Source organism: Streptomyces sp. NPDC053367 (assembly GCF_044545925.1).
Taxonomy (GTDB): Bacteria; Actinomycetota; Actinomycetes; order Streptomycetales; family Streptomycetaceae; genus Streptomyces.
Map to the genome: position 1 here is coordinate 1 of NZ_JBITYN010000009.1, position 112,570 is coordinate 112,570.

Consider the following 112,570-nt stretch of genomic DNA (forward strand, 5'->3'; position numbering starts at 1 on the left):
TACTGCAGGGGGGACCCTGTGGGAGAGTAGGACGCCGCCGAACAATCATTGGAGAAAACCCCGCACCGGGAACGGTGCGGGGTTTTCTGCGTTTAGGCTCACAGTATGTCTCCGCATTATGACCTGGTCATCTTCGACAACGACGGTGTGCTCGTCGACAGCGAGCCCATCTCCAACCGGCTGCTGGCCGAGTACCTCACCGAGGTCGGGCATCCGACGACGTACGAGGACTCCATCCGGGACTACATGGGGTCCGCGATGCACCGGATCCACGACCTGATCGAGGAGCGGACCGGGCGGCGACTGCCGGCGGAGTTCGACGACGTCTTCCACGGCAGGGTGTTCGCTGCCTTCGAGCGGGAGCTGAAGGCGGTGGACGGGGCCGCCGATGTGCTGGAGGGACTCGAGGGGGCCGGGGTGCGGTACTGCGTGGCGTCCTCGGGCAGCCATGAGCGGATCCGGGTGGGACATCGGACGACCGGGCTCGACCGGTGGTTCGACGAGGGGCGGATCTTCAGCTCGCAGGACGTGGGGCGGGGCAAGCCGGCGCCGGATCTGTTCCTGCACGCCGCCGAGCGGATGGGTGTGGCGCCCGACAGGTGTGTGGTCGTCGAGGACAGCCCGCTCGGAGTGCAGGCGGCGGTGGCGGCCGGGATGGACGTGTACGGGTTCACGGCGATGACGCCGGCGGCCAGGCTCGCGGGAGCCACTCGGCTGTTCTCCTCCATGAAGGAGCTGGCCGGGCTGCTGCAGCGAAGCTGAGGAAAATTCAGCTTCGGCGTATCCAGCCGGACCGCGGGGCCCTACGCTCGCCGCCATGACTGATGTGCTGCGGCGCGGCAGGGCCTCGTTGGCGTTCTCCTTCCTCGCGCAAGGCGTTGCCTTTGCTCTGCTCGTGACGCGGATTCCGGCCGTCCAGGACCGGTACGGGGTCTCCGACGCCCTGCTGCCCGCGTTCCTCGCCGCCGTGCCGGTGCTGGCCGGGGTGGGCAGTGTGGGGACCGAGTGGCTGGTGCGGCGGATACCCGCCAGTGCGGTGCTGCGGTGGTCCCAGCCGGTCGTGCTGCTGGCGCTCCTCGGGGTCGGGGCGGGGGACGGTATGGCCGAACTGGCGCTCTCGCTGGGGGTGTTCGGGCTGGCCGTGGGGGCGTTGGACGCCTCGATGAACATGCTCGGGGTGAGTCTGCAGCGGGCGTACGGGCGCAGCATCATGCTCGGGTTCCACGCGGCGTACAGCCTGGGCGGGATTCTCGGGGCCTCGCTGGCTTGGGTGGGGGCGCACTGGGACCTGGCGCTGTTCGTGTCGTACCTGCCGGTCGCCGGGGTGCTGTTGCCGCTGTGTCTGGTGGGGAGCCGGTGGTACGTCGACGGGAGCGCGGGAGACAGGGGCCGGGGGGAACCGGCCGGCGAGGGCGGCGGCGGTGTCGTCTTCAGGATGCTGTTGCCGCTGTGCCTGGTGATGACCTTCGCGTACATCGGGGACTCGACCGTCTCCAACTGGAGTGCCAAGTATCTGCAGGACGTGCTGGGCAGCTCGGAGCAGATGGCGACGCTCCCGTACAACGTCTACATGGTGACCACGCTGGCGGGGCGGGCGCTCGGGGACTTCGGCGTACGGCGGTTCGGGGCGGTGACGGTCGTACGGGCAGGGGCGCTGGTGGCGGCCGCCGGGTTCGGTGTGGTGGCCGTGGCGCCGGGGGCGTGGGTGGGGATGCTCGGGTTCCTGCTGCTGGGGCTGGGGTTGTGTGTGCTGGTGCCGCAGACGTTCGCGGCGGCGGGGCGGCTGTTCCCGGGGGCGTCGGATGTGGCCGTGGCGCGGCTGAACGTCTTCAACTACGTCGGGTTCCTGATCGGCTCGCCTCTGGTGGGGGCGCTGGGGGACGCGTGGAGCTATCGCGGGGCGATGCTGGTGCCGATGGTGCTGGTGCTGGTGACGCTTGCGTATGCCAGGTCGTTCGCCGCTCAACCGGACCGATACGGTGGCGTGCATGAGCGGCCGCGCACAGCTGATGTGGGACGAGGCAGTAACGGGGTATGACTTCGGGCCGGGGCATCCGATGGACCCGGTCCGCCTCGCCCTGACCCGGAGCCTGATCGGGGCGTTCGCGCTCGACCGTGAGGTGGAGGTCGTGGCGGCGAAGCCGGCGGGGGAGTCGACGCTGCGGCTCGTCCACCGCGAGGACTACGTCCAGGCGGTGAAGGCCGCCTCGGCGGATCCGGCCGCGGCCGACGGGTCGTACGGGCTCGGAACCCTGGACGATCCGGCGTTCGCCGGGATGCACGAGGTGTCGGCGCTGATCGCGGGGCAGTCAGTGGGCGCGGCGGAGGCGGTGTGGCGCGGGGACGCGGTGCACGCCGTGAACTTCGCGGGCGGGCTGCACCATGCGATGCCCGGGGGCGCGGCCGGGTTCTGCGTCTACAACGACGCCTCGCTGGCGATCGCGCGGCTGCTGGAGCTGGGGGCCGAGCGGGTCGCGTACATCGACGTCGACGTGCATCACGGGGACGGGGTGCAGGCGGCGTTCTGGGAAGATCCGCGCGTGCTGACGATCTCGTTGCACGAGCATCCCCGGACGCTGTTCCCGCAGACCGGGTGGCCCGAGGAGACCGGGGCGTCCTCGGCGGAGGGCAGCGCGGTGAACGTCGCCCTGCCGGCGGGGACCGGGGACGCGGGGTGGCTGCGGGCGTTCCACGCCGTCGTGCCCGAGCTGATCGCCGACTTCCGCCCTCAGGTGCTGGTGACCCAGCACGGCGCCGACACCCACTTCGAGGACCCGCTGGCCCATCTCGCCGTCTCGCTGGACGCGCAGCGGGCGGTGCAGGTGGCTTGTCACTCGCTGGCCCATGAGTACGCCGACGGGCGGTGGGTCGCGCTCGGTGGGGGCGGGTACGCGGTCGTGGATGTCGTACCGCGGTCGTGGACGCATCTGGTGGGGATCGCGGCGGGGCGGGAGATCGCGCCGGAGACGGTGATTCCTGAGAGCTGGCGGCAGGAAGTGTATGCGCGGACCCGGCAGTTGGGGCCGATGCGGATGACTGATGGGCGGTGGCCTGTTTCTTTCGCCGACTGGGAGGCGGGGTACGACCCCGCCGACCGGGTGGATCAGGCTGTGCTCGCTGCGCGGCGGGCTGTGTTTCCGCTGCGGGGGTTGTTGGCGTAGGGGGCTTGGCGGGGTTGAACGCCTTCCCGGCCGGGTTCGTTCCGTCGGGTGCGGGTGCGGGTGCGGGTGCGGGTGCGGGTGCGGGTGCGGGTCGTTGGTGGTTGGTCGCGCAGTTCCCCGCGCCCCTGAAAGGCCGCCTTCCCGGCCGGGGCCGTCTCGCCGTGCGCGGGTGCGGGTCGTTGGTGGTTGGTCGCGCAGTTCCCCGCGCCCCTGAAAGGCCGCCTTCCCGGCCGGGGCCTTCTCGCCGTGCGCGGGTGCGGGTCGTTGGTGGTTGGTCGCGCAGTTCCCCGCGCCCCTGGGGGGCTGCCGTCAGGATCGTCACCGAAGCCGACGCGCTTCCGCGACCCCCAGCGGGCCCGGGCGGGGCGCCGCGGGTGGGGCGTTACGCCAACCGTGCGGTAGTTCGGCGTTTTCGTGCTTCCGCCCCGGCGCCTCCGTCACCATCGCCGCATGGTGAGTGCCGGTGCCCTGCGTGCGCATCTCGTCGCTGCCCGGATCGCCGGGCCGGTGGCGACCTCGCGGGAGGAGAGTCTGCGGAGCTATCGGCTGTTCGCGGCACGGGACCCCCGGGTGCTGATCGGGATCGATCCCATGTGGACGTGGGGGCAGCGGGATCTGATCGAGCTCATGGCGGACAAGTGCGGGGTTTCGGCCGATCCGCGCTGCACTTCGGGGCATGATGTGATCGACCCGCAGCGGACGCTCACCGCGCTGGACGCGTTCGCCGAGAGGGTCGGGGCCGCCGCCCGGCACAGGGTGCCCGTGCTGCTGGGCACCGGACACCCCCACCGGCTCCTCGGCTTCTACGCCGAACTCGCGGACGCCCTGTCGACAGCGGGATGTACCGTCCTCACCCCAGCGACGGGTCGCTGTGTCGACATAACGACCCGGTTCGGTCTACGTACCCACGTCCTCGACTACGTACGAGGAGTCGCGTTGGTGCGCAGCCCCGACGCCCGCGCCCCCGGTCGCACGACCGGCGCACACACCCACTCACCGCTCCCGGTTCGGACGGCGCTCGCCGCCGCCGCGGAGGCCGGCGGCCCGCTGCCGGAGCTGGTCATCGGGGATCACGGCTGGGTCTGCGGAGCAGGTCAGCTGGGGTTCGAGGCCATCGGGCTCGCCGACACCGACGACCCGGCGCTCTTCGTGGGCGAGGCGGAGGGCGTCGTGTCCGTGGTCGTTCCACTCGATGACGCTGTGCGGTCCGATTACTACCGTCCGCTTACCCGCTACGTACTCAATCGAGCGTGTCTGTCACAGTAGGCCGCCGATGGGTGCACCTCTTCCCCACTCGCATCACCCGCCCCTAGTCTGGGGAGTGAGCACGCAACGACGAAGAGTCACCGGAAGGGGAAGCCGGTGGCCGTCGAGTGCGGAAGGTTCAGGTGTGTCATGGCTGCAGCTGGCGAGAGGCCTCTGAACGAGGTTCAGTTCCTCACCGTGGCGGAAGTCGCCTCGGTGATGCGAGTGTCGAAGATGACCGTGTACCGGCTGGTGCACAGCGGTCATCTGCCCGCGATCCGGGTCGGTCGGTCGTTCCGCGTCCCGGAGCAAGCGGTTCACGAATACCTGCGGGAGAGTTACGTGGGGGTGGAAACCGCCTGACGGCCACCGGCGAGGAGGTCCGTTCCGGGCATCACAGGGCAATACCGGTCGCATGCGGACCTCCCCGCGCCCCTCGATTACGACCTCGGCGCTCGGGCGGGTAGGCTAGCCCCTCGTAGGTCGTGTGGGCCCATGGCGCCCAAACACCGAGTGATGAGAAGTGAGCGAGGGTAGTCGTGGGCTCTGTTATCAAGAAGCGGCGCAAGCGGATGGCCAAGAAGAAGCACCGCAAGCTGCTCAAGCGCACGCGCGTTCAGCGTCGCAACAAGAAGTAAGCGCCTCGGGCGGCCACGGATGAAGCCGTGGCCGCCCGGCGACGGCGTCGCTGTGGCCCCCCGCCGAACCCGGTGGGGGGCCACACGCATGTCCCCGCCCGCAGCCCCGGGCCCTGAGCGCCGCTTTTTCGTCACCTCGCGCATCCGGAGGTCATCACAGCGCAACGCCGACCCGCTAAGTTGGCCGTACACGGGGAACGCGGCAGGGTACGAGCCAGGGAAACCGGAACCGTTCCGAACCGCGAGGCGGAAGGAAGGCGCTGATCTTGGGCAAGGTCGTGCTCGTCACCGGAGTGGCCCGTCGGCTGGGCGGCCGGTTCGTACGACGCATCCTGCGTGACCCGGACGTGGACCGGGTCGTCGCCGTGGACGCGGTACCGCCCGAGCACCACCTGGGCGGCGCGGAGTTCATCCAGGCGGACATCCGGCAGCCCACGATCGCGCGCGTGCTCGCCGAGACGGGCGCCGACACGGTCGTCCACATGGACGTCACCGCCACCGCGCTCGGCAGCGGCAGCCGGACCACGGTCAAGGAGACCAACGTCATCGGCACGATGCAGCTGCTGGGCGCCTGCCAGAAGTCCCCGGCGGTGCAGCGGCTGGTGGTGAAGTCCAGTACGAGCGTGTACGGCTCGGCGCCGCGCGATCCGGCGGTGTTCACCGAGACGACCCCGCCGAAGTCGCTGCCGAGCGGCGGCTTCGCGAAAGACGCCGTCGAGGTCGAGGGCTATGTGCGCGGCTTCGCGCGCCGCCGCCCCGACGTGGCGGTGTGCGTGCTGCGGTTCGCCAACATCCTCGGCCCGAGCGCCGACTCGCCGCTCGCCGCGTACTTCTCGCTGCCCGTGCTGCCCACCGTCCTCGGCTACGACCCGAGGCTGCAGTTCGTGCACGAGGACGACGTGATGGACGTGCTGCGGATCGCCTCCCACGAGCCGGCGCGCGGCACGCTGAACAGCGGTACCTTCAACATCGCCGGCGACGGCGTCCTCACGCTCTCCCAGTGCTCGCGCCGGCTGGGCAGGCCCACGGTGCCGCTGCTGCTGCCCGCGGTCACCTGGGCGGGCTCGATGGTGCGTACGCTGGGAATGACGGACTTCTCGCCGGAGCAGATCCGGCTGCTGACGCACGGCCGGGTGGTGGCTACGGACCAGATGCGCGAGACGCTCGGGTTCCACCCGAAGTACACGACCGCGGAGACGTTCGCGGACTTCGTCCGCAGCCGGGGTCCCGGACTTCTCCCGCCCGAGGCCCTCGCGGGGGCCGTCGACCGGCTCGCCGCGCTGGCGCATCCCCCGACCGACCAGTGACCCACTCCCCGCCCCGACCCACCTCCGGACCCATCCCCGACCCACCTCCGGACCCATCCCCGACCCACCCCCCACCCATCCCCGGACGCAGAGCGCCGACTGAGGAGCGCATCAACGATGGCGGACGCCAAGGTCATTCCGTTCGACGACGACCGGTCCCGCGGGGGCGCGGCGCAGCGGCCCGCGCGACGCCGCGGCGCGGGGAGCCGGCTCCAGGGCACCGAGCCGGCCGGGGAGGTCCAGCCCCTGCCCACGAGGCCGGCCGCGCAGGACGATGTGCCGGTGCCCCCCGGGGAGCAGCAGCCGCAGGACAGCCTCGAGCGCAAGGTGGCGAGCGGGCTGGCGTTCCTGCGCCGCCGCCTCACCGGGGACTACGAGGTCGACGACTTCGGCTACGACGAGGAGCTCACCGACCAGGTCCTGATGTCGCTGCTGCGCCCGCTGTACGAGAAGTACTTCCGGGTCGACGTGAAGGGCATCGAGAACATCCCGGCCGAGGGCGGGGCGCTGATCGTCGCCAACCACTCGGGCACGCTGCCGCTGGACGGCCTGATGATGCAGGTGGCCGTGCACGACCACCACCCGGCGGACCGGCATCTGCGCCTGCTCGCGGCGGATCTGGTCTTCGTCCTCCCGGTCGTCAACGAGCTCGCCCGCAAGCTGGGCCACACCCTCGCCTGCGCGGAGGACGCCGAACGGCTCCTCGGCCAGGGTGAGCTCGTCGGGGTGATGCCGGAAGGCTTCAAGGGCATCGGCAAGCCGTTCGGCGAGCGCTACAAGCTTCAGCGCTTCGGCCGGGGCGGTTTCGTCTCCACGGCTCTGCGGCAGGGCGTGCCGATCGTGCCGTGCTCGATCGTCGGGGCGGAGGAGATCTACCCGATGATCGGCAACGCCAAGACCCTCGCCCGGCTCCTCGGCTTCCCGTACTTCCCGCTGACGCCGACCTTCCCGTGGCTGGGCCCGCTGGGCGCGATCCCGCTGCCCACCAAGTGGACGATCCAGTTCGGCGAGCCGATCCCGACGGACGGCTATCCGCCGGAGGCCGCCGAGGACCCGATGCTGATGTTCAACCTGACCGACCAGGTCCGCGAGCAGATCCAGCACACGCTGTACAAGCTGCTGGTGCAGCGCAGGTCGGTGTTCTTCTAGCCGGTCACCGCTCTGCAGGCCGCACAGCCGCAGAGCGGTGCCGTACAGGTACGACGACGGGGCCGCCCCTGCTCGGAAAGGGGCGGCCCCGTCGTCGTACGCGCCGCTACTCCACGTCCTCGCCCTCGATGCCCAGCCCCGGCAGCAGGCCGGGAAGGAGGGGCGGGAGAGTGACGTCGGGTTCGGCGGTGGGTGTCCTGCTCTGGGACGGTGAGGCGGTGTCCGGCTCCTCGGGGGGTTCGAGGAGGCCGCCGGTGTTGCCGCCGAGCAGGCCCTCGTCGGTGTCGGTGCCGGCCGACCGGCTCGGGCTGCCGGTGCTGGTGCCGCGGCTGCTCTCGGAGGTGCTGCCACCGCCCGGGCCGGGGGCGCTGGAGCGGCCGGTGCCGGAGGTGCCGGTGGACTGGGAGGGCCCGCTGCCCTGCCGGCTGCCCCCGCCGCCCGTGCCGCCGCCCGACCGGTCGGGGGGCTGGGGGAGGAGGGACTGCAGCGGGGCGACTTCCTCGTCTATGGCGTCGAAGACCGAGGACACTTCCTGGCTGACGTCCCCGAGCTGGACGGGCAGCCTGTCGCGCAGGGCGCCCCAGGCCTCGCGGTGCGAGCGGGAGAACGCGGAGAGCGCCTGGATGGGCCCTAGGGAGTCGGGGTCGCGTTCGTACGCCTCGCGCAGCAGCCGGTGGCCCTCGGAGGCGTCGTGCTGCATCCCGGACAGGGCGCGGCGGATCTCGCCGAGCGACTCGTGGTCCAGGGGCCCGCTGCGTCCGCGCTCCATCAGCCGGCGTGCCTCGCTGAAACGGGTCGAGGCGTGGTCGAGGTAGACCTCGCCGCGCTCGGTGTCGCCGTCGGCCAGGTAGTTGAGCTTGAAGTCCTCGATGCCGCGCTTGAGGCCGTAGAGCGAGTCACCGGGGAGGGCGTCGGAGCTGGCGGCGGCGACCCCGCCGAAGGCGCCCGCGGCGACGCCCACGCTGAGTCCGCCCGCGGTGAGGCCCTTGGCCAGCCGGGTGCGTGGCCGGAACCTGCCCAGTGGGGTCGCCCGGTGCGCGCCCCGGGCCCTGCGCTGCTCGGGTACCGAAGGGTCCGCGGCCTCGCCTCCGGCGGTGCCCGCCTGGAACATGGCCTCCATCGCGGCGACCAGCTGGGCCCGCTGGACGACCTTGACCTCGGGGTCCAGCTCCGGTTTGGGCAGCTCGCCGAGACCGGTGGCGAGGGCCAACAGGCGGCCCTGCTCCGTCTGTTCCGCTGGGGCCGGGCCTGGTGCCGGTCCCTCGGACTGCTCGGCCGCCGTGCCCTGCTCGGACTGCTCCTCCAGGGCCTGGGCGAAGGCGTTCGCCCGCCGGTGCGCCGATACGTTCGCGATCACTGGCGGCACCTCCTCTCGTCATGACGGTCGACTCCCTGGGGATCCTGAACGTTGCACGCCCGCGACCGCTTCCACCCGATCGAGTGATCGGGCTTGGTACGGACGTGACCACAGGGAGCCTGCATCCCGCACAACGAGCGGCGCGGCACTTGGGTTACGGACTGAGGATGATCGGATCGAGAAGTCAACGGACTTTCACTGACCGTGAGTTGAAGGTGACCGACGGTGGTGACGTCAGCGGGCGTCGTCCGGGAGCAGCCGGGCCAGGGTGCGTACCGCGCGGTACTGGAGGGTCTTGATGGCGCCCTCGTTCTTCCCCATGACCCTGGCGGTCTCCGCGACGGACAGTCCCTGGAGGAAGCGGAGGGTCACGCACTCCTGCTGCTGGGGGTTGAGCCGGCGTACGGCGTCCAGGAGCGCGGCGTTCGACAGGGACTCCAGGACGGAGTCCTCCGGGGAGCGCTCGACCTCGTTGGCGTCGAGCATCTCGCCGGTGGTGACCTCCAGCCGGAAGCGGCTGGACTTGAAGTGGTCGGCGACGAGGTTGCGGGCGATGGTGACGAGCCAGGCCCCGAAGTCCCGGCCCTGCCAGGTGAAGGTGCCGATGCGGCGCAGGGCGCGGAGAAAGGTCTCGCTCGTCAGGTCCTCGGCGGTGGCCTTGCCGCCCACCCGGTAGTAGATGTACCGGTACACGGTGTCGCTGTACTGGTCGTAGAGCCGGCCGAAGGCCTCGGCCTCGCCGGCCTGGGCGCGCTCTACGAGGTCCATCATGCGGGCGCTGTCGCTGTCGGCGGCCGGCCGGCGTGCGGTGGTGGCGGCCGCGCCGGCGGAGCGTCCGCGTCTGCCGACCGCGGCGCCGCCCTCGGCCAGTGCGTAGCACGGACCGAGTGGCGCGGCGGTGGCGAAGGCGGGGACGGCGTACGCGGTGGGGACGAAGCCGCGCAACAGGTCGAGGACCGTTGCGCGCAGCGTAGCCAGGCCCGAGGCGTCAACCCCGACGTGTGGGTACACGGGACTCCCAGAGGCAGAGCTTCCATCACGTGCAGTGCGGGACCGTTCACCCGTCGTAGCGACGGAGGGGTACCGGTTTGCGTCTGAGGAGAATAACGCTTCGTGCAGGCACTGCTACACCGAGTTGCTCAAATCATCGATTACGTCGCTTCTGTAACCGATTGACGCTCGATCAACTGCCGCAGAGTGACAGGTTGTTGATCGAATCAGTTCGGATTCGGGCTGGAACCAGGGCGTGTTGTGGCAGTCCGCGGACAAGAGGACTGCACAGGGGCAGGAAGGGGTAAGCCGGTTGGATTGGGCGGGTTTCGCTGCGCGGCTCTCCGGTACTACCGGCGTCACCGGCACTACCGCGGCGTCACCGGCACCACCGGCACCACCGGCACCACCGGCGTCTCCGGTACTAGCGGCGGCGGCGGCTCAGGGCGATCGCCGCCGCGGTGCCGCCGGCCACCGCGCCGACGCCCGCCGCGGCCGGGATGCCGACCTTCGCCGCCTTGCGGCCGGTGCGGTAGTCGCGCAGGCGCCAGTCGAGCTGCCGGGCGTGCCTGCGGAGCTTGGTGTCCGGGTTGATGGCGTAGGGGTGGCCGACCAGCGACAGCATGGGGATGTCGTTGTGGCTGTCGCTGTAGGCGGCGCAGCGCGAGAGGTCCAGGCCCTCCGCCGCGGCCAGGGCGCGGACCGCCTCGGCCTTGGCCGGGCCGTGCAGGGGCTCGCCGACCAGCTTGCCCGTGTAGACGCCGTCGACCGACTCGGCGACCGTGCCGAGCGCGCCGGTCAGGCCCAGCCGGCGGGCGATCACCTGGGCGATCTCGACCGGGGCCGCCGTCACCAGCCAGACCTTCTGGCCCGCGTCGAGGTGGGCCTGGGCGAGGGCGCGGGTGCCGGGCCAGATGCGCTCGGCCATGTACTCGTCGTAGATCTCCTCGCCGATGGACTGCAGCTCGGAGACCCGGTGGCCCTTGACGATGGACAGCGCCGACTCGCGCGCCTCCTGCATGTGCTCGGGGTCCTCGACGCCGGCCAGCCGGAACCAGGCCTGCTGCCAGGCGAACCGGGCGAGCTCACGTGTCTCGAAGAACTTCCGCTTGTACAGGCCCCGGCCGAAGTGGAAGAGGGCGGCGCCCTGCATGACGGTGTTGTCGAGGTCGAAGAACGCCGCGGCCTTGTCGTCGCCGACGACCGGGAACTGCGGTTCCTCCCGCACGGTCTCGGGGACTGACTTGCGCGCGGCCTCCGCCGAGGCCTCGCCTGCCAACACGCTCCGCGCCGTGGCGGAGCGCCTACGGGGAGTGAGCCATCCGAGAGCGGCCATGGCGTGAGCATAGCCAGTTTGTTCGGTGGTTCCGGACCGCAGAGGTTCCGGCGCAGTGAACTCCGCACGACCGTGACGTTGAACAATGGCCGTATGAGCCCGCTCTTCCGCCGCGGCAAGGCCCGGCCCTCCCCCCAGGACCGTCTCGTCACACTCATCCGCAAGCCGGGGTGTCATCTGTGCGACGACGCACAGGCCGTGATCGAGAAGGTGTGCGGGGAACTCGGAGTGCCCTGGGAGCAGAAGGACATCACCCAGGACGAAGAGCTGCACCGGCAGTACTGGGAGCAGATCCCCGTGGTGCTCGTCGACGGCGAGCAGCACACTTTCTGGCGTGTGAACGAGGAGCGCCTGCGACGGGCGCTCGACGAGCGGTGAGGGAGCCGGAAGTCACTGACCGGCCAGTACAACTCGTCCGAAAAGTCGCTTAGGATCGACGGTGAGCTGGTCTCGGGGGCATGGATCGTTGAGGAGTGTGTGCGGTTTTGCCCCCAAGACACAAGGAACGACGGTGCGTATGCGCCGGTTCCCCGAACGCGCGCCGGGGGCGCGTGACCCCGGTCACGTTGGCCGGGCAAATCGGACACCATCTTTGTGCACGCGTTCACAAAGGCATAGCCTGCTGTCGACGGGGCGGTCTGGGGACGTACGACCGCCTACAGCCCCGCTCTACCCGCAGGAGCACCGTGGCAACTGGCCGAACTCACCGACCGGCGACCCGTAGCCGAGGGATTCCCGAGGCCACCGTCGCCCGGCTTCCGCTGTACCTCCGAGCCCTCACCGCGCTCTCCGAGCGTTCTGTACCCACGGTCTCCTCGGAGGAACTCGCGGCTGCCGCGGGGGTCAACTCCGCGAAGCTGCGCAAGGACTTCTCCTACCTCGGCTCCTACGGCACCCGCGGTGTCGGCTACGACGTCGAGTATCTCGTCTACCAGATCTCCCGCGAACTGGGCCTCACCCAGGACTGGCCGGTCGTGATCGTCGGTATCGGTAACCTCGGCGCCGCGCTCGCCAACTACGGCGGCTTCGCCTCCCGTGGCTTCCGGGTCGCCGCGCTCATCGACGCCGACCCGGCGATGGCGGGCAAGCCCGTCGCCGGCATCCCCGTGCAGCACACCGACGACCTGGAGAAGATCATCCAGGACAACGGCGTGTCCATCGGCGTGATCGCCACCCCCGCGGGCGCCGCCCAGCAGGTCTGCGACCGGCTCGTGGCCGCCGGGGTCACCTCCATCCTGAACTTCGCGCCGACCGTGCTGTCCGTCCCGGACGGCGTCGACGTGCGCAAGGTGGACCTCTCCATCGAGCTGCAGATCCTCGCCTTCCACGAGCAGCGCAAGGCCGGCGAGGAGGGTGCCGCCGAGGCGAGCATCCCGGCCGCCACCCGCAAGGCGTCCGCCGACAAGGGACCCGACGGGGACGTACCCGCCGTGATGCCGGCATGAGCATCCTCGTCGTCGGCCTGAGCCACCGCAGCGCCCCGGTCAGCGTCCTCGAGCGGGCCGCGCTGAGCGCGGACGCCCAGGTCAAGCTGGCCCAGGACACCGTCGCCGCGGAACCGGCCACCGAGGCCGCGGTGCTGGCCACCTGCAACCGCATCGAGCTGTACGCCGACGTCGACAAGTTCCACGCCGGTGTCGCCGAGCTGTCCACGCTGCTCGCGCAGCACAGCGGCGTCGGGCTCGAGGAGCTCACTCCGTATCTCTATGTGCACTACGAGGACCGGGCCGTGCACCACCTGTTCTCGGTGGCGTGCGGGCTGGACTCGATGGTCGTCGGCGAGGGCCAGATCCTCGGCCAGATCAAGGACTCCCTCGCCCGCGCGCAGGACATGCACAGCGCCGGCCGGCTGATGAACGACCTGTTCCAGCAGGCCCTGCGGGTCGGCAAGCGCGCCCACTCCGAGACCGGCATCGACCGGGCCGGGCAGTCCCTGGTCACCTTCGGCCTGGAGCAGCTCGCCCGCGGTGGTGCCGTCCCGTCCTGGGCCGTCGGCAAGAAGGCCCTGGTCATCGGCGCCGGCTCGATGTCCTCGCTGGCCGCGGCGACGCTCGCGCGGGCCGGGGTCGCCGAGATCGTCGTCGCCAACCGCACCTTCGAGCGTGCCGAGCGGCTCGCCGAGATCCTCACCGCCGCCGACGACTGCGACGTGGTGGCCCGCGCGGTGCCGATGGAGTCGATGCCCGCGGAGCTGACACGTGCCGATGTCGCGGTGTCCTGTACCGGCGCGACCGGCCTGGTGCTGACCGCCGACGTGGTCGCCCGCGCCGTCGAGGGCCGCACCGGAGTGCCCGCCGCCCGGACCGCCGAGCCGCAGCCCCGTACGCCCGCCGCGCGGGACGCCGTACGCCAGCAGGCCGCCGCCGAGGAGAACTGCCCCCTCGACCTCACCGCCGTACAGCCCGGCTTCTCCGTCATGGGGGAGGCCGCCGTCGCCGGGATGGACGCGGCGACGCTGGAGCAGCACGCGGCCTGGGCCGCGGGCGGCACCGGAACGCGGCGCGACAGCGCGCGGCGCACGCCCGAGGCCGACGCCCGGCTGATCACCGCGCTCGCCGCGACCGCCGCCACCGTCGGCCGGATCCCCGAGCGGCGCAAGCCCGAGCCGGCCGCCGAGCCGCCGCGGCCCGAGCCGAGCCTGTTCCTGCTGGACCTCGCGATGCCGCGGGACATCGACGCCGCCGTGCACCGGCTCGCCGGAGTCCGCCTCGTCGACATCGAGTCGCTCGCCGAGGCCTCCGCCGACGCCCCGATGGCGGCCGACGTCGACCAGGTCCGCCGGATCGTCTCCGACGAGGTCGCCGCGTTCGGCGCCGCCCAGCGTGCCGCGCACATCACGCCGACCGTGGTCGCGCTGCGCACCATGGCCGCCGACGTCGTGGCCGGTGAGATCGCCCGGCTCGAAGGGCGGCTGCCGGGGCTCGACGACAAGCACCGCGCGGAGATCACCCAGACCGTCAAGCGCGTCGTCGACAAGCTGCTGCACGCGCCGACCGTACGGGTCAAGCAGCTCGCCGCCGAGCCCGGCGGCGCCGGGTACGCCGACGCCCTGAGGACCCTGTTCGACCTCGACCAGGAGACGGTGGCCTCCGTCTCCCGCGCCGAGGACAGCACCGAGAAGAACCGAGGGCCAGCATGAGTGAGAAGGCACTGAGGCTGGGGACAAGGCGCAGCAAACTCGCCATGGCCCAGTCGGGGCAGGTGGCGGACGCCGTGAGCCAGGTGACCGGACGGCCCGTCGAGCTCGTCGAGATCACCACGTACGGCGACGTCTCGCGCGAGCACCTCGCGCAGATCGGCGGCACCGGCGTGTTCGTCACCGCGCTGCGCGACGCGCTGCTGCGCGGCGAGGTCGACTTCGCGGTGCACTCCCTGAAGGACCTGCCGACCACGCAGCCCGAGGACCTCGCGCTCGCCGCGACCCCGGTGCGCGAGGACCCGCGCGACGCGATCGTCGCCCGGGACGCCCTGAAGTTCACCGACCTGCCCCGCGGGGCGAGGATCGGCACCGGTTCGCCGCGCCGCATGGCGCAGCTGAACGCGTACGCCCGCGCCCACGGTCTGGACATCGTCACCGTCCCGATCCGCGGCAACGTCGACACGCGCATCCGGTACGTCCACGACGGCGAGCTGGATGCCGTCGTACTGGCCGCGGCCGGCCTGAACCGGATCGGCCGCATCGACGAGGTCACCGACTTCCTGTCGGTCGACACCGTCCTGCCCGCCCCCGGCCAGGGGGCCCTGGCGATCGAGTGTGCCGCGGACGACGCGCACCTCGTCGCCGCGCTCGCGGAGCTCGACGACCCGTTCACGCGGGCCGCCGTCACCGCCGAGCGGTCCCTGCTCGCCGCCCTGGAGGCCGGCTGCAGCGCCCCTGTGGGCGCGCTGGCCGACCTTCTGGCCGACGGGCAGATCGTCAAGGAAATGCGCCTGCGCGGCGTCGTCGGCACCACCGACGGCACCCGCACGGTGCAGCTGTCCACCACCGGTCCCGTGCCCGAGACGCACGACCAGGCTGTGGCACTCGGCCGTGAACTCGCGGCCCGGATGCTCGACCAGGGCGCGGCCGGTCTGATGGGGGAGCGAGCACAGTGAGCCCCACCACCCTTCCCGCCGCCGGTCCGGAACACGGGCACGTCACCTTCCTCGGTGCCGGACCCGGGGATCCGGGACTGCTGACCCTGCGCGCCGTGGAGGCGCTGGCGAACGCGGACGTCCTCGTCGCCGAGCACGAGGTGCTCGACGTCGTACGGACGCACGCCAGGCCGGGCGTCTCCGTCGTGAACACGGACACGGATCCCTCGTCGGACCCGAATCCGGGCGCGGGCACGCCTCAGCAGGCGGTCGTTGACGGTGCGTCAACAACCGCTGGTGCTCCCGCTGCGCGGGATGCGGCACATCTTGTCATGGAGGCCGCGCGGGGCGGCAGGCGGGTCGTGCGTGCGGTGTCCGGTGACCCCGGACTCGACGCGTACGCCGCCGAGGAGATGCTCGCCTGCGCCGCCGCCGGAGTGCCCTTCGAGGTCGTCCCCGGTATCGCGACCGCCGTCGGCGTCCCCGCCTACGCCGGTGTGCCGCTGCGCGACTCGCAGGGCGCGGACGTCCGGTTCGTCGACGCCCGTACCGCCTCCGACCGGTGCTGGACCGAGGTGGGCGCCTCCGACGGCACGGTCGTCGTCTCGACGACCCTCGACTCGGTGGCCGCCGCGGCGGGCGAGCTGGTCTCGGCCGGCCGCAAGCCCGACACCCCGATGACCGTCACCGTCGCCGGTACGACGACCCGGCAGCGGACCTGGTGCGCCACCCTCGGCACCATCGCGCAGACCCTGAAGCAGGCGAAGGTGCTGCCCTCGCCCGACGGGGGCCGCACGGTGATAGCCGTGGTCGGTGAGCGCAGCGCGGCCGCCCAGCGCGACCAGCTGTCCTGGTTCGAGTCCAAGCCGCTGTTCGGCTGGCGGGTCCTCGTCCCGCGGACCAAGGAGCAGGCCGCCTCGCTCTCCGACCAGCTGCGGTCCTACGGCGCCGTCCCGCACGAGGTGCCGACGATCGCCGTCGAGCCGCCGCGCACGCCCCAGCAGATGGAGCGCGCGGTCAAGGGCCTGGTGACGGGCCGCTACGAGTGGATCGCGTTCACCTCCGTCAACGCGGTGAAGGCGGTCCGGGAGAAGTTCGAGGAGTACGGCCTGGACGCCCGTGCCTTCGCGGGCATCAAGGTGGCCGCGGTGGGCGAGCAGACGGCCAAGGCCCTGATCGCCTTCGGCGTGAAGCCCGACCTGGTGCCGTCCGGCGAGCAGTCGGCGGCCGGCCTGCTGGAGGACTGGCCCCCCTACGACCCGGTCTTCGACCCGATCGACCGCGTCTTCCTGCCGCGCGCCGACATCGCCACCGAGACCCTCGTGGCCGGTCTGATCGAGCTCGGCTGGGAGGTCGACGACGTCACGGCCTACCGGACCGTGCGCGCCTCGCCGCCGCCGGCGGACACCCGTGAGGCGATCAAGGGCGGCGGCTTCGACGCGGTGCTGTTCACCTCGTCGTCGACCGTGCGGAACCTGGTCGGCATCGCGGGCAAGCCGCACAACGTGACGGTGATCGCCTGCATCGGCCCCGCCACCGCCAAGACCGCCGAGGAACACGGCCTGCGCGTGGACGTCATGGCTCCCGAGCCGTCCGTCCACAAGCTCGCCGAGGCCCTCGCCGACTTCGGCATGAAGCGCAGGGCCGCCGCCCTGGAGGCGGGGGACCCGGTGACGCGGCCCAGTGAGCGGCGACCGGGGGCACGGCGGCGCCGGGCCACCTGACGCCAAAACTCCTGGCAGCCGCGGGGCGCCCCTTCGGGGGCGCCCCGTTGCGCCTGCACGACTGACCGGGACCCGGCCGCTGTCCGACGGATCGTCAGCCCGATCCTCAATTCCCTTGTGTGCGCCGACTGTTCATGTCATCCTGCAAGGCTTTGCTCAGGACATGATGATCAGTTGTTTGGGGAAGAATGGTGACCGCAGCGGTGAGCAGCCCGTCCGGGGGCGACGACGAGCAGGTCGCCCGCCTGGCTGCGGGCTCGTCCAACTTCGGGCACCTGCTCCAGCACGAGCCGCTGCTGGTGACGCTCGGCTGCGCCGCGGAGTCGTACGTCCACACCGACCCGCACGCGGCCATGGTGAAGACCCGCCTCTTCGGCGAGGTCATGGCCCGGCATCTGGTCACCCTCCTCGGCCTGACCGTGCCCGGCACCCGGCAGGTCGACCGGATCAACGCCCTCGCCGGCTCGGGTGTGGTCGTCCCGCAGGTACGCGCCTGGTTCGAGGCGATCCGTATGACGGGGAACAGGGCGGTCCACGAGTACTACGCCAACGTGCGTGAGGCACTCCAGTCCGTCGAGATGTGCTTCCGTCTCGGCGACTGGCTGCACCGGGCCCTGGACCCGTCCGACACCGCCCACCGGGTGTTCCTGGCACCTGCCCCGCCTTCGACCGCGCCCGTGCCCACGACGGCTGCCGACCGGCAGGAGCTGGAGCAGCTCCGTACGGAACTGCACGCCTACCGGCGCCGGTTGGAGGAGGCCCGGCTCCGCTACGACGGCAAGCAGAGCCGGCTGGAGCGCGAGCAGGCCGCCCGCGCCCAGGCCGAGGCGGAGCTGGCCCGCGCGGAGGCCGAACGGGAGGCGCTGCGGGGCCTGATCGCCGAACTGAGCGACAAGATCACCGAGCTGACGGCCCCGGCCATGGAGTCCCGCTCGGCCGCCCGCCCGCTGGACGGGGCCTCGCAGCGCGACGAGTTCATCGCGCACGCGCAGAAGGCCGCCCGCCCGCCGATGAGCGAGGCGCAGGTCCGGGCCGAACTGGACCGGATCCTGGAGAAGGCGGGCTGGTCCGTCCAGGACGACAGCACCAAGAACCTCTTCGCGGGCAAGGGCGTCGCCGTCCGGGAGGTCTCCACCGCCGTCGGCCGCGCCGACTACCTCCTCTACGTCGACCAGCGCCTGGTCGGTGTCATCGAGGCCAAGCGCGAGGGCGCCGACCTGGAGGCCGCCATGCAGCAGGCCGCCCGCTACGCCACCGGCCTCACGCGCAGTCAGCAGCTCAGCGGCTGGCGCGCCAGCCTGCCCTTCCGGTACGTCGCCGACGGCAACACGGTCCGCTTCCACAACGCGCTCGACCCGGCCCCCCGCACCCGGGACGTCTTCGCCGTGCACAAGCCGGAGACGATCGCCCGCTGGGTCGACGAGGCCGAGGCCGACCCCGGCGCGCCGACCCTGCGCGCCCGTATGCGCCGCCTGCCGCAGACGTTCCTGGACGAGGGCCCGCTGCGCCCGGCGCAGGCGAGGGCCATCACCAACCTGGAGCGCTCCCTGGCCAAGGACGACCCGCGCGGCCTGATCCAGATGGCGACCGGCGCGGGCAAGACGTACACGGTCGTCAGCGAGAGCTACCGGCTGCTCAAGCACGCCGGTGCCAAGCGCATCCTGTTCCTCGTCGACCGCAACAACCTCGGCAGCCAGGCGGCCACGGAGTTCGAGAACTTCGACACCCCCGACGACGGGCGCAAGTTCACGGAGCTGTACGTGGTGCAGCGCCTGGCCGGGGACACGGTGCTGGGCTCGGCGCACGTGGTCGTGTCCACCGTGCAGCGGCTGTGGCTCGCCCTGACGGGGCGGGACGTCCCCAGCGCCGACAACGACGACGCCGCGCTCGACGGGTACGACATGGTCGACGCGCCCGTCGAGGTCGGCTACAACCCGGATCTGCCGCCGGAGTCCTTCGACCTCATCGTCGTCGACGAGTGCCACCGCTCCATCTACGGCAAGTGGCGTGCCGTCCTGGAGTACTTCGACGCCCACCTGGTCGGTCTGACCGCCACCCCGGTCAAGCAGACCTTCGGCTTCTTCTTCCAGAACCTGATCAGCGAGTACCCCTACGAGCAGGCCGTCGCCGACGGCGTCAACGTCGACTTCGACGTCTTCCGGATCCGTACGGAACTGGGGGAGAACGGCGGGACGATCCCGGCGGAGACGGTCGTGCCTATGCGGGAGCGCAAGACTCGCAGGGAGCGGTACGAGGAGCTTGAGGAAGACCTGGAGTGGAAGGCGTCCCAGCTGGGACGCCACGTCATCAGCAAGGGCCAGCTCAAGCTCGTCATCGAGACGTTCCGCAAGCACCTGTTCACGGACATCTTCCCGCCGGTCGGGGAGGGGGAGGCCCAGCGGCCGCGCACCCATGTGCCGAAGACGCTGATCTTCGCCGTCGACGACAACCACGCCGACGAGATCGTCCGGACGGTCCGGCAGGTGTTCGGGGAGGGCGACGACTTCTGCACGAAGATCACCCACGCGGCGAAGCGGCCCGCCGAGCTGATCAAGGCGTTCCGCAACAGCCCTGAGCTGCGGATCGCGGTGACCGTCGACATGATCGCCACCGGAACGGACATCCCTCCGCTGGAGTGCGTCTTCTTCCTGCGGGACGTCAAGAGCTGGGCCTACTTCGAGCAGATGAAGGGCCGTGGCTCACGGACCGTCGACTCGGCGGAGTTCCAGGCGGTGACGCCGGACGCCGACGTCAAGGAGCGGTTCGTGATCGTCGACGCGGTCGGTGTCACCGACTCGCCCCGCGTCGACGCGCGCCCGCTCAACCGCGTCTCCGAGCGGAGGATTCCGCTGGACCGGCTGATGGCGAAGACCGCGGGTCTGGCCATGACGGAGGACGAGGTCGCGACGCTCGCGGGCCGACTGGCCCGCCTCGACCGCCGGCTCACCCCAGAGGAGCGGGAGGAGATCGAGGAACTCGCCGGCCGGCCGCTTCAGGAGATCGTCGGTGGCCTGGTCCGGTCCGTCGACCCCGACCAGCAGGAGAAGGCCCGGCGCATCGGCGGTGAGAAGCAGGTCCGGCAGGACATGCTGGAAGCGCTCAGGCCCATCGCCTCGAACCGTGAGCTGCGGGAGCGGCTGATGTCCATGCGCCGCGCCCACGACATCGTCATCGACGAGGTCAGCGTGGACGAGGTGAAGGAGGCCCGCGGCATCACGGCGGACGAGCTGGCGATGCGGAGGGTGACCTCCTGGCAGCAGTACATCAAGGAGCACGAGGACGAGATCGCCGCGCTCAGCCTGGCCTTCAGCGAGCGCCGGGACCCGAACGAGGTGTACCGGCGGCTGAAGGACCTCGCCCGCAAGATCGAGCGTCCCCCGTTCCAGTGGACCCCGGCGCGGCTGTACGACGCGTACGTGCAGCTGGGCAAGGCGGCGAAGCATCCGCGGGGGTCCGCGGGCGTGGTCGACCTCGTGGGACTCCTGCGCTTCGAGCTGGGGCTGGACCAGGAGGTGCGGCCCTACCGGACCCTGGTGGAGGAGCGGTACGCGGCGTGGCGGGCCCGCCAGGAGCAGGCGGGGGCCGTCTTCACCGAGGACCAGGTGTGGTGGCTGGACCGTGTCGTGGACGTGATCGCCACGGATGCGGCGATCCAGCCCGAGCATCTGAAGGACGTACCCTTCATCGAGCGTGGGGGAGTGGACGGGTTCCTTCGGGAGTTCGGGGCGGATCGGGGCGCTGAGATCTTGGATGAGCTGGGACGGGAGTTGGGCGCGTGAGCGACGGCGGTATTCCTTCGGAGCTGCCGAAGGGGTGGGCCTGGGCGACGCTGGGTGAAGTGGTCGAAGTCCTCGATCACCTGCGCGTTCCCGTCAGCGCCAAGGAGCGGGCCGAACGCACCGGAGCCGTCCCCTACTACGGGGCCGCCGGCCAGGTCGGCTGGATCGACGAGAAGATCTTCGACGAAGACCTGGTGCTCCTCGGTGAGGACGGGGTGCAGTTCTTCGACGCGGACAAGCCGAAGGCCTATCTCGTCTCCGGCCCGTCATGGGTGAACAACCACGCACACGTTCTCCGCGCCCTGGAGAACCTCGTCGACCGCCGTTATCTGGCCTACTACCTGAACCACTTCAACTACGAGGGGTTCGCGAACGGGACGACGCGCCTGAAGCTCACCAAGGCGGCGATGCTCAGGATTCCCGTCATGCTGCCTCCGGTCGAGGAGCAGCGGCGGATCGTCGCCCTGCTCGACGGTCAGTTGTCGCGGCTCGACGCGGCGGAGAAGGCCCTCGGCGACGCCGGCCGGCGGGTCGCGCTGACCGTCCGGTCCCTCCTCAACGGGTACTTCGGGCCGTCCGGGGTGCACGCGCGGGGATGGCGGTACGAGCGTCTGGAGGACGTCGCGGAAATCCGCGGCGGACAGACCCCGCGCAAGGATTCCGTCGCATTCGAGTCCGAGTGGAAGCCCGGCCTGGTCCCCTTCTGGAAGGTGGGAGACATGAACGGCCCGGAAGGCCGCCTCATGTCCCGGTCCCGCACCTATCTGTCGGCCGAACAGATCCGGAGCGCCAAGGTCAGGACCTATCCCGCAGGCACGGTCCTGCTCCCCAAGCGGGGCGGCGCGATCGCCACGAACAAGAAACGCATCACGGCCGCGGACGGCGCATTCGACCTGAACATCATGGGAGTGGTCCCGAAGAAGGGTCTCGTCCCGGAATTCCTCTGGTACTGGTTCCAGACCATCGACCTGGCCGAGCTGTCGGACGGCTCGAACGTGCCTCAGATCAACAAACCCGACCTGAGCCATCTGCTCATCCCGGTGCCGGGTGAATCCGGGCAGAAGGACGTCGTACGGCAGCTGGACGACCTGCTCGCACGTTTCGACCGTATGCGGAGCACGATCGCGAACGTGAAGCCGAGCTGGTTGCGGGCCTCGCTTCTCCAGCAGGTGCTCGCCGGCCGGATGGTCCCCCAGGACCCCGCCGACGAGCCGGCCGAAGCCGTGCTCGCCCGTGTCCGCGCGGCGCGAGAGGCGGCCGGAGCGGCTCCGGCCCGGCGCCCGGGCCCGCGCCGGGCCCCCGCCCAGCGCGGCGCTGCCCCCGAGGCACCGCCGCCGCCCCGGGCCGACGCTCCTGCCCTCGCCGCCGCCACTCAGCCCACCCTTGACCTGGAGATCCCCACGTGACCGCGATCGAGGCCCGCCGGCTCGTCGACAAACTCTGGAGCTACTGCCACGTCCTGCGCGACGACGGTGTCTCCACCATCGACTACGTCGAGCAGCTGACGCTTCTCGTGTTCCTGAAGATGGCGCACGAGGCGCAGACCCGACCGCCGATGTTCCGCGAGCAGATCATGCCCGAGGGGTCGGTGTGGGAGGGCCGTGGATGGGCCGAGCTGCTGAACAACGACGGCGCCGCACTCGAGACCGCGTACACGCAGCTGCTCGAGGACCTCGGGGCGCAGCGCGCCGGCACCACCTTCCACCTGATCTTCAACGGGGCCAGGAACCGCATCCACGACCCCGCCAAGCTCAAGCGCCTGGTCAAGGACCTGATCGACAAGGAGAACTGGTCCGGGCAGAAGACCGACATCAAGGGCGACGCCTACGAGGAGCTGCTTTCCCGGGGCGCCGAGGACATCAAGTCGGGCGCCGGACAGTACTTCACCCCGCGCTCGCTCATCCAGGCCATCATCGACTGCGTCCGTCCGACCCCCGACGACACGATCACCGACCCGGCCTGCGGAACCGGCGGCTTCCTGCTCGCCGCCGCAGAGCACATCCTCCACGAGTACGGCAGCCGGCTCACCCCCGAGCAGCGCAAGCACCTCAGCAGCGGCGGCATCTGGGGGACCGAGCTGGTGAGGAACACCGCGCGTCTCGCCGCGATGAACCTCTTCCTGCACGGCATCGGCCAGCCCACCGGTCCCGCACTGGTCCGTACCCGCGATGCCCTGGCCGCCCCGCCCGACAAGCGCGCGAGCCTGGTCCTGGCCAACCCGCCCTTCGGCAAGAAGTCGTCCATCACCGTCTACGGCGACGACGGTTCCGCCGCCCGTGAGGCCATCGCCTACGAGCGGCGCGACTTCTGGGTCACCACCACCAACAAGCAGCTCAACTTCGTCCAGCACATCGCCTCGCTGCTGGAGATCCACGGGCGGGCCGCGGTCGTCGTTCCCGACAACGTCCTCTTCGAGGGCGGCGCGGGGGAGACCATCCGCCGGCGTCTGCTGAACGAGTACGACGTCCACACGCTGCTGCGCCTGCCCACCGGCATCTTCTACGCGGGCGGGGTCAAGGCCAACGTCCTCTTCTTCGAACGCAAGCCGGCCCGTCCCAACCAGCCGTGGACCGAGAAGCTGTGGGTCTACGACTTCCGCACCGCCCAGCACTTCACCCTCAAGCAGAACCCGCTCACCCGGGCCCACCTCGAGGACTTCGTGCGGTGCTACAGCGCCGACGACCGTGCCGCGCGTGTGGAGAGCGAGCGCTTCAAGGCGTTCACGTACGACGAGCTGGTCGCCCGCGACAAGGCCAACCTCGACATCACCTGGCTGCGTGACCCCAGCCTCGACGACACCGCCAACCTGCCCGCCCCCGAGGTGCTGGCGGCGGAGATCGTCGAAGACCTGCAGGCGGCCCTGGAGGAGTTCGCCGCGATCGCGGAGACGCTGCAGCAGGCCCGGCAGTGACCGTGCGGGCCGGTGGGCGCACCCCGGCCCCGACGCCCCGTCGGTAAAGGCACGGCCCGGCCCGGCGTAGCGTAGACGGCATGACGAAGTACGGTTCCTTTCCCGGTACGCGGCCCCGGCGGCTGAGGGGCACGCCCGTCATGCGGCGGATGGTCGCCGAGACCCGGCTGCACCCGGCCGACTTCATCCTGCCCGCCTTCGTGCGGGAGGGCGTGAGCGAGCCGGTGCCGATCGCGGCGATGCCGGGGGTCGTGCAGCACACGCGGGACAGCCTCAGGAAGGCCGCCGTCGAGGCGGTGGAGGCCGGGGTCTCCGGGATCATGCTGTTCGGCGTGCCGGAGGAGTCGAAGAAGGACGCCCTCGGGACCCCGGGGACGGACCCCGACGGGATCCTGCAGGTCGCCATCAGGGACGTCCGCGCCGAGGTGGGCGACGAGCTGCTCGTGATGTCCGACCTGTGTCTGGACGAGACCACCGACCACGGCCACTGCGGCATCCTCGACGAGCACGGCCGCGTCGACAACGACGCCACCCTGGAGCGCTACGCCGAGATGGCCCAGGTGCAGGCCGACGCGGGCGCGCACGTGGTGGGCCCAAGCGGCATGATGGACGGCCAGATCGGCGTCATCCGCGACGCGCTCGACCAGATCGAGCGCGAGGACGTCGCCATCCTCGCCTACACCGCCAAATACGCCTCCGCCTTCTACGGCCCCTTCCGCGAGGCCGTCGCCTCCTCGCTGCAGGGCGACCGCAAGACCTACCAGCAGGACCCCGCCAACGTCCGCGAGTCCCTGCGGGAGCTGGCCCTGGACCTGGAGGAGGGCGCCGACATGGTCATGGTCAAGCCCGCCGGGCCCTACCTCGACATCCTCGCCCGCGTCGCCGACGCCGTGGACGTCCCCGTGGCCGCGTACCAGATCTCCGGCGAGTACTCGATGGTCGAGGCCGCCGCGGAGAAGGGCTGGATCGACCGCGACCGGGCCATCCTGGAGACGCTGACCGGCATCAAGCGGGCCGGGGCGCGCACCATCCTCACCTACTGGGCCACCGAGGCCGCCCGGATGCTCGCCCAGCAGCGGTAGCGGCAAGTCCACATGCCGAAAAGGAAGTTGTAGGCGGCACGGATTCCCTAGGCTGCGGGCACGAACCGCACCGCAGCCAAGGAGCCGTGTCATGACCGCAGCCGTCGCCCCCGCTCCCCTCCCGCCGCTCGCCGCGCGCACCGCGACGGTCGGCGGGTCACCCGTACGGGACATCCTGGCGGTCACCGCACGCCCCGAGGTGATCAACTTCGCGGGCGGGCTGCCCGCGCCGGAGCTGTTCGACCGCGAGGGCATCGCCGCCGCCTTCCGCGACGTCCTGGAGCACACCCCCGCCCAGGCCCTGCAGTACTCCACCACGGAGGGCGAGCCGTCGCTGCGTGCCGCGCTCGCCGACCGCGTCACCCGGCGCGGGCTGCCGACCGGCGCTGACGACCTGCTCATCACCACCGGCTCCCAGCAGGCGCTGTCCCTGCTGGCGACCGCGCTCCTCGACCCCGGCGACACCGTCCTCGTCGAGGACCCCTGCTATCTCGCCGCACTCCAGGTCTTCGGCCTCGCCGGCGCACGCGTCGTCGCCGTGCCGGCCGACGCGGACGGCGTCGACCCGCAGGCCCTCGCCGACCTCGTCGCCCGCGAACGGCCCAAGCTCTTCTACACCGTCCCCACCTTCCAGAACCCCACCGGCCGCACCATGCCCGCCGAGCGCCGCGCCGCCGTCGCGTCCGTCGCCGTGACGCACGGGCTGTGGATCGTCGAGGACGACCCGTACGGCGAACTGCGCTACGACGGCGACCACCTGCCCTGGATCGCCTCCTACGAGGGCGCCGCCGACCGCACGGTCCTCCTCGGCTCCTTCTCCAAGGTCATGGCCCCCGGACTGCGGCTCGGCTGGCTGCGCGCGCCCGCCGCCCTGCGGCGCGCCTGCGCCGTCGCCAAGCAGGCCGCCGACCTGCACACCCCCACCCTCAACCAGCTCGCCGCCGCACGGTACCTGGACGTCCTGGACTCCCATGTGGCCACGGTGCGGGCCGTCTACGGCGAGCGCCGCGACGCCCTCCTCGCCGGCCTGTCCGCCGCCCTCCCGCAGGGCTCCACCTGGAACCGGCCCGAGGGCGGCATGTTCGTCTGGGCCCGCCTCCCCGACTCCTACGACACCACCGCCCTGCTCCCCGAGGTGGTCAAGCACGACGTCGCCTACGTCCCCGGCGCCCCCTTCTACGCCGGCACCCCCGACCCCGCCACCCTGCGCCTGTGCTTCGTCACCCAGACCCCCGACGAGATCGCCGAGGGCCTGCGCAGGCTGGCCCGGGGCCTCGGAGCGGCGCAGTAGAGCCCCTCAGTCCCACCAGAAGCGCCACGCCCGCTCGCCCACCAGCGCCTTCGCGTACGCCCCGACACTGCCCGGCCAGTCCTGCGTGACGGCGTCCGGGCAGAACGCGAAGTGCTCCGCCGCGAGCGCCTCCGCCGTGGCGAGGTCCGCCGGAGGCGCGGCCACGGACACGACGAGCGTGTCGAAGCCGAGCGCGACGACCCGTATGCCGAACCGGTCCTCCCAGGAGCGCAGCACGGCACACAGCCGGGCCACGTCGTCGTCGTGGTTCAGCGGGCCCGTCCAGCCGATCGCGGCCGGTATGTCGGCGGAGCGACGGGCCGGGACGAGCGCCAGATGCGGCTCCTTCTGCCACGGCCGGGATCCGTCGCACAACGAGTCCGCCACCTGCCCCGCACACGAGCCCGGCTCGGCGGTGAGCGCACCGGACGGGGCGAGCCCGGGCCACACCCGCCCGAACGGCTCGGCCGCCTCGGCGAGTTCCTCGTCCCACTCGTCCTCGTCGCCCTCCCAGTACTCGGCGAGAACGTCCTCGGCGTCGTGATCACCCGGATACGACACGCCCCCGGGATCCAACTGCCAGTCGTCGACAGCCCCTTGGGAATCACCCAGGTCCACCAGCACCGGCAGCAGCCCCACTTGGGCCGCCGGACCGCCCAGCACGGCCCAGTTCCCCGACGCGGCGGCCTTCTCGGCATGCCACAACAACGGCTCGTGCCAGGGCCCGTCGTCGGTCACGTCCACCAGCCGCCCCGGCGGCAGCCGCAGCCCGAGAGAACGCCCACTGGGATCGGCCGCCAGCCGCGGCAGCGGATTCGGAAGAGTCGCCATGCCCAGGACTGTAGAGGCACCCACTGACAACGCCCCCGGAGCGCACACGACGAAGGGCCCGCCGGTGCGGCGGGCCCTTCGTCGTCGATCAGCTCAGAGACGCTCGGGCGTGCGGATGCCCAGCAGGGCCATGCCCTGGTGGAGGGTGCGGGCCGTCATGTCGCACAGGAACAGACGGTTCTCCACCTGCTGCGGCGACTCCGCCTTCAGCACCGGGCACTTGTCGTAGAAGGACGTGTACAGCGACGCCAGCTGGTACAGGTACGCCGCCAGCTTGTGCGGGGCGTACTCCGCGGCCGCCTCGAAGACCGTGTCGCCGAACGCGTCCAGGTGCAGGCCCAGGGCCCGCTCGGCCGCGTGCAGCTCCAGCTCCGGGTGCGCGGCGGGCCGTACGTCGCCCGCCTTGCGCAGGATGGACTGGATACGGGCGTACGCGTACTGGAGGTAGACGGAGGTGTCGCCGTTGAGCGAGACCATCTGGTCCAGGTCGAACTTGTAGTCCCGGTTCGGGGACGTCGAGAGGTCCGCGTACTTCACGGCACCGATGCCGACCTGCTGGGCCCGCTCCTGGATCTCGTCCTCGGTGAGGTCCTGCGCCTTCTCCCGGACGACCTCGGCGGCCCGCTGCACCGCCTCGTCCAGCAGGTCCTCCAGCCGTACGGTCTCGCCCTCACGCGTCTTGAACGGCTTGCCGTCCGCGCCCAGCACCGTGCCGTAGCCCATGTTGTGGGCGGTGACCTCGTCGGTCAGCCAGCCCGCTCGCCGCGCCGCCTCGAAGACCATCTTGAAGTGCAGCGACTGCCGCACGTCCACCACGTAGATCAGCGACGTGGCGTGCAGGTCGACGACACGGTTGCGGATCGCGGTCAGGTCGGAGGCGGCGTAGCCGAAGCCGCCGTCCGCCTTCTGCACGATCAGCGGGACCGGCTGGTCGTCCTTGCCGCGGATGTCGTCGAAGAACACCACCAGCGCGCCCTCGGAGCGCTCCGCGACGCCCATCTCCTCCAGGAGCCGGGCGGTCTCGGGCATGCCCTCGTTGTACGCGGACTCGCCGACGATCTCCTCGTCGCGGATCTCCATGTCCAGCTTCTCGAAGACCGAGTAGAAGTAGACCTTCGACTCGTCCACGAACTGCTGCCACAGCTCGAGGGTCTCCTTGTCGCCCGACTGCAGGGCCACGACCCGCTTGCGGGCCCGCTCCTTGAACTCCTCGTCCGCGTCGAACAGCGCCCGGGACGCCTTGTACACCCGGTTCAGGTTCGACATGGCCTGCTGGCCGTCGACCTCCGAGGCCGGGGCCAGCTCGCCGGGGTGCTCCATCAGGTACTGGATGAGCATGCCGAACTGGGTGCCCCAGTCGCCGATGTGGTGCCGGCCGATCGTGCGCTCGCCGGTGAAGTCGAGCATGCCGCGCAGCGCGTCGCCGATCACCGCGGAACGCAGGTGGCCGACGTGCATCTCCTTCGCCACGTTCGGCTGGGCGTAGTCGACGACCGTGATGCCCGGGTCCGGCTTGCGGGGGACGCCGAGCCGGTCGCCGTCCGCGTACCGCGCCGCGAGGTTGTCGGTGATCGCCCGGTCGGAGAGCGTGATGTTCAGGAAGCCGGGGCCGGACACCTCGATGTCCTTCACCAGCTCACCCGACTCGACCCGCGCCACGACCTCGGTCGCCAGCTCCCGCGGGTTCGCCTTGTTCTTCTTCGCGAGCGCCAGGATCCCGTTCGCCTGGAAGTCCGCCCGGTCGCTACGTCGCAGCAGCGGGTCCGCGTCGGCCCCCGGCAGGGCGGCGGAGATCGCGGAGGTGAGCTGCTGCTTGACGGAGTCGCTGAGGGACGTGACCGAGGCCATGGAATGGATGCCGTTCCGCTCGTAGGAGTACAGAAATCGACTCCAGTCTCCCATGGGGGCGGGCGGGCGGTCGCATGGATTCCCGCCCGCCCCCGGGGCGGCACGTCGGTGTCTCAGCCCCTGGGCGCCAGTGCCACGGCCGCGAGCGCCGGAGCGGACTCGGTGCCGTCCCCGTACAGGGCCGTCACGCGGTAGTAGGCGGCGGTGCCCGACGGTGCGGCCCCGTCACGGTAGTGGCGGAAGGAGTCCGCAAGGCCCTCCATCCCGCCCTCCGCGATCCGCTCGTACGAGCCCGTGGAACGGTCCCAGCGGTAGACCCGGTAGCCGGTCGCGCCGTCGACCGTGTCCCAGTTCAGGGCCACGTCACCGGCGTTCTCCACGGCGTCCAGGCCCGTCACCGGCGAGCCCGGCGCGGTCGTCTCGGACGGCCGGGTGTCCTGCTCGGTCGCGTAGACGGTCACGGCGTCGGTGTAGTTGTTCGAGCCGTCCACCACCCGCAGCTCCCAGCAGCGCTCCTCGCCGTCCGGCAGACCCGTGGTGTCCTGGAACGACGTGACGTCCGCCGCCAGGGAGCGCGAGTCGCCGTACCCGCAGGTGCGCACCCCGTCGACCGTCTGAGGGGTGCCCACGCGCAGCCAGTGGGCACGCACGTCGGCAGCCGTGGACGCGTTCCACCGCAGGGTCGTGCCCCACGGCTCGGACGTCGCGGCGAACCCGGCCGGCAGCGGCGGCGCGACCGTGTCCTCGTAGCGCACGGCCGTGAAGGTGCTGGAGGTCACGCCGTTCCCGGCCACCGCCACCGCGGTGACATAGCGGTCCGACGAGCCGCCGAAGTCCGTGAGCAGGCAGCGGTACTCCACCCACGCCGCATCGCGGTACACCTCCTCGGGCGCGCACGCCCGCAGGGTCGTACGGACCGTGGAGGCGCTGGAGCCGGAGTAGACCCGGAAACCGCCGCTGTGGTCGTTGTCGGCGGCGACCCGGACACGCAGCTCCGGCCGGCCGTTGTCGTCCGGACGCAGATACACCGGAAGGGCGGGCGCCACCAGTCGCCGGCCGGTGGTCCTCACCGGCTCGGAGCGGTGACCGGCCGCGTCGAGGGCGTACACCGTGTAGGTGCGGGTCACGCCCGGCTTCGCCGTCGTGTCCTCGTACGAGGCGGTCGTGGCGGTGCCGAGGAGAACCGGCTGCGCGCCGCCGTCGGCGCCGTAGACCTGCCAGCGCACGGTGTCGTCCGCCGGCGCGGTCCAGCCGAGCGCGACCCGCTGGGTGTCCGCCTTGGCCGCGAGGCCCGTCACCGCTCCCGGCGCGGTCACATCCGGTGTGGTCACCGCGACCGGCGCGGTGCGCGCCGAGGTGTTCCCGGCGGTGTCGGTGGCGCTCGCCGTGTAGTGGTACGTCTGCTTCTCGGCGGCCGTCTCGTCGTACAGATACTGCTCGTACGGCGTCCGCCGCAGGTCCATGGTCGCGACCTTGGCGTACGGGCCCGCCGCCGCCGTGGCACGCCACAGGGTGAAGACGGGGCCGTCGGCCTGCCGCACCTGGCCCAGCCAGACGTTGACACGCGGGATCGGCGTGGTGCCGTCGGAGCCTTCGGAGCCGGTGGTCACCGACACCGTCACGTCGGAGGGGCGCACGTCGGGGACCGGCGGAGCCGTCTTGTCCGGAGTGGTGACGTAGGGGCCGCAGGCGGTGGCGCCGTAGTTCGTCCACTTGTCGACGGCCTGGACGCAGAACCGATACTTCTGGCCGTCCTTCGCGGGCGTGTACGAGGCCGTGGTGCCGGTCGTCGTCCAGCGGGACACCCCACCCGTCGGGGTCTCCACCAGGACCCGGTAGTGGGCGATGTCCAGCTCCCGGTTCCTCCGCCAGCCCGCGCTCGCCCTGCCGGTCGCCGCGTCGTACGTGGTGGTGATGCCGGTCGGCGCCAGCGGCGGCCTGCTGTCGGACGACGCGGGCCACGTGAACTTCACCCGGGACAGCCCCGTCCAGTTCACATGGTCCACGCGCACGCTGTGGCTGCCCGCGCCGACGCAGAACGTGCCCGGCACGCTGTTGCCGGAGTCACCCGTGTCGGTCCACTTGTTCACCTTCCGCACGCCGTCCACGTACAGCCGCAGGCCGTCCGTGCCGGACAGGCGGTAGGTGAAACAGCCGCCCGAACCGAAGTCGCGGGTGAGCGACCAGCGCACCCCGAAGCGGTTCGTGGCCATCCCGGAGAGCGGGGCACCCGACCAGGACTGGTCGATCGTGGTGTCGCAGTCCGTCCTCTTCGGCGTGCCCGAGAACGAGGTGTTCGGGTAGAACGACCGCTTGAACGTGGTGTCGCCGCAGGTCACGGCAGCCTCGGCGGCGGGGGCCGCGAGGAGGGCGCAGGCCGAGGGCAGCGTCAGAGCGAGTCCGGCCGCCCCCACGCGCAGCCCGGCCCGGAATCTTTCTGTGATCACGGTAGGAGGACTGCCGCGGGGCGCCCGGGGTTGTACGGCGGGCCAATACGTTTTCCGACAGGGACCGGCACGGGTGACAATGGGTCGCGGGCCCCGTCGGCGCACCTGCGGCAGGCCCCAAGGACGTATCTCCGACGTATCTCCACGGCGTACAGAACGGCGTACGAGAACAAACAGGAAAGAAGGACGTGCCGATCGTGGCTCAGAGCACCGAGACCACCGACTGGGTCTCCCGTTTCGCGGATGAGGTCATCGAGGAGTCGGAGCGTCGGGCCCCGGGCAAACCGGTCGTCGTCGCGTCCGGACTCTCGCCGTCGGGCCCCATCCACCTCGGCAACCTCCGCGAGGTCATGACCCCGCACCTCGTCGCCGACGAGATCCGGCGGCGCGGCCACCAGGTGCGCCACCTGATCTCGTGGGACGACTACGACCGCTACCGCAAGGTCCCGGCCGGGATCGCGGGCGTCGACGAGTCCTGGGCCGAGCACATCGGCAAGCCGCTGACCTCCGTGCCCGCCCCCAAGGGCTCCGCCCACCCCAACTGGGCCGAGCACTTCAAGGCCGCGATGATCGCGTCGCTGGCCGAGCTGGGCGTGGAGTTCGACGGCATCAGCCAGACCGAGCAGTACACCTCCGGCGTCTACCGCGAGCAGATCCTGCACGCCATGCGCCACCGCGCCGACATCGACGCGATCCTCGACCAGTACCGCACCAAGAAGGCCCCGGCCAAGAAGCAGCAGCAGAAGCCGGTCGACGAGGCCGAGCTGGAGGCCGCCGAGGGCTCGGGCGCCGCGTCCGAGGACGACGGCTCCTCCGGCTCCGCCGGGTACTTCCCGTACAAGCCGTACTGCGGCAACTGCGAGAAGGACCTGACGACCGTCACCTCGTACGACGACGACTCCACCGAGCTGACGTACGTCTGCACCGCGTGCAGCTTCTCCGAGACCGTCCGGCTGAACGAGTTCAACCGCGGCAAGCTGGTCTGGAAGGTCGACTGGCCCATGCGCTGGGCGTACGAGGGCGTGATCTTCGAGCCCAGCGGTGTCGACCACTCCTCGCCGGGCTCCAGCTTCCAGGTCGGCGGGCAGATCGTCGGCATCTTCGGCGGCAAGCAGCCCATCGGACCCATGTACGCCTTCGTCGGCATCTCCGGCATGGCGAAGATGTCCTCCTCGCGCGGTGGCGTGCCCACGCCCGCCGACGCGCTGAAGATCATGGAGCCGCAGCTCCTGCGCTGGCTGTACGCCCGCCGCAAGCCCAACCAGTCCTTCAAGATCGCCTTCGACCAGGAGATCCAGCGGCTCTACGACGAGTGGGACAAGCTCGACGCCAAGGTCGCCGACGGCTCCGCCCTCCCGGCGGACGTCGCCGCGCACTCGCGCGCCGTGCGCACCGCCGCCGGTGAGCTGCCCCGCACCGCCCGGCCGATGCCGTACCGCACGCTCGCCTCCGTCGCCGACATCACCGCCGGCCACGAGGACCAGGCGCTGCGGATCCTGAGCGAACTCGACCCGTCGCGTCCGGTCGGCTCCCTCGACGAGGTCCGGCCCCGCTACGACAAGGCCGAGGCGTGGATCAACACCCACGTCCCCGCCGAGCAGCGCACCATCGTGCGGGCCGAGCCCGACACCGAGCTGCTGAAGTCCCTCGACGACCAGGGCCGGGAGTCCGTCCGGCTGCTGCTCGACGGACTGGCCTCGCACTGGTCCCTCGACGGGCTCACCCACCTCGTCTACGGCGTCCCCAAGGTGCAGGCCGGGTTCTCCGCGGACGCCACGCCCAAGGAGCTGCCGCCGGAGATCAAGACCGCCCAGCGGACGTTCTTCGCGCTGCTCTACCACCTGCTCGTCGGCCGCGACACCGGCCCGCGCCTGCCCACGCTGCTGCTGGCGGTCGGCCAGGACCGGGTCCGCGCACTGCTCGGCGAGTGACCCGCGGCTGAACACAGGAGAAGGGGCCCCCGGAAGAGGGCCCCTTCTCGCTGTCCGCCGCCTTACGCGATGTGCTCTTCCTGCATCTCCGCGTTCAGACGGTTCGAGAAACGGTTCACCATCCGCTTGGCCTCGGCCTCCGGGAGCACGAGACCGTACGTCGCCTCGACGTCCGCCATGAACCCGCGCGGTGTGGGCGCCCCGTTCCCGCTCTTGATCGACTCCCGGAAGACCTGGTAGTACGCCTCCTCGTCCGGCTCGGAGCCGCCGCCCTCACCCAGCTCACGGGTACGGCCCGGCCCCGCCGGCACCGGGAAGCCGCCCGTCTCCTCCGCGGAGGGACCCCCTTGCGGGCGCTCCTCCTCGTGCTCGTGCGGCGGGAACGGCGACTCCTCGTACTCCTCGTACGGAGGCCCATACAGCTCCGGGTCGTAGTTGGGGTCGTAGCCGCCGTGGTACTCCACCGAGTGCGGGTCGCGGGCGTGCAGCCAGGGGTTCTGGTCCGGATGCGGGTCCACACCCTGCTCCGGCGCGGGCAGCTGCTGCTGCGCCGGCACCGCGATGGCGGCCGGCTGCGGCTGCTGCTGCACCTGAGGAGTCTGGGGAGCCGGCGGGATCAGCGCCGGCTCGATGCCCGCCGCGGCCAGCCCCGCCGGGGCCGTCTCCGCCAGCGGCACACCGTAACGGGCGAGGCGCAGCGGCATCAGCGACTCCACCGGGGCCTTGCGCCGCCAGGCCCGGCCGTAGCGGGACCGCAGCCGGGCCTGGTAGACCAGCCGCTCCTGCTCCAGCTTGATCACCTGGTCGTACGAGCGCAGCTCCCACAGCTTCATCCGCCGCCACAGCAGGAACGTCGGCAGCGGGCTGAGCAGCCAGCGGGTGAGCCGCACGCCCTCCATGTGCTTGTCGGCCGTGATGTCCGCGATCCGGCCGATCGCGTGCCGCGCCGCCTCCACGGCCACCACGAACAGGACCGGGATCACCGCGTGCATGCCCGTGCCCAGGGGGTCCGGCCAGGCGGCCGCGCCGTTGAACGCGATCGTCGCCGCCGTCAGCAGCCACGCCGTCTGCCGCAGCAGCGGGAACGGGATGCGGATCCACGTCAGCAGCAGATCCAGGGCGAGCAGGACGCAGATACCGGCGTCGATGCCGATCGGGAAGACGTAGGAGAAGTTCCCGAAGCCCTTCTGCAGGGCCAGCTCGCGGACGGCGGCGTAGGAGCCCGCGAAACCGATGCCGGCGATGATCACGGCACCGAAGACGACCACGCCGATGAGAACGCGGTGCATCCGTGTCAGCTGTATGGGCGCGGCCACCCGTACTCCCCTCCCACTGCGTGCTGTTGTGCGGGCAACAGAGTGGCACACATGTGCGGGGAACGGGTGGCCGGACCGGACGCAGACCTTCCGGGGGCCTGCGGGGCTCAGCTCTTGCGGGTCGAGGACTTCGACGAACTGCGCGAGGTGGAGGCCGACTTGGTCGACGACGGCTGCTGCAGGGAGGTGCCCGAGGAGGTCGAGGCGGACTTCGACGGAGACTTCGTCGCGGACGGCACCTTGGCGTCGGCGTCCCCGCTGACCGCACTGTTCGCCTTCAGGACGGCCGCGACGGCCTCCTTGGCCGCCTTCTGGGCGTCCTTCATCAGCTCGTCCGCGTCCGGAGTCTTGTCACCGGCCAGGCCGGCGCCGTTGTAGTCGACCGTCACGACGACGTTCTCCACCCGGGCCACGACCGTCTGCTGCTTGAAGGAGCCCTCCTTCTTCTTCAGGTCGTAGCGCACGGCCGTCGCCTCGTCGCCGATGCCCGCGGCGGGCGCCGACTTCACGTTCCGCGCGCCTGTCGCCGCCCGCGCGTCCTCGACCTGGCCGGCGTAGTACTCCTTGGCCAGCTCATCGCCCGCGCCGCGTGTGACGTCCGACTCGAAGCGCAGCAGCGAGACGTTCAGCCAGCGGAACTGCGAGCCCTTGACGCCGTTGTTGTCGAGGCTGTCCCAGGAGCAGCTCCCCCGCGACTCCAGATCGTCCGAACTGCCCTCCTTGCCCGACTTGCGCGCTTCGGGCACCAGATCCTCCAGCGTCTTGGCCGACAGCGCGTCACACGCCTCGGGCAGCGTGCCGTACGCCGCCTCCCGCACGGTCGGCGACGGGCTCGCCGTCACGCTCGGGGACGCCTGCTTGGCGTCCTCGCCGTCGGAGTCGGAGCCGGAGGAGCAGGCCGCGGCCAGCAGCACCACGGGGAGGGCGGCGGCACCGACGAGCGCGCGGCGACGCCGCGTCACTCGCAGGGCACGCTGTTCAGACCGGTCGGCTCGCTGTGCTCGTCGCTGCATGGTTCCTTCACTCATGACGCTCGTGGTTCCTGCGGTCGGATCGGGTCCGAGGGGCCACGGTACGCGGTGCCGGACGCGCACGGCCCGCCTTCGGACACTCCACCGGGCGGCACCGGCCGCCCGCACAAGTGGCTCAGCCCGACAGGGAGTCGGCGAGCCGGGACGCCAGTTTCCGCGCCCTGTCCTGCATTTCCTGGCTGTCGGGCACCGTGCCGACGGTCGCCGGCTGCTCCTCGTACTCGATGGTCACGATGACGTTCGACGTGCGGAACGCCACAGTGACCGTGCGGCGCTTGGCCGTCGAACCGGAGCTGCTGAGCTCGTCGTCGACGAACGCCTCGTCGCCGAGGTCGTCCAGCAGCCGGGGCTGGAGCGCGGTCGGGGTGGAGGACGGGGTGGCGCTCGGGCTGCCGCCGGGAGAGTGCGTGGCGGACGGGCTCTTCCCGGCGGAGCTGCGGCCGGGGGAGCTCTTCCCGGGGGAGGGGCTGCTCCCGCTCTCCGCGCCGGTCCCGGCGCCCGTGGCCGGCGCCGTCACCGTCTCCGTCACGGTCGGCTCGGGCAGGTCCGCCGCGGTGACCTTCCCGGCGAAGAGGGACTCGGCCTCGGTCTCGTCGCTGACCGCCGTGTCGTACGACACCACGCGCTCGAAGTCGATCAGCAGGTGGTCCGTGGCCGTCGCGGACTCGACCTTCCAGCGGCAGCCGACCTTGCGGTCCGTGTCGTAGGTGAGCGTCGCCTCGCCCTCGTACGCCTGCTCGCGCCGGACCTCGTCGGGGATCTCGAGGATGCCGGGCAGCAGGGTGTCGAGCGTGTCGCGGCCCACGACGCCGCAGGGCTCGGGGAGCGTGCCGTAGCGGCCGGGCTCGACGTCGGTGACGGTCGTCCCGGTGTCCTCCGGGTTGGAGCCGTCGGAGCGGGCGCCGCCGTCGGAACCGCCGGTGCAGCCGGCCAGCAGCGCCACGAGCAGGGCGGCGACGCCGGGTACGTAGGCCTTCCGCTGCACGGTCGGGCTCCTCTCGGTCCTCTTCGGACTTATTCGGTTGCCGGGCGGGGGTGTCACCCGCAGACAATGTGTATCGCACGCATTGCCGTGGACGCCGGTCCGTTGTCCCTTTCATCGACCTTGGCGCCGGTTTTGCGATTCAAGGCTTCTGATTGTTTTCCGGGGGAATGAGGGCGATATGTCGTACGTCGAGGTGCCCGGCGCCAAGGTGCCCATCCGTATGTGGACCGACCCGGCGACCGTCGAGGACGTCGCCATGCAGCAGCTCCGCAATGTCGCGACCCTGCCCTGGATCAAGGGCCTCGCGGTCATGCCGGACGTCCACTACGGCAAGGGCGCGACCGTCGGCTCCGTCATCGCCATGCGCGGTGCCGTGTGCCCGGCCGCGGTCGGCGTGGACATCGGCTGCGGGATGTCCGCCGTGAAGACGTCCCTCACGGCGAACGACCTTCCCGGGGATCTGTCGCGGCTGCGGTCGAAGATCGAGCAGGCGATTCCGGTGGGTCGGGGCATGCATGACTCCCCCGTCGACCCGGGGCGCTTCCACGGGCTGGCCACCGGCGGGTGGGACGACTTCTGGGGGCGGTTCGACGGGATCGCCGAAGCGGTCAAGTTCCGTCAGGAGCGTGCCACCAAGCAGATGGGCACGCTCGGATCCGGCAACCACTTCGTCGAGGTGTGCACGGACACGGAGGGTTCCGTCTGGCTGATGCTCCACTCCGGTTCCCGCAACATCGGCAAGGAGCTGGCGGAGTACCACATCGGCGTGGCCCAGAAGCTCCCGCACAACCAGAACCTGGTCGACCGCGACCTCGCCGTGTTCGTGGCGGACACCCCGCAGATGGCGGCGTACCGCAACGACCTGTTCTGGGCCCAGGAGTACGCCAAGTACAACCGCACGCTCATGATGGCGCTCCTGAAGGACGTGATCCGCAAGGAGTTCAAGAAGGCGAAGCCGGCCTTCGAGCAGGAGATCAGCGCTCACCACAACTACGTGGCCGAGGAGCGCTACGACGGGATGGACCTGCTCGTGACCCGCAAGGGCGCGATCCGCGCGGGCTCCGGCGACTACGGCATCATCCCCGGCTCCATGGGCACCGGCTCCTACATCGTGAAGGGCCTCGGCAACGAGAAGGCCTTCAACTCGGCCTCGCACGGCGCCGGCCGGCGCATGAGCCGCAACGCCGCCAAGCGGCGCTTCTCGACGAAGGACCTGGAGGAGCAGACGCGGGGCGTGGAGTGCCGCAAGGACTCCGGCGTCGTGGACGAGATCCCGGGCGCCTACAAGCCCATCGAGCAGGTCATCGACCAGCAGCGGGACCTCGTGGAGGTCGTGGCGAAGCTGAAGCAGGTCGTCTGCGTGAAGGGCTGAGCAGGGCCGCGGCGCGCTACTTCGCGTGTCTGACCGCGTAGATCATGACGAGCGCCACGATGTGGATGCCGAAGAGGAAGTAGGCGAGCCACATCCACATCTGGCGCTCGTCGCGCTTTTCCCGGGCCTGGCGGGCCCGGCGCGCGGAGGAGGGCTCGGGGGTCGTCACGGCTGCTCTCGGTGGACCTTGGTGTTGGAGGCCTGGGCGCGGGGGCGGACGACCAGGAGGTCGATGTTGACGTGGCTCGGGCGGGTGACCGCCCAGGTGATGGTCTCGGCCACGTCGTCGGCCGTGAGGGGGTCGGGGACGCCCGCGTAGACCTTCTCCGCCTTCGCCCGGTCGCCGCCGAAGCGGGTCAGGGCGAACTCGTCCGTCTTCACCATGCCGGGGGCGACCTCGATGACGCGGACCGGGCGGCCGACGATCTCCAGGCGGAGGGTCTCGGCGAGGACGTGGGCGCCGTGCTTGGCGGCGACGTAGCCGCCACCGCCCTCGTAGGTGCCGTGGCCGGCGGTGGAGGAGACCACGACCACCGTGCCGTCGCCACTGGCCTCCAGCTTGGGCAGCAGTGCCTGGGTGAGGTTCAGGGTGCCGATGACGTTGGTCTCGTACATCGTGCGCCAGTCGTCGGGGGAGCCGGTGGCGACCGGGTCGGCACCGAGGGCGCCGCCGGCGTTGTTCACCAGCACGCCGATCGTCCGGAAGGCCGTCGCGAACTCGTCGACCGCGGCGCGGTCGGTGACGTCCAGCTGGTACGCCGTCGCCGAGTGGCCCGCCGCATCGATCTCCTCGGCCAGCGCCTCGATGCGGTCCTTGCGGCGCGCGGTGAGCACGACGCGGTAGCCGGCCGCGGCCAGCTGCCGGGCGGTGGCGGCGCCGATTCCGCTGCTCGCACCGGTGACGACGGCGATGCGGGAGGCTGCGGACGGTGCGGCGGTGGCCATGGGGCTGCTCCTCGGACTGGCGTTCACAACGCGGGCTCCGGCCAGGATAGGCGGCGTCCGCCTGTGGGTGACGCGGAGTTTCGCCGGGCGGACGGGGCCGGGCCGTCAGCCGCCTCGCGGGGCCCACATGATCACGGCCATGCCCGCGAGACAGATCAGCGCGCCCGCGACGTCCCAGCGGTCGGGGCGGTAACCGTCCGCGACCACGCCCCACAGGATCGAGCCCGCGACGAAGATCCCGCCGTACGCCGCGAGGATGCGGCCGAAGTGGGCGTCGGGCTGGAAGGTGGCGACGAAGCCGTAGGCGCCGAGGGCGAGGACGCCGCCGGTGATCCACAGCCAGCCGCGGTGTTCGCGCAGGCCCTGCCAGACCAGCCAGGCGCCGCCGATCTCGAACAGCGCGGCGAGGACGAAGAGGGCGGCGGAGCGGAGCACGTGCATGGGCGCAGCTTGGCACGGCGGGTGACTGTCACCTGTTGGAGGGCGCCTGGGGGCGAGTGGGCCGGGGGATACATGGGCCGTGCGTACCGGCGGAGTGTGGGAGCGAGGGCTGGTGGACGGTCTGGTGAACGGCATGCGGACGGTGGCGCGAGGGCTCGTGGTGTGCGGTGCGGTGCTGGGTTCGGCCGCCGGTGCGGGGGCGCCCGGGGCGGGCGCGGTGAGCGGCCCGGAGTTGTCGGGGGTGGCGGAGGCCGTGCCGGTGGCGGAGGCCGATCTGTCGTATCACGGGTCCGTCGTGATGGCGGGCGGCCGGATGCGGGTGCGGTTCGTGGCGCGCAACCACGGGCCGGACGCGGTGCCGGACGCGACGGTGCGGCTGCGCTGGTCGGTGCCGCCGGGTGTGCGGCAGGAGTTGCCCGAGGGGTGTGCGCGGGCGGGGGAGCGGGTGGTGGTGTGCCGTACCGGGGAGCTGGCGGCGGACGGGCTGGGGGAGCGGGCCGAGCTGGCGGTACGGCTGCCGGGGGCGCCGCCGGAGGTGTCGCTGGAGCTGGACACGGTGTGGGGCGGGGGTGCGGTGGACCGGAACCGGGAGAACGACCGGCAGCGGGTGCTGGTGCTGGACACCGGGGACACGTACTACTTCTGAGCCGGCTGGGGCTGGTGGTCGTAGCGCTCGCGGGCCCGGTGGACCTCGTCGAAGTGGGTCTCGGCCCAGTCCTTCACGGCGGTCAGGAGCAGGGCGAGGCTGCGGCCGAGGGGGGTGAGCGCGTAGTCGACGCGGACGGGGACGGACGGGGTGACCGTGCGGGTGAGGATGCCGTCGCGTTCGAGGGAGCGCAGGGTCTGGGTGAGCATCTTGGGGCTCACCCCGGCGATCTTGCGGCTGAGGTCGCTGTAGCGCATGGGGGCGGGGGCGAGGGCGGAGACGACGAGGCTGACCCACTTGTCGCTGATCCGGTCGAGCAGCTGGTTGGTGGGGCAGGCCTTGATGAAGGCGTCGTACTCGGCGCGGGCCTGCTCACGGCGCTGGGCGGCGGTCTGGGTGGGCATGCGTCTCCTCCGTGGCTCCCCTTCGGGTGCGGTAGGCACCTCCAGGTAACTACTTCCCCGTGGATAGTAACTCTTCCTAGGGTTGTCGGCACGGGGTCGGACGACCCGCAAGTGCCCGGACGACGGGGAGAGTTGAGATGCGTGCTGCAGTGGTGACGGAGTTCGGCGGTCCTGAGGCCGTGCGGATCGTGGACGCGCCGGTGCCCGAGCCGGCCGCGCGGCAGGTGCGGATCAAGGTCGAGGCGGCCACGCTGAACCCGGTGGACGCCGGGGTGCGCTCGGGCGGGTTCGGCGGGGCCGGGACACAGCTGGGCCTCGGCTGGGACGTGGCCGGCACGGTCGACGCGGTGGGCGTCGCCTCGGCGTGGCAGCCGGGCGAGCGGGTGGTCGCCCTGCAGTACGGCGTGGCGAAGGCGCTGGGGACGCACGCGGAGTACGTCGTCGTGGACACGGACGCGGTGGCCAAGGTGCCCGCGTCGGTCGACGTGGTGCACGCGGCGACCCTCCCGCTGAACGCCCTGACCGCCGCCCAGGCCCTGGACCTGCTGGACCTGCGGCCGGGTCAGTCGCTGCTGGTGACGGGGGCGGCGGGCGCGGTCGGCGGCTTCGCCGTCCAGCTCGCCGCACACGCGGGGGTCGAGGTGACGGGGCTGGCCCGGGAGGACGACGAGGAGCTGGTGCGGTCGCTGGGCGCCTCGGCGTTCGTGACCGACGGGACCGAGGGCGGCTTCGACGCGGTGCTGGACGCGGCGGTCCTCGGCGAGCGCGCCCTCGCCCGGGCCCGCGACGGGGGCGCCTACGCGGGCGTGATCCCCCAGGCCGAGCCGCCCTCGGTGCGGGGCGTACGGGTGGCCGCCGTCGAGGTCGCCGCGGACGGCGCCCGGCTGGCCGAGCTGGCCCGGCTGGTGGACGACGGGGTACTCACCCTGCGGGTCGCGGAGACGGTCCCCCTGGAGGACGCGCAGAAGGCACACGCCCGACTGGCCGAGGGCGGGGTGCGGGGGCGGGTCGTGCTGGTGCCGTAGGTGTGGCGAAGGCGTTCACAGGCCCGGCTCCGTCTCCGAGAACGACGTCGGCACCGTGAAGCCGATCACCGAGCCGCCTCCCTCTCGGCGGTAGGCGAACGGGGCGCCGCCGTGGGTGAGTGCGATCTCGCGGACGATGGAGAGGCCGAGGCCGGAGCCGGGGAGGGCGCGGGCGTCGGCGGCGCGGTAGAAGCGGTCGAAGACGCGGACGAGGTCGTCGTCGCTGATGCCGGGGCCGCGGTCGAGGACCTCCAGCTTGACGGGGAGGCCGGTGCCGGGGCCGCCGGTGACGCGGATCTCGATCGGGGCGTGTCCGTCGCGGTCGAACTTGGCGGCGTTCTCGACGAGGTTGGACACGGCTCGGGTGAGGGAGCCGGCGCGGCCCTGGGTGGCCGTGACCCCGGTCGCCCGCACGGTGATCTCCCGGCCGGTGCGGCGGCGGGCCACGGCGGCGACGTCCTCGGCGATGTCGGCGAGGTCGACCCGCTGGGGCGGCTCGCTGTCGGACTGGCCGGCTGCGAGGTCGACGAGTTCGTTCACCAGGTCGGTCAGTTCGCGGGCCTCCTGGCCGAGGTCGGCGACGAGTTCCTCGCGGGCCTCGGGCGGGAGTTCGTCCATGCGGCGCAGCAGGGAGATGTTCGTGCGCAGGGAGGTGAGGGGGGTGCGCAGTTCGTGGCCGGCGTCCTGGACCAGGCGGCGCTGGTCCTCCTCCGACTGGGCGAGCCGGCCCAGCATGCGGTCGAAGGCGCGGCCGAGCCGGCCCACCTCGTCGTTGCCGGACACGGGCACCTCGATGCCGAGCCGGCGGGTGCGGGCGACGGCCTCGGCGGCGGAGGTGAGGGCGACCAGGCGCCGGGTGATGCGCCAGGCCAGCCACCAGCCGAACAGGCCCGCGCCCGCGACGACCGCGCCGACCAGGACCAGCGTGCGCTGCTGGAGCGCCCGCAGCAGGTCCTCGGTGTCGCTGAACTGCTGGCCGACCTGGACGGCGCCGCGTCCGCCGCCGAGCGCGACGGTCGCCACCCGGTAGACGTCGTCGCCGACGTCGACTCCCTCGTGGACGACGAGCCGTCCGGCCGGGGCGGCGCCCGCGATCCGGCGGTCGTCGTCGCCGACCGGCAGTCCCGGGCTGCCCTCGTCGAAGACGTGCCCGTCGGGTCCCAGCACCTGGACGTCCGTGCGGGCGGGGCGGACCAGGTCGTGGCCGGGTGCCGAGGAGAAGTCGGCCGGGGTCATGCGGTCGCGCCGCACCTCGGCCCGTACGTCCTGCACGACCTCGTCGAAGACGGTCTGCTGGTCCACGCGCACCAGGCGGGCGGCGGCGCCGTAGGACAGGATGCCGACGAGGACGGTGACGCCCGCGGTGACCGCGGCGAAGGACAGCGCGAAGGTGGTGCGCAGCGACACCAGCCGCCAGCGGCGGCCGCCGGCGTCCACTCAGCCCTCCCGCAGCACGTAACCGACCCCGCGGACGGTGTGGATCAGCTGCGGCGCGCCCGGTTCGTCCAGTTTGCGGCGCAGGTAGCCGACGTAGACGGCGAGGTTCTTGGAGCCGGGCCCGAAGTCGTAGCCCCAGATGCGGTCGTAGACGGTGGCGTGGTCGAGGACCGTGCCGGCATGCCGTACGAGGAGTTCGAGGAGCTCGAACTCGGTGCGGGTGAGCTCCAGTTCGCGCTCCCCGCGCCAGGCCCGGCGGGCCTGCGGGTCCATGCGCAGCCCGGCCGCCTCCAGGGTGCCGCCGGCGGGGGCCGCGGCGGGGGCGGTCTCCTGCGGGGAGCCGGCGCGGCGCAGCAGGGCGCGCAGACGGGCGAAGACCTCCTCGACGTCGAAGGGCTTGACGACGTAGTCGTCGGCGCCGGCGTCCAGGCCGGCGATCCGGTCGGCGGTCTCCACCAGCGCGGTCAGCATCAGGATCGGTGTGCGGTCGCCCGCGGCGCGCAGTTCGCGGCAGACCTGCAGGCCGTCCTTGCCGGGCATCATCACGTCGAGGACGAGGACGTCCGGCGGTGTCCGGTGCGCCTGCTCCAGGGCTTCCACACCGTCGGCGACCGCCGTCACCCGGTAGCCCTCCAGGGTGAGGGCGCGCTCCAGGGCGTGCCGGATGGCGCGGTCGTCTTCGGCGAGCAGAACAGTCGGGGCCACCGGACCAGTGTGGCAAAGCCACCTGTGCGGGCGGGCGGCCCCGACCTGCGTGCGCGTCCCTTCTTACCGACTGCTCACCGACTGCTCATCCCGTCGGGCGGAGCGCCGCGAGCCGCTGTTCGAACGGCACGACCGCGAGGTCGTCCTTCGGCGCGGGCCGCCGCGTTCCGCCGCGCCCGCCGATCAGCGCGGCCAGCTCGCCGGCCGCCCGGTCGACGCGGTCCTGCAGCCCTTCGGCGCCCCAGTCCTCCGAGGCGGCGTACACCCCGGTCGGTACGACGACGGCCCGCAGGTAGGCGAACAGCGGCCGCAGCGCGTGGTCGAGGACCAGCGAGTGGCGCGCGGTGCCGCCGGTCGCGGCGATCAGCACCGGCTTGCCGGTCAGGGCGTCCTTGTCGAGGACGTCGAAGAACGACTTGAACAGTCCGCTGTAGGACGCCGAGAACACGGGCGTGACGACGATCAGCCCGTCGGCCTCCGTCACGGCGTCCAACGCGGCGGCGAGGGACCGCCCGGGGAAGCCGTTGGTGAAGTTCTGGGCGATCTCCACGGCGAGTTCGCGCAGTTCGACGACCTGCACCTGCACGGGCGTCTCCCGCCGCACCGCGGCGGTGAGGCGGTCGGCGAGCAGGCGGGTGGAGGAGGGGACGCTCAGCCCCGCGGAGACGACGACGAGCTTCATGCGAGGACCTCCTTGGAGGCGGCGGCGAGCAGGGACTGGTGGGTGGGCGCGTCCGGCACGTTCTCGGGGCGGCCGGCGGCGAACTCCTTGCGCAGCACGGGCACGACCTCCTCGCCGAGCATGTCGATCTGCTCCAGTACGGTCTTCAGCGGCAGCCCGGCGTGGTCGACCAGGAACAGCTGGCGCTGGTAGTCGCCGGCGTACTCGCGGAAGCCCAGCGTCTTCTCGATCACCTGCTCCGGGGTGCCGACGGTCAGCGGGGTCTGGGCGGTGAAGTCCTCCAGGGACGGGCCGTGGCCGTAGACGGGCGCGTTGTCGAAGTAGGGGCGGAACTCGCGCACCGCGTCCTGCGAGCTGTGCCGCATGAACACCTGGCCGCCGAGGCCGACGATCGCCTGCTCGGGCGTGCCGTGGCCGTAGTGGGCGTAGCGCTCCCGGTAGAGCTCGACCATCCGCTTGGTGTGGTCGGCGGGCCAGAAGATGTTGTTGTGGAAGAAGCCGTCGCCGTAGTACGCGGCCTGCTCGGCGATCTCCGGCGAGCGGATGGAGCCGTGCCAGACGAACGGCGGTACGCCGTCGAGCGGGCGGGGCGTGGAGGTGAAGCCCTGCAGGGGCGTGCGGTGCTTGCCCTCCCAGTCGACGACGTCCTCGCGCCACAGGCGGCGCAGCAGGGCGTAGTTCTCGATGGCGAGGTCGATGCCGTCGCGGATGTCCTTGCCGAACCAGGGGTAGACCGGTCCGGTGTTGCCGCGGCCCATCATCAGGTCGACGCGGCCGTCGGCGAGGTGCTGGAGCATCGCGTAGTCTTCGGCGATCTTCACCGGGTCGTTGGTGGTGATCAGCGTGGTGGACGTGGAGAGGATGATCCGCTCGGTGCGGGCGGCGATCCAGCCCAGCATGGTCGTCGGCGACGACGGCACGAACGGCGGATTGTGGTGCTCGCCCATGGCGAACACGTCCAGCCCGGCCTCCTCCGCCTTCTGCGCGATGGCGACCATGGCCTTGATCCGCTCGCGTTCGGTCGGCGTCCGGCCGGTGGTCGGGTCCGTCGTGACATCCCCGACGCTGAAGATCCCGAACTGCATGGTCGCTCACCCTCCAGGTTGTTGACCGTTCAACTATAGCCCTTGAACGGGGGCGGGCGGCGGGTTATTCCACCGGGCCGGACGGGCCGTCGGCGTAGGGTGTGATGCCGTGTGACGAGGCCGTCACTCCCCGGACGGGAGGACGGCCTTCCTCGCGCCCGGGCGCGCAACCATGGGGGATCCATTGAGCAGGACGACCGCGCCGGAACGCGAACTCGCGCAGAGCCTCTATCTGATCGCCGTCCAGGACGCCGCCTGGACACCGACGGCCGTGTGCCGGTCGCTGGGCTGGAGCAGCGAGGAGTACGAGGCCGCCGTACAGGACCTGGCCGCGCTGGGCCTCCTCGTGCGGACCACCGCCACGCCCAGCGGCTGGGCCTGCGTGTCCTCGGAGGCCGCGCTCGTGCACCTGCTCGCCGACGACGCCCGCCGCGTCACCGAGCTCGTCGAGCAGACCAGGCGGACCCGCGAGGCGATGGTGCGGATGCTCACCGACTTCCACCCCATCCACGCCATGCGCGTCTCGGGCGCCCAGGTCCAGCTCGTCGAGGGCATGGCCAACATCGGCACCGCCCTGGAGGACGCCGCGCAGCAGGCGCACGAGGAGGTGCTCTCCCTGCACCCCGACCGCGCGGTGCCCGAGCACATGCTGGAGGAGGGCCTCGCCCGGGACCGGATCGCGCTGCGGCGCGGCGTCGCCATGCGCACCGTCCACCTCGCCTCCTCCGCCGCGCTGCCGCACATGTCCGCCTACCTGCGGCAACTGGTCAAGGCGGGCGCCCGGGTGCGTACCGCGCTGACGCTGCCGCACCGGCTCCTAGTCGTCGACCGGCACCTGGCCATCGTGCCCGCGGCCGGCCGGGACGGGCAGGTCGCCGCCGTTCTCGTCTACGACCCGTTCCTGGTCGAGGTGCTCCGCAGCCAGTTCGAGTACGTGTGGAGCCAGGCGACCGAACTCGGGACGGGCAGGCGCACCGCCGGCCACGAGGTCGAGGAGGGCCGGCCCGACCGGCGGCAGCGGACCGTCCTGCGGCTACTCGCGGAGGGACTGACCGACGAGGCGGTCGGGCGGCGTCTCGGTGTCTCCTCCCGCACCGTCCGCCGGATGGTCAACGACCTCACCTCCGCGCTCGGCGCCACCAGCCGGTTCCAGGTCGCCGTCCTGGCCGAGCGGGCCGGCTGGCTCACGCCGTCGGACCTTGAGCAGGACATGGGCGAGGACACCGGCGAGGAGCCCCCAGAACGGTGAGCCGATCCCCGCGACCGTCACTCCGGAGGCCGTCGCGAGGAAGGTGATGACGGAGGCCTCCCGGTGGCGCTCGTCGGCGACCGTACGGGCCAGACTGCCCGACAGCGCCCCGAGCAGCGCCACCCCGGCCAGCGTCGCCACCAGCGCCGCGGGCAGCCCGGTGAACAGCGCCACGAGCGTGGAGCCGAAGCAGCCCACGACCAGATAGCCGACGCCGCAGCTCACCCCCGCGACCCAGCGCCTGGCCGGGTCGGGGTGCGCCTCCGGCCCGGTGCAGATGGCCGCGGTGATCGCCGCCGGGTTCACCGCGTGCGAGCCGAACGGCGCGAGCAGCGTCGACACCGCCCCCGTCGTCCCGCACACCACGCGCTCCCCGGGCTCGTAGCCGTCGGCGCGCAGCACGGCCATCCCCGGCGCGTACTGCCCGGCGAGCGTGGCGACCAGCAACGGCACCCCGATGCCGACGAGCGCCCCCGCCGAGAAGTGCGGCACCGTGAGGTGCGGCACCGCGAGCCCCGCGCCCGCGATGTCCGCGTCGAGTCCGCCGCCCGCCGCGGCGACGGCGAGCCCGGCGGCGAGCGCCCCCATCACCGCGTACGTCGGCCACAGACGCTTGACCAGGAGATAGCCCACCACCATGGCGCCCGCGAGCAGCGGGGCCGAGCGCAGGGAGGTGAAGATCGCCGTGCCGAACGAGAACAGGATCCCGGCGAGCATCGCCGAGACGATCCCCTCCGGGATCCTGGCGAGGACCCGGGTGAACACCCCGGTGACGGTCAGCGCCGTCGCCGCGGCGCCCGCCAGGAGGAAGGCTCCGACGGCCTCGGCGTAGTCGTGCTGGGGCAGGGCGGTGACCAGGATGGCCGCGCCCGGCGTGGAGAACGCCGTGATCACCGGCGCCCGGCTCCACCAACTGAGCCCCACACAGGTCAGGCCGGCGCCGACGGAGATCGCCCACACCCACGACGAGGTCTGCGCCGCGCTCAGGCCGGCCGCGTCGGCGGCGGCCAGCACGAGGGCGAGCGGTCCCGCGTAGGAGACCGCCATCGCCACGACACCCGCGTTGACCGCGGACAAGGACACCGACCGCACCGACCGCACCGACCGCAATGACTCAGCCCCAGATGAAGGAGAACGAAGAGATTTCTGACATCGCGGAACACCTCCCCCGAAGACGTTGCCGCACCCGCCCCCATGCTGCCGCACCGCACCGGATCGCGGCGCCGCACGGTGCGTCCGCTTCAGGCCGCGTCAGGTACCGGACAGGCACGGGGTGTGACCGGTGTGGGTCATGGACGTTTCCGGTCGGTCAACTTTCCTGGCCACGAGCGCCGTTGGCGACGAAGGATCTTCGGCATGACGACCTTTGCGGAACCCCGTGCGGACCTCGCCGCCCTCGCCCTCGACCCGGCCGACACCACCCTCCTGACCCAACTGCTCCACGAAGCAGCCCAGTTGCCCGGCCCGCTGGAGCAGACCCTGCAGAGCGGGGCCTTCGCCGCGCTCGCCGGGCGGATGCCGGCCCGGCTGCGGAGCGGCGTCGAGTCCTTCCGTGACACACCGCCCGACCACGGCCTCCTCGTCCTGCGCGGACTGCCCGTCGGCGACATCCCGGCGACTCCGGCCGCGTACGGCGCCAACGTGCTCGGCGAGACCCACCCCTCCAGCCTCCTCGTCGCCCTGATCGCGCACCCCCTGGGCGGTCTGATCGGCTACGAGGACGAGAAGTCCGGGGCGCTCGTGCACGACGTGTACCCCGTCGCGGGCGACGCGGCCAAGCCGCTGAACTCCGGCTCCACGCTCTTCGACTTCCACACCGAGAACGTCCACCACCCGGTGCGGCCCTCGCACCTGGGGCTGCTGTGCCTGCGTCCCGACCACGACCGGCGCGCGGCCACCATGGTGGCCTCCGTCCGCGAGGCCGAGCCGCTGCTGTCCGCCGCCGACCGGGAACTGCTGCGCACACCCCGCTACCGCAGCCGCTTCCCGCTCTCCTTCACCCGCGGCGTCGCCGAGCACGAGCGGCCGGTCACCGAACCGCACCCGGTCCTCATGGACGGTCCCGCCGACGCCCCCGGCACCCGGGTCCGCTTCAACATGCACAACACCTTCGGCACGGACACCGAGGCACAGGAGGCCCTGGAGCGCCTCAACCGGGCCATGCACGCCGTGCACCGCGCGGTGCGGGCCGACCGGGGCGAACTGCTGCTGGTGGACAACCGGATCGTGGTGCACGGCCGCAGCGACTTCAGCCCGCGCTACGACGGCGCCGACCGCTGGCTGCGCCGGTTCTACCCCTATCCCGGCGAGCTGCCCGCCGGCGCCCTGGTGCGGCCCGGCGGCCGGGTGCTGAGCAAGGACAGCTACGCCCGTGCATGACCTGACCCTCACCGCGGCGGTGCTGCTGTGCCTCGCCGCGGCCCTCGCGGGCTGGGTCGACGCGGTGGTCGGCGGCGGCGGGCTGCTGCAGGTGCCCGCCCTGCTGATCGCCTTCCCGCACCTGGCTCCCGCGTACGCCCTCGGCACCAACAAGGCCGTCGGCGTCGTCGGGACCTCCGCGGCCGCCGTCACCTACGCCCGGCGGGCCCCCGTCGACGTGCGCCTCGCGGTCCGGCTGGGCTCCACGGCCGCGGCGGCGGCCGTCGTCGGCGCGTTCTTCGCGGCCGGCGTGGACAGCGCGGTGCTGCGCCCCGTGATCATGGTGCTGCTGCTCGCCGTGGCCGCGTTCGTCGTCCTGCGGCCCCAGTTCGGGCAGCGGCCCGCGGGCGGCCCCGTGTCCCGGCGGCGGGTGCTGACCGCGGTCGTCGTGGTCGGCGCGGGCATCGGCTTCTACGACGGCCTGCTCGGCCCCGGCACCGGGACCTTCCTGGTGATCGGCCTGGTCGCGGTGCTGTCCATGGACATGGTCACCGCGTCGGCGACCGCCAAGGTCGTCAACGTCGGCACGAACCTGGGCGCGCTCGCGATGTTCACCTACCAGGGCACGGTGCTGTGGGCGCTGGCACCCGTCCTGGCGCTGTTCAACCTCGCGGGCGCCTCGGTGGGCGCCCGCATGGCACTCAAGCGCGGCAGCGGGTTCGTACGGGCGGTGCTGCTCGTCGTCGTCGCCGCGCTGGTCGGCAAGCTGGCACTCGATCAGTGGGGGACGTGAGATGACCGTCGGAATCCTGGGCGGGATGGGCCCGTTGGCCACGGCAGACTTCTACCGGAAGGTGATCGACGCCACCCCGGCGGGCGTCGACCAGGACCATCTGCCGGTCGTGGTGTGGGCGGACCCGACCGTGCCGGACCGGTCGGCCGCGCTGACCGGGCACGGCCCCGACCCGACGCCATGGCTCGTACGCGGGGCGCACCGGCTGGAGGCGCTGGGCGCGCGGGTCATCGCCACCCCGTGCAACACCGCGCACGCCTTCCTCGACGAGGTGCGCACCAGCGTGCGCGTCCCGATGCTCGACATGATCGCGGAGACCGCCGCCGAGATCCGCTCCGCCCACCCCGAGGTCACGGCGGTCGGACTGCTGGCCACGACCGGCACGATCCGCGCGGGCCTGTACCAGCGGGCCCTGGAGGCGGCGGGCCTGCGGGTCGTCGTGCCGGGTGAGCTCTCGCAGGGCGAGGCCGTGACCGGCGCCATCCGCCGGGTCAAGGCGGGCGACACGGGCCCGGCCGCCGCCCGGCTCGTCGAGCGGGCCGGCGAGGAACTGGCGGTCAGGGGCGCGGGCCTGCTCGTGGCCGGCTGCACCGAACTGCCGCTCGTCCTCGGCGGGAGAAGCGCCGGCCTGCCCGTCGTGGACCCCACGGCCGTGCTGGCGCGGGCGACGGTGCGGGAGGCCCTGACGGTGCGGGAGGTCCCGGTCGCGGCCGGCGTCCTCTGACCCGCGCGGGGAGGTGCCGGACGGGGCCGACCCGGTGCGCCGCCCGCCCGCCGTCCTGAGGTCCGGGCCGGGTGGCCGCCCGGTTTCTGGCTACCGTGCCGCCGAGGGGGCCGGTGGCGGATGCGCCGACAACCCCGCCGTCGCAGCCCCGCCGGCCCCCCGCAAGGCCAGTTCAGGCACCCTGCGACCCGTCCCCACCGGGCCGGAACACCGCCCTGAGGTCCGGGCCGCGGCTGCCGCCAGACCTGCCGCCAGGCTCGCCTACCTCAGGAAGTCGGATGAACACACGCGTCGATCTGCTCACCAAGGAGTACCCGCCGGAGATCTACGGCGGAGCCGGAGTCCACGCCGCCGAACTCGCCAAGGCGCTACGGCGTCTGGTCGACCTGCGCGTGCACTGCTTCGGCGCACCCCGCGAGGAGGAGGGGGTGACCGCCTACCGGGAGCCGCACCTGGCCGACGGGGCCAACACGGCCCTGCGCACCCTCGGCGCGAACGTGGCGATGGCGGCCGGCTGCGAGGGCACCGAACTGGTGCACAGCCACACCTGGTACGCCAACGGGGCCGGGCATCTGGCGAAGACGCTGTACGGCGTCCCGCACGTGGTCACCACGCACAGCCTGGAGCCGCTGCGGCCGTGGAAGGCCGAACAGCTGGGCGGGGGGTACGCCCTGTCCTCGCTGGTGGAGCGGGCCGCCCTGGAGAACGCCGACGCCGTGATCGCCGTGTCCCGGGGCATGCGGGAGGACATCCTGCGGGTGTACCCCGAGGTCGACCCCGCGCGCGTGCACGTCGTGCACAACGGCATCGACACCGCCGCCCACGGGCCCGACCACGGCACCGACGCCCTTCTGCGGCACGGGGTCGACCCCGGTCTGCCGATCGTGCTGTTCGTCGGGCGGGTCACCCGCCAGAAGGGGCTGCCCCAACTCCTGCGCGCCGCCTTCGAGATCGACGCCGACGCACAGCTCGTGCTGTGCTGCGGGCAGCCCGACACCGCGGAGATCGCCGCCGAGACCGCCGCACTCGCCGAGGAGCTGGGGCGCAGGCGCGGGCGGGTGGTGCGGATCGACGGGATGCTCGACCAGCGCTCGCTGCGCCAACTGCTCACCCACGCCTCGGTGTTCGTGTGCCCCTCGCTCTACGAGCCCATGGGGATCGTCAACCTGGAGGCCATGGCGTGCGGGACCGCGGTGGTCGCCACCGCCACCGGGGGGATCCCCGAGGTCGTCGTCGACGGCGAGACCGGGCTGCTCGTGCCGATCGAGCAGGAGCAGGACGGGACCGGTACCCCACTCGACGAGAAACGTTTCGCCTCCGACTTCGCCGCCGCCGTCAACCGGCTCCTGGCCGAGCCCGCGCTCACCCGCTCCATGGGCGCCGCCGGACGGCTGCGCGCCGAGCGGGAGTTCGGCTGGGACGTGGCCGCCGAACGGGTGCACGAGGTGTACCGCGGCGTGCTGCGCGGATGAGGCGGCGCGACCTCATGGAGTCCGTTCGAAGGCGTTGACCGGGGCACCCGCACGGCCGTTACGTTCGCGGACATGTCGGAAGCGCAGTCCCCGTCGACCACGCACGGCGAGACGAGGGTCACCACCCTGGAGCTGTTCTTCGACCTCGCCTTCGTCTTCAACTTCACCCAGCTCGCCCGGCTGCTCAGCCGGGACATGACCCCGCGCGGCCTGCTGCAGGTCCTGCTGGTGTTCTGGCTGCTGTGGTGGATGTACGGCGGCTACGCCTGGCTCACCAACCACCTGCCCCCGCACCGCAAGAGCCACCGGCTGCTGCTCCTGCTCGGCATGGCGTCCTTCCTGGTGCTCGGCCTGGCCACGCCCAACGCCTTCGGCGGCGACGGCGTGGCCTTCGGCATCGGCTACCTGCTGACCGTCGGCGTCCACGCGGCGCTGTTCGCGTACGGCGGCCCCGACGCGGCCCGCAACATGCTGCGGATCGCGCCCTTCCACACGCTGTCCGCGCTGCTGGTCATCGTGGCCGGGTTCCTGGACGGACCGGCCGTCTACGCGCTGTGGGCCACGGCCGTGCTGCTGGAGGTCGTCGCGCCGATGGTGACCGGCGTGTCCGGCTTCGCGCTGCGGCCCGGGCACTTCGTGGAGCGCCACGGACTGCTGATGATCATCGCGCTGGGCGACTCGTTCCTGGCGCTCGGCATCGGCATGGACGGCGGGCAGGCCGGGCTCTCGCACGTGACCACGGCCCTGCTGATCTTCGTCATCCCGGCCTGTCTGTGGTGGGTGTACTTCGACGAGTCCGAGAAGGCCCGGCGGGCGGAACGGGCGCTGGAGAAGGAGGGCGCCCACCAGCGCTCCCGGCTCGCGCTCAGCGCGTTCTTCTACGCCCACGTCCCGATGCTGCTCGGGCTGATCCTGATCGCCTCCGCCGTGAAGAAGACCATCGTGCACCCCTTCGACCCGCTGGAGCTCGCGCCCTCCACGGCGCTGGCCGGCGGCGTCTCGCTCTACCTCGCCGGCATCGCCTGGTTCCACGGCATCCTCAAGATCGGACCGCAGCGCTTCCACCTCGCGGCCTCCGCCGTCGGCCTCGGCGCCATCGCCGTCGGCCGCTACAGCAGCGCCGTCGCCGAGGTCTTCGTGCTGGGGCTGCTCATCGTGGCCGCCCTGGTCAGCGAGCACCGCTGGTCCCGGCAGATCGACCGGCTCGCACCCCATCTGCGTACGGCCGCCGACCCGAGCGGCCGCCCGAACCACCCCCCTGCCCCGCCCACCCGCGTCACCGCGACACCGGAGGTGAACCGTTCATGAGTTCCGTGGCCGACCGCCTGGACGTCATCGACACCTGCACCCGTATGGCCTGGTACACCGACTCCCGCGACTGGGACAAGCTCGGCGAGACCTTCGCCGACGAGATCCGGCTGGACTACACGAGCCTGAACGGCGGTGAGCCCTTCACCATCGCCCGCAAGGACCTCGTGGGCGCCTGGTCCGGCCTGCTGGGCGCGTTCACCGCCACCCAGCACATCCTCAGCAACTTCATCGCCGAGGTCTCCGACGACGGCACGGCGACCGCCACCGCCATGTTCCAGGCCACGCACCGGATGCCGAACGACTACGGCGGCCCGCTGTGGACGCTGGCCGGCAAGTACCGCTTCGGGCTCACCCGCACGGAGACGGGCTGGGTCATCGACGACGTCGTGATGACCGTGCTGTGGTCCGACGGCAACCAGCAGGTGTTCACCGAAGCCGCCAAGATCGCGGCCGGCGAGAGCTGAGTCCCGGCCGGCGGGAGCCGTGAGCCCGTCGGCGGAGCCGCGAGCCCGTCGCCGGGAGCGGAAAACCGGCCGGCCGAGCGGAAAGCCGGTCGGCGGGAGCCGGAATCCGGTCGGCGGGTGCCGAAAGTCAGGAAGTCAACCTTCCCTTTCTTGCCGCCGGTCGATCGGCCCGCGAATGATTTTCCGGGAATGCCTGATCGCCCGTTCGGCACTCTCTCCACCTTGTCGAGGAGACCCCATGAGCAACCTCACCGAAGAGACCAGGAAAGTCGCCCGGACGTGGTTCGAGGCGCTTACCTCCGGTGATTTCGAGACCGCGCTCAACACACTGGACGAGAACGTCGAGTGGATCAACTACTCGATCGTTCCCGGCTACAACGACGACATGAAGTGGATCGGCACGGTCCACGGCCGGGAGGCCGTTCTCGGCACCCTGCAGATCTTCACCGGTGCCGTCGACGTGAAATCCGAGAGGCTGATCAACCTCGTCGCCGACGGGGACCAGGCATTCGGTGTCATCGACGAGGTCTCCGTGGTCAAGGAGACCGGCGTCGAATTCCACATCGAATTCATCCAGTCCCTCACGGTCCGCGACGGAAAGATCGTGCGCTGGAAGTCCTACACCGACCCCTCCGAGATCATCCGCGCCCTGCGCGGCGACAAGCCCGAAGAGGTGGCCGTCTGATGAGCGCCGAACTGATCAAGGCCGTCCGCGGCCGCCAGACTGCCGTCGTCGAGCGCCTGCTCGCCTCCGGCGCGAACCCCGACACGCGCGAGGAGTCCTCCGGGCTGACCGCGCTGATGATCGCGTCCGGCCAGGCCGACCCCGCCACCGTGCGGGTGCTGATAGCCGCCGGAGCCGACGTCCTCACCACCGACCCGCGCGCGGGCGCCACGGCCCTGCACAAGGCCTGCCAGGGCGGCAGCCTGGACGTGGTGCGCCAGCTCGTCGAGGCCGGCGCGTTCGTCGACGCCATCGCCACGACCACCGGCCACACCGCGCTGATGGACGCCCTCTGGTACAAGTTCCCGGACATCGCCGAGTACCTGCTCGCCCAGGGCACCTCGCTGAACATCTACACGCACTACGGCTTCTCGCTGGAGCAGCACTTCCAGTACGAGCTGAACGTCAACACGTTCGGCAAGGACAAGCTCCTCGAGGCGGAGCAGCACCTCAACGCCCGGCGCAGCGCCGACGAGGCCGCCATCGCCCGCCAGGAGCTGATGGCCGCGACCAGCGAGGGCGACACCGAGCGGGTGCGCAAGCTCCTCGACGAGGGCGCCGAGGTCGACGAGCGCTACCCCAACGTGGGCGGCTTCAACGACAGCCACACCCCGCTGCTGGTCGCCTCCCGCGACGGCCACACCGAGATCGTGCGGCTGCTGCTCGCAGCGGGCGCCGACGTCAACGCCGTCGAGCCGACCTTCGGCGCGGTCCCGCTGCACAAGGCCGTCTACAACGGGCACGCCGACATCACCGCCGACCTCGTCCGCCAGGACGGCATCGACCTGAACTGGGTCGGCGCCACCAACGGCTACACGCCCCTGCACGACAGCCTCTGGCACGGCTACGAGGACTGCTCCCGCATCCTCGTCGAGGCGGGCGCCGACCTCACCCACGTCGCCCACGACGGCAAGTCGCCGCTCGACCTGGCCGTCGAGGTCTTCGGTGAGGGCCACGCCCTGACCGAGCTGATCCGCGCCCGCTCGGCCGGCTGAGCCCCCGGCCCCCGACCGCCCCCAACCACCCTTCGTACGACGGGAGTCGTCCCATGCTCTTCTACGTCCAGATGAAGTGGATCCACGAAGGCCGTATGACCCTCGACGAGCTCTGGGAGCTCGAGCAGGAGGAGGCCGAGCACGCGCAGGAGACCCTCGACTCCGGATTCTGCGTCGGCATCTGGAAGGTCGCCGCGCAGAAGCGGGTCATAGCCATCATCGACTCGCCCGACGCCGAGGAGCTCGACCGCACCGCGCTGGGCCGGCTGCCCATGCGCGAGTACCTGGAGTTCGAGAAGGTCTGGCCGCTGCGCGACTACCTGGGCTTCGCCGAGGACGTCAAGAAGCGCTACAAGGTCTGAGCCGAGGGGACGGAACGCACGTGAGCCGGTCAAGGACCCGCACCGCACTCGTCACCGGCGGCAACCGCGGCATCGGCCTGGAGATCTGCCGGCAGCTGCTGGAGGCCGGGCACGACGTCGTCCTCGCCGCACGCGACGAGGCGCGCGGCCGGTCGGCGGCCCGCGGCCTCAAGGGCGCCGACGGCCGGCTCCGGGTGGAGCAGCTCGACGTCACCAGCCGGGAGAGCGTCACCGACTGCGCGACCCGGCTGGTCGCCGACGGCGTCGAGATCGACGTCCTCGTCAACAACGCCGGCGTCTACCCGACGGACTCGTTCTTCTCGCTGGGCGAGGACACCTTCCGTGAGGCGCTCGACGTCAACCTGATGGGCGCCTTCCACACCAGCCAGGTGTTCGTCCCGGCGATGACCCGGCGCGGCTGGGGCCGTGTCGTCAACGTGTCCTCCGGGCTCGGCGCCATGACCGACAACGTGCCCTCCCCGGCCGCGTACGGCATCTCCAAGGCGGCGCTGAACGCGCTGACCCTGGTGGTGTCCGCGGCCGCCGGGCACGGCGTGAAGGTCAACGCGGTGTGCCCCGGCTGGGTGCGCACCGACATGGGCGGCGCATGGGCGCCGACCAGCGTGGAGAAGGGCGCCGACACGGCGGTCTGGCTCGCCCGGCTGCCGGACGACGGACCCACCGGCGGGTTCTTCCGCAACCGCAGGAGGATCGCATGGTGACCCTGGCCGCACGCCGCCCCGGCAGGCGGCGGATCGTCGCGTACGCCCTGTCGGCGGTACTGGTGCTGGGCGTGGCCCTCGCCTTCACCAGCGACTACGTACGGGCCGCCGCCAAGGAGGCGGTGCGCGACACCCCCGAGGAGCACGACCCGGCCGCGATGGCCTCGCTGCACCCCGCGGTGCGCGGCTATGTCACCGCGGTCGACGAGAAGGACGTCGAGGCGCTGGTCGCCGCCTTCGCACCGGACGCGGTCGTCACCGACACCGGGCGCGAGTTCCGCGGGCACGAGGAGATCCGTGCCTGGGCGAGCGACGAGGTGATCGGCGGCCGGCTGACCGTGCTGCGCAACACCCCGGAGCGCGACGGCACCACCAGCGTGCTGCTGCGCTTCGACCCGGAGGGCCCGCTCATGGGCTTCCGGGCCACCTACCTGTTCGACGTGGACGACGACCGGATCGCCCGGGTGTCCATGGCGTACGCCTGAGCCCGAAGAAAGAAGGACTGCCGTGCGACATCGCATATACGTCCCCCTGGCCCTGGCCGCCACCGTCCTGCTGACGGCCTGCTCCGACAGCGAGGACGACACCGCCGCCGACGGGCCCACCACCACCGTCTCGGCGACGCGGGACTCCGGCGCCGCCCAGACCACCGAACCCGGCGAGACGAAGGAAGCGGACGACGTGGCGAGCAGCGAGAACCCCGGCGGGATCGACCCGGCGGCCCAGAAGTACGTCGACGCGGTCGCCGCCGAGGACCTGGACGCACTCGTGGCCGCCTTCCACCCCGACGCCGAACTCACCGACGTGGGGCGCGAGTTCAAGGGGCACGACGAGATCCGCGACTGGGCGGACAACGAAGTCATCGGCGGCAAGCTCACCGTGCTGAAGAACACGCCCAAGTCCGACGGCACCACGCTCCTCGTCCGCTTCGCCCCCGGCGGCACCGGCGGCTTCGAGGCCAACTACGAGTTCACCTCCCGCGACGGCCTCATCACGAAGCTCGACCTGCAGTACGCCTGACCCGCCCGACAGGAGAGGTCCACCATGAGTACCCCCGCCACGACGGCATCCGGCAGCCGCAACCGGCTCGCGCTGGCCTCGCTCGGTCTGGGTGCCTTCGTCATCGGCACCGCCGAGCTGGTCATCGTCGGCGTCCTCGAACTGATCGCGGACGACCTCGGCGTCTCCGTGAGCACAGCCGGCCTGCTGGTCACCGCGTACGCCCTAGGCGTCTCCCTCGGCGGCCCGGTCGTGACCGCCGCGACCATCCGCATGTCGCGCCGCTCCCTGCTGTGGCTGGCCATGACTGTGTTCATCGCGGGCAACCTGGTGGCCGTGTTCGCGGGGGTGTTCGGGCTGCTGGTGGCCGCGCGAGTGCTGTGCGGCGCGATCCACGGCCTGTTCCTGGGTGCCGCGACGGCGGTCGGCACGGGCCTGGTGGCGCCGGAGCACCGCGGGCAGGCCGTCGGCCTGGTCTTCGGCGGCATCTCCGTCTCCACGGTCGTCGGTGTGCCGCTCGGCACGCTGCTCGGCCAGAACCTCGGCTGGGAGGCCACCTTCGCCGGTGTCGCCGTGCTCGGTGTGCTGGCGCTGGCCGCGATGATGGCGTTCGTCCCGTCGGTCGTGCACGGCTCCGGCTCGGGCGGCCTCGCCGCGCAGGCCCGGCACGCCTTCCACCCGCGGGTGCTGGCGATGCTCGCCTCCGGTGTGCTGCTGATGGGCGCGCAGTTCATCGCGTTCACCTACCTCGCGCCGTTCCTGGAGGACGTCACCGGGGTGAGCAGCGGTGCGGTCTCCGCGTTCCTGCTGATCTTCGGTGTGTTCAGCGCCATCGGCACGATCGCCGGCGGCCGCTTCGCCGACATCAACGCCTCCGCGACGCTGTTCATCGGCAACGTGGTGCTGATCGTGGCGCTGGCCGGGCTGTACTTCTTCCGCGGCAACCCGGTGCTGGTCGCCATCGCGCTGGCCGGCTGGGGCATCGTCGGCTTCGGTGTCACACCGGCCTACCAGCTGCGGGTGATCTCGCTGGCCGGTGAGGGCGGCGACCTCGCCGCCACGCTGGGTGCCTCCGCGACCAACGTGGGTGTCGCGCTGGGGGCGGCCGTGGGTGGCTGGGCGCTGGACACGTTCGAGGTCCGCAATGTGCCGCTGACGGCTCTGATCGCCGCGGTGATCGCCTTGCCGGCGGTTTTCGGGACGCGCTTCTTGAAGGCGCCGAGCACTTCCAGCGAGGTCGCCGCGTCCGGAGCTCCGCGAAAGGCGCCGGTCACTGCCACCGGCTGAGTGGCGTCTGCCTGGTTCGCGCCGTAGCAGTCCGCGGGCCGTCGTCGGTTGATCGCGCAGTTCCCCGCGCCCCTGCGGGGCGCGCCCTTCAGGCTCCCCCCACATTTCGTAACAACCATTCAGGAGAGTGAAACCCCGTGACCGAAACCGGGCGGACCGTACGTGACGCCACGCTGGACGTGCTGAAGCAGTTAGGGCTGACCACGGTCTTCAGCAACCCCAGCCACAGCGAGATGAAGCTGTTCGAGAACTGGCTGGAGGGCGACTTCAAGTTCGTCCTGGGCCTGGAGGAGAAGGCCGTCGTCGGGATGGCCGACGGGTACGCCCAGGCCACCGGCGAGCCCGCGCTGGTCATCATCAACGGCGGGCCGGGCCTGGCCAACGCCATGGGCAGCGTCTACACCGCGGCCTCCGCGAAGACGCCGATGGTGATCCTCGGCGGGCAGCAGGCGCGCAAGATGCTCCTCGGCGAGCCGTTCCTGATCGCCAAGGACTCCACCCAGCTGCCCAAGCCGTACATCAAGTGGGCGGCCGAGCCCGCGCGCCCGCAGGACGTGCCGGCGACCATCGCGCAGGCCTACCAGATCGCCCGGCAGACCCCGCAGGGACCGGTGTTCGTGGCCGTGCCCGAGGACGACTGGGTACGCCCGGCCGACCCCGAGCCGCTGCGCATCGCCAAGGTCGAGAAGGCCGTCGTGCCGGACCCGGCGGCGCTGGAGCAGATCGCCGCCGCGCTGAACGGCGCCGAGCGGCCCGGTCTGATCGCGGGCGGCCCGGTCGACGCGCAGGGTGCCCGCGGGGACCTGATCGCGCTCGCCGAGAAGCTGAACGCGCGCGTGTGGGGTGCCCCGGTGTGGGCGCGCGGCGCCTTCCCGGAGAACCACCCGCTGTTCGCGGGCGTGCTGCCGCCCATCCCCGAGCTGATCAACGAGCGGCTCTCGGCGCAGCACGACGTCGTCGTCGTCCTCGGCGGGCCGGCGTTCACGCTGTTCACGGCCTGGGACCTGTTCTCCACGGCCCCGGCCGACCTGGACAAGTCGCCGCGGCCGACGCTGACCGCGGACGTGGACTTCCTGCACGTCACCGACGACCCGCAGGCCGCCGCCGCGACCCTCGCCGGGCGCAGCTTCGTCGCCCCGCCGGGTGCCGTCGTCAAGGGCCTGGTGCCGCTGGTCGAGCAGCGTGAGCGGGTCGAGCTGGCGCCGGTGCGCGAGCCGGTCGCGGTGCCGGAGCCGTCGACGCCGCTGACGCAGGCCTACCTGTTCCACGTGCTGGCCAAGGAGCTCCCCGACAACGCCGTGCTGTTCGAGGAGCTGCCGATCGCCCGCGCCGACTTCCACGAGCAGATCCCGCTCGGCCCGGACAACGGCTACTTCGCCACCGCCTCCGGCGCGCTCGGCTTCCCCTTCGCGGGTGCCGTCGGCTACGCGCTGGCCCGCCCCGACCGGCGTGCGGTCGTCGTGGTCGGCGAGGGCTCCGCGCAGTACACCATCCACGCCCTGTGGACGGCCGCCCGGCACAACCTGCCGGTCACCTTCGTCATCCCGGACAACTCCGGCTACCTGTCCCTGAAGTACTACCTCCAGGACCAGAAGTCGTGGGAGGCGGGCTACGACCTCAGCGACGTCGACATGGCGCTGATCGCCCGCGGCTTCGGGGTGCGCGGCGAGACCGTCGACTCGCCCGACGGGCTGCAGGAGGCGCTGCGGGACGCGCTGACCGCCGACGGGCCGGTGCTGATCGACGTCAAGACCGAGGACCCGGGCCTGTTCCGGCTCTGAGCGACCGCGACTCCACCGACACACCTCTGTAGTTGGGAGAGATCATGACCACCACAGCGCAGCCGGGCTCCGCCCCGGCCGCCAACCACCCGGAAGGTGCCGTCGTGCACTGCCCGGCCGGCACGGGCGTGAAGACCGTGTGGTTCGGCGACGCGATCTACAGCTTCAAGGCGATCTCCGAGAACACCGGCGGCAACCTGACGCTGGCCGAGGCCACCGTCCCGCCGGGCGGCGGCCCGCCCCCGCACATCCACCCCCGTGCCGACGAGGCGTTCTACATCCTCAGCGGCCAGATCGAGTTCCTCAACGGCGAGAAGACCTTCGTCGCCGGCACCGGGGACTTCGTGTTCGTGCCGCGCGGCACCCGGCACCGCTTCCGCAACGTCGGTCTGCAGACGGCGCACCTGCTGTTCATGTTCACTCCCGCCTATCTCGAGAAGTTCTTCATGGAGATAGGCCAGGAGGCCCGGGCCGGTGAGGCTCCGGCGCCGCTGACGCCCGAGCAGAAGCAGATGATCGTGGACCTCGCGCCGCGCCACGATCTGACGCTGGCCCCGTAGCACCGAGCGGGGTCCGCGACCGCACGGCGGCGCACCAGCAACGAGAACGACCAAGGAAAGAGGCTGGAGAAGCGTGGAGCAAGCAACAACCATGCGCGCCGCCGTCATCGACCGTCTCGGTCCCGCCGCCGACACCCTGCGCGTCACCGACCTGCCCGTGCCACGGCCCGGGCCGGGCGAGGTGCTGGTGCGGGTGGCGGCGGCCGGGGTCAACGCCATCGACTGGGCCACCCGCGTGGGCCGGGGTGTCGGCATCGACGCCTTCCCGGCCGTGCTCGGCTGGGACATCGCCGGCACCGTGGCCGCCACCGGCCCCGGCGCCGGCCGGTTCGCCGTCGGCGACGCCATCCACGGCATGCCCCGGTTCCCGGCCCTCGCCGGGGCGTACGCCGAGTACGCGGTGGCACCCGAGGACGAACTCGCTCCTGTTCCGGCCGGGTTGGCGATGGTGGAGGCGGCGGCGGTGCCGATGCCCGGCATCACCGCCTGGCAGACCCTGTTCCGGCACGGCGGCCTCACCGCGGGGCAGCGGGTGCTGGTCGCCGGGGCCGCCGGCGGCGTCGGCCACCTCGTGGTGCAGCTCGCCGCGGACGCCGGCGCCGAGGTCATCGGCACGGCCTCGGCCCGCAACCGCGACTTCGTGCTCTCCCTGGGCGCGAAGGACGTCGTCGCGCACGACATGGTCCGCGAGGTGAAGAACGTCGACCTGGCGGTCGACCCGATGGGCGGCGCCGAGTACTTCCGCATGCTCGACGTCGTCCGGCCGGGCGGCACCGTCGTCACCCTCAAGGGTGAAGGTCCGCAGCACCGGCGGGCCGCCGACGAGCACGGGGTGCGCGCCGGATTCACCTATGTGCACCCCGACGCCCCCGTCCTCGACCGGCTCGCCCCGCTGCTGGCCGAGGGGCGGCTGCGCCCCCACGTGGAGCGGGTGTTCACGCTCGACGAGGTGGCCGGGGCGCACGAGCTCGGCGAGCAGGGGCATGTGCGCGGCCGGCTCGTCCTGGATCTCTCCTGACCCTCCCGGGGAACGGATGACCACCCCATGGCACTGAAGGAGGAGACGGAATGATCCTGGTGACAGGAGCGACCGGACACGTCGGCGGCGAACTGGTCGCCGAACTGGCCCGCACGGGCCGCCCGGTGCGGGCGCTCACCCGCCGTGCACCGGCGGCGGGCACCCTGCCGGAGGGCGCCGAGGCGGCCGTCGGCGACCTGAACGACCCCGCGTCCCTCAGGCCCGCACTGGAGGGCGTCGACGGCGTCTTCCTGCTGCCCGGCTACGCGGACATGCCGGGTGTGCTGGCCGAGCTGGGCACGGCCGGCGTCAAGCACGTGGTGCTGCTGTCCAGCATCGCCGCACCCGACGGCGACCTGGACAACGCCATCTCCCGCTTCATGATCCGCTCCGAGGAGGCGGTCCGGGCCGCGGACGTGCCCTGGACGATCCTCAGGCCGAGCGGCTTCATGTCCAACACCTTCCAGTGGAAGGACCAGCTGGCCGCGGGCGACGAGGTGCGGGACGCCTTCGGCGGGGTGCGGGTCGCGATGGTCGACCCGTACGACATCGCGGCCGTGGCCGCCCGGGTGCTGCTCGACTCCGACCACTTCGGCGCGGCGCACGCCCTGAGCGGACCCGAGGCCCTGCTGCCCGCGGACCGGGTGCGCGTCCTCGGCGAGGTCCTCGGGCGGCCGCTCACCTTCGTCGGGCTCTCCGACGAGGAGGCGCGGGCGGGCATGGAGGGCTCGATGCCGCAGGAGTACGTCGACGCGTTCTTCCGCTACTACGCCGAGGGCACGCTCGACGACTCGATCGTCCGCCCCGGGGTGCGCGAGGTGCTGGGGCGCGAGCCGCGCACCTTCGAGCAGTGGGCCCGGGCACACACGCAGAACTTCCAGAGCTGAACTTCGAGAAGGGGTACGTGGCATGACCACTGTCGAGACCGTCCGTTTCAAGCTGATACCCGGTACGGACCCGGAGGCCTTCGGCAAGCTCGACGAGAAGGTCGAGAACGAGTACATGGCCAAGCGGCCCGGGTTCGTCTCCCGTGAGGTGACGCTCAGCGACGACGGGGAGTACCTCGTCATCGTGCACTGGGCCTCGCCCGAGGAGGCCGACGCGACGATGAGCGGCTTCTTCGGCGCGCCGGAGACGCAGGAGTTCCTCGCCGCGATCGACAAGTCGACCGTGTCCTCCGGGCGGTACGCGAAGGTCGAGCGCTAAGGGGTGGCTGGGGCGCGGGGTTCTGTGCGGACCGTATGTGGTTGCTCGCGCAGTTCCCCGCGCCCCTCAGGCATGTCCGGCATCAGGGAGTGACGAGGATGGACCTCTCCGGTCGTTTTCTGCTCGGCCTTGCCTGCTTGCTGCTGGTTACTCGTGCCGCCGGGCTCATCGCCCGCCGCGCCCGGCAGCCCGCCGTCCTCGCCGAGCTGACCGCCGGCATCCTGCTGGGCCCCTCCCTCTTCGGCCTCCTCGCCCCCGACGCCCACGCCCTCCTCTACGGCGCTGACGTGCTGCCCCTGCTCGACGGGCTGGGGCAGCTCGGCCTCGTGCTGCTGGCGCTGCGGATCGGGCGGCTGCTGGCGCGGGGCGAGGGGGGCGGCTCGGGGGAGCGGGGGACCGTCCTCGCGGTTGGGGCGGCCGGGTTCCTGCTGCCCTTCGCCGCGGGCGTGCCGCTCGCGCTGACCCTGTGCGCGCCCTACGCCGGAGAGCACGCCACCCCGGTCGCGCTCGCCCTGTTCCTGGGCGGCGCGCTCGGGGTGACGGCCGTGCCGGTGCTGGCGCGGCTGTTGCAGGACGAGGGGCTGACGGACAGCAGGGCCGGCCGGATCGCGCTGGCCGCCGCTGCCGCGGGGGACGCGGCCGTGTGGGTCGTCCTGACCGCGGCGCTGGCCGCGGCGGGCCGGCTGGGCCCTGGCCGGGTCGCGCTGGTCGGGGCAGGGCTGCTGCTGTGTGCCGCCCTGCTGCGGTGGCGTGGCTCCGGGGCGCCGGGTGCGCCCGCGGACGCCGGTGTGCTGGTCGCGGGGTGTGCGCTGGCCGCGGCCGCCTCCTCGGCGGCCGGGCTGCACCAGCTGCTGGGGGCCGTGGTGTTCGGCTTCGTGTGGGGCAGGCGCCGGCCGGTGGAGGATCCCGCCGCGCTGCGGCTCGACACGGTGGTGGACCACGTCCTGCTCCCCTGCTTCTTCCTCGGCTTCGGGCAGCGGGTCGACCTGGGCGGGGTCGCCTGGGACGCGCGGTTCGCGCTCCTGCTGGCCGTCCTGCTGTCCGTCGCCGTGGTGGTGAAGGCCGTGGGCTGTGCGGGCGCGGGGGTGCTGCGGGGACTGCCGTCCGCGCAGTGGCTGCGCCTGGGGGTGCTGATGAACGCCCGTGGCCTCACCGAGATCGTGGTGCTGTGGGCCGGCTTCGACGCCGGGCTCATCGACCGGGGTCTGCTGGTCGCGCTGACCGTGGTGGCGCTGGCGACGACCGCGATGGCGGGGCCTGGGCTACGGCTGGTGGACCGGCTGCGGCCGCTGCCCGCCGGGCATCAGATGCCGCTGCTGATCCGGCCGACGGTGAAGGGCAGCGTCGTCGGGTCGAGCCCGAACTGAGAGCGCACGACGTGGATCGAGCCGTCCTTGCGCACGATCGTGGTGGGCTTCATCAGGCTGGGGTCGCTGGCCTCGCTCTCCACCAGGGCTGAGGTGCCCTCGGAGTTCAGCAGCAGCCGGCTGATCTTGTTGGTGCCGAACTGGGCGACCCACATCTTGTTCTTCTCGATCAGCAGACCGTCGGCGGAGAGCAGGCTCCCGCCGGCGAACTGGACCTTCGTGGCCTTGCCGGTGGCGATGTTCAGGTTGAACAGGTCGCCGGTCATCATGTCGACGGTGATCAGCCAGTTGCTGTACTGGCCCGCCTCGATGCCGTTGAGGGTGATGTCCCCCTCCGCGTGGGGCGCGACCAGGTCGTTGAGGTCGAAGGCGACCGTCAGGGTGCGGTCGGCGCCGGACGAGATCGCCTCGGTGAGCTGGGCCGGCGTGACCTTGTAGACCTTCTGCCGGGTGGAGTCGGTTATGTACGCCGTGCCGTCCTGGGTGATGTCCAGGTCGTTGAGGACGGACTGGCCCGGGGTCGGGGTGACGAACCGGGCGATCCGGGCCTTGGTGGCCGAGTCGTAGAGCGTGATGGCGTTCTTCTCGCAGACCCAGACACGCCCGTTCTTGTCGGCCTCGATGCCCATGGCCTCCACCCGGCCGTCGGTGCCGCCGGGCAGCCAGACCTGGGCCTGGGTCTGGCCGGCCGCGGCCTTGTAGACGGCGCCGGTCGCGAAGGAGGTGATGTACGTGTCGCCGTTGCGGTAGTCGACGGACATGCCCTCGGGGAAGGCGTCGCTGCCGGGCAGGCTGATGGAGTCCTGCACGTAGAGCAGACCGTCGACCTTCTTCGGGGTGTCGATGGTGTCGCCCTCGACGGCCGTCGACGGGGCGGCCGCGGCGGCGACGAGGCCGGACAGGGCCAGGCAGAGCGCTGCGAGGCTGCGGTGCGCGCGAGTGAGTCGCATGAAGGTTCCTCCTTGCATGGATCCGCACGGATCTGCACGGAATGTGCATGTGCGTCTGGCCGAAAGGAGCCGGTCAGTTCCGGCCGGGTCGGCGAGAGGAACGTATGGCTGGAACGCTTCCCTCCGTCGGCAGGGAAAAGCGGCCCTGTACACCCAGTTCGTGCTGGCGGGGCGGGTGAACTGGGAGAATCTGTGACGGACGGGTGGCCGGGATGTGTCGGGGGAACAGGCCGACTTTCGTATGTAGCGGCCGCAATTCCGGTTAGCGCACCGGTTTTTTTCGTGCGCAGGGAGGCCCGGAGGCGCCGGGGAGTGGGCCCCGAGCCCCGATGCGAGGTTTTTCAAACGGTAAAAACCAGCCCTCGGGACGGCAAAAAGCGGCCCCGGACACCGCCGTGTCCGGGGCCGCTGCCGTGGGGCGCGTACGTTCAGACGGGCCGCAGCCAGACCGCTCCCAGGGGCGGCAGGGTGATGACCGCGCTGGCCGGGAAGCCCTGGTGGGGGGTCTCCTCGGCCCGCAGGATGCCCGGGTTGAGCACACCGCTGCCGCCGTAGGCCGCGGCGTCGGTGTTGAGGGCCTCGGTCCACTCGCCGGCCCGGGGGAGCGCGATGCGGAAGCCGGGGCGGGGCGAGGGCTGGAAGTTGTAGACGCAGACGACGAGTTCGCCGTCGTCGCCGTACCGGACGAAGGAGTAGACGTTGTCCTGCGCCGCGTCCGCGTCGATCCAGGAGAAGCCCTCCGGGCTGGTGTCGTGCCGCCACAGGGCCGGCCGGCCGAGATAGCCGGCGTTGAGGTCGCGCACCAGGTCACGGACCCCGGCGTGCGGGGCGTGCTGGAGCAGCGACCAGTCCGGGCCGCGGTCGTGCGACCACTCGGTGTCCTGCGCGAACTCCTGGCCCATGAACAGCAGTTGCTTGCCCGGGAAGGCCCACATGAAGGCCAGGAACGCGCGCAGGTTGGCCAGCTGCTGCCAGCGGTCGCCCGGCATCTTCGTCAGCAGCGAGCCCTTGCCGTGCACCACCTCGTCGTGGGAGATCGGCAGCACGAAGTTCTCCGAGTACGCGTAGACCATCGCGAAGGTCATGGCGTGGTGGTGGTACTGCCGGTACACGGGGTCCTTGGCCATGTAGTCCAGCGAGTCGTGCATCCAGCCCATGTTCCACTTCAGGCAGAACCCGAGACCGCCGTGGTCGGTCATCCGGGTCACGCCCTCCCAGGAGGTGGACTCCTCGGCGATGGTCAGCACACCCGGATTGCGGCGCGGCACCGTCGCGTTGACCTCCTGGAGGAACTCCACCGCCTCCAGGTGCTCCCGACCGCCGTAGACGTTCGGCAGCCACTGGCCCTCGCCGCGCGAGTAGTCCAGGTAGAGCATCGAGGCGACCGCGTCCACCCGCAGCCCGTCGACGTGGAACTCCTCGACCCAGTAGAGGGCGTTGGCGACGAGGAAGTTGCGCACCTCGTTGCGCCCGTAGTCGAAGACGAGCGTCCCCCAGTCGGGGTGCTCGCCGCGCCGCGGGTCGGGATGCTCGTACAGCGGTGTGCCGTCGAAGCGGGCCAGCGCCCACTCGTCGCGCGGGAAGTGCGCCGGCACCCAGTCGACGATCACGCCGATCCCGGCCTGATGCAGCGCGTCCACCAGGAGCTTGAAGTCGTCCGGGCCGCCCAGCTTGGCCGACGGCGCGTAGTAGGAGGTGACCTGGTAGCCCCAGGAACCGCCGAAGGGGTGCTCGGCGGCCGGCAGGAACTCCACGTGCGTGAACCCCAGCGCCTTGACGTACGCCGGGAGTTCACGGGCCAGCTCGCGGTAGCCGAGCCCGGGCCGCCAGGAGCCCAGGTGCATCTCGTACACGCTCATCGGCTCGCGGTGCGCGGAGAAGGAGGAGCGGCGGGCCATCCAGGCGCCGTCACCCCAGCGGTGGCGGGAGGTGTGCACGATCGACGCGGTGCCGGGGGCCGGCTCCGCGCGGGTGGCGAGCGGGTCGGCCTTCTGGATCCAGCGGCCGTCGGGCGTGAGGATCTCGAACTTGTAGTGGCAGCCGTCCCCGACGCCCGGCACGAACAGCTCCCACACCCCGCTCGCGCCGAGCGAGCGCATCGGATGGGCGCGCCCGTCCCAGTAGTTGAAGTCGCCGACCACCCGCACCGCCCGCGCGTTGGGCGCCCACACCGCGAACGCGGTCCCGGTGACCTGACCCCACCCCGACTCGTGGTTGACGACGTTCGCGCCGAGCACCCGCCACAGCTCCTCGTGCCGGCCCTCGCGTATCAGGTGCAGGTCGAGCTCACCGAGGGTGGGCAGGAAGCGGTACGGGTCGTCGTAGCGGTGGACATGGTCGCCGTAGACGGCGGCGATGCGGTAGTCGGGGATGGCGGAGCCGGGCAGCCGGCCGGCGAACACCCCGTCGGACTCGTGCTCCAGCTCCAGCAGCACACCCCCGCCGGGGTCGGTGACGCGGACGGCGTCGGCGAGCGGCCGCAGTACCCGCAGCGTCACCCCGTCCGGGCCCGGGTGGGGCCCGAGCAGGGCGTGCGGGTCGCTGATCTCGCCGGTGACGAGCCGCTTGATGTCGGTGGCGGGCAGGGCCGGTGAGTGCGATGCGGTGGTCACGTCTGCGGGTTCCCGTCCGTGAATATGTGGGCCACTTGGCGGTGCGGGTCCAGGCGTACGTAGTTGTCGCGGCCCCAGGTGTAGGTCTGGCCGGAGAGCGCGTCGTACACCTCGAAGCTGTCGGAGCGGTCCAGGCCGAGCGCGGGCAGGTCGAGGAAGACGGTCGCCTCGCGCGCGGTGTGCGGATCGAGGGTGAGCACGACCAGCACCCAGTCGGTGTCGTCCCGCTTGGAGAAGCAGACCACCGCGTCGTTGTCGGTGCGGTGGAAGCGCAGGTTGCGCAGCTGGTGCAGCGCCGGGTGGGCGCGGCGCAGCTCGTTGAGGGTGCGGATCAGCGGGGCGAGCGAGTCGCCGGACGCCTCGCGGCCCTCCCAGTCGCGCGGCCGGTACTGGTACTTCTCCGAGTCCAGGTACTCCTCGCTGCCGGGCCCGGCCGGCACGTTCTCGAACAGCTCGTAGCCCGCGTACATGCCCCAGCTGGACCCCGCCATCGCCGCGAGCACCGCGCGCACGGCGAACGCGGGCCGGCCGCCGTACTGCAGGTAGGCGTGCAGGATGTCGGGGGTGTTCACGAACAGGTTGGGCCGCAGGAAGGCGGCCGACTCCTCACCGCCGAGGCCGGCCAGCTCCGAGAGGTAGGACTCGACCTCCTCCTTGGAGTTGCGCCAGGTGAAGTACGTGTACGACTGGTGGAAGCCGATCCGCGCCAGGGTGTGCAGCATCGCCGGGCGGGTGAACGCCTCGGCGAGGAACAGGACATCGGGGTCGGTGTCGTGGACGGCTGCGATCAGCCGCTCCCAGAAGGCGACCGGCTTGGTGTGCGGGTTGTCCACCCGGAAGATCCGCACCCCGTGGGCCATCCAGTGGCGCAGGATGCGCAGGCACTCCTCGTGCAGCCCGTCGGGGTCGGTGTCGAAGTCGATCGGGTAGATGTCCTGGTACTTCTTCGGCGGGTTCTCGGCGTACGCGATCGTCCCGTCGGGCCGGTGCCTGAACCACTCCGGGTGCTCGGTGACCCAGGGGTGGTCGGGGGAGCACTGGAGCGCGAAGTCCAGGGCGACCTCCAGGCCCAGCTCGGTGGCGCGGGCCACGAAGTGGTCGAAGTCCTCCAGGGTGCCGAGGTCCGGGTGGATCGCGTCGTGGCCGCCGGCCGGGGACCCGATCGCCCAGGGCGAGCCCGGGTCGTGGGGGCCCGCGACGAGCGTGTTGCCCGCGCCCTTGCGGTACGTCGTCCCGATCGGGTGCACCGGCGGCAGGTACACCACGTCGAAGCCCATCCCGGCCACCGCCTCCAACCGCTTGGCCGCGGTGCGCAGGGTGCCCGAGCGCGGCGGCCGCAGCAGCCCGTCGGCCTGCGGGGCACCCGGCACGACGGCACCCTCAGAGCGCGGGAACAGCTCGTACCAGGCGCCGTACAGGGCGCGTTCGCGGTCCACCCGCAGGGGCAGCTCCTCGGAGCGGGTGACCAGCTCCCGCAGCGGGCGCGCGGACAGCAGGGCCAGCACGACCGGGTCGGAGGCCGCGGCGAGCCGCTCCTCCGGCGCCCTGTCGGTGTCGCGCAGCCTGAGCACCGCGGCGAGCAGCGGGGCACCCTCCCGCTTGGCGAACGCGTCCGCGGCCCGCTCGAGCAGCTGCGCCCCCTCCTCCAGTACGAGGGGTACGTCGATGCCGGCGGGGATCTTGATGTCGGCGGTGTGCCGCCAGGTGGCGAACGGGTCCGACCAGGCCTCCACCCGGAAGGTCCAGTCGCCCTCGCGGTCGGCGCTGACGGCGGCGGCGTACCGGTCGGTGCCGGGGGCCTGCAGCCGCATCGGCGTCCACTCGCCCTCGGTGCCGTCGGGCGCGGTGAGCACGACGTTCGCGGCGACGGCGTCGTGGCCCTCCCGGAACACGGTCGCCGACACCTCGAACACCTCGCCCGGCACGGCACGTGCGGGCCGTCGCCCCCCGTCCACCGAGGGCCGGACGTCCAGCACGGGAATGCGCCCCACACTGGGCGCGAACCGCCGTGCGGCGCGCTTCTCCTGCATCATCTGCCTCCTCGCACGGTGGTGCGGTCGCTGAAAGGGGTGCATAAAGGGCGCGGGGCTGTGTCGATCTGCGGCTCCGCCGCGTGGGCGCGACCAGCCCTCCACGGTGGGCAGCCGAACGACGGCCCGGCCACGACGGCGGGACCGCTGCTCACCGGCGGAGCCCCGTCGTGCCGTTGCTGACCTCGGCGATGATCCGGCGGTACCCCGCGACCAGCGGGTGGTGGGGGTAGGCCGTGGAGAACACGCGCTCACCGGCCAGCGTCGCCATCTCGGGGGCGTAGGGCAGCACGGCGGAGACGCGCGTGTCGTAGGCCTTCTCCACCTCGGAGTGCAGCCGGTCGTGGACCTGCCCGTCGGGGGCCATGTTGACCGCCACGGTCAGGCCGACCCCGCCCAGGCGCTCGGCGAGGGCGACCGTCTCGCGGGCGCCGGCCAGATCGAGGCGGTCGGCCCGGGTGACCACGAGCAGGTCGTCGGAGCAGGCCATCGCGGTCACCGTCTCGTTGTTGAACCCGGCGTGCGTGTCCAGGAGCAGCACGTCCAGGGCGAGGGAGTCGATCAGCCGGTCGAAGCCCTCGCGCAGCAGGCCCACGTCGTAGCCGCGGCCCATGATCTCGGCGGCCGCGCTCGACCTGCTGCGGGCCGGGACGAGGAAGAACCCGTCGTGGCCCCAGTCGCCGTCCGCCGGGTACACCGCGTCCTCGATCTCGCACCGGCCGATCAGATAGTCGGTGAGCGAGCGGCGGCGTACCTGCTCCACCGAACCGTCGAAGATCACGTCCAACGCCGGCGTGTGGATGTCGGTGTCCACGAGCGCCACCCGGCGGCCCGAGGCGGCCAGCAGCAGCGCCAGGTTGGCGGCCGTGCTCGACTTGCCGGTGCCCCCTCGGTAGGAGTGCACGGTGATGATCTGCGACACGTCTTACCCCCGCCTGATCAGTTGCTGCGCGCCCCGGGCGGGCGCCAGTGGACGGCCATCATGGTGATGTCGTCGGACTGCTCCGCCGTCCCGACGAACTCGCTGAGCGCCCCGTCCATGTGGTCGAGCAGCCCCTCCCCGCACACGTTCGCGGCGGTCAGCTGCCGGATCATCTCGTCCTCGCCGAAGAACAGCCCGGACGCCGAACGGGCCTCGGTGACCCCGTCGGTGTAGATGAACAGCGTGTCGCCGGGGCTGATGCGGGCGTAGCCGAGGGAGAAGTCGACGTCCGGGATCACCCCGACCGCGGGGCCCGTCGGCTGCAGCAGCACCGGCTCCGCGCCGCTCGCGCTCAGCAGCACCGGCGGGTTGTGGCCGCCGTTGATGTAGACGAGGTTCCCGGTGGCCGGGTCGAGCACGCCGAAGAACATCGTGGCGAAGTAGCCCTGCCGGATGTGGTTGCGGGTGAGGTAGTTGTTGGTGCCCACCACCGCGTTCAGCAGCGGTGTCGCCCCCACCACCGGGATGGCCCGGCTGTGCTCGGCCCAGGTGGTCTCCTCGCCCATCAGCTCGGCGGCGATCAGCGACTGCAGCCCGCTCTGCTCGGCGGTGTGCCGCAGCAGCGAGCGGATCAGCGCCATGAACAGGGCCGCGCCGACGCCCTTGTCGCACACGTCGGCCACGATCAGCGCGAGGCGCCGCTTGTTGACGATCTCGAAGACGTCGTAGAAGTCCCCGGCCACTGTCCGCGCGGGACGGAAGCGGACATGGATCTCCCAGTCGTCGGGACTCGGCAGATCGTCCGGCAGGAAACCCATCTGGATCTCCCGGCCGATCTCCAGTTCCCGCTCGTAGGAGAGCAGTTCCGCGTGCGCGGCCACGTCCTCCATGGTCCGGCTGAACGTCGCCTTCTCATGGCAGTCCCGCAGCCGCGCCCGCACCAGATGGGTGTGGAACGGTGGCACGAGGTAGTCCGCGCCGGCGCCCACGTGGCTGTCCAGCAGATGCAGATGATCCTGCTCGGCGTAGGCCACCACGGCCGGCTGCAGTCCCTCGTCGTCCAGTCTGCGCGCCACCGCCCGCACGGTGTGCGGGGTCAGCTGCGCATGGGCCAGGACCACCGTCACCTCGGGCAGCCGCCCCGGCGAGGTCGCAAGCACCTCGCCGGGGCTGTGCACGTGCACCTCGGCGCCCACGCGCTTCAGGGCGTCGTGCAGGTCCGGAGGCACGCTGCGATGCTCGTCCAGAACCAGCACCTTCGTCTGCACCATCTCCGCCTCGTCTACTCCGCTGTCGGCTCGTCGTCGCCACCCCGCGACCGGGGCGGGCGACTGCTTCCGCCACGGCCGGGGAGCAGCATGACCAGCGTGCTCACATTGCGCCCGGCCACCAGTTCGTACCGGTACTCGTCCACCGCCGTGACGGCGAGATACACGCCCAGGCCGCCGATCCGGCGCTCGGACAGCGGCGCGTCCAGCTCGGGCGGCCGCATGCCCTGGTGCGGGTCGAAGGCCGGGGCGTCGTCCTGGAAGCGGACCCAGAGCCGCTCGGGCTCGATGGCGGCCTCCACGGCGATCTCACCGGGCCGGCCGCGGTAGCCGTGCATGACGATGTTGGTCGCCAGCTCGTCCGCGGCCAGCCGCAGCCGGTACAGGGCGCTCTCGCTCAGTCCGGCGCGGCGTCCGACGTCGAGGACGAACGCCGCGATCCGGTCGAGTTCCTCCAGAGCGGCGCGCACCTTGATGCGGCCCGCGCTCACCGCGGGCTCCGCGGTGACGCGGCGGACCGCACCCAAGGGGAGGCCGCCGCCGCGGGCCACCTGGGCGGGGACTCCGGCGGCGGACGGCGCACCGTGGTCGATCGCCATCGGCGTGCCCGCCCCCTCACACGTCGACGAGGTCGATGCTGTGGTCGAAGCCGGCCAGCCGGATGGTGCGGGCGACGGGCTCCGGCGCTCCGACGACGGCGATGCGCACGTCGTCGCCCATCTTCTGGCGGGCGAAGACCAGCGAACGCAGGCCGGCGCTGGACAGGTAGGACAGCTTCTCTGCGCGGATGACCAGCTCGACGGCGCCTGCGGCGGCGGCCTCGTCGACGGTGTCGTGGAACTGACCCGCGGTCGCCGCGTCGAGCTCACCGCTCAGCTCGATGGTGGCGACACGCTCGTTGACCCTGAGCTTCACTTCGAAAGACACGGTGGAATCTCCTTCGCGGGGATGGTGCGCGGGTGTCGCGGGACGGTGCGGACGTGGACGGTCAGCGTCCGACGAGGACCACCACGGAGTGCGGGCCCAGGTGGTAGCCGTAGGGGTGCTCCAGCGGCGGCTCCTGGCCCAGCGGATGGGCGGCGGCCGCGGAGGTGTCCGCGAACAGCCGCCACGTCAGGCCCTCGGGCAGCCGGGGGAGCTCCAGGTCGTGGCCCTCCCAGTGGGAGTTGATGGCGATGTAGACGTGGTCGTCGGCGACGGTGCCGCCCTTGGCGTGCCTGCCGCACCGCATCAGCGCCAGCACCCGGCAGTGGCTGGACCAGTCCGGCGCCCAGGCGCGCACCCCGTGCCAGCTGATGTCGGGGTAGCCGCTGCCGACCTGGTCGGCGCCGATCGGGTGCATCGAGTTGCGCAGCACCGGATGGGCGTGCCGGAAGGCGATCAGCGACTTGGTGAACTCCAGGAGTTCGGCGTTGGTGTCGACCAGACCCCAGTCGAACCAGGACAGTTCGTTGTCCTGGCAGTAGGTGTTGTTGTTGCCCAGCTGGGTGCGGCCGACCTCGTCGCCGGCCACGAACATGGGCACGCCCTGGCTGGTGAGCAGGATCGCCAGCATGTTCTTCATCTGCTTCATGCGCAGCGCGCGCACGTGCTCGGAGGCGGTCGGGCCCTCCTCGCCGCAGTTCCAGCTGTTGTTGTCGTTGGCGCCGTCGCCGTTGCCCTCGCCGTTGGCCTCGTTGTGCTTGTCGTTGTACGACACGAGGTCGTGCAGCGTGAAGCCGTCGTGGGCGGTGACGAAGTTGACGGACGCCGAGGACGTGCGGCCCTGGTACAGGTCGGGGGAGCCGGCCATCCGGGTGGCGAGCTCGCCGACCAGTCCGGGCTCGCCCTTGACGAACTTGCGGACCGTGTCCCGGTACTTGCCGTTCCACTCCGACCAGCGCCCGTAGTTGGGGAAGTTGCCGACCTGGTAGAGGCCGGCCGCGTCCCACGCCTCGGCGATCAGCTTGGTGTGCCGCAGGATCGGGTCGGCGGCGAGCTGCTCCAGCAGGGGCGGGTTGGGCAGCGGGGTGCCGTCGGGGGCCCGGTCCAGGATCGAGGCGAGGTCGAAGCGGAAGCCGTCGATGTGGTACTCGGACACCCAGTAGCGCAGGCAGGACAGCACGAAGTCGCGCACCACGGGGTGGTTGCAGTTGACCGTGTTGCCGGTGCCGGAGAAGTTGTAGTAGTACCCCTCCGGGGTGAGCATGTAGTACGTGGCGTTGTCCAGGCCGCGGAAGGAGATCGTGGGGCCGTTCTCGTTGCCCTCGGCGGTGTGGTTGAACACCACGTCCAGGATGATCTCGATGCCGGCCTTGTGCAGCTCCTTGACGAGCGACTTGAACTCGTCGGCCTGCATGCCGAAGCGTCCCGTGGCCGCGTATCCGGCCTTGGGCGCGAAGAACGAGACGGTGTTGTAGCCCCAGTAGTTGTACAGGCGCTCACCGGTGGCGGGGTCGGTGCGCGGGTTGTCGAGCTCGTCGAACTCGAACACCGGCAGCAACTCCACGCAGTTCACGCCGAGTTCCCGCAGGTAGGGGATCTTCTCGCGCAGGCCCGCGTACGTGCCCGGCGCCGCCACCTTCGAGGAGGGGTGCCGGGTGAAGCCGCGCACGTGCGTCTCGTAGATGACGAGGTCCTCGGTGGGGATGCCCAGCGGGGTGTCGTCGCCCCAGTCGAAGTCGTCGTCGGGGATGGTCGCCCGGTACTGGTAGACGTCCGCCCAGTCGGGCTCGGCGCCCCACACGTCCCGGCCGGACACCGACCGGGCGTAGGGGTCGCTGAGCACCTTCGACGCGTCGAAGCGGTCGCCGGCACCCGGGTCGAAGGGGCCGTCGGCGCGGAAGCCGTACTCCAGGTTCTCGGTGTCCAGGTCGAACACCGTCATGGCGTACACGCTGCCGATACGGAACTCGGGCGGGAAGGGCAGCTCCGCCATGGGCTCCTTGGCGCCCCGCTCGAAGAGCACCAGGCTCATCGCGGTGGCGCGGTCGGAGTACACGGAGAAGGTGACCCCGCCCGGCACCGGGTGCGCGCCGTACGGGAACGGACGTCCCGCGCGCACCCGGTAACCGGAGATCTGGCGCGTCGGATAGGAGTCGACGCGCTCACGTACGTCCTGGACGGTCATCGGCCCGCGTTCTCCAGTGCGGAGCCGAGGTCCTCGGCAATGTCGAAGAAGTCCAGGAAGCCGGTCGCCGACATCACGAACCTGACCTCCTCGGACAGCCCGACCAGGGTGACGCGCGCCTCCAGCTGCTGGGCGCGGCGGTGCACGATGAGCAGCGTGCGCAGCCCGGCGCTGGAGATGTAGCTGACCCCGGTCAGATCGATCAGGACGCTGGAGCTGTGCCCGATGAACGGCAGCAGCTGGGCCTGGAGACCGCCGGACGTGGTGGAGTTGATCTCGCCCTCCAGGGCGACCACGCACGCCGAGCCCTCCATGCGGGACGTGAGCTTCACGGTCATCCGGTCACCTCCGTGGGTGTGAGCCGGACCTTGACCTTGACCCGTCCCGAGGTCTCGGGCAGCCGCACGGTCAGCGCGCCGGCGTCGAAGTCGGTGTGCTCCTCCCCGTCGACCTCCACGCTCTCGATGCGCACCGAGCCGGCCGGCAGCAGGTCGGGGGCGACCCGCAGGGTGCGCTCCGGCAGGTCGGACGGGTCCGGCTTGAACCAGAAGTCCATCGCGTTGCCGTTGATGAGCAGGTTGTTGTACACCGCGGCCAGGTAGCACAGCTCGGCCGAGTGGTACATCGACATCGAGTGGCTGCCCTTGAGCCGCTCCACCCCGAGCAGGTACGGCAGGCCGTTGGCCAGGGTGTTGAAGTAGACGGCGCCCTCGTCGTGGTCGAGGAAGAAGGAGTTGTAGAAGGACTCCGCGTCGCGCGCCTCGGAGCGGAAGTCCTCCCGGCCGGTGATGCCGTGCAGGATCAGGTAGGCGAGGATCGCCTGCTCCTGCTGCCACCAGGCCTTGCGGTCGTGCCAGGCGAAGCGGAACCTTTCCTCACCGTCGGCGAGAACCCGCTCGACGACGTCGTACCAGCCGCCGCGCTGCCGGTCGCTGCCGATGGGCGGCATGGTCTCGCCCAGGCTCGTGGCGAGCTTGAGGTAGTCGTCCTTGGGGCGCAGCGAGTGCATGCGCATCAGGTTCCAGGCGATCTTCAGGTTGTGCCCGACGACCGCGCGGTTCTGCTGCCAGCCGTGCTCGGTGTCCGCCGACCAGTCCTTGTGGAAGCGCTCCTGGACGAACGGGCTGTGCTCGGTGTCCGGGAAGCGCTGCACGATGGTGTCGAAGGTGTATTCCAGCATGTCGGCGTAGGACTTCTCGCCGGTCGCCAGGTACAGGTTGATCAGGTACGCCGGGGCGTGGTCGCCGACGGAGTTCCAGTTCTTGCGCGAGCGGTTCGGGCCCAGCGACTCGTGCTCGGGGCTGAGCAGGATCGGGTCGATGTGGCTGAAGTACCCGCCGTGCTCGGGGTCCAGGTAGAACCGGTCGAACAGCCGGATCGTGGCGTCCGCGTCGGCCTTGATCCGCGGGTCGCCGGTGACCCGGTACGTCTGGATCGGGCCGGCCAGCGCGTAGATCTGCTCATAGGCGGGCAGCGCGTCGTAGTCGTCGGAGAACTCCGAGGTGAACAGCTTCTTCTCGGTGTCGCCGTCGACCTTCAGGCCGTGGTACCAGTACACGACGTTCTCGTCCTGGTCCACGAACCGCATGTGCTCACGCAGGTACTCGGTGCCGCGCTCGGCGACCTCGAGGTACTCGTCCTCACCGGTCAGCAGGAACGCCGACGCCATGCCGTACACCAGCCGGGAGATCGTGTCGGTCTCCTGGACGTGGCTGGCGGTCTTGTCGCCGCTGAGCCGGATCTCGGTGCGGTAGTTCGCGAAGTCGACGGGGCCGTCGCCGAACTGGGCCTTGCGGTAGAAGGCGGCGATCTCGCGGATCTGCCGCACCCACCAGCTCGGCTCCTCGTAGCGGTAGTCGTCCGTGTCACGGCCGACGAACACCAGACGCTTGGCCTCGAACCGCAGTCCTCCGCCCTGCGGGTAGAAGATGCCGTACGCCTGGAGGAAACGGCCCGGGGTCAGCAGGTCGTAGATGTGACCCGAGGCGTCCTGGTAGGGCTCTCCCAGGTTGTGCAGCAGCTCCGCGCTGGGGCCGCCGTCCAGGGAGATGTCGAAGCTCCGGCCGTCGGCCGTGGCGACGGTCACGACCGCGGCGTCGCGGTCGAAAGCGGTGACGCGGCCGGCGATGGTGTCGGAGAAGGTGAAGTTCACGGTGCCGGGGTTGCTGGTCATGTCTCACGCACCTCGCAGCACGAGTTCGTCGATGATGGTCCTGGCGAACAGATGGCAGTGGTCGCCGGTACGTCCGGTCACCAGGTCGCCGTCCACGACGACGTCCTGGTCCACGTAGTTGGCGCCCATGTTGCGCACGTCGCCGATCAGGTTGTTGTGGCAGACGACCTTGCGGCCGCGCACCACGTAGGGGATCGAGGCGGCCAGCCACATGCCGTGGCAGATGATCCCCTTGACGATCCCGGACCGGGCGAACGCCCGGCGCAGCAGGTCCGTCGCGGGCGGCAGCTTCTCGATGTCCTCGGTGTAGCGCAGCCGGTCGGCCACCATGCCCGAGGGCACGATCAGCGCGCTGTACTCCAGCAGCGCCTTGTCGTCGAGGTCCTCCAGGGACTTGTCGACGACCAGCGGCGCCCGGTACTCATGGCCCGAGAAGGTGATCGACTTGTTCCCCCACAGCCGGGTGATCAGGTCGACGCGGGCGCCTTCCTCGGCGAACCGGCGCTGGTAGTAGGCGATCTCGGGCTCGTAGAAGTCGCTCTCGGTCAGAAGCGCGATCCGGCGTCCGGAGAGCACTCCGTCGCGGGACGGTATCGGTCCGGCCATGCGTCAGGCCCCCTCGGTGGTGCGCAGGTCGACCAGGAACGGGCGGTCGTCGGCGAGCATCCGCTTCACCGCGTCCGCGACCTGGTCCTTGGTGTCCACCCGCACCCCGTCCACGCCGAAGCCGCGAGCGATCTCGGCGAAGTGCAGGTCGGGGTGGGAGAGGTCGAACGGCGTCGGGAACTGGTGCGGCTGCACGCCGCGCTCGCGCCAGTACTGCTCGATGTTCAGGTCGAGCAGCTTGTAGCTGCGGTTGTTGCAGATCACGAACTTGGCGCCGATCTCATGGCGTACGGCCGTGTACAGCGCCTGGAAGGTGTACATCGAGCCGCCGTCGCCGGTGAAGCCGATCACCGTCTTGTCCGGGTGGGCCAGCTTGATGCCGAGCGCGCCCGGGATGCCGACGCCGAGCGAGCCGCCGCGGGTGGAGAACCAGTGGCCGGGCAGCCGTCCGGGCAGATGGGCGTTGAGCGGGCCGGCCGCGGTCAGCGCCTCGTCGAAGACCATCACGTCCTCGGGCACCGCGCCGGCCAGCTCACGCAGGAAGGTGTTCAGCAGCGAGCCGTCGTCGGCCGGCAGCGTCTGCTGCTCCCGCCGCTCGGTGAGACGCGCGGCCGCACGCGAGCGGTCGGCGGCGGACAGCTTCGTCTCCAGCTGCTCGGCGAGCGCTGCCAGGGTGGCCCTGGGGTCGGCGACCAGGCCGAGGCTCACCGGGTGGTTCTTGGCGATCTCGTAGCCGTCGAGGTCGATGTGGACGATCCGCGCGTCCTCACGGAACGGGTTCTCCAGGTTCGGGAACACCTCCGGGAAGACATAGGTGCCCACGATCAGGACCGCGTCGGCGTCCTTAACGTGCGAGGTGGAGACCTCACCGAACATGTGGCCCAGCTGCCCGCGGTAGAGCGGATGCCGGGCGTCGAGGTTGACCTCGGAGTAGTCCACGCCCCAGATGTCGGCGCCCAACTGCTCGGCCACCCGCGTCAGTTCGGCCTGCCCGCCGGACACCGAGACCCCGTCGCCCACCAGGACGAGCGGCTTCTCGGCGCCGGCGAGCAGCGACGCGGCCTGCTCCACCAGCGAGGGCACCGGAAGGGCCTCGGTGCGCAGGACCGTGCTCGGCACGACCGGCTCGGTGTTGACCGCGTCGAGGACGTCCATCGGAAGCGCCACGAAGACCGGGCCGCGCGGCGCGGTCATCGCCATCTTGTACGCCCGGCGCAGCGTCCGCAGCACGGACTGCGGGTCGGTGACCCGGGTCGCGTACTTGGTCACCGGGCGGGCCATGGCGACCAGGTCGGCCGCCATCTGCGCGTCCATCGACTCGTACTGGACGCCGGACTCGCCGGCGATCACCACGAGCGGGGTGTGGCCGCGCTTGGACTGGTACAGCATGCCGATCGCGTTGCCGAGACCGACACCGCTGTGCAGCTGGAGCAGGGCGGGGCGGCCCGTGGCGCGGGCGTAGCCGTCCGCGATGCCGGCGGCGACCGTCTCCTGGAGCGTCAGGATGTACTGGAGTTCGTCATAGTTCTCCAGCGCGTCCAGAAAACCCTGCTCGACCGTTCCTGGATTGCCGAACATGAACGGGATTCCGTCGGCGATGAATTGCTCGATGATCGCCGCATTGCCCTGCCTGGCCATGTCTTCCTTCTCTCGCTGAGACTGCGCTGTGTTCTGCGCCGAGTTCTGGAATTACCAGCCGAAGCGGGTCAGCCCGTCTTCGAGAACCTCGACGATCTTCTCGCCCGTGAGATACGAGTCCGGAGTGGAACGGCCCGTGATGAACGGGAAGTCCACGATCACCGAGGTCTCCTTGCCGAAGTTGCCGTGGTAGCGGCCCTCGGGTCCGGTGGCGTCCCGCAGGATGTACTCCAGCGGGTACGGCGGCGGGCCCATCTGGAAGTCGGTACCGAGGAACCCGGTGCCGTCCTTGTAGTCGTACTCCTTGCAGTGGCCCGTGACGTGCTTGCCCCAGATGATCGACTTGCGGTCCTCCCAGTCACGGGCGAACGCCAGGCAGGTCACGCCGTAGCACTCGGCGGCGACCGGCTTGCCGGCCCGCAGGAAGGCGAGGATCAGCTGGTGGACGCGCTCGTTGTTGGCGAGGTCGACGATCGGGCCGGAGCCGCCGACGATCAGGATCGCGTCGTAGTCCTCGATCTCCTGCGCCACGACGTCCACCGCGCGGTGGTACGCCTCCAGCTTGCGCAGGTAGTCGTCGTCGGAGGTGTACGGGCGCTCGGGCACCCAGCTGGAGATGTCGATCGGGTCGTCGAGACGGTCCGACTCGTCGATCTCCTTGGTGATCTGGGCGACCTTCTCGGAGGTCACCGAGCGGCCCAGCGGCGGGTCGATGAACTCCGGGTCCATCGACGGGGGCAGCGCGTGCGCGCGCTTGCCGGTCGGGGTGGCGAACACGACCTCGTAACCGCGCTGGTCGAAGTGGTGCAGGGGCCCGATGAGCTCCTCGCCCCAGTACCCGTACTCCGACAGGATCACGAGGATCTTCTTGGCATTCCTCCTGGCCACGACTGCTCCTTGGATTCGTGGTGGGGTGGTTCGGGGGACCGTCGGCGGGGCGTCAGCGGGCCTCGGGGCCGATGATCCAGTTCTCCTTGACGGCGAGGGAGAAGACGTACTTCGGGTCGACGATCTCCTCCCGGGCCGCCTTGACCTTCTCGGTGAAGTACGGCGAGGCGAGGGCCGCCCGCAGCGCGTCGACGTCGTCGAACCACAGCTGCTCGACCGAGTCGAAGGACGCCTCGCCGAAGGTGTAGGCGCCGTCGACGGTGTGGGCGTGCAGGTAGCGGCGCAGGCCCGGGGTCTCCTTGACCACGTCGGCGTAGCTGCTGAGGCTCTGCTTGCGGTACTCCTCCAGCTCCAGGCCGGGGCGGCGCTTGAGCAGCAGCGTCAGCTTCACCCAGTCCTGGCCCTTGGCGAGCGGGGGGCCGGGGACGATCTCGTGGGCGTTGGTGTCGACCACGATCGTCAGCCAGAACGCGGCCCAGTTGGGCTCGTCCAGGCGGGCGCCGTTCAGGAACTCGTCGGTCTGCAGCGACGCGACCTGCTCCTCGGGGTTGAGCCAGATCTCCGCGATGCCCTGGTGCGGCAGAGCCGGCGAGCCGAGGTTGCCCTCGATGTCGACGACGGTGTCGACCATGTACTTCCGGATCTGCGGGATTTTCGACGCGTACTGCACCGCGTGCACATTCACCCAGTAATCCTGGAATTCCTGCGCGGTCATACCCGGCTTGGGCGCCGCCAGAATGAACTGGTGGATCATTGAATTTCTCCTGTTCCACACCGGTCCGGACTCGGAAAAGCGTGTCAATACGACACGCGCCCGGCAATGAACTTCGGACGACTTCCTGACCTGAGGAGCTTTCAGGCCGCCTCGGGCCGGCCCTGGGCGAGGCGCCGTACCGCGGCCAGCGGGATCGACAGCCATTCGGGCCGGTTACGGGCCTCGTAGACCGCCTCGTAGACCGCCTTGTCGGCCTCGAAGGCCCGCAGCAGCACCGGGGCGCAGCGCGGGTCCACACCGCCCGCCTGGGCGTAACCGGCGCTGAAGGCCCGCCGGTTGTGCATCGCCCAGGCCGACGCGCGGCGGGCCAGCTTGCTGCCCCTGAGCCCCGCCTGCGCCTGCGCGCCGGGCGGGGCGCCGAGCACCTCGGCGAGGGCGTGGTGGGCGGCGTAGTCGAAGGACCGCAGCATCGCGGCCACATCGCGTACGGCGGGCTGGAGGCGGCGGCGTTCCTCCAGCGGGTGGCCGGGCTCGCCCTCGAAGTCGATCAGCACCCAGCCGTCCTCGGCGCGCAGTACCTGGCCGAGGTGGAGGTCGCCGTGGACGCGCTGCACGAGCAGCGGGTGGCCGCGGGCGGCGATGCCGTGCAGATCGCGGTGGATGTCCCGCAACTGCGTCGCGAACGGCACCAGTTGGGGCACCGCCTCGACGGCCTCCTCCAGCCTGCGGGTCAGCTCGGCGGCCAGCTCGCCGATCTCGTCGGCCGCCAGGTGCCGGCTGTCGAGCTGCTGGGCGAGGGCCGTGTGGACCTGCGCGGTGGCCCGGCCCAGTGCGTGCGCCTCGTCGGCGAACCCGCCGAAGGGGGCCACCGAGGCGCACTCGCCGGTGATGCACTCGGCCGCCTCACGCGTGGCCAGCGCCCAGCCGTCGCCCCGCGAGGGCACGAACCGCTGGAGGATCGCCAGCGTGGTGCGGCCCGCCGGGAAGGCGTCGGAGGTCTGCATCCAGGCCAGTGGATGCGCGCTCGGCACGTCCCCGGCGCGGCGCAGGGCGGTGAGCATCTCCAGCTCCGGGTGGGGGCCGGGCTGGAGACGGCGCAGCACCTTCAGCATCAGCTGGTCGCCGAAGGCGATGGAGGTGTTCGACTGCTCGGCGGTCATCACGTGCGGGACGAGCCCGGCCGGGATGTCCGCGCCGGCCACCCGGTGGCACTCCACCGTCCCGTCGGCGTCCTCCGCGGCCAGGTGCGCGAGCAGCCCGGCCATCAGCTCCGGGTCACCGGTGGCCTCGTAGAACAGGAGCCCCGATCCGCCCGCCCGGCCGATGACGGCCTCCGCGGGGGGTTCGGGTCCCCGCTCCCGCACGCCGACGAGCAGCTGGTACCACTCCTCCTGCCCCGGCTGCCCGGCCCGGACGATCAGCTGCAGCAGCGCCGGGTCCCCGGCCTGGATCAGATCGGCCAGCACCGGCTCCACGACCGGCGCGCTCTCGCCCTTCCCGGCGAACCAGCGCCGTCCGGCCAGCCAGCGCGGCAGCAGCTCGCGCAGCTCGGCGGCGAGCCGCGGCGCATCGGTGGTGATCAGGGACGTGTTCATGCGGCACCTGCCGGGGTGGGGGGAGAGTCGGAGGCCGGGGGCATGGGCCCGACGATGCGCATGACCCGCCCGTCCCGGTCGAGCAGGCACCACCCGGCCTCCTTGTCGGGCAGCACGTCGTACATGGGAGCGGGCACGAGGACATCGCCCGTGGAGGGGCGCGAGGAACTGCGCGACAGGCCACGGCGAACCGGTGCGCGCGAGACGGCAGAACCTCCAGAGTCGGCAGGCGAGCTCATGCCACACCCACCCGAGCGGAACGAACACCCGCGGGCGCGGGCACCCCCGACGCGGCAGACGCGAGCGCGGCAGCCGCGTGCGCGACGGTCACCATCGTCATGTGGTGGTGCCAGCCCCGGAACGACCGCCCCTCGAAGTCCCGCGCGCCGAGCCCGTCCGTCACCTCGGACAGGTCCCGCTCGACCCGCCGGGCCAGCATCGCGGTGCGGTAGATGGTGCCGAGCTGCGTCCGCGAGAGGTTGGACAGCCAGTACTCGGCCGGCGCCCGCCGGGTGCGCGAGGTCCAGGCGCCGAGCAGGACGAGCTCCTGCCGCTCGTTGAGCTGGGCCGGCACCGCACGGCGGCGCCGTAACCGCACCCGCATGGTGCCGACCGACGTGGCCCGGACGGTGTCCGTGACATGGTCGTACCACTCGACGGGCATGCAGTTGCGGCTGAGCGCGGCGGTCAGCGCGTCGGCTGCCTGTGCGCGGTCGGCGAGCGCCGGCTGCTGCAGCGGCTCCAGGAGAGCGAACCGCGAGGCCGGGTCGATCCGCACCACGAACGGGATGTGACGGGCGTTCAGTTCGGCGCAGGCGGCGTACGGGTCGCCGTCGCGCAGGTCCATCACCACGGGCCGGCCGGGCAGGTTCCAGTCGGAGGCCATCCGGTCGACCGCGCCGATCCCGCACTGCTCGGGCGGGGAGGAGTCCACATGCGCCGGGATGGAGGCTCTGCGGCGGCGCTCCGGATGCTCGGTCCAGCACTCCGGCAGGGCGAGCCGCCAGTCCACCGGGCAGCTGCCCTGCTCGGACACCAGCCAGACCCCCGCCGCCTGCTGGCAGTTGACGATCCGGCCGATGTGCGGCACCCACTGCCGCTCCACGCCGACCGAGTGCTCGCCGATCTTGGTGATGACCAGCGGATGGACCACCCAGGCCCGCGGGGTCAGCCGCTCGCTCAGCAGCTGCGCCACCGCACGCCGCACCGGCCCGCACTGCCAGGTGGACTTGGTGATGAACTGGTAGAGGCTCTGCTCCACGCTGTTTCCGGCGCCGTTGGCGAGCGCCCGCATGGTTTTCTTGCCGTCGACCGTGAGCAGACCCCGCACATAAAGCTCGGCCCAGCGTCGTTGGTCGCTGCGCGGAATCGACTCGAGCGCCCGGGAGAGGATGGCCGAGAATACGTCCTCCGGCATTCCCTCCGGCAAGTTCTGCCGATGTTCTACGGACATGGTGGGGCCCTCTCTGCAAGTGGTGCTGTTTGCTCGCCGCCGCAGTGGAACAAGGGCATCCGGCCGGTTTCAGGCCGCAGGTCGTCGGGCCCGGAAAAGCGGTCGCTCACTCCGGGTGCGTGGAATTGCCTGTCCAAATGTTTCGGGGGTGTTTCGGGCACGCGGCTTTGCGTCCCCCTGGGCGGGGGACGTGAGCCGGGCCTCGGTGCGGGCGGCGGCGACGGGACCCGGGGCCGGACGGCGGCGCGGCAGCGCTGCGTGGCCGGCTCGTGCCGGCCCCGGGTCCTTCGGGAGGCCCGCCGGGAGGGGGGTTTCCCGGCGGGCGGTGACCGTGGGGCGGGCGCCTCAGCCGGCCCGCCCGGACCAGGCGAGCAGCCGGTCCGGGGTGAGCCTGCGGTACAGCGGCGACCAGTCGGCCGGGGCGTCGCCGGGCTCGTTGTAGAGCTCGAACGTCTTGCCCACGGCCTCCGGCACCCGCAGGGCCTGCACACAGGCCTCGGCGACGGCGCCCCGGGAGACCCAGCCGTCGCCCCGGTCGTCCTGTTCCAGGCGGACACCGCAGCCGGCGAAGGGGTCGTCGGTCAGCCAGCTCGGGCGTATCACCGTGTACGGCAGCCCGCTGGCCCGCACGGCGTCCTCGCCGCGCAGCCGCCAGTCGAGCAGCCGCCCGTAGGAGTTCATCGGGTGTTCCCTGCGGGTCACGAAGATCTGGCTGACCAGCACGAAGTGCGGGCGTTCACCCTGAGCGGTGGCCGCGGCGAGCACATTGCGCACCCCGTCGTACATCGTCGTCTCCGGGCTGTCGGGGCCGGAGTCCGCGGTGCCGGGTTCGACGGTGAACACCACTCCGGCGCATCCCCGTAGCGCCGGAGCCAGCGTGTCGGCGTACCGGACGTCGGCCCGGTGCAGTTCCACTCCGAGTGGCAGCCGTCCGCTCTGCGGCCTTCTGCTCACCACCCGTACGCGATGGCCTTGTTCGGTCAGCCGCCGGGTGATGCGCGTGCCGAGCCGGCCCGCCCCGCCCACGACGGCGATGGGGTTCTGCATGGGTCCCCTCCCTGGTCGAACGCCTCACACCCAGCGCAGGATGTCCTCGGCGCTCCTGAGTTCGGTCCTTGCGGGCAGTCCCGTCAGCGCGGGCACCCTCAGCCGCGGGTACACGATCACCCCGCAGAGTCGCGATCCCGGCCAGAGCACGGCGCCGTCGCCGATGGCCGAGTACCTCTCCAGCCGGATGGGGCGGGCGCGCTCGGAGCACACCTCCGCCATCGGGCCGATGTAGCTGTCGGATATGTCGGCGTAGCGGCCGACGACCGCGGACTCGCCGACGGTGGAGCGCACCACGGTGCTCCCCTCGCGGACCTCGGCGCCGTCGCCGATGTCCGCGTTCTCCAGGCGCACACCCCGGCCGATCTCCACGTCCTGGCCGATCCGGACGCCGGGGCCGATCACCACGGAGCCCTCCTCGATCTTCTGGGCGAGGGTGGTGCCGGTGGCGTCGTCCTTGGTCCGCAGGCTGCTCTCGTGGATCCACAGCCGTCCGGAGCCGTCCTCGGGGCGGTCGGTCAAACGATTCATCTGCTCGTACGCGCCGTTGAGCACGAGTCGTACGGTGTCCAGGTAGTCGGGCACGTTGCCCATGTCGCCGAGCCGGCCGATGGTGTGGGTGGCCACGGGGTGGCCCTGTTCGACCAGGTGCGGGAGCAGGTCGCCGCCCACGTCGAGGCGCTGGTGGGAGCGCCGGAACAGCTCCGGTTCCCGGGCCAGCAGACGCAGCCGCGCACAGTCGACGAGGTACATGCCGGCGTTGGTCGGCAGCGTGGCCGCCGGGTCCCCGGCTGTCTGCGGGAACAGCTCGCGCAGCTCGCCCTCGCCGGGCTTCTCGACGAAGCCGCTCACCAGGCCGGACTCGTCGGTGCGCATCACTCCGTACTTGCGGGCGATGTCGGCGGCGGTGCGGGCGACGGAGGCGACCGTCACCACGGCGCCCTGTTCCTCGTGGGTGCGGGCCATCTCCGCGAGGTCGAAGTCGAAGAGCGAGTCGACCGGCAGGACCAGCGCCCTGCCCTGGAGGTCCCACTGCTCCAGGTTGTGGAGCGTCGCGCCGGCGGAGCCGACGTTGTAGCGGTCGAAACGGGAGCGCGAGTACGTGATCCGGACGCCGTGGCGTTCGCCGTGCCCGAGCAGCAGCTTGATCTGGTTGCGGTTCTCCAGGCCGTGGGTCACCACGTAGAAGCGGCGGATCCCCTGCTCCCGGCAGGACTCCAGCACCCACTCGACCAGCCGTCGGCCCACGAGCGGGATCAGCGCCTTGCTCCTGATGTAGTCGGCGGACTCAAGCGTGATGGGCTTGGCCCGTTCGCCGCGGCCGCCGGCCAGCAGGATGCCGACGATTTCCGAATCGGTGCTCATCACGCCCCCATCGTGTTGAGTGAACTGAGTTTTACGACCAGTCGTCGTCGGCCGGGTGGAACCACTGGTCGTACGCGGCGCTCTGAACGGGCTGCGTGTCCTGTGCGGCATAGGCCGGGGTCATTCCCGAGAGCTGCACCGCGGAGCCGATGGATATCGTCGCGGCCAGGACGCCCATAAACCTCTTCATGGGTCGGTCCGTGAATTGCATGTCCTCTCCCGATTGGCTGAAATCGAATCGCGCTTTCGCCTTCAGAATCATGCCGCACGAACCCTGCCCGACCGGGGTTTGGGTAGCATCGTGAGCACGCAATGTGAGAACCGGAAGGGGGGGCAAGTGTGCAGGAATCCGGACATACATCCCCAACCCAATGTCGTTCGTCTGTGCGAAGAGGGCCTGGAGGTCTACCGCCAGGCCCTGACCAAAGGCCCGCTTCGCGGCGATGTGCCCGACTGCCTGATCGAGCTGGGCCTGCTGCGGCCGTTGGCCGAAGAGCCCGCGCTCGTGGTGGCCGTGCCGCCCGACATCGCCAGCAGCGAACTGAGACGCCCCATCGAACGGGCCGTCCTGGTTCAGCAGCACACCATCGCCGCCATCCAGGAGGCACTCAGCGCGGCGGAGGACATCTACCGCGACGAGTTCCGTGAAACGGGCCAGGCCGTACGGCTGTTACGCGGGATCGACGTCATCCAGGCCGCCCTGCGCCAGGCCCGCGACACCTGCGTGGAGGAAGTGATCACGGCCAAGCCCGGCGGCCCCCGGGTCCCGGAGGGACTGGCCCGCGCCCTGCCCCACAACCTCACCATGCTGCGCAAGGGCGTCAAACAGCGGACGCTCTACCAGCACACCGTACGCACCCACGGCCCCACGCTCGCCTACATCGAGCAGGTGGCCGCGGCGGGAGCCGAAGTCCGCACGCTCAACGAGGTCTTCGACCGCCTGATCATCTACGACCGGCGCATCGCCTTCATCCCCGAGCCGCTGCTCGACGTCAACTCCACGGCCGTCGTCATCGAGCACCCCGCGATCGTCCACTACCTCGCCACGGTCTTCGACAACGCCTGGCACCGTGCCGAGCCCGTCACCATGACGCCCCAGCAGGCGCGTCCCCCGCTGATGACCGACGAAACCCGAAAGGCCGTACTGCGCCTGATGATCGAGGGTCACACCGACGCCGCGATCTCCAAACGGCTCGGCATCAGCACCCGGACCGTCTCCACCCACATCAAGAAGGCGTCCGAGGCGTTCAACAGCCGCAGCCGCGCCCAACTCGCCTATCTGCTGGCCAAGTCCTCGATCATCGACGACGAGGCGTCGTGAACCCGCCCGGCCTCAGCGGCGCCGCTCGTCCGTCCCGGCCAGCGGTGCGCGCAGGCCGCGCACCGTGTGGCGGGTCCGGCGCAGCCGCAGGGCCAGCTGCACCTCCAGCGACCACCCCGGCTCCTGCCAGTGGGGGCCGAGCAGTTCGGTGATGCGCTCCAGCCGGCGCGAGACGGTGTTGGGGTGCACGTGCAGGCTCTCCGCAGCCCGCCGGGGGGAGCCGCCCGAGGCGAAGTACGCCTCCAGGGTCCGCGCCAGCTCCGTGTCCTGCCGGGCGTCGTAGTCCAGGACCGGGCCGATCGTGTCCGTGATGAACGCCGCCGTGTCCGGGTTGTCGGCCAGCACCAGGCCCAGGAAGCCGAGATCCTGCGGCGAGGCGCTGCCGCCGGCCCCGCCCAGCGCGGTCAGCGCGTCCAGGCACCGCCGGGCCTCGGCGTACGCCCGATGGACGGCCCCCGGCTCGGTCACCGGCCCGGCCGACCCGACGGTCACCGGATGACCCAGGGCCGTGCCCAGCGCCGCCGAGGCGTCCCGCCCCGCCGCCGACGGGTCGCTGCCCGGCAGCGCCAGTACCAGGCAGCCGCCGTCGGTGGTCTTCAGACCCGCGTGCCGATGCGCGTACGACGACGCCCACACCAGGGCCCGCCCCGGTGGCCCGCCCTCCGGCCGCACGGCCAGCACCACATGCGGCTGGTCCAGGTCCACGCCCAGCCGGTGGGCCCGGTGCTGCACCTGTTCCGGCGAGCGCGGCGGTTCGCGCAGCAGCTCGGCCAGCAGCTCGTCGCGCCCGTTGCCCTCGGCGGCCGTCGCGGTCGAGCGCAGCCGCAGCAGCACGGCCATGGACTGGGCGACCGCCTCCAGCAGCCGCGGCGGGCGCGGGCCCGACTCCGTCGCCGGCGCGTGGACCAGCGCCCCGACGACCTCCTCGCCCGCGACGGCCGGGTACACCCACAGCCCGTCGTCGCCGCGTACCGGGGTGCGCGTCTCCTGCGCCTGGAGCACGCGCCGGCGTAACTCCCCGTCCTCGAACGGCGGAAAGCCGTCCGTCACCGCCAGGGTCCGCCCGGTCGCGTCGCGCACCAGCAGGGCGCCGCCCAGCTCGGCCACCGCGCTCACCGCCAGCTCCGTGACGTCGCAGCCGCGCAGCGCCATGTCGATCAGCCGGGTGTGCAGCTCCTCCGGCCCCGCGCTCCGCGCGACGCGCGCGGCAGGGCTCCGCGACCCGCCGTACGCCCCGCTCGCCAGCTCCTGCAGCCGCGCCTTCTCTATCGCGAGGGCGGCCAGGTCGCCGAAGGCCGACATCAGGGTGATCTCGTCCGGCGTGAAGTGGCGTACCGCGCGGTCGGCGACGTACAGCGTGCCCAGCACGGTGCCGCCCTGCTTCAACGGCACCGCCAGCAGGGCGTGCAGGCCGTCCTCGCGGATGGTCGCGTCGAGCGCCGGAGCGTGTGTGAACCGCTCGTCGGCGAGGTAGTCCGGGGTCCAGAACGGCGCCGAGCGGGCCGCGGCCGCGGGACCCGCGCCGCCGGTCGGCGGCGGTGAGAAGCCCACGGTCAGGGCGGTCGTACGGCCGTCCGTGGTCATCACGAACGACCGGCCGTCGGCCGGCGAGGTCAGATTGACCCAGGACGTGTCGCAGTTCAGCAGCAGCCGGGCCCGCCGGGCCACCACCCGCAGGAACTCGTCCACGTCGTAGGGCAGGGTCAGTTCGCGGGTGGTCTCCATCAGCGCGGCCAGGCCCGCCTCGCGCTGTCTGCGCCGGGCGAACAGCCCGGCCACGTCCCGCGCCAGACCCTCCGTCAGCTCCTCGCGCGCCCGCTCGCCCGGTTCCTCACCGGGTCCTTCGCCGCGCCGGGACGGGCGCGGGGCGGGGGCGGGGGCGCCCGAAAGGCCCGTCCGTGCCGGCTGCGCCTCCCTGGCCAGGATCTCCAGAAGTCCGAGCAGCCCGTCGCGTACGAGACGGTCCTCGTCCGGCACCGTGTGTCACCCCCAGCCAGGCCCTGGCGGACAGGGGAATCCGCTGCGGGCCTTTGTGAACCTAGATGCCCCGCGCCGCCACCGTCAACATTGGCCGGAACCCGTCGCTCCGCCCCGTTTTGACGGGGTGTCACCGCAGGTGAGAGGCGGTCGGGTGGCCCAAGCACCACCCGGCGGCCGAATGCTGTTGCCCAAACACCTTCCCCGCGCGTGCGGCCGGCGGGCAGCCTCGGTTCTCGGGGCCGCGCCGACTGACGGTCCGGGAGAGCGGTGCGCGGGGTGGCGACGAGAGGAAGCGGGCGTTCATGCGCCGAGTGGGGGAGCGGGACGGCACAGGCATACGCGGGGTACACGCCGCGCGTTCCCGAGGAGCACCCGCGACCGGGCAGACCCCGGCGCGTGCGTCCGCGGGGGACGGCGCACTGCCTTGAGACCGGCGCGGGGCCGACGGCGTACGGCGACGCGACCGGGCACGGACCGGCAGCGTACGGCGACGCGACCGGGCACGGACCGACGGCGTACGGCGACGGGGCCGGGCACGGACCGACGGCGTACGGCGACGGGGCCGGGGCCGGCCAGGGCCGGTCACCGTGCCGCCGCCCCGGCTGCCGGGCAGCCCGGATGTCGATGCCGGCCCTCACCCGCCGGGCACCCCGGTCAGGGTCGGGTCGCGGAAGCCCGGACCCAGGTGCAGCTGCTCCAGGCGGATGCCCTGCCGGCGCAGGGCGGCCAGCTCGGAGTGGCCGCGGACGTGCTCGTTCAGCAGGGTGTCGCCGCGCAACCCGCCGACGCACAGACGCCGTTCGGCCAGTGCGGCCGGCACGGTGTGCGCGGTGTTCCAGCCGACGAGCGCGGTCAGATGCCGGGGCGTGGACGTCGTCCACAGCAGCCTCGGCGGCTGCGCGCCGCCCGCCCTGAGCACCCGCCACCAGCCGTCGTCCAGGCGTTCCTCACGCATCCGGAACAGCACCCGGGCCAGCGCCAGCGAGGCCTGCACCCGGCTGCCGCCGGCCTGCCGCCCGTCCAGACGGGCGTTGACCACCGCGTCGATCGCCCCCACCGGGACCGACGTCACGGCGGTGCCGGCCGGCAGCGGCAGCCCACGGGCCAGCGCCTGCTCCAGTCCGGCGAAGCAGGCCTCCAGGACCCGCCCGTACGTCTCGGGCGTGGTCACCGGAGCGGCGTCCACCCGAAGGCCCCGGCCCAGCGCCTCGGCGATGGCGGCGAGGCCCTCGGTGTCCGGCACGATCCGCACCAGCAGGTTGGGCCGGGCCACCGTGAGCGCGGCGTCCGGGTCCAGCGCCGCGGAGACCAGGCCGGCGCGCCCGTCCCGGGACAGGTGCGCGGGCAGCAGCGCGTCGCACACGGAGCGGACCTCCGCCACCGACACGGCCGCGCTGACCAGCCCCTGGAAGGCGTCGGGGGCACCGGTGACGAGCTGTCGCAGCGTGACGGCGGCGACCGGGGCGCCGGGGGTGTCCGACAACCACACGGCCACGCCCTCGGCCGCGAGTTGGGCCAGCGCGGTGGCCGCGGACGGGCAGAGCATGCGAACGGAGCGTAGAGGAGGTCAACCGGCTGCCCAAGAGGTGAAGGCTGTGAAACCGCTGTGACTTTTCGTTGGAGGGAGTGGAGTCGAGGTCATGAATCCGTTCGGAGCCACCGCGGCAACGCGTCAGGCACCACGTCCCGGGGTCTGGACCGCGCGGGGCGCCGGGGTGGGGCGATGAGCCTGTCCGGCTATGACGCCTACCGCGACGAACTCACCGCACTGGCCCGCCATGACGGCCGGGTCGTGTGCCTGGACGCCTCACCGGGGCGTGCCGATCACCCCTTCGAGCTGCGTCATCCCGACCGCTTCTTCGGCCTGGCCGGTGTCGCCTCCGCGATGGTGGACGTCGTCTCGGGCATGGTCGCGGCCGGGTTCCGCCCGTTCGTCTGCACCGGCCCCGGTCCGCGCGGCGTGGGGACCGCGGGCAACCTGGGCCTGCGCGCCCGGCTCCTGGAGGCCGGAGCGAGCGTGGTCACGCCGTACGCCGGTTTCCTGGAGGACTATCAGGTGTTGCGGCGCCTGGAGGGGGTGACACTGGCCGCGCCCTGCGGGGACGCGGAGACCAGAGCGGTCGTCCGGGCCGCGGCCGCCACGGACCGGCCCTTCCACATCCGGGTCGGCATGGCGCCTCGCCCCTACTGGCCACGCCCCGACCTCGTGCCGGGCGCGCTGACCCGCCCGGTGGCCTGGGAGTCACCGGGGCAGGGCGAGGAGGACGGGGTCTGTCTGGTCTCGGTGGGCGAGTACGGCACCGGCACCGCCCGCGCCGCCCGTGCCCTCGCGCCCTGGCTCGCCCACGCGCACCTGGTGTACCTCGACGACCAGCACCTCGGGGTGGCCGCGGCCGAACTGGCCCGCAACCACAGCCGGTTCGTGGTCGTCGGCGCCCGGTCCTGCACCCGGGGCATGGTCGACGCCCTGGCCCGGCTGCTGCCCGACCGACTGGTGGACATCGCCCCGGCGTCCGCCGACGGCGACGGCAACCGCGTCACCGAGACCCTCCGCGCAGCCGACCGCGCGGCAGGGTACGGAATGCGCCGCATCGTGTGAGTCAGGAACGTTCCTGGACCCTGCAGGAACGCCCGCCCCGCCAACCCTGTCTCACAGCCGGGGCGAGAGTCGCCCGGATGCGAGGATGAGGCGCCATGACGGCAGGGCGGTGCGCGCGCACGCTGCGGTCCGCGGTGTTCGCGGCCGTCTGCGTGCTGCTCGCCGCCCTGGGCCACGCCCTGATGTCCGGCGCCGGCGTCCCTGCGGGCGCGCTGGCCGGGGGCTGGGCGGCGACCACCGCCGCGGCCTGGTGCCTGGCCGGCCGGGAACGCGGCCTGCCGCTGATCGTGACCGCGGTGACGGTGGCCCAGGCGGGGCTGCACGAGGCGTTCTCCTACGCGCGGCCGACGCCGGGGCACGCGCACATGCACGCCGTGGATGCCGTGAACGCCATCGACGCCATGTCCATGGGCCCCATGGACATGGACCCCATGGCGATGAGCCCGAGCCCCTCTGACGCCTTCTCCTCCTTCTCCTCCTTCTCCCCCTTCTCCCCCTTTTCCTCCTCATCAGGCATGCTCGCCGCGCACCTGCTGGCCGCTCTCCTGACCGGACTGTGGCTGGCCCACGGCGAGAGGGCCGCCTTCCGCATCCTGCGCGCGGTGGCAGGCAGGCTGGCCGCGCCGCTGCGCCTGCTGCTGGCGCTGCCGCCGGCGCCGGAGGAGCCGCGCACGGGCGCCCGCAGCCCCGGCCCGGACCGCGCGCCGGGCCGCCTCCTGGTCCACGCGATCACTTCCCGGGGTCCGCCCGAGGGGACCGCTGTCGCCTGACGACAGCCGGTGCCACCCGACCGTACGCGCGCCCGATCGTCGTACGGCGGCCCCCCTTTCACGGATGTGACCCGAGAAGGACACCAAGATGCCCACTTCCCTACGGCCCTGCCCGCGCACGGCGTCGGACGAGTCGACGACGGCCTGGGCGCTGACCGCGGCCCGCACCGGCGACCCGGCCGCGGCCGACCTCTTCGTACGCGCCCTGCACCGCGACGTCCAGCGCTACGTCGCCCGGCTGTGCGCCGACCCCGAAGCAGTCGACGACCTGGCCCAGGACACGTTCCTGCGCGCCCTCGGCAGCCTGCACCGCTTCGAGGGCCGCTGCTCGGCCCGCGTCTGGCTGCTGTCCATCGCCCGCCGCGCGGTGATGGACAGCCACCGGCACACCTTCACCCGCCCGCGCCCGGCGGACGTACCCGACTGGCGACGGGCCGTCGAGCGCGCCCAGCCGCGGGACCTGCCCGGCTTCGAGGACGGCGTGGCCCTGCTGGACCTGCTGTCGGCGCTGCCCCCGGACCGCCGGGAGGCCTTCGTCCTGACCCAGCTCCTGGGCCTGCCCTACGCGGAGGCCGCCCGTCTGTCCGGCTGCCCGGTCGGCACGATCCGCTCCAGGGTGGCCCGGGCGCGGGCTACGCTGCGGGATCTTGTCTGAGAAGGTGGACTTCATGAGGATCGGGCGCGTCGAGACCGACAGGCTGAGCCTGGTGCCGCTCGCGCTGGAGCACGCGGACGAGATGGCCGAGGTGCTCTCCGACCCGGCGCTGCACGCCTTCATCGGAGGCGCCCCGCTCACGCGGGAGCAGCTGCGGGCCCGCTACGCGCGCCTGGCGGCCGGCTCGCCCGATCCCTCGGTGACCTGGTGGAACTGGGTGATCCGGCTCCGCGAGGAGGACCGTCTGACCGGGACGGTCCAGGCGACGGTGAGTGGGCCCGTGGCCGAGGTGGCCTGGGTCGTCGGCACCCCCTGGCAGGGGCGCGGCATCGCCACGGAGGCCGCCCGGGGCCTGGTCGGCCGGCTGCGACAGCGGGACATCCGGTCCGTCCGGGCCCACATCCACCCGTCCCACCACGCCTCCGCGTCCGTCGCCAGGGCGGCCGGGCTCGTTCCCACCGGCCACTGGGAGGACGGCGAGAGGAGATGGGAACTCCCCGCGACGCCTCCGGCTCAGGGCCATACCAGGCAATAGGGCTGGTGCCCCGCCTCGTGCAGCCGCTTGGAGAAGTCCTGCCACTCGTGCAGCAGCTGGTACACGTTGAACGCGTCGCGCGGACCCCCGCGGTCCGGGACCGTCGACCAGATGAAGGCCGCCGCGCCGACGGCCTCCTCGCCGATGTCGCGGAGGGGGTCGACGACGGTCATGGGGAGCTTGACGACGGCGTAGTCGGGGTGGAGGACGACGAGTTCGAGCGGGGGGACCTTGTGGAGGGGGACGCCCTCGATGCCGGTGAGGACCATCGCGGCCATCGTCTCGGGCTTGATCTTGGTGAACATGCCGTTCATGCCGAGCTCGTCGCCGCCGAGTTCCTCGGGGCGCATCGAGATCGGGACGCGGGCCGCGGTCGCGCCGTCCGGCGCGCCGAAGTACTTGTACGTCACCCCCACCCGACCACCATTCCTGCTCCCCGCCCGCCCCTCGACGCGCTGGTCGATCCGCTCGGGCTCCCTGTGCCCGCCCTGGGCCTGACGTGCCTCGGTCGCTTCCTCCGTGTCGCGTCGGTGCCTTCCCCGCCGGGCGCGTCGAGGACCCAGATCGTCAGTCCCCTCGCCCAGTCCGCCACCGCGATGCATATCTCCACCCGACTGCTTTTCTAGGACGCGTGGCCCCCGCCGCGCAACCCGATCATCGTGTCAGTGACCTCCCCCACGGTTGCCCGCCGAAACGTACGGTGGGAACTCCTGTCCGCAGGATCTTCGCAGCCCCTGACAACGATCGTCCGAATGACGTGTGTGTGTCAGCTCTCAGTTTCGCAGATGCATTCCCCGGCGGTGGGTGAGTGATCAACCCCGCCTGCGGCCGCAGGGTCTGTCTTCCGGATCATGCCGGCGTCGCCAGGCACAGGCTCCTCTCGGCCGACCTCATCCGGAAGACAGGCCCTACCCTGAACAGGTCACTGCCCACCGGAGTCCGAGAAGTCGGAGAAGTCGCAGGTCATGAGCGAACTGCCATATCCATACGAAGCACCCGTCTCGCAGGCGCTGTTCGACCGTGCGGCGGCCGTCACACCGGGTGGCGTGAACTCCCCGGTGCGGGCCTTCCGTGCCGTGGGTGGTACACCCCGGTTCATGGTGTCCGGCTCCGGGCCCTGCATGACCGACGCGGACGGGCGTGAGTACGTCGACCTGGTCTGCTCCTGGGGCCCGATGATCCTGGGCCACGCGCACCCCGAGGTCATCGCCGCCGTGCAGGAGGCCGTCGCCCGCGGCACCTCCTTCGGCACGCCCGGTGAGGGCGAGGTCGCGCTCGCGGAGGAGATCGTCGCGCGGGTCGCCCCCGTCGACCAGGTGCGTCTGGTCTCCAGCGGCACGGAAGCGACCATGTCCGCGATCCGGCTGGCCCGGGGGTTCACCCAGCGGACCAAGGTGATCAAGTTCGCCGGGTGCTACCACGGGCACGTCGACTCGCTCCTCGCCGCGGCCGGCAGTGGACTGGCCACCTTCGCCCTGCCCGACACCCCCGGCGTGACCGGCGCCCAGGCCGCCGACACGATCGTGCTGCCGTACAACGACCTGGAGGCGGTCCAGGAGGCGTTCCACCGGCACCCCGGTGAGATCGCCTGTGTGATCACCGAGGCCTCGCCCGGCAACATGGGCGTCGTCCCGCCGCTGCCCGGCTTCAACCAGGGGCTGAAGGACGCGTGCGAGAAGAACGGCGCGCTGTTCATCTCCGACGAGGTCATGACCGGGTTCCGGACCAGTCGTGCCGGCTGGTTCGGCGTCGAGGGCGTCGTCCCGGACCTGATCACCTTCGGCAAGGTCATGGGCGGCGGCTTCCCCGCCGCCGCCTTCGGCGGGCGCGCCGACGTCATGGCCCACCTCGCCCCGGCCGGGCCCGTCTACCAGGCCGGCACCCTCTCCGGGAACCCCGTCGCCACCGCGGCGGGCCTCGCCCAGCTGCGGCTCCTCGACGACGCGGCCTACGACACCCTGAACGGCGTCTCCCGGCAGATCCAGGCGCTCGTCACCGAGGCGCTCACCAAGGAGGGCGTGGCGCACCGGCTGCAGACGGCCTCCAACATGTTCTCGGTGTTCTTCACCGACCGTGAGGTGCGCGACTACGAGGACGCCCGCCGCCAGGACTCCTTCCGCTTCAACGCGTTCTTCCACTCGATGCTGGCGCAGGGCGTCTATCTGCCGCCCTCGTCGTTCGAGTCCTGGTTCGTGTCCACCGCGCACGACGAGCGCGCGATCCAGAAGATCGCCGACGCCCTCCCGGCGGCGGCCCGAGCCGCGGCGGAGGCCACCGCGTGAGCAGCGAGAACCCCGAGAACCGCGAGAACCGCGAGAACCGCGAGAACAGGGACCTCACCGTCGTCCATCTCATGCGGCACGGCGAGGTCGCCAACCCCGACGGCATCCTCTACGGCCGTCTGCCCGGCTATCACCTCTCCGAGCTGGGCCGGAAGATGGCAGAGCGGGTCGCCGGCCATCTCGCCGGCCGTGACATCACCTATGTCTGCTCCTCCCCGCTGGAGCGGGCGCAGGAGACGGCGGCGCCGATCGCCGAGGCGCACGGACTGGACATCGCCACGGACACCCGGCTGATCGAGGCGGACAACGTCTTCCAGGGCAAGACCTTCGGTGTCGGCGACGGCGCCCTGAAGAAGCCGGCCAACTGGAAGCACCTGGTCAACCCGTTCCGGCCGTCCTGGGGCGAGTCGTACGTCCACCAGGTCGTGCGCATGATGGGCGCGCTGGACGCCGCCAAGGACGCCGCGCGCGGACACGAGGCGGTGCTGGTCAGCCATCAGCTGCCGATCTGGATCGTGCGCTCCTTCGTCGAGAAGCGGCGGCTGTGGCACGACCCGCGCAAGCGGCAGTGCACGCTCGCCTCGCTGACGTCCTTCACGTACGAGGGCGACCGGATCGTGTCCGTCGGCTACAGCGAGCCGGCCATCGACCTCGTCCCCGTCCATCTGCGCGCCGGGGCCAAGCCGGTGAAGGGGCAGGGCAAGGGGAGCGGTAAGGCCTTCGGGGCCTAGGGCCTAAGTGGCCGACCGTTACAAAATCGGCAAATAGCGGCGGAACCCCCTCGTTCGTCGGGGCCTCTGAGTGAGTGACCACCTCAGATGAATGCAACGAACGGGGGGCGCCATGCGCACTCTCACCCGCAGGGGCGCGCTCGGACTGGGTGCGGGCGCCGCCGCCGGACTCGCCGGATGCGGCATCCACACGTCCTCGGACGAAACGGCCCCCGCTCCTGGTTCCGGGAAGAATCGTTCCGGCAGGCCGACCGCCCCCGCCGTCCGCCCCATCGGCGACGGCTCCACCGCCTTCACCGGCAGGCAGCCCCACCAGCCCGAGCGGCCCGTTCCGCTGGAGCCCGGCGAGACCCCGCCGCAGTTCGTCGTCTTCTCCTGGGACGGTGCGGGCGAGGTCGGCAACGGCCTCTTCCCGCGCTTCCTGGACCTCGCCAAGGAGCACGGCGCGTCGATGACCTTCTTCCTCTCGGGGCTGTATCTGCTGCCCGAGTCGAAGAAGCGGCTCTACGACCCCCCGAACAACCCGCGCGGCGCCTCCGACATCGGCTACCTCACCGACGAGCACATCCGGATGACGCTCGACTGCGTCCGCCGGGCCTGGCTCGAAGGGCACGAGATAGGCACCCACTTCAACGGCCACTTCTGCGGTGACGGCCAGGGCTCCGTCGCGCACTGGACACCCCGGCAGTGGCGCGACGAGATCGACCAGGCGAAGGCGTTCGTCAAGGAGTGGCGCACCAACACCGGCTGGACCGATCTGCCGTCGCTGCCCTTCGACTACGACAAGGAGCTCGTCGGGGGCCGTACGCCGTGTCTGCTCGGCCAGGACAGCCTGCTGCCCGTCGCCCGCGAGCTGGGCTGGCGCTACGACGCCTCGTCGCCGGGCGGCCTCCAGGTCTGGCCCACCGAGAAGCATGGCATGTGGGACCTTCCGCTCCAGCAGGTGCCGTTCCCGGGCCGCAGCTTCGAGGTCCTGTCGATGGACTACAACATGCTCGCCAACCAGTCGCTGAACTCCACCAACGCGCCGGCGTACCACTACCCGGCCTGGCGTGAACAGGCCGCCCAGGCCTACATATCCGGCTTCAATCGGGCCTACGAGACAAATAGGGCGCCCCTCTTCATCGGCAACCACTTCGAGCAGTGGAACGGCGGCATCTACATGGACGCCGTGGAAGAGGCGCTCAAGCACATGGCCGGCCACGAGGACGTCCGGCTCGTGTCCTTCCGGCAGTTCGCCGACTGGCTGGACGTGCAGCGGCCGGAGGTGCTCGACCGCTTCCGCACCCTGGGTGTCGGACAGGCGCCCGCGGAGGGCTGGAAGCGGCTGTGAAATGCGGCTTCGCCCCCGCGAGGGGGGTGCGCAAGATCCCCGGAACGGACATGCGAAACTTTTCACATGAGTGCCGCCAGCCGTACCACCCTGCTCGCCGCCGGTGCCGCCGTCACCGCGCTGGCACTGTCCGCCTGCACCTCCGGCGGGACGTCCGGCGGGGGCGGCAGCACCAACTTCGTCACCGGTGACGACGGCATCGCCACCGCCGCCCAGGGCAAGCGGGCGGCCGCGCCCGAGCTCGACGGCGAGACGCTGGAGGGCAAGCCGCTGAGCACCGCCGACTACAAGGGCAAGGTCCTCGTGGTCAACGTGTGGGGCTCCTGGTGCGGGCCCTGCCGCGTCGAGGCGAAGAACTTCCAGAAGGTCTACGCGGACGTCAAGGACCAGGGCGTCGAGTTCGTCGGCATCAACACCCGCGACACCAGCACGGTCCCCGCCCTCGCCTTCGAGAAGGAGTGGGGCATCACCTACCCGAGTCTGTACGACCCGACCGGCAAGCTGATGCTCCGCTTCAAGAAGGGCACGCTCAACCCGCAGCTCGTGCCGTCCACGCTGGTCATCGACCGCGAGGGGAAGATCGCGGCACGTGCGCTGCAGCCGCTCGGCGAGGACAAGCTGCGCGGCATGATCGAGCCGGTCCTGGCGGAGAAGTGACGTGACCGCGCTGTCCACCCTGGCCGCGGCCACCGACCCGAACGACACCGTGATGCACGGCGCCCTGCTGCTGGCGCTGCCGCTCGCGGTCCTCGGCGGCCTCGTCTCCTTCTTCTCCCCCTGCGTCCTGCCGCTCGTCCCCGGCTACCTCTCCTACGTCACCGGCGTCAGCGGCACGGACCTCGCCGAGGCGCGGCGCGGGCGGATGGTCGCGGGCGCCTCGCTGTTCGTGCTCGGCTTCACCGTCGTGTTCGTCTCCGGCGGCGCGCTGTTCGGCTTCTTCGGCTACACCCTGCGCGAGCACCAGGCCGTGCTGTCCAAGGTGCTCGGCGTGCTCATGATCCTCATGGGCGTGTTCTTCATGGGCCTGATGCCCTGGCTCACCCAGCGCGAGTTCCGCTTCCACAAGCGGCCCACGACCGGCCTGGTCGGCGCGCCCCTGCTCGGCGCCCTGTTCGGCATCGGCTGGACGCCCTGCATCGGCCCGACGCTCGCCTCCGTGCAGACCCTCGCGATGGAGCAGGCCAGCGCCGGGCGCGGCGCGATACTGACCGTCGCCTACTGCCTCGGCCTCGGCATCCCGTTCGTGCTCGCCGCGGTCGCCTTCCGCAAGGCGCTCGGCGCCTTCGGCTGGGTCAAGCGCCACTATGTCTGGGTGATGCGCATCGGCGGCACGATGATGATCCTCACCGGTGTGCTCCTGCTGACCGGCGCGTGGGACAGTCTCGTACGCGAGATGCAGACCTGGTCCGACGGCTTCACTGTGGGGATCTGATCCATGAGCAAGACGACACCCGGCACCCGTGAGGACCAGGACCTCGATGCCGCCGGCTCCCAGCTGTCCACCGCACCCCAGGAGGAGACGGCCGCCGGCCTGCCCGCCCTCGGGGTGATCGGCTGGCTGCGCTGGTTCTGGCGGCAGCTGACCTCCATGCGGGTCGCGCTGCTGCTGCTCCTGCTGCTGTCGCTCGCCGCGATCCCCGGCTCGCTGATCCCGCAGACCGGCATCGACATCACCCAGGTCGAGCAGTTCCGCAGCGACCACACCACCCTCGCGCCGATCTACGACAGGCTCGGCCTCTTCCACGTCTACAGCTCGGTGTGGTTCTCCGCGATCTACATCCTGCTGTTCGTCTCCCTCATCGGCTGCATCGTCCCGCGCACCTGGCAGTTCGTCGGCCAGCTCCGCGGCCGCCCCCCGGCCGCCCCCAAGCGGCTGACCCGGCTGCCCGCCCACACCATCTGGCGCACCGAGGCGTCGCCCGACGAGGTCCGCGAGGCCGCGCTCGGCCTGCTGAAGCGGCGCCGCTTCCGCGCGCACGTCGCCGGGGACGCGGTCGCCGCCGAGAAGGGCTACCTGCGCGAGGCCGGCAACCTCGTCTTCCACATCGCGCTGATCGTGATGCTGGTCGCCTTCGCCTGGGGCCAGCTGTTCAAGTCCGAGGGCAACAAGCTGATCGTCGAGGGCGACGGTTTCTCCAACACGCTCTCGCAGTACGACGACTTCAGGTCCGGCAACCTCTTCCAGAACGACGACCTGGAACCCTTCAGCTTCAAGCTGGACCGCTTCACCGGCACCTACGAGCCGACCGGCCCCAACCGCGGCACCCCCCGCACCTACGAGGCCGACCTCACCTACAGCGAGGGCGCCGACGGCGCGGAGAAGAAGACCACCGTCAAGGTCAACGAGCCGCTGCACATCGGCGACGCCAAGGCCTACCTCGTCAGCCACGGCTACGCGCCCGTCATCACCGTCCGCGACGGCAAGGGGGACATCGTCTTCCAGGACGCGGTCCCGCTCCTTCCGCAGGACGGCAACGTCACCTCCTCCGGCGTCGTCCGCGTCATGGACGGCTACAAGGACCCCCGGGGCAGGAGCGACCAGCTCGGCTTCCAGATCTGGTTCCTGCCGACGTACAGCCAGGGACAGATGGTCTCCGCGTTCCCCGCGCTGATCAGCCCGATGATGGCCGTCAACGCCTACCACGGCGACCTCGGCGTCAACTCCGGCATCCCGAAGAACGTGTACCAGCTGGACAAGACGCACATGAAGGAGTTCAAGGACGCCAAGGGGGGCCTGCTGAAGAAGCAGCTGCGCCCCGGCGACACCCTGACGCTCCCCGGCGGCTACGGCTCGATCACGTACGAGAAGGAGACCCGGGAATGGGCCGGGTTCCAGATCGTGCAGGAGCCGGGCGGCAGCTGGGCGCTGTCCGGTGCCGTCGCCGCGATCGCGGGCCTCGCCGGCTCCCTGTTCATCCAGCGCCGCCGCGTCTGGGTGCGGGCCACCACCGGCGACGACGGAGTGACGGTCGTCGAGATGGCCGGCCTCGGCCGCAGCGAGTCCGCGAAGCTGCCCGAGGAGCTCGGCGAGCTCGCCGACGCCCTGTACGAGAAGGCGCCCGGCGCGCCCGACCAAGCGAACGAAGCCGTATCTGCCGAAGGGGCCGACAAGCCGTGAACTTCGCCGCCGCGAGCGATCTGGCCGCCGCGACCAACGAGAACCTCGCGAACATCAGCAACACGCTGATCTACTCCGCGATGGCCGTCTACACGCTGGCCTTCTTCGCGTACATCGCCGAATGGCTCTTCGGGAGCCGCAGCAAGGTCGGCCGCACCGCCGCCGCGCTCACCGCGCAGAAGCAGACGCACAAGGCACCGGCGGTCACGGTGAACCAGGCCGGCGGCACCGCGGTGCTGGAGCGGCCGAAGGTGACCGTGCGGGCGGCGTCCGGCAGCCGTGACGTACCCGACGGCCCGGGAGCCCACGGCGGTGACGAGCAGGGCGACCTCTACGGCCGGATCGCCATCTCCCTCACGGTGCTCGGCTTCCTGCTGGCGTTCGGCGGTGTGCTCACCCGCGCCCTGTCGGTGCAGCGGGCGCCGTGGGGCAACATGTACGAGTTCAACATCACCTTCTCCATGGTCGCGGTCGGTGTGTACCTGGGGCTGCTGGCGCTGAAGAAGAACGTCCGCTGGATCGGCCTGTTCCTCGTCACGACGGTCCTGCTCGACCTCGGCCTGGCTGTCACCGTCCTCTACACCGCCAGCGACCAGCTGGTGCCCGCCCTGCACTCGTACTGGCTGTACATCCACGTCTCGACGGCGATCTTCTGCGGCGCGGTGTTCTACCTCGGCGCGGTCACCACGATCCTGTACCTGTTCAAGGACTCGTACGAGAACAAGCTGGCCACCGGCGGCAGGCCCGGCAGCTTCGCGAACTCCGTCCTGGACCGGCTGCCCTCCGCGGCCTCGCTGGACAAGTTCTCCTACCGCGTCAACGCGGCCGTCTTCCCGCTGTGGACGTTCACGATCATCGCGGGCGCCATCTGGGCCGGTGACGCCTGGGGCCGCTACTGGGGCTGGGACCCCAAGGAGACCTGGTCCTTCATCACCTGGGTCGCCTACGCCGGCTACCTCCACGCCCGCGCCACGGCCGGCTGGAAGGGCCGCAAGGCCGCCTGGCTCGCGCTGCTCGCGTTCGGCTGCTGGCTGTTCAACTACTACGGCGTCAACATCTTCGTCTCCGGCAAGCACTCCTACGCCGACGTGGGCCTGGGCGCCCTGCACTCCGTGGGCTTCTGAGTCACCCTGGAGTCATGACCGGAAAGACCGGAGTCATAGAGCAGGGCACCAGCCAGACCCACGGGAACACGCACATCCTGCATTTCCTGGTGCGGCTTCCCCTGCCCATGGAGTCGGTCTGGCCCGCGCTGTCCACGCCGGAGGGGCTCGCGGGCTGGCTGACCCCGGCGCAGGTGGAGCCCCGGCTCGGCGGAGCGGTGACGCTGCGCGGGCTGGGCGCCGGGCGGGTCACCGCGTGGGACGTGGACCGGGTCGCCGAGTACACCGTCGAGGACGGCGGCCGCCTGCGCTTCCACCTGGAGCGCGACGGTGAGTCGGGGAGCGCGCTGCGCTTCACGCACGAGTTCCAGGGCGAGGGCGAGACGGAGCGGGGCTGGCGCCACCGTTTCGAACGGCTGATCGCTTTCCTGGAGGGCTAGTCCTCCCCGATGTCCTCGTTCCACAGCGCGGGACACCGGGCGACGAAGTCGCGCATGAGCCCCGCGCACTCGGCGTCGTCCAGCAGCACGATCTCCACACCGTGCTCCGCGAGCCAGTCGTGCCCGCCGTGGAAGGTCCGCGCCTCCCCGACCACCACCCGCGAGATCCCGAACTGGCGCACCAGCCCCGAGCAGTACCAGCAGGGGGAGAGGGTCGTCACCATCGTCGTCCCGCGGTACGACCGCTGCCGCCCGGCCGCCCGGAAGGCCGCGGTCTCCGCGTGCAGGGACGGGTCGCCGTCCTGCACCCGGCGGTTGCGCCCCCGCCCGAGCAGCGAGCCGTCGGGCCCGTAGAGCGCGGCCCCGATCGGGATGCCGCCCTCCGCCAGCCCGGCGCGGGCCTCCTCCAGAGCGGTGCCGAGCCAGGCGCGGGCCGTGGCCCGGTCCAGGGTCTTCATCGGGTGCTCTCCTCCGCGACGGGCGAACAAGCGGTGTACGAGTGGTGCGCCTTGCGTAACTCTGGGTATATCAGGCGTCGCCCAGTGGTACGGTCCGCCCCGAGGTTCATCGCGTGCCACCGGGTCGCTGTCACGGAGGGGTCGGCCTGTGACCAGTAATGCCGTGCTGTTCGGGGAACTCCTGCGCCACTTCCGCGAGTCCGCGCGCTTCACCCAGGAGGCACTGGCCCGCGAGATCCACTGCGACCGGTCGTACGTGGCCCGCGTCGAAGCGGGGGCGAGGGTCCCGCAACATGCGTTCGCAAAGTCGTGCGACGAAGTCCTGCTGACGGGCGGGGCGTTGGAGAGGGTGTGGGGGAGGGTCGACTGGTACCAGCAGGTCGAGCATCCGGACTGGTTCAGGAGGCGGGCCGAGATGGATGAGGAGGCGGTGGCGCTCTGGGAGTACCAGGAGCGTGTGGTGCCCGGTCTGCTGCAGACGGAGGACTACGCGCGGGCGCTGTTCTCACGGCTGGTGAGTGGTGAGGAGCTGGAGGAGCGAGTCCGGGCGAGGATGAGCCGCCAGCAGCGCTTCCTGGCCGAGGGCGGCCCGCTGTACATGGCTGTCCTGGACGAGAGCTGTCTGCGCAACGCGGTGGCGAGCCCTGCCGTCATGCGGGACCAGTGCGCGCACCTTCTGTATGTCGGCCGACGCCCCAACATCCGTATCCAGCTCGCGCCTTCCGGACTCTTCGGCCTGGCTCGTCCCAGCGGTTCCATGTCCCTGATCAGGCTGCCCGACGGACATCAGTGGGTGTACTCGGAAGCGCTCGACTGGGCTCATTTCGACGACGATCCGACCGTCTACCGCCAGCACATGCAGACCTATGATGTGCTCAGGGCGGACGCTCCGTCAGCCCCTCAGTCCGCCGCTCTGATCAGCGACGTGATGGAAGGGTACGAGCAGCATGAACAGGCACGAGCTCGCTCAGGCCACCTGGATCAAGAGCAGCCACAGCGACGCCAACGGCGGCAACTGCCTCGAAGTCGCCCCCGGGTTCGGCCCCGTCGTCCCCGTGCGTGACAGCAAGAACCCCGGGCCGATCCTGCTGATCGGCTCCTCCGCCTGGGCTGCCTTCACGGGTGGCCTGGCCCTGGCCACCCGCACCGGCGCGCACCCCTGCTGAGGCGGGACCTCACTGCGCCGCCCAGCTCTGCGACGCCTCCCCCCGGCAGGTCGAGGTGACCACATCGGTCTGGCCGATCCCCAGGTCCAGGCAGCCGCCGTTGGAGACGCTGACGAGGCTGCCGCTGGAGCCGCCGCGCCACAGCTGGGAGGACGATCCGTCGCAGGTGCCGACGAAGACGGCCTGGCCGAGCATGTTGGCGTAGAGGCAGCCGCCGGACTGCTGGTTGACCAGCCGGAAGCCGCCGGAGGCGCTCTGCACGGTCCAGTAGACGGCCGAGCCGGAACACTCGCCGCGGCCGGCCGCCCCGTAGACCTGGCTCAGGCAGACACCGGTGTCGCCGTTGCGGTAGCGGTGGGTGCCGGAGGCGGAGGGCGGGGCCTGGGTGCCGGGGGTCCGGGTGGGGGTGCCGCCGGAGCCGGTCGTGCCGGTCGTGCCGGTGCTTCCGCCGGTACCGGTCGTGCCCGTGGATCCCGTCGTGCCCGTGGATCCCGTCGTACCGCCGTCGGTGCCGCCCGAGCCGGTGCCCGTGTCCTTGCCCGTGCCGGTACCCGCGCCCGAGGCGCCCGTCGCCGTCGAACCGCCCGCCGCCCTACCGTCCTTGCCGCCCTCGGCCGGGCGCTTCCCGGCGGACGGTGACGCGGACTCCGGTCCGCTCGGCCGGGCGCGGACCGACGCCGACGCGGACGGTGAGCCGCCGCCGGGCGGGGACACGGACGCCGTCACGGCGGGGTCGGCGGCACGTGCCTCGGCGCCCTTGTCGCCGTCCGGCGAGAAGGCGTACGGCAGCAGTTGCACGGCGACGGTCGCCGCCGCGGTCACGACGACGGGGACGACGGCGAGGAACACCCGGGTGCGGCGCCGCCGTTCACGAGGAGCGGCCTGCTCCGCCTTCTCCTCGGCCTCCGGGACGGGCACCTCCCGCGGCACCCTGCCCGCGAACGCCGCCCTCTCCTCCAGCACCTCCACCACCGGCGCCGGCCACACCCCGGACGCCCCGCCGGACGGCACCCGCGGCGCGGCCAGCTCCACCAGCTCCGCGGCGGTCGGCCGGCCCTCCGGGTCCTTGTCCAGGCAGGACGCGACGACCTCGGCCAGCGCCGGATCGACGGCACGCACCGCGGCCAGGTCCGGAGCCTCGTGCACGATCCGGTACAGCACCGCGTGCCCGGACTCCTCGCCGAAGGGCGGCCGCCCGCTCGCGGCGAAGGCGACGACGGACCCGAGGGCGAAGACGTCGACGGCCCCGGTCAACCCCCGTGCCCCCGAGGCCTGTTCGGGGGCCATGTAGGTCGGCGTGCCGACGACCATCCCGGTCCGGGTCAGCTGGCTCTGCTCGGCCGCGCGCGCCACCCCGAAGTCGATGAGGGTGACCCCGTCGAGGGTGAGCATGGCGTTGGACGGCTTGAGGTCGCGGTGGACCATATCCCGCTCGTGCACCCGGGCCAGCGCGGACGCGGCCTCGTGCAGCAGCAGCCACAGCGCCCCGGCCGGCAGCGGACCGCCGTACGACTGGACGCACTCGTGGAGGGTCAGCCCGGGGACGTACGCCGTGGCGAACCACGGCGGGCGCGCCTCGCGGTCCCCGGCGAGCAGGGGTGCGGTGGTGCCCTCGGGTAGCCGCGCGAGGTTGTCCAGTTCGTGCCCGAAGCGGCGGACGAAGTCCTTGTCCTCGCCGACGACGGAGGGCAGCAGCTGCTTGACCGCGGCGTAGCGCCCTTCGTGGACGCCGAGGAACACCCGGCCCATACCGCCCGAGCCGAGCCGCCCGAGCAGCGGGACCGGTCCGATGCGCCGCGGGTCGCCGTCCTGGAGCGGTTCGGCCCCGCTGCCCGTCAGTTCGTGGGTCATCGGGCGTAGCTCCCCAGGCCGATCAGGCAGTACACGTACTCGTTGATGGCGGTGCCGTTGAGCGTGTAGCGGTAGTTGTAGGCGTACTCGGTGCGCGGGTTGCTCTCGCAACGGCTCATGTCGGAGGTGAAGGGGATCGTCTCGATCACCTGGTAGTGCGCGTCGGACGCCGAGCAGTCGACCTCGTCGACGCTGACCTCCTGCGCGGTCGTGGAGTCGGGCAGTTCACCGTTGAGGCAGGTGCCGGTGGTGTAGGGATCGGGCTCCTCGGACTCGGTGGGCGTGCCGCCGTACGAGCCGTCGTAGGAGCCGCCTGAGTCACCGGAGTCGTAGGGGTCGTCGGTACCGTACGGATCCTCCGTCCCGTAGGGATCACTCGTGTACGGGTCCGGCGTCTGCGTCGACGGGTCGTACGGCTCGTAGGTGTCGTACGGCGACGAACTGACCGTCGAGTCCGCCGATCGGCCGCTGTCGTCGTCGTTCGCCTGACTGAACAGCACGGCGCCGAGCACCATGGCTCCGGCGACCGCGAGGACGGCCAAGCACCCGCCGGGGCGCGGCTGTCGAGGGTTGTGGGACATACGGGCCAGTCTGCGGCACAGCGGCCCTGCACTGGAGGGCTTTTCTAGAAACTCACTTCAGAAACAGGCCGTGATCTACGCTGCACTGCATGAGCCCCAAGCAACAACGCGGTGAGGCCACGGTCGAGCTGCTCCTGGACGCGGCGCTGCGTGTCTACGCCGAGTCCGGCGAGCAGGGCCTCACCGTCAGCGCGATCACCAAGGCGAGCGGCGTCAGCCTCGGCAGCCTGTACCACCACTTCGGCAGCATCGACGGGCTGATCAACGCGCTCACCCAGCGCTGGCTGGGCCGGCTGCTCACCGAGCTGGCCGGGGCTCTCCGGCACACCCGCACCGCCCGCTCGGGCATCCGCGCGCTCACCCGCGCCTATCTTGCCTTCGTCCAGGAGCACCGCACGGCCTCCCTGCTCCTGCACTCCTCCCGCGCCGACCAGCAGGGCATGGCCCGCGGCCAGGAACTCCGCGACAGCCAGGAGGCCCGGATCTCGGCCCTCACCCTCTGGATCCAGCACCACATCGACACCGGCGAGCTCGCCCCGCTCCCGCCCCCCCTCGTCGAGTCCCTCGTCCTCGGCCCCATCGTCGCCGCCGCCCGCCGCCGGCTCTCCGGCATCGAGGACATCACCCTGGACGAGGCGGCGAGACTCCTGCCGGAACGCATCTGGAGATCGGTCGCCGCGGACCCGAAGTGACCCGGGCACAACGTTTCGCCCCCGTCCCGCGTCACAGTCCCGAAGGCCGTAGGTGAAGGAGGGGCTCATGGACCATCGCAGACTCGCGGCAGGTGCCGCCGCCGCGGCGGCGGTCGTGGCGATCGCGCTGTACGTCGACCTGAGCGACCAGGGGCACGCCTCCGTGGACACGGAAGGTTCACCGCGGGCCGGGACCTGCGTCGGGGCGCGGCCCGGCTCCGGCGCCGACGAGGAGGGGACCGACGAGACGCCGCTGTACCGGACGCTCGCGCGGATCGACGAGCTGGCCGCGGGCGAGCACGCCGCCGTCTACACCGGGCTGGCCGTGGACGACGAACACGGCGCCGCCGACGTGTGGCGGATCCCGTCCGCCGCCTTCGACGCCGCCGTCTGCGAAATCGCCGAGAAGGGCGTCACCGTACGGTTCCACCCCGCCGGCGCCAGCCGGACCGAGCTGGACGCGCTCGCCGGCCGGATCGGGGAGGACATGAACCGCTGGGACGGCACCTTCCAGCTCCGGGAGGTCGGCGTCGACGAGCACGGATGGGTCAGGGTCGGCGTCGACGACCCCGGCACCGCCCGACCGCTCATCGAGGACGCCTTCGGCGCCGAGCACATCCGCGTCGAGCACGTGGAGCAGGCCACCCTCGACTGACCAGCGGCCATCGGCGCACCCGATGCCCCCATCGGAAGGACGCCCCAGCAGCGCGTGGACCGCGGCGGACGCCCGCTCGTAGCGTCCTGGACATGACCTCACAGACCAAGGGCACGGCCCAGCTCACCGCCGCGATGGTGCTCTCCGGCACCCTCGGCGTGTTCGTCGTCGAGTCGGGCGCCTCGCCCTTCGACGTCGTGTTCTTCCGGGTGCTGTTCGGGGCGCTCGCCCTCGGCGGCTACGTCCTCGCCCGCGGCTGGCTGCGCGACCACGGGTTCACGCCCCGCACCCTCGCGCTCGCCGTCCTCGGCGGGGTGTTCATCGTCCTCAACTGGGTCCTGCTCTTCCAGTCGTACGAGAACACCTCGATCTCCGTGGCCACGGTCGTCTACCACACGCAGCCGTTCTACGTGGTCCTGCTGGGCGCGCTGCTGTTCCGCGAGCGCCTCACCGCCGCCAAGGTCGGCTGGACCGGGCTCGCCTTCGCCGGACTGATCCTCGTCTCCGGGATCACGCCGGGCGACTTCTCCAGCGGCGGCGGCTACCTGCTCGGCATCGGACAGGCCCTGCTCGCCGCGCTCCTCTACGGGCTGTCGACCCTGGTCACGAAGCGGATCAGCGGGGTGCGGCCGCACCTCATCGCCCTCGTGCAGGTCCTCGTCGGCATCCCCCTGCTGCTGCCCTTCGCCGACTTCGGCGCGATGGCCGGCACCGGCGCGGACTGGGGCTGGCTGGTGGGCCTCGGCGTCATCCACACCGGGCTGATGTATGTCCTGATGTACGCCGCCTACGCCGAGCTGCCGACCTCGAAGATCGCCGTGCTGGCCTTCGTCTACCCGGCCGTCGCGATGGTCGCCGACTGGGCGGTGTACGGCCACCACATCGGCCTCGTCCAGGCCCTCGGCGTCCCGCTGATCGTGACCGCGAGCCTCAAGGTCACCCTTGCTCGGCCACGAGCCGCCGCGCCTGCTCCACGAACAGCCGCGCATGCGCCGCGAGCCGCTTCCCGGACCGCCACGCCAGCTGCGTGCGAAGCGTGAAGGGCGGCTGCCAGTCCAGCCGGACCAGACTTCCCCCGGCCAGTTCGGCGGCGACCGTGATCTCGGGCAGCAGGGCGACCCCGAGGCCGGCCGCCGCCGCGCGCTTGGTGGCCTCGATCGTGCCGAACTCCATGAACGGCACGGACGTTCCGAGCTCCCGCTCGAACAGGTCCCGGTAGGCGCACCCCGGTTCCGTCGCCAGCAGGGACTGCGCGCGCAGCCCGGCGAGCGTCACCGCGGCGCCCTCCAGCGCATGCCCCGGCGCCGCCACCAGCGCCAGCGGCTCGACCGTGAGCACCACGCTCTCCAGGCCGGGGTGCCCGGTCTCCTCCTCCATCAGGAAGCCCACGTCGTAGGTGCCCTGCCGCAGCGCCTGCCGGGTCTCGTCGCCGATCGTCGTCCGCAGGGACAGCCGCACCTTCGGATAGCGGTGGTGGAAGTACTCGAGCAGCGGCGGCAGCCGGTGGTTGGTCAGCGACTCCATCGTGCCGACGGTGAGCGTGCCCGACGGCTCCTCCGCGCTCGCCACGGCCGCCCGGGCCTCCTCGGCCAGCTCGATCATCTGCCGGGCGTACGGCAGCAGGCGCGCCCCCGCCTCCGTCAGCCGGATGTGCCCGCCGAGCCGGTCGAACAGCTCCGCACCGAGCGCCGACTCCAGCGAGCGGACCTGCGCCGTCACGCTCGACTGCGCGTAGCCCAGCTCGGCCGCCGCGCGTGTGAAGCTCAGCACGGTGGCGACCTTCTCGAAGCTCACCAGTAGCCGCAGCTCCATCCCGCCCGCCCTCACTCGCCCTTGGGGTCGTCGTCCGGCTTCTTCCCGGTGTCCTCGTCGAGGGACTTCAGGAACTCGGGGTTGTCGTCGGGCGCCACCCATTGCGGGCGGCCGCCGCGCACCCCGGACCAGCCGTCGGCGGCCGGGCTGCGCCGCTTGCCCGCGATGATCCACGACAGCGAGCCGACCAGCGGGAACAGCAGCACGAGGATCGCCCACAGCGGCTTGGGCATGTGACGGACGTCCTTCTCGTCCGTGCTGATGCAGTCGATGAACGCGTAGATGCTCAGTGCCAGCGGCACGAGGAACATCAGCACCCGGAGCATGTCGTCGGTCCCCTCGCGAGTACGGCCCCGGGGCGCGGCACCCCGGTGACGCCCCCAGCGTAGTGCGTGCCGGATACTTGACCGCATGGCTTACGACGATCTTCGCTCCCTGCTCAGGGCACTGGAGCGCGAGGGAGACCTGAAGCGCATCAAGGTGGAGGTCGACCCGTACCTGGAGGTCGGGGAGATCGTCGACCGGGTCAACAAGGCGGGCGGTCCGGCGCTGCTCTTCGAGAACGTGAAGGGCTCCTCGATGCCCCTCGCGATGAACGTCTTCGGCACCGACCGCCGCCTGCTGAAGGCCCTGGGCCTGAAGTCGTACGACGACATCAGCGACAAGATCGGCGGGCTGCTCAGGCCGGAGCTGCCGCACGGGTTCGTCGGTGTCCGGGAGGCGTTCGGCAAGCTGGGCGCGATGGCGCACGTGCCGCCGAAGAAGGTGAAGTCCGACAGCGCCCCGGTGCAGGAGGTCGTCCTCAAGGGCGACGAGGTGGACCTCGACCGGCTGCCCGCCCTGTTCACCTGGCCGCAGGACGGCGGCTCCTTCTTCAACCTGGGCCTGACCCACACCAAGGATCCCGAGACGGGCATCCGCAACCTCGGTCTGTACCGGCTCCAGCGCCACGACAGGCGCACGATCGGCATGCACTGGCAGATCCACAAGGACAGCCGCAACCACTACCAGGTCGCCGCCCGGCGCGGTGAGCGCCTCCCGGTCGCCATCGCCTTCGGCTGCCCGCCCGCGGTGACGTACGCCTCGACGGCCCCGCTCCCCGGCGACATCGACGAATACCTCTTCGCCGGGTTCGTCGCAGGCAAGCGGATCGAGATGGTCGACTGCAAGACCGTCCCGCTCCAGGTGCCCGCGCAGGCGGAGGTCGTGCTGGAGGGCTGGCTGGAGCCCGGCGAGATGCTGCCGGAAGGTCCCTTCGGCGACCACACCGGCTTCTACACCCCGCAGGAGCCCTTCCCCGCGCTGACGATCGACTGCGTGACGATGCGGCGCAGGCCCCTGCTCCAGTCGATCGTCGTCGGCCGCCCCCCGACGGAGGACGGTCCGCTGGGCCGGGCCACGGAGCGCTTCTTCCTGCCGCTGCTGAAGATCATCGTGCCGGACATCGTGGACTACCACCTGCCCGAGGCGGGAGGCTTCCACAACTGCGCGATCGTCTCGATCGACAAGAAGTACCCCAAACACGCCCAGAAGGTGATGCACGCCATCTG

General features: G+C 71.6%; 106 protein-coding genes and 1 pseudogene (1 of these 107 cut by a window edge). 61 read left to right on the forward strand and 46 right to left on the reverse strand.

Features of this window, described 5'->3' with window-relative positions:
* Positions 1–105: 105 nt before the first annotated feature.
* From ACIGXJ_RS24525 to ACIGXJ_RS24560, 8 genes are all read left to right on the forward strand, one after another.
* Positions 106–762 carry an HAD family hydrolase gene (locus tag ACIGXJ_RS24525; protein WP_399649143.1) on the forward strand — a complete coding sequence of 219 codons (657 nt, stop codon included), beginning with the start codon at positions 106–108 and terminating at the stop codon, positions 760–762.
* A gap of 55 nt (positions 763–817) precedes the next feature.
* On the forward strand, positions 818–2,038 hold the full coding sequence (locus ACIGXJ_RS24530; protein ID WP_399649146.1) for an MFS transporter: 1,221 nt from the start codon (positions 818–820) through the stop codon (positions 2,036–2,038).
* Positions 1,989–3,161, forward strand: a complete 1,173-nt coding sequence (locus ACIGXJ_RS24535; protein ID WP_399649149.1) for an acetoin utilization protein AcuC — start codon at positions 1,989–1,991, stop codon at positions 3,159–3,161. Before ACIGXJ_RS24530 ends, ACIGXJ_RS24535 begins: the two co-directional genes overlap by 50 nt.
* A 450-nt stretch (positions 3,162–3,611) precedes the next feature.
* Positions 3,612–4,427, forward strand: a complete 816-nt coding sequence (locus ACIGXJ_RS24540) for a phosphatase (protein WP_399649152.1) — start codon at positions 3,612–3,614, stop codon at positions 4,425–4,427.
* Between the two features lie 129 nt (positions 4,428–4,556).
* Complete coding sequence (locus ACIGXJ_RS24545) at positions 4,557–4,769, forward strand: helix-turn-helix domain-containing protein (protein ID WP_004984898.1); 213 nt, start codon at positions 4,557–4,559, stop codon at positions 4,767–4,769.
* 176 nt (positions 4,770–4,945) lie between these two features.
* Positions 4,946–5,044 carry a 30S ribosomal protein bS22 gene (locus ACIGXJ_RS24550; protein WP_003948845.1) on the forward strand — a complete coding sequence of 33 codons (99 nt, stop codon included), beginning with the start codon at positions 4,946–4,948 and terminating at the stop codon, positions 5,042–5,044.
* 266 nt (positions 5,045–5,310) lie between these two features.
* On the forward strand, positions 5,311–6,351 hold the full coding sequence (locus ACIGXJ_RS24555; protein ID WP_399649154.1) for an NAD-dependent epimerase/dehydratase family protein: 1,041 nt from the start codon (positions 5,311–5,313) through the stop codon (positions 6,349–6,351).
* Positions 6,352–6,468: 117 nt separating this feature from the next.
* Complete coding sequence (locus ACIGXJ_RS24560) at positions 6,469–7,500, forward strand: lysophospholipid acyltransferase family protein (protein ID WP_399649157.1); 1,032 nt, start codon at positions 6,469–6,471, stop codon at positions 7,498–7,500.
* 106 nt (positions 7,501–7,606) lie between these two features.
* Here the strand turns inward: ACIGXJ_RS24560 and ACIGXJ_RS24565 are convergent, their stop codons facing one another.
* The 3 genes from ACIGXJ_RS24565 to ACIGXJ_RS24575 all read right to left on the reverse strand — a co-directional run bounded on the left by ACIGXJ_RS24565 (position 7,607) and on the right by ACIGXJ_RS24575 (position 11,183).
* Entirely contained in the window at positions 7,607–8,857 is a 1,251-nt protein-coding gene (locus ACIGXJ_RS24565) for a DUF5667 domain-containing protein (RefSeq protein WP_399649159.1), read from the reverse strand.
* A gap of 234 nt (positions 8,858–9,091) precedes the next feature.
* A complete protein-coding gene (locus tag ACIGXJ_RS24570; RefSeq protein ID WP_399649162.1) occupies positions 9,092–9,868 on the reverse strand; it encodes an ECF subfamily RNA polymerase sigma factor, BldN family in 777 nt (258 codons plus the stop codon).
* A gap of 403 nt (positions 9,869–10,271) precedes the next feature.
* The gene (locus tag ACIGXJ_RS24575; RefSeq protein WP_399649164.1) at positions 10,272–11,183 is read right to left on the reverse strand and encodes an HAD family hydrolase; all 912 of its coding nucleotides are present in this window, start codon (positions 11,181–11,183) and stop codon (positions 10,272–10,274) included.
* Positions 11,184–11,276: 93 nt separating this feature from the next.
* Between ACIGXJ_RS24575 and ACIGXJ_RS24580 the strand changes: the two genes are divergently transcribed.
* The 10 genes from ACIGXJ_RS24580 (at position 11,277) to ACIGXJ_RS24625 (ending at position 26,044) form a co-directional block, all read left to right on the forward strand.
* Positions 11,277–11,561, forward strand: a complete 285-nt coding sequence (locus tag ACIGXJ_RS24580) for a glutaredoxin family protein (RefSeq protein ID WP_399649166.1) — start codon at positions 11,277–11,279, stop codon at positions 11,559–11,561.
* Positions 11,562–11,869: 308 nt separating this feature from the next.
* Positions 11,870–12,628, forward strand: a complete 759-nt coding sequence (locus ACIGXJ_RS24585) for a redox-sensing transcriptional repressor Rex (protein WP_399649168.1) — start codon at positions 11,870–11,872, stop codon at positions 12,626–12,628.
* Entirely contained in the window at positions 12,625–14,322 is a 1,698-nt protein-coding gene (locus ACIGXJ_RS24590) for a glutamyl-tRNA reductase (RefSeq protein ID WP_399649171.1), read from the forward strand. The genes ACIGXJ_RS24585 and ACIGXJ_RS24590 overlap by 4 nt, the downstream gene beginning before the upstream one ends.
* Positions 14,319–15,278 (forward strand): hydroxymethylbilane synthase, encoded by a 960-nt coding sequence (gene hemC / locus ACIGXJ_RS24595; protein WP_399649173.1) that lies wholly within the window; start codon positions 14,319–14,321, stop codon positions 15,276–15,278. The genes ACIGXJ_RS24590 and hemC overlap by 4 nt, the downstream gene beginning before the upstream one ends.
* Positions 15,275–16,981, forward strand: a complete 1,707-nt coding sequence (locus ACIGXJ_RS24600; RefSeq protein ID WP_399649175.1) for a uroporphyrinogen-III synthase — start codon at positions 15,275–15,277, stop codon at positions 16,979–16,981. Before hemC ends, ACIGXJ_RS24600 begins: the two co-directional genes overlap by 4 nt.
* Before the next feature lie 203 nt (positions 16,982–17,184).
* Entirely contained in the window at positions 17,185–20,760 is a 3,576-nt protein-coding gene (locus ACIGXJ_RS24605) for a DEAD/DEAH box helicase family protein (RefSeq protein ID WP_399649178.1), read from the forward strand.
* Positions 20,757–22,166 carry a restriction endonuclease subunit S gene (locus ACIGXJ_RS24610; RefSeq protein ID WP_399649181.1) on the forward strand — a complete coding sequence of 470 codons (1,410 nt, stop codon included), beginning with the start codon at positions 20,757–20,759 and terminating at the stop codon, positions 22,164–22,166. Before ACIGXJ_RS24605 ends, ACIGXJ_RS24610 begins: the two co-directional genes overlap by 4 nt.
* Entirely contained in the window at positions 22,163–23,671 is a 1,509-nt protein-coding gene (locus tag ACIGXJ_RS24615) for an N-6 DNA methylase (RefSeq protein ID WP_399649183.1), read from the forward strand. The genes ACIGXJ_RS24610 and ACIGXJ_RS24615 overlap by 4 nt, the downstream gene beginning before the upstream one ends.
* Before the next feature lie 80 nt (positions 23,672–23,751).
* Positions 23,752–24,753, forward strand: coding sequence for a porphobilinogen synthase (gene hemB, locus ACIGXJ_RS24620; RefSeq protein WP_399649185.1), 1,002 nt, complete (start codon positions 23,752–23,754; stop codon positions 24,751–24,753).
* Positions 24,754–24,844: 91 nt separating this feature from the next.
* Positions 24,845–26,044: a PLP-dependent aminotransferase family protein gene (locus tag ACIGXJ_RS24625; RefSeq protein ID WP_399649188.1), complete on the forward strand. Its 1,200-nt coding sequence runs from the start codon at positions 24,845–24,847 to the stop codon at positions 26,042–26,044.
* 6 nt (positions 26,045–26,050) lie between these two features.
* Here the strand turns inward: ACIGXJ_RS24625 and ACIGXJ_RS24630 are convergent, their stop codons facing one another.
* The 3 genes from ACIGXJ_RS24630 to ACIGXJ_RS24640 form a co-directional block, all read right to left on the reverse strand.
* On the reverse strand, positions 26,051–26,875 hold the full coding sequence (locus ACIGXJ_RS24630; protein ID WP_399649190.1) for a DUF4253 domain-containing protein: 825 nt from the start codon (positions 26,873–26,875) through the stop codon (positions 26,051–26,053).
* A gap of 93 nt (positions 26,876–26,968) precedes the next feature.
* Entirely contained in the window at positions 26,969–28,723 is a 1,755-nt protein-coding gene (gene argS, locus ACIGXJ_RS24635; protein ID WP_399650188.1) for an arginine--tRNA ligase, read from the reverse strand.
* Positions 28,724–28,836: 113 nt separating this feature from the next.
* Complete coding sequence (locus ACIGXJ_RS24640; protein ID WP_399649193.1) at positions 28,837–31,170, reverse strand: hypothetical protein; 2,334 nt, start codon at positions 31,168–31,170, stop codon at positions 28,837–28,839.
* A gap of 188 nt (positions 31,171–31,358) precedes the next feature.
* On the opposite strand from ACIGXJ_RS24640, the gene lysS reads away from it, so the two are divergent.
* Positions 31,359–33,101 carry a lysine--tRNA ligase gene (gene lysS, locus ACIGXJ_RS24645; RefSeq protein ID WP_399649195.1) on the forward strand — a complete coding sequence of 581 codons (1,743 nt, stop codon included), beginning with the start codon at positions 31,359–31,361 and terminating at the stop codon, positions 33,099–33,101.
* A 62-nt stretch (positions 33,102–33,163) separates the two neighbouring features.
* Here lysS and ACIGXJ_RS24650 read toward each other — a convergent pair whose 3' ends face one another.
* The 3 genes from ACIGXJ_RS24650 to ACIGXJ_RS24660 all read right to left on the reverse strand — a co-directional run bounded on the left by ACIGXJ_RS24650 (position 33,164) and on the right by ACIGXJ_RS24660 (position 36,433).
* On the reverse strand, positions 33,164–34,417 hold the full coding sequence (locus ACIGXJ_RS24650) for a DUF2637 domain-containing protein (protein WP_399649197.1): 1,254 nt from the start codon (positions 34,415–34,417) through the stop codon (positions 33,164–33,166).
* Positions 34,418–34,524: 107 nt separating this feature from the next.
* Positions 34,525–35,430 (reverse strand): DUF3558 family protein, encoded by a 906-nt coding sequence (locus ACIGXJ_RS24655; RefSeq protein ID WP_399650190.1) that lies wholly within the window; start codon positions 35,428–35,430, stop codon positions 34,525–34,527.
* Between the two features lie 133 nt (positions 35,431–35,563).
* The gene (locus ACIGXJ_RS24660; protein ID WP_399649199.1) at positions 35,564–36,433 is read right to left on the reverse strand and encodes a DUF3558 domain-containing protein; all 870 of its coding nucleotides are present in this window, start codon (positions 36,431–36,433) and stop codon (positions 35,564–35,566) included.
* Between the two features lie 178 nt (positions 36,434–36,611).
* On the opposite strand from ACIGXJ_RS24660, the gene ACIGXJ_RS24665 reads away from it, so the two are divergent.
* On the forward strand, positions 36,612–37,805 hold the full coding sequence (locus ACIGXJ_RS24665) for an RtcB family protein (protein WP_399649201.1): 1,194 nt from the start codon (positions 36,612–36,614) through the stop codon (positions 37,803–37,805).
* Between the two features lie 16 nt (positions 37,806–37,821).
* On the opposite strand, the gene ACIGXJ_RS24670 is transcribed toward ACIGXJ_RS24665, so the two are convergent.
* The 3 genes from ACIGXJ_RS24670 to ACIGXJ_RS24680 form a co-directional block, all read right to left on the reverse strand.
* Positions 37,822–37,974, reverse strand: a complete 153-nt coding sequence (locus ACIGXJ_RS24670) for a hypothetical protein (protein ID WP_399649203.1) — start codon at positions 37,972–37,974, stop codon at positions 37,822–37,824.
* Complete coding sequence (locus ACIGXJ_RS24675; RefSeq protein WP_399649206.1) at positions 37,971–38,750, reverse strand: SDR family NAD(P)-dependent oxidoreductase; 780 nt, start codon at positions 38,748–38,750, stop codon at positions 37,971–37,973. The genes ACIGXJ_RS24670 and ACIGXJ_RS24675 overlap by 4 nt, the downstream gene beginning before the upstream one ends.
* A gap of 105 nt (positions 38,751–38,855) precedes the next feature.
* Positions 38,856–39,191, reverse strand: a complete 336-nt coding sequence (locus tag ACIGXJ_RS24680; RefSeq protein WP_399649208.1) for a YnfA family protein — start codon at positions 39,189–39,191, stop codon at positions 38,856–38,858.
* A 133-nt stretch (positions 39,192–39,324) separates the two neighbouring features.
* On the opposite strand from ACIGXJ_RS24680, the gene ACIGXJ_RS24685 reads away from it, so the two are divergent.
* Positions 39,325–39,837: a hypothetical protein gene (locus ACIGXJ_RS24685; RefSeq protein ID WP_399650192.1), complete on the forward strand. Its 513-nt coding sequence runs from the start codon at positions 39,325–39,327 to the stop codon at positions 39,835–39,837.
* Here the strand turns inward: ACIGXJ_RS24685 and ACIGXJ_RS24690 are convergent.
* Entirely contained in the window at positions 39,828–40,241 is a 414-nt protein-coding gene (locus tag ACIGXJ_RS24690; protein WP_399649211.1) for a winged helix-turn-helix transcriptional regulator, read from the reverse strand. The two genes, ACIGXJ_RS24685 and ACIGXJ_RS24690, sit on opposite strands and share 10 nt — an antisense overlap.
* A 137-nt stretch (positions 40,242–40,378) precedes the next feature.
* Here ACIGXJ_RS24690 and ACIGXJ_RS24695 point away from each other — a divergent pair, with 137 nt between their 5' ends.
* Positions 40,379–41,266: an NADP-dependent oxidoreductase gene (locus ACIGXJ_RS24695; protein ID WP_399649214.1), complete on the forward strand. Its 888-nt coding sequence runs from the start codon at positions 40,379–40,381 to the stop codon at positions 41,264–41,266.
* Between the two features lie 15 nt (positions 41,267–41,281).
* On the opposite strand, the gene ACIGXJ_RS24700 is transcribed toward ACIGXJ_RS24695, so the two are convergent.
* From ACIGXJ_RS24700 to ACIGXJ_RS24715, 4 genes are all read right to left on the reverse strand, one after another.
* Complete coding sequence (locus tag ACIGXJ_RS24700) at positions 41,282–42,703, reverse strand: ATP-binding protein (RefSeq protein WP_399649217.1); 1,422 nt, start codon at positions 42,701–42,703, stop codon at positions 41,282–41,284.
* Positions 42,704–43,408: a response regulator transcription factor gene (locus ACIGXJ_RS24705; protein WP_399649220.1), complete on the reverse strand. Its 705-nt coding sequence runs from the start codon at positions 43,406–43,408 to the stop codon at positions 42,704–42,706.
* Positions 43,409–43,493: 85 nt separating this feature from the next.
* On the reverse strand, positions 43,494–44,090 hold the full coding sequence (locus ACIGXJ_RS24710) for an FMN reductase (protein ID WP_399649221.1): 597 nt from the start codon (positions 44,088–44,090) through the stop codon (positions 43,494–43,496).
* A complete protein-coding gene (locus ACIGXJ_RS24715; protein WP_399649224.1) occupies positions 44,087–45,175 on the reverse strand; it encodes an LLM class flavin-dependent oxidoreductase in 1,089 nt (362 codons plus the stop codon). The genes ACIGXJ_RS24710 and ACIGXJ_RS24715 overlap by 4 nt, the downstream gene beginning before the upstream one ends.
* Positions 45,176–45,917: 742 nt before the next feature.
* Here ACIGXJ_RS24715 and ACIGXJ_RS24720 point away from each other — a divergent pair.
* Positions 45,918–46,283: pseudogene (locus tag ACIGXJ_RS24720) on the forward strand (helix-turn-helix domain-containing protein); the annotation flags it as partial.
* On the opposite strand, the gene ACIGXJ_RS24725 reads toward ACIGXJ_RS24720, so the two are convergent.
* Complete coding sequence (locus ACIGXJ_RS24725; RefSeq protein ID WP_399649226.1) at positions 46,209–47,507, reverse strand: benzoate/H(+) symporter BenE family transporter; 1,299 nt, start codon at positions 47,505–47,507, stop codon at positions 46,209–46,211. The pseudogene ACIGXJ_RS24720 and the gene ACIGXJ_RS24725 overlap by 75 nt on opposite strands.
* Positions 47,508–47,780: 273 nt before the next feature.
* Here ACIGXJ_RS24725 and ACIGXJ_RS24730 point away from each other — a divergent pair, with 273 nt between their 5' ends.
* The 19 genes from ACIGXJ_RS24730 (at position 47,781) to ACIGXJ_RS24820 (ending at position 64,567) form a co-directional block, all read left to right on the forward strand.
* Positions 47,781–48,803, forward strand: coding sequence for a TauD/TfdA family dioxygenase (locus ACIGXJ_RS24730; RefSeq protein ID WP_399649228.1), 1,023 nt, complete (start codon positions 47,781–47,783; stop codon positions 48,801–48,803).
* Positions 48,796–49,575: a sulfite exporter TauE/SafE family protein gene (locus ACIGXJ_RS24735; RefSeq protein ID WP_399649231.1), complete on the forward strand. Its 780-nt coding sequence runs from the start codon at positions 48,796–48,798 to the stop codon at positions 49,573–49,575. Before ACIGXJ_RS24730 ends, ACIGXJ_RS24735 begins: the two co-directional genes overlap by 8 nt.
* Before the next feature lies 1 nt (position 49,576).
* Complete coding sequence (locus tag ACIGXJ_RS24740; RefSeq protein ID WP_399649234.1) at positions 49,577–50,299, forward strand: aspartate/glutamate racemase family protein; 723 nt, start codon at positions 49,577–49,579, stop codon at positions 50,297–50,299.
* 278 nt (positions 50,300–50,577) lie between these two features.
* Positions 50,578–51,771 carry a glycogen synthase gene (gene glgA, locus ACIGXJ_RS24745; RefSeq protein WP_399649236.1) on the forward strand — a complete coding sequence of 398 codons (1,194 nt, stop codon included), beginning with the start codon at positions 50,578–50,580 and terminating at the stop codon, positions 51,769–51,771.
* Positions 51,772–51,843: 72 nt separating this feature from the next.
* Entirely contained in the window at positions 51,844–53,079 is a 1,236-nt protein-coding gene (locus tag ACIGXJ_RS24750) for a low temperature requirement protein A (RefSeq protein ID WP_399649238.1), read from the forward strand.
* On the forward strand, positions 53,076–53,546 hold the full coding sequence (locus ACIGXJ_RS24755) for a nuclear transport factor 2 family protein (RefSeq protein ID WP_399649240.1): 471 nt from the start codon (positions 53,076–53,078) through the stop codon (positions 53,544–53,546). The genes ACIGXJ_RS24750 and ACIGXJ_RS24755 overlap by 4 nt, the downstream gene beginning before the upstream one ends.
* A gap of 238 nt (positions 53,547–53,784) precedes the next feature.
* Positions 53,785–54,231: a nuclear transport factor 2 family protein gene (locus tag ACIGXJ_RS24760; protein ID WP_399649242.1), complete on the forward strand. Its 447-nt coding sequence runs from the start codon at positions 53,785–53,787 to the stop codon at positions 54,229–54,231.
* Entirely contained in the window at positions 54,231–55,265 is a 1,035-nt protein-coding gene (locus ACIGXJ_RS24765) for an ankyrin repeat domain-containing protein (protein WP_399649246.1), read from the forward strand. The genes ACIGXJ_RS24760 and ACIGXJ_RS24765 overlap by 1 nt, the downstream gene beginning before the upstream one ends.
* A 53-nt stretch (positions 55,266–55,318) precedes the next feature.
* A complete protein-coding gene (locus ACIGXJ_RS24770; RefSeq protein WP_399649249.1) occupies positions 55,319–55,627 on the forward strand; it encodes a muconolactone Delta-isomerase family protein in 309 nt (102 codons plus the stop codon).
* 20 nt (positions 55,628–55,647) lie between these two features.
* Positions 55,648–56,349, forward strand: a complete 702-nt coding sequence (locus ACIGXJ_RS24775; protein WP_399649250.1) for an SDR family NAD(P)-dependent oxidoreductase — start codon at positions 55,648–55,650, stop codon at positions 56,347–56,349.
* Positions 56,343–56,834, forward strand: a complete 492-nt coding sequence (locus ACIGXJ_RS24780; protein ID WP_399649253.1) for a nuclear transport factor 2 family protein — start codon at positions 56,343–56,345, stop codon at positions 56,832–56,834. Before ACIGXJ_RS24775 ends, ACIGXJ_RS24780 begins: the two co-directional genes overlap by 7 nt.
* Before the next feature lie 22 nt (positions 56,835–56,856).
* Positions 56,857–57,369, forward strand: coding sequence for a nuclear transport factor 2 family protein (locus tag ACIGXJ_RS24785; protein WP_399649256.1), 513 nt, complete (start codon positions 56,857–56,859; stop codon positions 57,367–57,369).
* Positions 57,370–57,393: 24 nt separating this feature from the next.
* On the forward strand, positions 57,394–58,635 hold the full coding sequence (locus tag ACIGXJ_RS24790) for an MFS transporter (protein ID WP_399649259.1): 1,242 nt from the start codon (positions 57,394–57,396) through the stop codon (positions 58,633–58,635).
* A 137-nt stretch (positions 58,636–58,772) separates the two neighbouring features.
* A complete protein-coding gene (mdlC, locus tag ACIGXJ_RS24795) occupies positions 58,773–60,416 on the forward strand; it encodes a benzoylformate decarboxylase (protein WP_399649262.1) in 1,644 nt (547 codons plus the stop codon).
* A gap of 44 nt (positions 60,417–60,460) precedes the next feature.
* Positions 60,461–60,976 carry a cupin domain-containing protein gene (locus ACIGXJ_RS24800; RefSeq protein ID WP_399649265.1) on the forward strand — a complete coding sequence of 172 codons (516 nt, stop codon included), beginning with the start codon at positions 60,461–60,463 and terminating at the stop codon, positions 60,974–60,976.
* 73 nt (positions 60,977–61,049) lie between these two features.
* Entirely contained in the window at positions 61,050–61,994 is a 945-nt protein-coding gene (locus ACIGXJ_RS24805; RefSeq protein WP_399649268.1) for an NADP-dependent oxidoreductase, read from the forward strand.
* 50 nt (positions 61,995–62,044) lie between these two features.
* Complete coding sequence (locus ACIGXJ_RS24810) at positions 62,045–62,881, forward strand: NAD(P)H-binding protein (protein WP_399649271.1); 837 nt, start codon at positions 62,045–62,047, stop codon at positions 62,879–62,881.
* A 22-nt stretch (positions 62,882–62,903) separates the two neighbouring features.
* On the forward strand, positions 62,904–63,200 hold the full coding sequence (locus ACIGXJ_RS24815; protein ID WP_399649275.1) for an antibiotic biosynthesis monooxygenase family protein: 297 nt from the start codon (positions 62,904–62,906) through the stop codon (positions 63,198–63,200).
* Positions 63,201–63,298: 98 nt separating this feature from the next.
* Positions 63,299–64,567 (forward strand): cation:proton antiporter, encoded by a 1,269-nt coding sequence (locus tag ACIGXJ_RS24820; RefSeq protein WP_399649277.1) that lies wholly within the window; start codon positions 63,299–63,301, stop codon positions 64,565–64,567.
* Here ACIGXJ_RS24820 and ACIGXJ_RS24825 read toward each other — a convergent pair.
* The 20 genes from ACIGXJ_RS24825 to ACIGXJ_RS24920 all read right to left on the reverse strand — a co-directional run bounded on the left by ACIGXJ_RS24825 (position 64,504) and on the right by ACIGXJ_RS24920 (position 87,200).
* Complete coding sequence (locus ACIGXJ_RS24825) at positions 64,504–65,517, reverse strand: SMP-30/gluconolactonase/LRE family protein (protein ID WP_399649279.1); 1,014 nt, start codon at positions 65,515–65,517, stop codon at positions 64,504–64,506. The two genes, ACIGXJ_RS24820 and ACIGXJ_RS24825, sit on opposite strands and share 64 nt — an antisense overlap.
* A gap of 428 nt (positions 65,518–65,945) precedes the next feature.
* Entirely contained in the window at positions 65,946–68,129 is a 2,184-nt protein-coding gene (gene glgB, locus ACIGXJ_RS24830; protein WP_399649281.1) for a 1,4-alpha-glucan branching protein GlgB, read from the reverse strand.
* Positions 68,126–70,162 (reverse strand): alpha-1,4-glucan--maltose-1-phosphate maltosyltransferase, encoded by a 2,037-nt coding sequence (locus ACIGXJ_RS24835; RefSeq protein ID WP_399649284.1) that lies wholly within the window; start codon positions 70,160–70,162, stop codon positions 68,126–68,128. Before ACIGXJ_RS24835 ends, glgB begins: the two co-directional genes overlap by 4 nt.
* A 148-nt stretch (positions 70,163–70,310) precedes the next feature.
* The gene (locus ACIGXJ_RS24840) at positions 70,311–71,081 is read right to left on the reverse strand and encodes a P-loop NTPase (RefSeq protein ID WP_399649287.1); all 771 of its coding nucleotides are present in this window, start codon (positions 71,079–71,081) and stop codon (positions 70,311–70,313) included.
* Between the two features lie 17 nt (positions 71,082–71,098).
* A complete protein-coding gene (locus ACIGXJ_RS24845; protein WP_399649289.1) occupies positions 71,099–72,352 on the reverse strand; it encodes a PP2C family protein-serine/threonine phosphatase in 1,254 nt (417 codons plus the stop codon).
* Between the two features lie 11 nt (positions 72,353–72,363).
* Positions 72,364–72,948, reverse strand: coding sequence for an ATP-binding protein (locus ACIGXJ_RS24850; RefSeq protein WP_399649291.1), 585 nt, complete (start codon positions 72,946–72,948; stop codon positions 72,364–72,366).
* A gap of 16 nt (positions 72,949–72,964) precedes the next feature.
* The gene (locus tag ACIGXJ_RS24855) at positions 72,965–73,276 is read right to left on the reverse strand and encodes an anti-sigma factor antagonist (RefSeq protein WP_399649294.1); all 312 of its coding nucleotides are present in this window, start codon (positions 73,274–73,276) and stop codon (positions 72,965–72,967) included.
* 61 nt (positions 73,277–73,337) lie between these two features.
* Positions 73,338–75,458 carry a glycogen debranching protein GlgX gene (gene glgX / locus ACIGXJ_RS24860; protein ID WP_399649296.1) on the reverse strand — a complete coding sequence of 707 codons (2,121 nt, stop codon included), beginning with the start codon at positions 75,456–75,458 and terminating at the stop codon, positions 73,338–73,340.
* Positions 75,455–75,796, reverse strand: a complete 342-nt coding sequence (locus ACIGXJ_RS24865) for an STAS domain-containing protein (RefSeq protein ID WP_399649298.1) — start codon at positions 75,794–75,796, stop codon at positions 75,455–75,457. Before ACIGXJ_RS24865 ends, glgX begins: the two co-directional genes overlap by 4 nt.
* The gene (locus ACIGXJ_RS24870) at positions 75,793–77,631 is read right to left on the reverse strand and encodes an AGE family epimerase/isomerase (RefSeq protein ID WP_399649301.1); all 1,839 of its coding nucleotides are present in this window, start codon (positions 77,629–77,631) and stop codon (positions 75,793–75,795) included. The genes ACIGXJ_RS24865 and ACIGXJ_RS24870 overlap by 4 nt, the downstream gene beginning before the upstream one ends.
* 3 nt (positions 77,632–77,634) lie before the next feature.
* Positions 77,635–78,237, reverse strand: a complete 603-nt coding sequence (locus ACIGXJ_RS24875; protein ID WP_399649304.1) for a DJ-1/PfpI family protein — start codon at positions 78,235–78,237, stop codon at positions 77,635–77,637.
* A gap of 3 nt (positions 78,238–78,240) precedes the next feature.
* Entirely contained in the window at positions 78,241–79,875 is a 1,635-nt protein-coding gene (locus ACIGXJ_RS24880; RefSeq protein ID WP_399649306.1) for a thiamine pyrophosphate-binding protein, read from the reverse strand.
* 51 nt (positions 79,876–79,926) lie between these two features.
* Complete coding sequence (locus ACIGXJ_RS24885; protein ID WP_399649309.1) at positions 79,927–80,763, reverse strand: type 1 glutamine amidotransferase domain-containing protein; 837 nt, start codon at positions 80,761–80,763, stop codon at positions 79,927–79,929.
* A 52-nt stretch (positions 80,764–80,815) separates the two neighbouring features.
* Entirely contained in the window at positions 80,816–81,517 is a 702-nt protein-coding gene (locus ACIGXJ_RS24890; RefSeq protein ID WP_399649312.1) for an EthD domain-containing protein, read from the reverse strand.
* A gap of 101 nt (positions 81,518–81,618) precedes the next feature.
* Entirely contained in the window at positions 81,619–83,073 is a 1,455-nt protein-coding gene (locus ACIGXJ_RS24895; protein ID WP_399649314.1) for a hypothetical protein, read from the reverse strand.
* Positions 83,070–83,210, reverse strand: coding sequence for a hypothetical protein (locus ACIGXJ_RS24900; RefSeq protein WP_399649317.1), 141 nt, complete (start codon positions 83,208–83,210; stop codon positions 83,070–83,072). Before ACIGXJ_RS24900 ends, ACIGXJ_RS24895 begins: the two co-directional genes overlap by 4 nt.
* Positions 83,211–83,308: 98 nt before the next feature.
* Positions 83,309–84,490: an IS701 family transposase gene (locus ACIGXJ_RS24905; RefSeq protein WP_399649320.1), complete on the reverse strand. Its 1,182-nt coding sequence runs from the start codon at positions 84,488–84,490 to the stop codon at positions 83,309–83,311.
* 381 nt (positions 84,491–84,871) lie between these two features.
* A complete protein-coding gene (locus ACIGXJ_RS24910; RefSeq protein WP_399649323.1) occupies positions 84,872–85,573 on the reverse strand; it encodes an SDR family oxidoreductase in 702 nt (233 codons plus the stop codon).
* A 24-nt stretch (positions 85,574–85,597) separates the two neighbouring features.
* Positions 85,598–86,938 carry a sugar phosphate nucleotidyltransferase gene (locus tag ACIGXJ_RS24915; protein WP_399649326.1) on the reverse strand — a complete coding sequence of 447 codons (1,341 nt, stop codon included), beginning with the start codon at positions 86,936–86,938 and terminating at the stop codon, positions 85,598–85,600.
* Positions 86,939–86,969: 31 nt separating this feature from the next.
* Positions 86,970–87,200 carry a hypothetical protein gene (locus ACIGXJ_RS24920; protein WP_399649328.1) on the reverse strand — a complete coding sequence of 77 codons (231 nt, stop codon included), beginning with the start codon at positions 87,198–87,200 and terminating at the stop codon, positions 86,970–86,972.
* A 75-nt stretch (positions 87,201–87,275) separates the two neighbouring features.
* Between ACIGXJ_RS24920 and ACIGXJ_RS24925 the strand changes: the two genes are divergently transcribed.
* The gene (locus ACIGXJ_RS24925; RefSeq protein WP_399649331.1) at positions 87,276–88,259 is read left to right on the forward strand and encodes a LuxR C-terminal-related transcriptional regulator; all 984 of its coding nucleotides are present in this window, start codon (positions 87,276–87,278) and stop codon (positions 88,257–88,259) included.
* Positions 88,260–88,271: 12 nt separating this feature from the next.
* Here the strand turns inward: ACIGXJ_RS24925 and ACIGXJ_RS24930 are convergent, their stop codons facing one another.
* Both ACIGXJ_RS24930 and ACIGXJ_RS24935 read right to left on the reverse strand, forming a co-directional pair.
* Positions 88,272–90,236, reverse strand: coding sequence for a GAF domain-containing protein (locus tag ACIGXJ_RS24930; protein ID WP_399649334.1), 1,965 nt, complete (start codon positions 90,234–90,236; stop codon positions 88,272–88,274).
* A gap of 637 nt (positions 90,237–90,873) precedes the next feature.
* On the reverse strand, positions 90,874–91,785 hold the full coding sequence (locus tag ACIGXJ_RS24935) for a hypothetical protein (protein WP_399649337.1): 912 nt from the start codon (positions 91,783–91,785) through the stop codon (positions 90,874–90,876).
* Between the two features lie 177 nt (positions 91,786–91,962).
* Between ACIGXJ_RS24935 and ACIGXJ_RS24940 the strand changes: the two genes are divergently transcribed.
* The 4 genes from ACIGXJ_RS24940 (at position 91,963) to ACIGXJ_RS24955 (ending at position 94,798) form a co-directional block, all read left to right on the forward strand.
* Complete coding sequence (locus ACIGXJ_RS24940; protein ID WP_399649340.1) at positions 91,963–92,838, forward strand: transketolase; 876 nt, start codon at positions 91,963–91,965, stop codon at positions 92,836–92,838.
* Between the two features lie 95 nt (positions 92,839–92,933).
* A complete protein-coding gene (locus ACIGXJ_RS24945; protein ID WP_399649342.1) occupies positions 92,934–93,608 on the forward strand; it encodes a hypothetical protein in 675 nt (224 codons plus the stop codon).
* Between the two features lie 88 nt (positions 93,609–93,696).
* On the forward strand, positions 93,697–94,263 hold the full coding sequence (locus tag ACIGXJ_RS24950) for a sigma-70 family RNA polymerase sigma factor (RefSeq protein WP_399649344.1): 567 nt from the start codon (positions 93,697–93,699) through the stop codon (positions 94,261–94,263).
* Positions 94,264–94,276: 13 nt separating this feature from the next.
* Positions 94,277–94,798: a GNAT family N-acetyltransferase gene (locus tag ACIGXJ_RS24955; RefSeq protein ID WP_399650195.1), complete on the forward strand. Its 522-nt coding sequence runs from the start codon at positions 94,277–94,279 to the stop codon at positions 94,796–94,798.
* On the opposite strand, the gene ACIGXJ_RS24960 is transcribed toward ACIGXJ_RS24955, so the two are convergent.
* Positions 94,777–95,400 (reverse strand): hypothetical protein, encoded by a 624-nt coding sequence (locus ACIGXJ_RS24960; protein ID WP_399649347.1) that lies wholly within the window; start codon positions 95,398–95,400, stop codon positions 94,777–94,779. The genes ACIGXJ_RS24955 and ACIGXJ_RS24960 overlap by 22 nt on opposite strands.
* A 363-nt stretch (positions 95,401–95,763) precedes the next feature.
* Here ACIGXJ_RS24960 and hemL point away from each other — a divergent pair, with 363 nt between their 5' ends.
* From hemL to ACIGXJ_RS25000, 8 genes are all read left to right on the forward strand, one after another.
* Complete coding sequence (hemL, locus tag ACIGXJ_RS24965) at positions 95,764–97,080, forward strand: glutamate-1-semialdehyde 2,1-aminomutase (RefSeq protein ID WP_399649350.1); 1,317 nt, start codon at positions 95,764–95,766, stop codon at positions 97,078–97,080.
* A 71-nt stretch (positions 97,081–97,151) separates the two neighbouring features.
* On the forward strand, positions 97,152–97,811 hold the full coding sequence (locus ACIGXJ_RS24970; protein WP_399650197.1) for a histidine phosphatase family protein: 660 nt from the start codon (positions 97,152–97,154) through the stop codon (positions 97,809–97,811).
* Positions 97,812–97,923: 112 nt separating this feature from the next.
* A complete protein-coding gene (locus ACIGXJ_RS24975) occupies positions 97,924–99,144 on the forward strand; it encodes a hypothetical protein (protein ID WP_399649352.1) in 1,221 nt (406 codons plus the stop codon).
* 66 nt (positions 99,145–99,210) lie between these two features.
* Entirely contained in the window at positions 99,211–99,801 is a 591-nt protein-coding gene (locus ACIGXJ_RS24980) for a TlpA family protein disulfide reductase (protein WP_399649355.1), read from the forward strand.
* A 1-nt stretch (position 99,802) separates the two neighbouring features.
* The gene (locus ACIGXJ_RS24985; RefSeq protein ID WP_399649358.1) at positions 99,803–100,576 is read left to right on the forward strand and encodes a cytochrome c biogenesis CcdA family protein; all 774 of its coding nucleotides are present in this window, start codon (positions 99,803–99,805) and stop codon (positions 100,574–100,576) included.
* Positions 100,577–100,579: 3 nt separating this feature from the next.
* Positions 100,580–102,262: a cytochrome c biogenesis protein ResB gene (locus tag ACIGXJ_RS24990; RefSeq protein ID WP_399649360.1), complete on the forward strand. Its 1,683-nt coding sequence runs from the start codon at positions 100,580–100,582 to the stop codon at positions 102,260–102,262.
* 80 nt (positions 102,263–102,342) lie between these two features.
* A complete protein-coding gene (gene ccsB, locus ACIGXJ_RS24995; RefSeq protein ID WP_399650200.1) occupies positions 102,343–103,386 on the forward strand; it encodes a c-type cytochrome biogenesis protein CcsB in 1,044 nt (347 codons plus the stop codon).
* Positions 103,387–103,400: 14 nt separating this feature from the next.
* Positions 103,401–103,805, forward strand: coding sequence for an SRPBCC domain-containing protein (locus tag ACIGXJ_RS25000; RefSeq protein ID WP_399649363.1), 405 nt, complete (start codon positions 103,401–103,403; stop codon positions 103,803–103,805).
* On the opposite strand, the gene ACIGXJ_RS25005 is transcribed toward ACIGXJ_RS25000, so the two are convergent.
* On the reverse strand, positions 103,802–104,263 hold the full coding sequence (locus ACIGXJ_RS25005) for a nucleoside deaminase (RefSeq protein ID WP_399649366.1): 462 nt from the start codon (positions 104,261–104,263) through the stop codon (positions 103,802–103,804). The genes ACIGXJ_RS25000 and ACIGXJ_RS25005 overlap by 4 nt on opposite strands.
* 148 nt (positions 104,264–104,411) lie before the next feature.
* On the opposite strand from ACIGXJ_RS25005, the gene ACIGXJ_RS25010 reads away from it, so the two are divergent.
* Both ACIGXJ_RS25010 and ACIGXJ_RS25015 read left to right on the forward strand, forming a co-directional pair.
* A complete protein-coding gene (locus ACIGXJ_RS25010; RefSeq protein WP_399649368.1) occupies positions 104,412–105,326 on the forward strand; it encodes a helix-turn-helix domain-containing protein in 915 nt (304 codons plus the stop codon).
* A complete protein-coding gene (locus ACIGXJ_RS25015) occupies positions 105,244–105,429 on the forward strand; it encodes a DUF397 domain-containing protein (protein WP_399650202.1) in 186 nt (61 codons plus the stop codon). The genes ACIGXJ_RS25010 and ACIGXJ_RS25015 overlap by 83 nt, the downstream gene beginning before the upstream one ends.
* 9 nt (positions 105,430–105,438) lie before the next feature.
* On the opposite strand, the gene ACIGXJ_RS25020 is transcribed toward ACIGXJ_RS25015, so the two are convergent.
* Entirely contained in the window at positions 105,439–107,280 is a 1,842-nt protein-coding gene (locus ACIGXJ_RS25020) for a protein kinase (RefSeq protein ID WP_399649370.1), read from the reverse strand.
* Positions 107,277–107,861: a hypothetical protein gene (locus tag ACIGXJ_RS25025; RefSeq protein WP_399649372.1), complete on the reverse strand. Its 585-nt coding sequence runs from the start codon at positions 107,859–107,861 to the stop codon at positions 107,277–107,279. The genes ACIGXJ_RS25020 and ACIGXJ_RS25025 overlap by 4 nt, the downstream gene beginning before the upstream one ends.
* Positions 107,862–107,950: 89 nt before the next feature.
* On the opposite strand from ACIGXJ_RS25025, the gene ACIGXJ_RS25030 reads away from it, so the two are divergent.
* The 3 genes from ACIGXJ_RS25030 (at position 107,951) to ACIGXJ_RS25040 (ending at position 110,248) form a co-directional block, all read left to right on the forward strand.
* Positions 107,951–108,553, forward strand: coding sequence for a TetR/AcrR family transcriptional regulator (locus ACIGXJ_RS25030; protein ID WP_399649375.1), 603 nt, complete (start codon positions 107,951–107,953; stop codon positions 108,551–108,553).
* 67 nt (positions 108,554–108,620) lie between these two features.
* Positions 108,621–109,208: a hypothetical protein gene (locus ACIGXJ_RS25035; RefSeq protein WP_399649378.1), complete on the forward strand. Its 588-nt coding sequence runs from the start codon at positions 108,621–108,623 to the stop codon at positions 109,206–109,208.
* Between the two features lie 92 nt (positions 109,209–109,300).
* Positions 109,301–110,248 carry a DMT family transporter gene (locus ACIGXJ_RS25040; RefSeq protein WP_399649380.1) on the forward strand — a complete coding sequence of 316 codons (948 nt, stop codon included), beginning with the start codon at positions 109,301–109,303 and terminating at the stop codon, positions 110,246–110,248.
* Here ACIGXJ_RS25040 and ACIGXJ_RS25045 read toward each other — a convergent pair.
* Positions 110,145–111,020, reverse strand: a complete 876-nt coding sequence (locus tag ACIGXJ_RS25045) for a LysR family transcriptional regulator (protein WP_399649383.1) — start codon at positions 111,018–111,020, stop codon at positions 110,145–110,147. The genes ACIGXJ_RS25040 and ACIGXJ_RS25045 overlap by 104 nt on opposite strands.
* A gap of 11 nt (positions 111,021–111,031) precedes the next feature.
* Positions 111,032–111,346 carry a PLD nuclease N-terminal domain-containing protein gene (locus ACIGXJ_RS25050; protein ID WP_399649386.1) on the reverse strand — a complete coding sequence of 105 codons (315 nt, stop codon included), beginning with the start codon at positions 111,344–111,346 and terminating at the stop codon, positions 111,032–111,034.
* An 85-nt stretch (positions 111,347–111,431) separates the two neighbouring features.
* Here ACIGXJ_RS25050 and ACIGXJ_RS25055 point away from each other — a divergent pair, with 85 nt between their 5' ends.
* On the forward strand, positions 111,432–112,570 hold the 5' portion of the coding sequence (locus tag ACIGXJ_RS25055) for a menaquinone biosynthesis decarboxylase (RefSeq protein ID WP_399649388.1). Its footprint extends 319 nt past the window's final position; only the first 1,139 of its 1,458 coding nucleotides appear in the window; its start codon is at positions 111,432–111,434; its stop codon lies off the right edge, out of view.

Coding starts and splice junctions, on each gene's coding strand:
- ACIGXJ_RS24590 (WP_399649171.1), top strand. CDS start 12,625: ATGAGCATCCTCGTCGTCGGCCTGAGCCACCGCAGCGCCCCGGTCAGC.
- ACIGXJ_RS24975 (WP_399649352.1), top strand. CDS start 97,924: ATGCGCACTCTCACCCGCAGGGGCGCGCTCGGACTGGGTGCGGGCGCC.
- ACIGXJ_RS24945 (WP_399649342.1), top strand. CDS start 92,934: ATGACGGCAGGGCGGTGCGCGCGCACGCTGCGGTCCGCGGTGTTCGCG.
- hemB (WP_399649185.1), top strand. CDS start 23,752: ATGACGAAGTACGGTTCCTTTCCCGGTACGCGGCCCCGGCGGCTGAGG.
- ACIGXJ_RS24940 (WP_399649340.1), top strand. CDS start 91,963: ATGAGCCTGTCCGGCTATGACGCCTACCGCGACGAACTCACCGCACTG.
- ACIGXJ_RS24895 (WP_399649314.1), bottom strand. CDS start 83,073: ATGAACACGTCCCTGATCACCACCGATGCGCCGCGGCTCGCCGCCGAG.
- ACIGXJ_RS24820 (WP_399649277.1), top strand. CDS start 63,299: ATGGACCTCTCCGGTCGTTTTCTGCTCGGCCTTGCCTGCTTGCTGCTG.
- ACIGXJ_RS24865 (WP_399649298.1), bottom strand. CDS start 75,796: ATGACCGTGAAGCTCACGTCCCGCATGGAGGGCTCGGCGTGCGTGGTC.
- ACIGXJ_RS25050 (WP_399649386.1), bottom strand. CDS start 111,346: ATGCTCCGGGTGCTGATGTTCCTCGTGCCGCTGGCACTGAGCATCTAC.
- ACIGXJ_RS24815 (WP_399649275.1), top strand. CDS start 62,904: ATGACCACTGTCGAGACCGTCCGTTTCAAGCTGATACCCGGTACGGAC.
- glgX (WP_399649296.1), bottom strand. CDS start 75,458: ATGACCGTCCAGGACGTACGTGAGCGCGTCGACTCCTATCCGACGCGC.
- ACIGXJ_RS25040 (WP_399649380.1), top strand. CDS start 109,301: ATGACCTCACAGACCAAGGGCACGGCCCAGCTCACCGCCGCGATGGTG.
- ACIGXJ_RS25020 (WP_399649370.1), bottom strand. CDS start 107,280: ATGACCCACGAACTGACGGGCAGCGGGGCCGAACCGCTCCAGGACGGC.
- ACIGXJ_RS24665 (WP_399649201.1), top strand. CDS start 36,612: ATGTCGTACGTCGAGGTGCCCGGCGCCAAGGTGCCCATCCGTATGTGG.
- ACIGXJ_RS24760 (WP_399649242.1), top strand. CDS start 53,785: ATGAGCAACCTCACCGAAGAGACCAGGAAAGTCGCCCGGACGTGGTTC.
- ACIGXJ_RS24845 (WP_399649289.1), bottom strand. CDS start 72,352: ATGGTGCAGACGAAGGTGCTGGTTCTGGACGAGCATCGCAGCGTGCCT.
- ACIGXJ_RS24850 (WP_399649291.1), bottom strand. CDS start 72,948: ATGGCGATCGACCACGGTGCGCCGTCCGCCGCCGGAGTCCCCGCCCAG.
- ACIGXJ_RS24715 (WP_399649224.1), bottom strand. CDS start 45,175: ATGCAGTTCGGGATCTTCAGCGTCGGGGATGTCACGACGGACCCGACC.
- ACIGXJ_RS24530 (WP_399649146.1), top strand. CDS start 818: ATGACTGATGTGCTGCGGCGCGGCAGGGCCTCGTTGGCGTTCTCCTTC.
- glgA (WP_399649236.1), top strand. CDS start 50,578: ATGAACACACGCGTCGATCTGCTCACCAAGGAGTACCCGCCGGAGATC.
- ACIGXJ_RS24545 (WP_004984898.1), top strand. CDS start 4,557: ATGGCTGCAGCTGGCGAGAGGCCTCTGAACGAGGTTCAGTTCCTCACC.
- hemL (WP_399649350.1), top strand. CDS start 95,764: ATGAGCGAACTGCCATATCCATACGAAGCACCCGTCTCGCAGGCGCTG.
- ACIGXJ_RS25025 (WP_399649372.1), bottom strand. CDS start 107,861: ATGTCCCACAACCCTCGACAGCCGCGCCCCGGCGGGTGCTTGGCCGTC.
- ACIGXJ_RS25005 (WP_399649366.1), bottom strand. CDS start 104,263: ATGAAGACCCTGGACCGGGCCACGGCCCGCGCCTGGCTCGGCACCGCT.
- ACIGXJ_RS24905 (WP_399649320.1), bottom strand. CDS start 84,490: ATGCCGGAGGACGTATTCTCGGCCATCCTCTCCCGGGCGCTCGAGTCG.
- ACIGXJ_RS24540 (WP_399649152.1), top strand. CDS start 3,612: ATGGTGAGTGCCGGTGCCCTGCGTGCGCATCTCGTCGCTGCCCGGATC.
- ACIGXJ_RS24655 (WP_399650190.1), bottom strand. CDS start 35,430: ATGCAGCGACGAGCACAGCGAGCCGACCGGTCTGAACAGCGTGCCCTG.
- ACIGXJ_RS24580 (WP_399649166.1), top strand. CDS start 11,277: ATGAGCCCGCTCTTCCGCCGCGGCAAGGCCCGGCCCTCCCCCCAGGAC.
- ACIGXJ_RS24890 (WP_399649312.1), bottom strand. CDS start 81,517: ATGATCCACCAGTTCATTCTGGCGGCGCCCAAGCCGGGTATGACCGCG.
- ACIGXJ_RS24755 (WP_399649240.1), top strand. CDS start 53,076: ATGAGTTCCGTGGCCGACCGCCTGGACGTCATCGACACCTGCACCCGT.
- ACIGXJ_RS24810 (WP_399649271.1), top strand. CDS start 62,045: ATGATCCTGGTGACAGGAGCGACCGGACACGTCGGCGGCGAACTGGTC.
- ACIGXJ_RS24955 (WP_399650195.1), top strand. CDS start 94,277: ATGAGGATCGGGCGCGTCGAGACCGACAGGCTGAGCCTGGTGCCGCTC.
- ACIGXJ_RS24935 (WP_399649337.1), bottom strand. CDS start 91,785: ATGCTCTGCCCGTCCGCGGCCACCGCGCTGGCCCAACTCGCGGCCGAG.
- ACIGXJ_RS24790 (WP_399649259.1), top strand. CDS start 57,394: ATGAGTACCCCCGCCACGACGGCATCCGGCAGCCGCAACCGGCTCGCG.
- ACIGXJ_RS24960 (WP_399649347.1), bottom strand. CDS start 95,400: ATGCATCGCGGTGGCGGACTGGGCGAGGGGACTGACGATCTGGGTCCT.
- ACIGXJ_RS24680 (WP_399649208.1), bottom strand. CDS start 39,191: ATGCACGTGCTCCGCTCCGCCGCCCTCTTCGTCCTCGCCGCGCTGTTC.
- ACIGXJ_RS25045 (WP_399649383.1), bottom strand. CDS start 111,020: ATGGAGCTGCGGCTACTGGTGAGCTTCGAGAAGGTCGCCACCGTGCTG.
- ACIGXJ_RS24765 (WP_399649246.1), top strand. CDS start 54,231: ATGAGCGCCGAACTGATCAAGGCCGTCCGCGGCCGCCAGACTGCCGTC.
- ACIGXJ_RS24920 (WP_399649328.1), bottom strand. CDS start 87,200: ATGATTCTGAAGGCGAAAGCGCGATTCGATTTCAGCCAATCGGGAGAG.
- ACIGXJ_RS24990 (WP_399649360.1), top strand. CDS start 100,580: ATGAGCAAGACGACACCCGGCACCCGTGAGGACCAGGACCTCGATGCC.
- ACIGXJ_RS24685 (WP_399650192.1), top strand. CDS start 39,325: ATGCGGACGGTGGCGCGAGGGCTCGTGGTGTGCGGTGCGGTGCTGGGT.
- ACIGXJ_RS24695 (WP_399649214.1), top strand. CDS start 40,379: ATGCGTGCTGCAGTGGTGACGGAGTTCGGCGGTCCTGAGGCCGTGCGG.
- ACIGXJ_RS25030 (WP_399649375.1), top strand. CDS start 107,951: ATGAGCCCCAAGCAACAACGCGGTGAGGCCACGGTCGAGCTGCTCCTG.
- ACIGXJ_RS24910 (WP_399649323.1), bottom strand. CDS start 85,573: ATGCAGAACCCCATCGCCGTCGTGGGCGGGGCGGGCCGGCTCGGCACG.
- ACIGXJ_RS24740 (WP_399649234.1), top strand. CDS start 49,577: ATGACCGTCGGAATCCTGGGCGGGATGGGCCCGTTGGCCACGGCAGAC.
- ACIGXJ_RS24730 (WP_399649228.1), top strand. CDS start 47,781: ATGACGACCTTTGCGGAACCCCGTGCGGACCTCGCCGCCCTCGCCCTC.
- ACIGXJ_RS24525 (WP_399649143.1), top strand. CDS start 106: ATGTCTCCGCATTATGACCTGGTCATCTTCGACAACGACGGTGTGCTC.
- ACIGXJ_RS24835 (WP_399649284.1), bottom strand. CDS start 70,162: ATGATGCAGGAGAAGCGCGCCGCACGGCGGTTCGCGCCCAGTGTGGGG.
- ACIGXJ_RS24980 (WP_399649355.1), top strand. CDS start 99,211: ATGAGTGCCGCCAGCCGTACCACCCTGCTCGCCGCCGGTGCCGCCGTC.
- argS (WP_399650188.1), bottom strand. CDS start 28,723: ATGGCCTCGGTCACGTCCCTCAGCGACTCCGTCAAGCAGCAGCTCACC.
- ACIGXJ_RS24970 (WP_399650197.1), top strand. CDS start 97,152: ATGCGGCACGGCGAGGTCGCCAACCCCGACGGCATCCTCTACGGCCGT.
- ACIGXJ_RS24800 (WP_399649265.1), top strand. CDS start 60,461: ATGACCACCACAGCGCAGCCGGGCTCCGCCCCGGCCGCCAACCACCCG.
- ACIGXJ_RS24630 (WP_399649190.1), bottom strand. CDS start 26,875: ATGGCGACTCTTCCGAATCCGCTGCCGCGGCTGGCGGCCGATCCCAGT.
- hemC (WP_399649173.1), top strand. CDS start 14,319: ATGAGTGAGAAGGCACTGAGGCTGGGGACAAGGCGCAGCAAACTCGCC.
- ACIGXJ_RS24875 (WP_399649304.1), bottom strand. CDS start 78,237: ATGGCCGGACCGATACCGTCCCGCGACGGAGTGCTCTCCGGACGCCGG.
- ACIGXJ_RS25000 (WP_399649363.1), top strand. CDS start 103,401: ATGACCGGAAAGACCGGAGTCATAGAGCAGGGCACCAGCCAGACCCAC.
- ccsB (WP_399650200.1), top strand. CDS start 102,343: ATGGCCGTCTACACGCTGGCCTTCTTCGCGTACATCGCCGAATGGCTC.
- ACIGXJ_RS24535 (WP_399649149.1), top strand. CDS start 1,989: ATGAGCGGCCGCGCACAGCTGATGTGGGACGAGGCAGTAACGGGGTAT.
- ACIGXJ_RS24825 (WP_399649279.1), bottom strand. CDS start 65,517: ATGCGACTCACTCGCGCGCACCGCAGCCTCGCAGCGCTCTGCCTGGCC.
- ACIGXJ_RS24690 (WP_399649211.1), bottom strand. CDS start 40,241: ATGCCCACCCAGACCGCCGCCCAGCGCCGTGAGCAGGCCCGCGCCGAG.
- ACIGXJ_RS24675 (WP_399649206.1), bottom strand. CDS start 38,750: ATGGCCACCGCCGCACCGTCCGCAGCCTCCCGCATCGCCGTCGTCACC.
- ACIGXJ_RS24770 (WP_399649249.1), top strand. CDS start 55,319: ATGCTCTTCTACGTCCAGATGAAGTGGATCCACGAAGGCCGTATGACC.
- ACIGXJ_RS24575 (WP_399649164.1), bottom strand. CDS start 11,183: ATGGCCGCTCTCGGATGGCTCACTCCCCGTAGGCGCTCCGCCACGGCG.
- ACIGXJ_RS25035 (WP_399649378.1), top strand. CDS start 108,621: ATGGACCATCGCAGACTCGCGGCAGGTGCCGCCGCCGCGGCGGCGGTC.
- ACIGXJ_RS24750 (WP_399649238.1), top strand. CDS start 51,844: ATGTCGGAAGCGCAGTCCCCGTCGACCACGCACGGCGAGACGAGGGTC.
- ACIGXJ_RS24780 (WP_399649253.1), top strand. CDS start 56,343: ATGGTGACCCTGGCCGCACGCCGCCCCGGCAGGCGGCGGATCGTCGCG.
- ACIGXJ_RS24710 (WP_399649221.1), bottom strand. CDS start 44,090: ATGAAGCTCGTCGTCGTCTCCGCGGGGCTGAGCGTCCCCTCCTCCACC.
- ACIGXJ_RS24625 (WP_399649188.1), top strand. CDS start 24,845: ATGACCGCAGCCGTCGCCCCCGCTCCCCTCCCGCCGCTCGCCGCGCGC.
- ACIGXJ_RS24950 (WP_399649344.1), top strand. CDS start 93,697: ATGCCCACTTCCCTACGGCCCTGCCCGCGCACGGCGTCGGACGAGTCG.
- ACIGXJ_RS24880 (WP_399649306.1), bottom strand. CDS start 79,875: ATGGCCAGGCAGGGCAATGCGGCGATCATCGAGCAATTCATCGCCGAC.
- ACIGXJ_RS24915 (WP_399649326.1), bottom strand. CDS start 86,938: ATGAGCACCGATTCGGAAATCGTCGGCATCCTGCTGGCCGGCGGCCGC.
- ACIGXJ_RS24560 (WP_399649157.1), top strand. CDS start 6,469: ATGGCGGACGCCAAGGTCATTCCGTTCGACGACGACCGGTCCCGCGGG.
- ACIGXJ_RS24870 (WP_399649301.1), bottom strand. CDS start 77,631: ATGACCAGCAACCCCGGCACCGTGAACTTCACCTTCTCCGACACCATC.